This is a genomic window from Phyllobacterium brassicacearum, assembly GCF_003010955.1.
In the GTDB taxonomy this organism is placed as follows: Bacteria; Pseudomonadota; Alphaproteobacteria; order Rhizobiales; family Rhizobiaceae; genus Phyllobacterium; species Phyllobacterium brassicacearum.
Genome location: NZ_PGGO01000003.1, coordinates 1 through 112,229, shown reverse-complemented (window position 1 = coordinate 112,229; position 112,229 = coordinate 1). Strand labels below are relative to the sequence as shown.

Annotated in this window: 115 protein-coding genes (1 of these 115 running past the window's edge); 58 read left to right on the top strand and 57 right to left on the bottom strand. The window is 57.4% G+C overall.

The features are described from left to right. Positions 1-416, top strand: the end of a protein-coding gene (gene cobT, locus CU102_RS05715; RefSeq protein ID WP_106710319.1) for a nicotinate-nucleotide--dimethylbenzimidazole phosphoribosyltransferase. 604 nt of this gene lie to the left of the window's left edge; 416 of the gene's 1,020 nt are visible here — the last part of the coding sequence; the start codon falls outside the window, past its left edge; its stop codon occupies positions 414-416. A gap of 39 nt (positions 417-455) precedes the next feature. On the opposite strand, the gene CU102_RS05710 is transcribed toward cobT, so the two are convergent. Together CU102_RS05710 and CU102_RS05705 are read right to left on the bottom strand one after the other, a co-directional pair. Continuing rightward, positions 456-902, bottom strand: coding sequence for a DoxX family protein (locus CU102_RS05710; RefSeq protein ID WP_106710070.1), 447 nt, complete (start codon positions 900-902; stop codon positions 456-458). A gap of 86 nt (positions 903-988) precedes the next feature. Beyond that, positions 989-2,512, bottom strand: coding sequence for a sensor histidine kinase (locus CU102_RS05705; protein ID WP_106710318.1), 1,524 nt, complete (start codon positions 2,510-2,512; stop codon positions 989-991). A 160-nt stretch (positions 2,513-2,672) separates the two neighbouring features. Between CU102_RS05705 and CU102_RS05700 the strand changes: the two genes are divergently transcribed. From CU102_RS05700 to CU102_RS05685, 4 genes are all read left to right on the top strand, one after another. Beyond that, complete coding sequence (locus CU102_RS05700; RefSeq protein WP_106710069.1) at positions 2,673-3,311, top strand: thermonuclease family protein; 639 nt, start codon at positions 2,673-2,675, stop codon at positions 3,309-3,311. Continuing rightward, the gene (locus CU102_RS05695; protein ID WP_106710068.1) at positions 3,308-3,919 is read left to right on the top strand and encodes a glutathione S-transferase; all 612 of its coding nucleotides are present in this window, start codon (positions 3,308-3,310) and stop codon (positions 3,917-3,919) included. The genes CU102_RS05700 and CU102_RS05695 overlap by 4 nt, the downstream gene beginning before the upstream one ends. A 2-nt stretch (positions 3,920-3,921) precedes the next feature. Beyond that, positions 3,922-4,551: a uracil-DNA glycosylase family protein gene (locus CU102_RS05690; RefSeq protein WP_106710317.1), complete on the top strand. Its 630-nt coding sequence runs from the start codon at positions 3,922-3,924 to the stop codon at positions 4,549-4,551. A gap of 106 nt (positions 4,552-4,657) precedes the next feature. Then, on the top strand, positions 4,658-5,137 hold the full coding sequence (locus CU102_RS05685) for an Lrp/AsnC family transcriptional regulator (RefSeq protein ID WP_106710067.1): 480 nt from the start codon (positions 4,658-4,660) through the stop codon (positions 5,135-5,137). A 22-nt stretch (positions 5,138-5,159) separates the two neighbouring features. Here CU102_RS05685 and CU102_RS05680 read toward each other — a convergent pair whose 3' ends face one another. Beyond that, on the bottom strand, positions 5,160-6,029 hold the full coding sequence (locus tag CU102_RS05680; RefSeq protein ID WP_106710066.1) for an NAD(P)-dependent oxidoreductase: 870 nt from the start codon (positions 6,027-6,029) through the stop codon (positions 5,160-5,162). A gap of 64 nt (positions 6,030-6,093) precedes the next feature. On the opposite strand from CU102_RS05680, the gene CU102_RS05675 reads away from it, so the two are divergent. Next, positions 6,094-8,553, top strand: a complete 2,460-nt coding sequence (locus tag CU102_RS05675) for a penicillin acylase family protein (protein WP_106710065.1) — start codon at positions 6,094-6,096, stop codon at positions 8,551-8,553. A gap of 8 nt (positions 8,554-8,561) precedes the next feature. Here CU102_RS05675 and CU102_RS05670 read toward each other — a convergent pair whose 3' ends face one another. From CU102_RS05670 to moaA, 8 genes are all read right to left on the bottom strand, one after another. Then, positions 8,562-9,182, bottom strand: coding sequence for a glutathione S-transferase family protein (locus CU102_RS05670; RefSeq protein WP_106710064.1), 621 nt, complete (start codon positions 9,180-9,182; stop codon positions 8,562-8,564). A gap of 27 nt (positions 9,183-9,209) precedes the next feature. Next, positions 9,210-10,046, bottom strand: a complete 837-nt coding sequence (locus CU102_RS05665; RefSeq protein WP_106710063.1) for an ABC transporter permease — start codon at positions 10,044-10,046, stop codon at positions 9,210-9,212. Next, complete coding sequence (locus CU102_RS05660) at positions 10,043-10,756, bottom strand: ABC transporter permease (protein ID WP_106710062.1); 714 nt, start codon at positions 10,754-10,756, stop codon at positions 10,043-10,045. Before CU102_RS05660 ends, CU102_RS05665 begins: the two co-directional genes overlap by 4 nt. A 131-nt stretch (positions 10,757-10,887) precedes the next feature. After that, positions 10,888-11,679: an ABC transporter substrate-binding protein gene (locus CU102_RS05655; protein WP_106710061.1), complete on the bottom strand. Its 792-nt coding sequence runs from the start codon at positions 11,677-11,679 to the stop codon at positions 10,888-10,890. Positions 11,680-11,910: 231 nt separating this feature from the next. Continuing rightward, positions 11,911-12,429 carry a molybdopterin-guanine dinucleotide biosynthesis protein B gene (gene mobB / locus CU102_RS05650; protein ID WP_106710316.1) on the bottom strand — a complete coding sequence of 173 codons (519 nt, stop codon included), beginning with the start codon at positions 12,427-12,429 and terminating at the stop codon, positions 11,911-11,913. Then, positions 12,426-13,055, bottom strand: a complete 630-nt coding sequence (gene mobA / locus CU102_RS05645; RefSeq protein ID WP_245425216.1) for a molybdenum cofactor guanylyltransferase MobA — start codon at positions 13,053-13,055, stop codon at positions 12,426-12,428. Before mobA ends, mobB begins: the two co-directional genes overlap by 4 nt. A 2-nt stretch (positions 13,056-13,057) precedes the next feature. Then, complete coding sequence (locus CU102_RS05640) at positions 13,058-13,981, bottom strand: DMT family transporter (RefSeq protein ID WP_166648319.1); 924 nt, start codon at positions 13,979-13,981, stop codon at positions 13,058-13,060. Positions 13,982-14,087: 106 nt separating this feature from the next. Further along, complete coding sequence (moaA, locus tag CU102_RS05635) at positions 14,088-15,077, bottom strand: GTP 3',8-cyclase MoaA (protein ID WP_106710059.1); 990 nt, start codon at positions 15,075-15,077, stop codon at positions 14,088-14,090. Between the two features lie 190 nt (positions 15,078-15,267). Here moaA and CU102_RS05630 point away from each other — a divergent pair, with 190 nt between their 5' ends. Together CU102_RS05630 and CU102_RS05625 are read left to right on the top strand one after the other, a co-directional pair. Beyond that, positions 15,268-15,648: a gamma-butyrobetaine hydroxylase family protein gene (locus tag CU102_RS05630; RefSeq protein WP_106710314.1), complete on the top strand. Its 381-nt coding sequence runs from the start codon at positions 15,268-15,270 to the stop codon at positions 15,646-15,648. Positions 15,649-15,893: 245 nt separating this feature from the next. Further along, positions 15,894-17,810 carry a L,D-transpeptidase family protein gene (locus CU102_RS05625; protein ID WP_106710313.1) on the top strand — a complete coding sequence of 639 codons (1,917 nt, stop codon included), beginning with the start codon at positions 15,894-15,896 and terminating at the stop codon, positions 17,808-17,810. 10 nt (positions 17,811-17,820) lie between these two features. On the opposite strand, the gene CU102_RS05620 is transcribed toward CU102_RS05625, so the two are convergent. The 6 genes from CU102_RS05620 to CU102_RS05595 all read right to left on the bottom strand — a co-directional run bounded on the left by CU102_RS05620 (position 17,821) and on the right by CU102_RS05595 (position 23,431). Then, positions 17,821-18,561, bottom strand: a complete 741-nt coding sequence (locus tag CU102_RS05620; RefSeq protein WP_106710058.1) for a proteasome-type protease — start codon at positions 18,559-18,561, stop codon at positions 17,821-17,823. A 31-nt stretch (positions 18,562-18,592) separates the two neighbouring features. Next, a complete protein-coding gene (locus tag CU102_RS05615) occupies positions 18,593-19,390 on the bottom strand; it encodes a transglutaminase family protein (RefSeq protein ID WP_106710312.1) in 798 nt (265 codons plus the stop codon). A 5-nt stretch (positions 19,391-19,395) separates the two neighbouring features. Continuing rightward, positions 19,396-20,337 carry an alpha-E domain-containing protein gene (locus CU102_RS05610; RefSeq protein WP_106710057.1) on the bottom strand — a complete coding sequence of 314 codons (942 nt, stop codon included), beginning with the start codon at positions 20,335-20,337 and terminating at the stop codon, positions 19,396-19,398. A 68-nt stretch (positions 20,338-20,405) separates the two neighbouring features. Beyond that, a complete protein-coding gene (locus tag CU102_RS05605; protein ID WP_106710056.1) occupies positions 20,406-21,818 on the bottom strand; it encodes a circularly permuted type 2 ATP-grasp protein in 1,413 nt (470 codons plus the stop codon). Between the two features lie 222 nt (positions 21,819-22,040). Continuing rightward, positions 22,041-22,595: a BA14K family protein gene (locus CU102_RS05600; RefSeq protein ID WP_106710055.1), complete on the bottom strand. Its 555-nt coding sequence runs from the start codon at positions 22,593-22,595 to the stop codon at positions 22,041-22,043. Positions 22,596-22,747: 152 nt separating this feature from the next. Beyond that, a complete protein-coding gene (locus CU102_RS05595) occupies positions 22,748-23,431 on the bottom strand; it encodes an HAD family hydrolase (RefSeq protein ID WP_106710054.1) in 684 nt (227 codons plus the stop codon). A 186-nt stretch (positions 23,432-23,617) separates the two neighbouring features. Here CU102_RS05595 and rpiA point away from each other — a divergent pair, with 186 nt between their 5' ends. From rpiA to gor, 3 genes are all read left to right on the top strand, one after another. Continuing rightward, positions 23,618-24,322, top strand: a complete 705-nt coding sequence (gene rpiA / locus CU102_RS05590; RefSeq protein WP_106710053.1) for a ribose-5-phosphate isomerase RpiA — start codon at positions 23,618-23,620, stop codon at positions 24,320-24,322. Positions 24,323-24,326: 4 nt separating this feature from the next. Beyond that, on the top strand, positions 24,327-24,890 hold the full coding sequence (locus tag CU102_RS05585) for a DUF2059 domain-containing protein (protein WP_106710052.1): 564 nt from the start codon (positions 24,327-24,329) through the stop codon (positions 24,888-24,890). 116 nt (positions 24,891-25,006) lie between these two features. Further along, the gene (gene gor / locus CU102_RS05580; RefSeq protein WP_106710051.1) at positions 25,007-26,398 is read left to right on the top strand and encodes a glutathione-disulfide reductase; all 1,392 of its coding nucleotides are present in this window, start codon (positions 25,007-25,009) and stop codon (positions 26,396-26,398) included. 15 nt (positions 26,399-26,413) lie between these two features. Here gor and CU102_RS05575 read toward each other — a convergent pair whose 3' ends face one another. Next, complete coding sequence (locus CU102_RS05575) at positions 26,414-27,298, bottom strand: alpha/beta hydrolase family protein (RefSeq protein WP_106710050.1); 885 nt, start codon at positions 27,296-27,298, stop codon at positions 26,414-26,416. 207 nt (positions 27,299-27,505) lie between these two features. On the opposite strand from CU102_RS05575, the gene CU102_RS05570 reads away from it, so the two are divergent. The 8 genes from CU102_RS05570 (at position 27,506) to gltX (ending at position 37,015) form a co-directional block, all read left to right on the top strand. Further along, the gene (locus tag CU102_RS05570; protein ID WP_106710049.1) at positions 27,506-28,885 is read left to right on the top strand and encodes a class II 3-deoxy-7-phosphoheptulonate synthase; all 1,380 of its coding nucleotides are present in this window, start codon (positions 27,506-27,508) and stop codon (positions 28,883-28,885) included. 172 nt (positions 28,886-29,057) lie between these two features. Then, positions 29,058-29,216, top strand: coding sequence for a hypothetical protein (locus CU102_RS29715; protein WP_166648318.1), 159 nt, complete (start codon positions 29,058-29,060; stop codon positions 29,214-29,216). A 99-nt stretch (positions 29,217-29,315) separates the two neighbouring features. Beyond that, positions 29,316-30,491, top strand: coding sequence for a Na+/H+ antiporter NhaA (gene nhaA / locus CU102_RS05565; protein ID WP_106710048.1), 1,176 nt, complete (start codon positions 29,316-29,318; stop codon positions 30,489-30,491). A 63-nt stretch (positions 30,492-30,554) separates the two neighbouring features. After that, positions 30,555-30,974, top strand: a complete 420-nt coding sequence (locus CU102_RS05560; protein ID WP_106710311.1) for a GFA family protein — start codon at positions 30,555-30,557, stop codon at positions 30,972-30,974. 342 nt (positions 30,975-31,316) lie between these two features. Further along, positions 31,317-31,667 carry a diacylglycerol kinase gene (locus CU102_RS05550; protein WP_106710046.1) on the top strand — a complete coding sequence of 117 codons (351 nt, stop codon included), beginning with the start codon at positions 31,317-31,319 and terminating at the stop codon, positions 31,665-31,667. Positions 31,668-31,720: 53 nt separating this feature from the next. Continuing rightward, entirely contained in the window at positions 31,721-33,394 is a 1,674-nt protein-coding gene (locus CU102_RS05545; protein WP_106710045.1) for an NAD+ synthase, read from the top strand. Positions 33,395-33,760: 366 nt separating this feature from the next. Next, positions 33,761-35,575, top strand: coding sequence for an ABC transporter ATP-binding protein (locus CU102_RS05540; RefSeq protein WP_106710310.1), 1,815 nt, complete (start codon positions 33,761-33,763; stop codon positions 35,573-35,575). 66 nt (positions 35,576-35,641) lie between these two features. Next, the gene (gene gltX, locus CU102_RS05535; RefSeq protein WP_106710044.1) at positions 35,642-37,015 is read left to right on the top strand and encodes a glutamate--tRNA ligase; all 1,374 of its coding nucleotides are present in this window, start codon (positions 35,642-35,644) and stop codon (positions 37,013-37,015) included. Here gltX and CU102_RS05530 read toward each other — a convergent pair. After that, complete coding sequence (locus CU102_RS05530) at positions 36,933-37,958, bottom strand: DUF2865 domain-containing protein (RefSeq protein WP_166648317.1); 1,026 nt, start codon at positions 37,956-37,958, stop codon at positions 36,933-36,935. The genes gltX and CU102_RS05530 overlap by 83 nt on opposite strands. Before the next feature lie 69 nt (positions 37,959-38,027). Further along, positions 38,028-40,325 (bottom strand): NADP-dependent malic enzyme, encoded by a 2,298-nt coding sequence (locus tag CU102_RS05525; protein ID WP_106710042.1) that lies wholly within the window; start codon positions 40,323-40,325, stop codon positions 38,028-38,030. A 218-nt stretch (positions 40,326-40,543) separates the two neighbouring features. On the opposite strand from CU102_RS05525, the gene CU102_RS05520 reads away from it, so the two are divergent. Next, positions 40,544-41,365, top strand: a complete 822-nt coding sequence (locus tag CU102_RS05520; RefSeq protein ID WP_106710041.1) for a UDP-2,3-diacylglucosamine diphosphatase — start codon at positions 40,544-40,546, stop codon at positions 41,363-41,365. Beyond that, entirely contained in the window at positions 41,355-42,437 is a 1,083-nt protein-coding gene (locus tag CU102_RS05515; RefSeq protein WP_106710040.1) for a glycosyltransferase family 4 protein, read from the top strand. Before CU102_RS05520 ends, CU102_RS05515 begins: the two co-directional genes overlap by 11 nt. Positions 42,438-42,448: 11 nt before the next feature. On the opposite strand, the gene CU102_RS05510 is transcribed toward CU102_RS05515, so the two are convergent. Beyond that, on the bottom strand, positions 42,449-43,222 hold the full coding sequence (locus CU102_RS05510) for an RDD family protein (RefSeq protein ID WP_106710039.1): 774 nt from the start codon (positions 43,220-43,222) through the stop codon (positions 42,449-42,451). 208 nt (positions 43,223-43,430) lie between these two features. Between CU102_RS05510 and CU102_RS05505 the strand changes: the two genes are divergently transcribed. After that, the gene (locus CU102_RS05505) at positions 43,431-44,636 is read left to right on the top strand and encodes an MFS transporter (protein WP_166648316.1); all 1,206 of its coding nucleotides are present in this window, start codon (positions 43,431-43,433) and stop codon (positions 44,634-44,636) included. Here CU102_RS05505 and dgcA read toward each other — a convergent pair. Continuing rightward, a complete protein-coding gene (gene dgcA, locus CU102_RS05500; protein WP_106710037.1) occupies positions 44,633-45,616 on the bottom strand; it encodes an N-acetyl-D-Glu racemase DgcA in 984 nt (327 codons plus the stop codon). The genes CU102_RS05505 and dgcA overlap by 4 nt on opposite strands. Before the next feature lie 57 nt (positions 45,617-45,673). On the opposite strand from dgcA, the gene CU102_RS05495 reads away from it, so the two are divergent. The 4 genes from CU102_RS05495 to CU102_RS05480 all read left to right on the top strand — a co-directional run bounded on the left by CU102_RS05495 (position 45,674) and on the right by CU102_RS05480 (position 49,383). After that, positions 45,674-46,849, top strand: coding sequence for an ABC transporter permease (locus CU102_RS05495; protein ID WP_106710309.1), 1,176 nt, complete (start codon positions 45,674-45,676; stop codon positions 46,847-46,849). Positions 46,850-46,860: 11 nt separating this feature from the next. Next, entirely contained in the window at positions 46,861-47,727 is an 867-nt protein-coding gene (locus tag CU102_RS05490; RefSeq protein ID WP_106710036.1) for an ABC transporter ATP-binding protein, read from the top strand. A gap of 11 nt (positions 47,728-47,738) precedes the next feature. Then, positions 47,739-48,731, top strand: coding sequence for an MlaD family protein (locus CU102_RS05485; RefSeq protein ID WP_106710035.1), 993 nt, complete (start codon positions 47,739-47,741; stop codon positions 48,729-48,731). 76 nt (positions 48,732-48,807) lie between these two features. After that, positions 48,808-49,383: an ABC-type transport auxiliary lipoprotein family protein gene (locus tag CU102_RS05480; protein ID WP_208113792.1), complete on the top strand. Its 576-nt coding sequence runs from the start codon at positions 48,808-48,810 to the stop codon at positions 49,381-49,383. 111 nt (positions 49,384-49,494) lie between these two features. Here the strand turns inward: CU102_RS05480 and CU102_RS05475 are convergent, their stop codons facing one another. Further along, positions 49,495-54,552 carry an apolipoprotein A-IV repeat region-like domain-containing protein gene (locus CU102_RS05475; protein WP_106710034.1) on the bottom strand — a complete coding sequence of 1,686 codons (5,058 nt, stop codon included), beginning with the start codon at positions 54,550-54,552 and terminating at the stop codon, positions 49,495-49,497. Between the two features lie 302 nt (positions 54,553-54,854). On the opposite strand from CU102_RS05475, the gene CU102_RS05470 reads away from it, so the two are divergent. The 3 genes from CU102_RS05470 (at position 54,855) to CU102_RS05460 (ending at position 56,927) form a co-directional block, all read left to right on the top strand. Then, positions 54,855-55,229, top strand: coding sequence for an Hpt domain-containing protein (locus CU102_RS05470; RefSeq protein WP_245425214.1), 375 nt, complete (start codon positions 54,855-54,857; stop codon positions 55,227-55,229). A 117-nt stretch (positions 55,230-55,346) separates the two neighbouring features. Beyond that, positions 55,347-55,667: a 2Fe-2S iron-sulfur cluster-binding protein gene (locus CU102_RS05465; RefSeq protein WP_106710033.1), complete on the top strand. Its 321-nt coding sequence runs from the start codon at positions 55,347-55,349 to the stop codon at positions 55,665-55,667. Positions 55,668-55,901: 234 nt separating this feature from the next. Beyond that, entirely contained in the window at positions 55,902-56,927 is a 1,026-nt protein-coding gene (locus CU102_RS05460) for an NAD(P)/FAD-dependent oxidoreductase (protein WP_106710032.1), read from the top strand. On the opposite strand, the gene CU102_RS05455 is transcribed toward CU102_RS05460, so the two are convergent. Beyond that, positions 56,924-57,541 carry a DUF922 domain-containing Zn-dependent protease gene (locus CU102_RS05455; protein ID WP_106710031.1) on the bottom strand — a complete coding sequence of 206 codons (618 nt, stop codon included), beginning with the start codon at positions 57,539-57,541 and terminating at the stop codon, positions 56,924-56,926. The genes CU102_RS05460 and CU102_RS05455 overlap by 4 nt on opposite strands. Before the next feature lie 129 nt (positions 57,542-57,670). On the opposite strand from CU102_RS05455, the gene folP reads away from it, so the two are divergent. Together folP and folK are read left to right on the top strand one after the other, a co-directional pair. Then, positions 57,671-58,510: a dihydropteroate synthase gene (folP, locus tag CU102_RS05450; RefSeq protein ID WP_106710030.1), complete on the top strand. Its 840-nt coding sequence runs from the start codon at positions 57,671-57,673 to the stop codon at positions 58,508-58,510. A gap of 8 nt (positions 58,511-58,518) precedes the next feature. Further along, positions 58,519-59,028, top strand: coding sequence for a 2-amino-4-hydroxy-6-hydroxymethyldihydropteridine diphosphokinase (gene folK, locus CU102_RS05445; RefSeq protein ID WP_106710029.1), 510 nt, complete (start codon positions 58,519-58,521; stop codon positions 59,026-59,028). Positions 59,029-59,030: 2 nt separating this feature from the next. Here the strand turns inward: folK and CU102_RS05440 are convergent, their stop codons facing one another. The 4 genes from CU102_RS05440 to CU102_RS05425 all read right to left on the bottom strand — a co-directional run bounded on the left by CU102_RS05440 (position 59,031) and on the right by CU102_RS05425 (position 63,112). Beyond that, the gene (locus tag CU102_RS05440) at positions 59,031-59,567 is read right to left on the bottom strand and encodes a hypothetical protein (RefSeq protein WP_106710028.1); all 537 of its coding nucleotides are present in this window, start codon (positions 59,565-59,567) and stop codon (positions 59,031-59,033) included. A 135-nt stretch (positions 59,568-59,702) separates the two neighbouring features. Next, on the bottom strand, positions 59,703-60,773 hold the full coding sequence (locus CU102_RS05435; protein WP_106710027.1) for a YcjF family protein: 1,071 nt from the start codon (positions 60,771-60,773) through the stop codon (positions 59,703-59,705). Further along, on the bottom strand, positions 60,770-62,248 hold the full coding sequence (locus CU102_RS05430; RefSeq protein WP_106710306.1) for a YcjX family GTP-binding protein: 1,479 nt from the start codon (positions 62,246-62,248) through the stop codon (positions 60,770-60,772). The genes CU102_RS05435 and CU102_RS05430 overlap by 4 nt, the downstream gene beginning before the upstream one ends. Positions 62,249-62,596: 348 nt before the next feature. Beyond that, a complete protein-coding gene (locus tag CU102_RS05425; RefSeq protein ID WP_106710026.1) occupies positions 62,597-63,112 on the bottom strand; it encodes a SixA phosphatase family protein in 516 nt (171 codons plus the stop codon). Positions 63,113-63,495: 383 nt separating this feature from the next. Between CU102_RS05425 and dksA the strand changes: the two genes are divergently transcribed. Continuing rightward, the gene (gene dksA / locus CU102_RS05420) at positions 63,496-63,912 is read left to right on the top strand and encodes an RNA polymerase-binding protein DksA (protein ID WP_027231664.1); all 417 of its coding nucleotides are present in this window, start codon (positions 63,496-63,498) and stop codon (positions 63,910-63,912) included. 70 nt (positions 63,913-63,982) lie between these two features. Here dksA and CU102_RS05415 read toward each other — a convergent pair whose 3' ends face one another. After that, positions 63,983-65,095, bottom strand: a complete 1,113-nt coding sequence (locus CU102_RS05415) for a flagellar biosynthetic protein FliO (RefSeq protein ID WP_106710025.1) — start codon at positions 65,093-65,095, stop codon at positions 63,983-63,985. Positions 65,096-65,562: 467 nt separating this feature from the next. Here CU102_RS05415 and cckA point away from each other — a divergent pair, with 467 nt between their 5' ends. Further along, on the top strand, positions 65,563-68,157 hold the full coding sequence (cckA, locus tag CU102_RS05405) for a cell cycle histidine kinase CckA (protein WP_106710023.1): 2,595 nt from the start codon (positions 65,563-65,565) through the stop codon (positions 68,155-68,157). 23 nt (positions 68,158-68,180) lie between these two features. On the opposite strand, the gene CU102_RS05400 is transcribed toward cckA, so the two are convergent. The 4 genes from CU102_RS05400 to CU102_RS05385 form a co-directional block, all read right to left on the bottom strand. Next, complete coding sequence (locus CU102_RS05400; RefSeq protein WP_106710022.1) at positions 68,181-68,591, bottom strand: PIN domain-containing protein; 411 nt, start codon at positions 68,589-68,591, stop codon at positions 68,181-68,183. 2 nt (positions 68,592-68,593) lie between these two features. Continuing rightward, positions 68,594-68,830, bottom strand: a complete 237-nt coding sequence (locus CU102_RS05395) for a hypothetical protein (RefSeq protein ID WP_106710021.1) — start codon at positions 68,828-68,830, stop codon at positions 68,594-68,596. Positions 68,831-68,905: 75 nt separating this feature from the next. Next, on the bottom strand, positions 68,906-69,877 hold the full coding sequence (gene cysK / locus CU102_RS05390) for a cysteine synthase A (RefSeq protein ID WP_106710020.1): 972 nt from the start codon (positions 69,875-69,877) through the stop codon (positions 68,906-68,908). A gap of 142 nt (positions 69,878-70,019) precedes the next feature. Beyond that, positions 70,020-70,640: a LysE family translocator gene (locus tag CU102_RS05385; RefSeq protein ID WP_106710019.1), complete on the bottom strand. Its 621-nt coding sequence runs from the start codon at positions 70,638-70,640 to the stop codon at positions 70,020-70,022. A 147-nt stretch (positions 70,641-70,787) separates the two neighbouring features. Here CU102_RS05385 and mbfA point away from each other — a divergent pair, with 147 nt between their 5' ends. Then, on the top strand, positions 70,788-71,771 hold the full coding sequence (mbfA, locus tag CU102_RS05380; RefSeq protein ID WP_106710018.1) for an iron exporter MbfA: 984 nt from the start codon (positions 70,788-70,790) through the stop codon (positions 71,769-71,771). A 231-nt stretch (positions 71,772-72,002) separates the two neighbouring features. After that, entirely contained in the window at positions 72,003-72,152 is a 150-nt protein-coding gene (locus CU102_RS29710) for a hypothetical protein (RefSeq protein ID WP_166648313.1), read from the top strand. Here CU102_RS29710 and CU102_RS05375 read toward each other — a convergent pair. Both CU102_RS05375 and CU102_RS05370 read right to left on the bottom strand, forming a co-directional pair. Continuing rightward, positions 72,140-72,487, bottom strand: a complete 348-nt coding sequence (locus tag CU102_RS05375) for an antibiotic biosynthesis monooxygenase family protein (RefSeq protein ID WP_106710017.1) — start codon at positions 72,485-72,487, stop codon at positions 72,140-72,142. The two genes, CU102_RS29710 and CU102_RS05375, sit on opposite strands and share 13 nt — an antisense overlap. Then, entirely contained in the window at positions 72,484-72,813 is a 330-nt protein-coding gene (locus CU102_RS05370; protein ID WP_106710016.1) for an NIPSNAP family protein, read from the bottom strand. The genes CU102_RS05375 and CU102_RS05370 overlap by 4 nt, the downstream gene beginning before the upstream one ends. Before the next feature lie 135 nt (positions 72,814-72,948). On the opposite strand from CU102_RS05370, the gene CU102_RS05365 reads away from it, so the two are divergent. After that, positions 72,949-73,641 carry an ArsR/SmtB family transcription factor gene (locus tag CU102_RS05365; RefSeq protein WP_106710015.1) on the top strand — a complete coding sequence of 231 codons (693 nt, stop codon included), beginning with the start codon at positions 72,949-72,951 and terminating at the stop codon, positions 73,639-73,641. Here CU102_RS05365 and CU102_RS05360 read toward each other — a convergent pair. Then, positions 73,638-74,351 (bottom strand): SDR family oxidoreductase, encoded by a 714-nt coding sequence (locus tag CU102_RS05360; RefSeq protein WP_106710305.1) that lies wholly within the window; start codon positions 74,349-74,351, stop codon positions 73,638-73,640. The genes CU102_RS05365 and CU102_RS05360 overlap by 4 nt on opposite strands. Positions 74,352-74,536: 185 nt before the next feature. After that, positions 74,537-75,511 carry a Bug family tripartite tricarboxylate transporter substrate binding protein gene (locus CU102_RS05355; protein ID WP_425351523.1) on the bottom strand — a complete coding sequence of 325 codons (975 nt, stop codon included), beginning with the start codon at positions 75,509-75,511 and terminating at the stop codon, positions 74,537-74,539. 391 nt (positions 75,512-75,902) lie between these two features. On the opposite strand from CU102_RS05355, the gene CU102_RS30780 reads away from it, so the two are divergent. Together CU102_RS30780 and CU102_RS05345 are read left to right on the top strand one after the other, a co-directional pair. Beyond that, positions 75,903-76,037 (top strand): hypothetical protein, encoded by a 135-nt coding sequence (locus CU102_RS30780; RefSeq protein WP_280951877.1) that lies wholly within the window; start codon positions 75,903-75,905, stop codon positions 76,035-76,037. Between the two features lie 221 nt (positions 76,038-76,258). After that, on the top strand, positions 76,259-76,798 hold the full coding sequence (locus CU102_RS05345; RefSeq protein WP_106710303.1) for a GNAT family N-acetyltransferase: 540 nt from the start codon (positions 76,259-76,261) through the stop codon (positions 76,796-76,798). Positions 76,799-76,888: 90 nt separating this feature from the next. Here CU102_RS05345 and CU102_RS05340 read toward each other — a convergent pair whose 3' ends face one another. Further along, a complete protein-coding gene (locus CU102_RS05340) occupies positions 76,889-77,776 on the bottom strand; it encodes an NmrA/HSCARG family protein (RefSeq protein WP_106710014.1) in 888 nt (295 codons plus the stop codon). Between the two features lie 98 nt (positions 77,777-77,874). On the opposite strand from CU102_RS05340, the gene CU102_RS05335 reads away from it, so the two are divergent. After that, entirely contained in the window at positions 77,875-78,786 is a 912-nt protein-coding gene (locus tag CU102_RS05335) for a LysR family transcriptional regulator (protein WP_106710013.1), read from the top strand. A 131-nt stretch (positions 78,787-78,917) separates the two neighbouring features. Further along, entirely contained in the window at positions 78,918-79,568 is a 651-nt protein-coding gene (locus tag CU102_RS05330; RefSeq protein ID WP_106710012.1) for a YiaD family glycine zipper/OmpA-like lipoprotein, read from the top strand. On the opposite strand, the gene CU102_RS05325 is transcribed toward CU102_RS05330, so the two are convergent. Both CU102_RS05325 and CU102_RS05320 read right to left on the bottom strand, forming a co-directional pair. Beyond that, on the bottom strand, positions 79,561-80,505 hold the full coding sequence (locus CU102_RS05325; protein WP_106710011.1) for a pseudouridine-5'-phosphate glycosidase: 945 nt from the start codon (positions 80,503-80,505) through the stop codon (positions 79,561-79,563). The two genes, CU102_RS05330 and CU102_RS05325, sit on opposite strands and share 8 nt — an antisense overlap. 17 nt (positions 80,506-80,522) lie before the next feature. Further along, on the bottom strand, positions 80,523-81,473 hold the full coding sequence (locus tag CU102_RS05320; protein WP_106710010.1) for a carbohydrate kinase family protein: 951 nt from the start codon (positions 81,471-81,473) through the stop codon (positions 80,523-80,525). Positions 81,474-81,789: 316 nt separating this feature from the next. On the opposite strand from CU102_RS05320, the gene recA reads away from it, so the two are divergent. From recA to CU102_RS05305, 3 genes are all read left to right on the top strand, one after another. Beyond that, positions 81,790-82,881 carry a recombinase RecA gene (recA, locus tag CU102_RS05315; RefSeq protein ID WP_106710009.1) on the top strand — a complete coding sequence of 364 codons (1,092 nt, stop codon included), beginning with the start codon at positions 81,790-81,792 and terminating at the stop codon, positions 82,879-82,881. A gap of 302 nt (positions 82,882-83,183) precedes the next feature. Beyond that, on the top strand, positions 83,184-85,844 hold the full coding sequence (alaS, locus tag CU102_RS05310; RefSeq protein WP_106710008.1) for an alanine--tRNA ligase: 2,661 nt from the start codon (positions 83,184-83,186) through the stop codon (positions 85,842-85,844). A 616-nt stretch (positions 85,845-86,460) separates the two neighbouring features. After that, the gene (locus CU102_RS05305; protein ID WP_133624398.1) at positions 86,461-86,718 is read left to right on the top strand and encodes a hypothetical protein; all 258 of its coding nucleotides are present in this window, start codon (positions 86,461-86,463) and stop codon (positions 86,716-86,718) included. 17 nt (positions 86,719-86,735) lie between these two features. Here CU102_RS05305 and CU102_RS05300 read toward each other — a convergent pair whose 3' ends face one another. Together CU102_RS05300 and CU102_RS05295 are read right to left on the bottom strand one after the other, a co-directional pair. After that, the gene (locus CU102_RS05300) at positions 86,736-87,050 is read right to left on the bottom strand and encodes a YciI family protein (protein WP_106710006.1); all 315 of its coding nucleotides are present in this window, start codon (positions 87,048-87,050) and stop codon (positions 86,736-86,738) included. 106 nt (positions 87,051-87,156) lie between these two features. Then, positions 87,157-88,371 carry an NADP-dependent isocitrate dehydrogenase gene (locus CU102_RS05295; RefSeq protein WP_106710005.1) on the bottom strand — a complete coding sequence of 405 codons (1,215 nt, stop codon included), beginning with the start codon at positions 88,369-88,371 and terminating at the stop codon, positions 87,157-87,159. 345 nt (positions 88,372-88,716) lie between these two features. Here CU102_RS05295 and CU102_RS05290 point away from each other — a divergent pair, with 345 nt between their 5' ends. From CU102_RS05290 to CU102_RS05270, 4 genes are all read left to right on the top strand, one after another. Further along, the gene (locus CU102_RS05290; protein WP_106710004.1) at positions 88,717-89,571 is read left to right on the top strand and encodes an RNA methyltransferase; all 855 of its coding nucleotides are present in this window, start codon (positions 88,717-88,719) and stop codon (positions 89,569-89,571) included. Then, positions 89,564-90,379 carry a glutamate racemase gene (gene murI, locus CU102_RS05285; protein WP_106710003.1) on the top strand — a complete coding sequence of 272 codons (816 nt, stop codon included), beginning with the start codon at positions 89,564-89,566 and terminating at the stop codon, positions 90,377-90,379. Before CU102_RS05290 ends, murI begins: the two co-directional genes overlap by 8 nt. A 282-nt stretch (positions 90,380-90,661) precedes the next feature. Then, the gene (locus CU102_RS05280) at positions 90,662-91,936 is read left to right on the top strand and encodes a S10 family serine carboxypeptidase-like protein (RefSeq protein ID WP_106710002.1); all 1,275 of its coding nucleotides are present in this window, start codon (positions 90,662-90,664) and stop codon (positions 91,934-91,936) included. Between the two features lie 273 nt (positions 91,937-92,209). Further along, positions 92,210-92,470 carry a hypothetical protein gene (locus tag CU102_RS05270; RefSeq protein ID WP_133624394.1) on the top strand — a complete coding sequence of 87 codons (261 nt, stop codon included), beginning with the start codon at positions 92,210-92,212 and terminating at the stop codon, positions 92,468-92,470. 143 nt (positions 92,471-92,613) lie between these two features. Here the strand turns inward: CU102_RS05270 and CU102_RS05265 are convergent, their stop codons facing one another. Together CU102_RS05265 and CU102_RS05260 are read right to left on the bottom strand one after the other, a co-directional pair. After that, on the bottom strand, positions 92,614-93,708 hold the full coding sequence (locus CU102_RS05265) for an LLM class flavin-dependent oxidoreductase (RefSeq protein WP_106710302.1): 1,095 nt from the start codon (positions 93,706-93,708) through the stop codon (positions 92,614-92,616). A 168-nt stretch (positions 93,709-93,876) separates the two neighbouring features. Then, a complete protein-coding gene (locus CU102_RS05260) occupies positions 93,877-94,518 on the bottom strand; it encodes an NAD(P)-dependent oxidoreductase (protein WP_208113791.1) in 642 nt (213 codons plus the stop codon). Positions 94,519-94,665: 147 nt separating this feature from the next. On the opposite strand from CU102_RS05260, the gene CU102_RS05255 reads away from it, so the two are divergent. Further along, the gene (locus CU102_RS05255) at positions 94,666-95,079 is read left to right on the top strand and encodes a winged helix-turn-helix transcriptional regulator (RefSeq protein ID WP_166648315.1); all 414 of its coding nucleotides are present in this window, start codon (positions 94,666-94,668) and stop codon (positions 95,077-95,079) included. 102 nt (positions 95,080-95,181) lie between these two features. Continuing rightward, positions 95,182-95,370 (top strand): DUF3008 family protein, encoded by a 189-nt coding sequence (locus tag CU102_RS05250; RefSeq protein WP_106710301.1) that lies wholly within the window; start codon positions 95,182-95,184, stop codon positions 95,368-95,370. A 19-nt stretch (positions 95,371-95,389) separates the two neighbouring features. Here CU102_RS05250 and CU102_RS05245 read toward each other — a convergent pair whose 3' ends face one another. Continuing rightward, positions 95,390-96,394 carry an extensin family protein gene (locus CU102_RS05245; RefSeq protein ID WP_106709997.1) on the bottom strand — a complete coding sequence of 335 codons (1,005 nt, stop codon included), beginning with the start codon at positions 96,392-96,394 and terminating at the stop codon, positions 95,390-95,392. A gap of 347 nt (positions 96,395-96,741) precedes the next feature. Between CU102_RS05245 and rpsD the strand changes: the two genes are divergently transcribed. The 3 genes from rpsD (at position 96,742) to ttcA (ending at position 99,324) form a co-directional block, all read left to right on the top strand. Next, the gene (gene rpsD, locus CU102_RS05240) at positions 96,742-97,359 is read left to right on the top strand and encodes a 30S ribosomal protein S4 (protein WP_106709996.1); all 618 of its coding nucleotides are present in this window, start codon (positions 96,742-96,744) and stop codon (positions 97,357-97,359) included. Positions 97,360-97,433: 74 nt separating this feature from the next. Beyond that, positions 97,434-98,363 carry a glutaminase gene (locus CU102_RS05235; RefSeq protein ID WP_106709995.1) on the top strand — a complete coding sequence of 310 codons (930 nt, stop codon included), beginning with the start codon at positions 97,434-97,436 and terminating at the stop codon, positions 98,361-98,363. A 118-nt stretch (positions 98,364-98,481) separates the two neighbouring features. Further along, positions 98,482-99,324, top strand: a complete 843-nt coding sequence (gene ttcA / locus CU102_RS05230) for a tRNA 2-thiocytidine(32) synthetase TtcA (RefSeq protein WP_106709994.1) — start codon at positions 98,482-98,484, stop codon at positions 99,322-99,324. Positions 99,325-99,341: 17 nt separating this feature from the next. On the opposite strand, the gene CU102_RS05225 is transcribed toward ttcA, so the two are convergent. The 5 genes from CU102_RS05225 to purL form a co-directional block, all read right to left on the bottom strand. Further along, entirely contained in the window at positions 99,342-99,593 is a 252-nt protein-coding gene (locus tag CU102_RS05225; RefSeq protein WP_106709993.1) for a hypothetical protein, read from the bottom strand. Positions 99,594-99,722: 129 nt separating this feature from the next. After that, positions 99,723-100,973: a multidrug effflux MFS transporter gene (locus tag CU102_RS05220; RefSeq protein WP_245425247.1), complete on the bottom strand. Its 1,251-nt coding sequence runs from the start codon at positions 100,971-100,973 to the stop codon at positions 99,723-99,725. 103 nt (positions 100,974-101,076) lie between these two features. Further along, positions 101,077-101,409, bottom strand: a complete 333-nt coding sequence (gene grxD / locus CU102_RS05215; protein WP_106709992.1) for a Grx4 family monothiol glutaredoxin — start codon at positions 101,407-101,409, stop codon at positions 101,077-101,079. A 142-nt stretch (positions 101,410-101,551) separates the two neighbouring features. Further along, complete coding sequence (locus tag CU102_RS05210; RefSeq protein WP_106709991.1) at positions 101,552-101,785, bottom strand: BolA/IbaG family iron-sulfur metabolism protein; 234 nt, start codon at positions 101,783-101,785, stop codon at positions 101,552-101,554. 224 nt (positions 101,786-102,009) lie between these two features. Beyond that, positions 102,010-104,223, bottom strand: coding sequence for a phosphoribosylformylglycinamidine synthase subunit PurL (purL, locus tag CU102_RS05205; RefSeq protein ID WP_106709990.1), 2,214 nt, complete (start codon positions 104,221-104,223; stop codon positions 102,010-102,012). Positions 104,224-104,410: 187 nt separating this feature from the next. Between purL and CU102_RS05200 the strand changes: the two genes are divergently transcribed. Then, a complete protein-coding gene (locus CU102_RS05200) occupies positions 104,411-105,178 on the top strand; it encodes an SDR family NAD(P)-dependent oxidoreductase (RefSeq protein ID WP_106709989.1) in 768 nt (255 codons plus the stop codon). Between the two features lie 118 nt (positions 105,179-105,296). Next, positions 105,297-105,623, top strand: coding sequence for a DUF1330 domain-containing protein (locus tag CU102_RS05195; protein WP_106709988.1), 327 nt, complete (start codon positions 105,297-105,299; stop codon positions 105,621-105,623). A 104-nt stretch (positions 105,624-105,727) separates the two neighbouring features. On the opposite strand, the gene CU102_RS05190 is transcribed toward CU102_RS05195, so the two are convergent. Beyond that, positions 105,728-107,140: an aminotransferase-like domain-containing protein gene (locus tag CU102_RS05190; RefSeq protein WP_106709987.1), complete on the bottom strand. Its 1,413-nt coding sequence runs from the start codon at positions 107,138-107,140 to the stop codon at positions 105,728-105,730. Positions 107,141-107,232: 92 nt separating this feature from the next. Here CU102_RS05190 and CU102_RS05185 point away from each other — a divergent pair, with 92 nt between their 5' ends. Next, positions 107,233-107,466, top strand: coding sequence for a DUF1127 domain-containing protein (locus tag CU102_RS05185; RefSeq protein WP_106709986.1), 234 nt, complete (start codon positions 107,233-107,235; stop codon positions 107,464-107,466). A gap of 67 nt (positions 107,467-107,533) precedes the next feature. After that, positions 107,534-107,746, top strand: a complete 213-nt coding sequence (locus tag CU102_RS05180; protein WP_166648314.1) for a DUF1127 domain-containing protein — start codon at positions 107,534-107,536, stop codon at positions 107,744-107,746. 36 nt (positions 107,747-107,782) lie between these two features. Here CU102_RS05180 and CU102_RS05175 read toward each other — a convergent pair whose 3' ends face one another. The 6 genes from CU102_RS05175 to purC all read right to left on the bottom strand — a co-directional run bounded on the left by CU102_RS05175 (position 107,783) and on the right by purC (position 110,976). Continuing rightward, on the bottom strand, positions 107,783-108,211 hold the full coding sequence (locus CU102_RS05175; RefSeq protein WP_106710299.1) for a hypothetical protein: 429 nt from the start codon (positions 108,209-108,211) through the stop codon (positions 107,783-107,785). Between the two features lie 73 nt (positions 108,212-108,284). Beyond that, complete coding sequence (locus CU102_RS05170) at positions 108,285-108,944, bottom strand: glutathione S-transferase family protein (protein WP_106709984.1); 660 nt, start codon at positions 108,942-108,944, stop codon at positions 108,285-108,287. Between the two features lie 77 nt (positions 108,945-109,021). Beyond that, positions 109,022-109,690: a phosphoribosylformylglycinamidine synthase subunit PurQ gene (gene purQ, locus CU102_RS05165; protein ID WP_106709983.1), complete on the bottom strand. Its 669-nt coding sequence runs from the start codon at positions 109,688-109,690 to the stop codon at positions 109,022-109,024. Next, a complete protein-coding gene (locus CU102_RS05160; protein ID WP_106709982.1) occupies positions 109,687-109,932 on the bottom strand; it encodes a hypothetical protein in 246 nt (81 codons plus the stop codon). Before CU102_RS05160 ends, purQ begins: the two co-directional genes overlap by 4 nt. A gap of 20 nt (positions 109,933-109,952) precedes the next feature. Next, a complete protein-coding gene (gene purS, locus CU102_RS05155; protein ID WP_106709981.1) occupies positions 109,953-110,192 on the bottom strand; it encodes a phosphoribosylformylglycinamidine synthase subunit PurS in 240 nt (79 codons plus the stop codon). 19 nt (positions 110,193-110,211) lie between these two features. Then, entirely contained in the window at positions 110,212-110,976 is a 765-nt protein-coding gene (gene purC / locus CU102_RS05150; RefSeq protein ID WP_106709980.1) for a phosphoribosylaminoimidazolesuccinocarboxamide synthase, read from the bottom strand. 329 nt (positions 110,977-111,305) lie between these two features. On the opposite strand from purC, the gene CU102_RS05145 reads away from it, so the two are divergent. Next, the gene (locus tag CU102_RS05145) at positions 111,306-111,623 is read left to right on the top strand and encodes a DUF1476 domain-containing protein (RefSeq protein ID WP_106709979.1); all 318 of its coding nucleotides are present in this window, start codon (positions 111,306-111,308) and stop codon (positions 111,621-111,623) included. Between the two features lie 83 nt (positions 111,624-111,706). Further along, on the top strand, positions 111,707-112,229 hold a 523-nt coding region (locus CU102_RS05140), incomplete at its 3' end, for a helix-turn-helix domain-containing protein (RefSeq protein ID WP_146146464.1).

Here is a 112,229-nt window from a genome sequence, read left to right as displayed (position 1 = left end):
AGGCTGATGCGGTGCGCATGGCCGTGGCGCTTCATGCATCTCATCTGAAGGACCCTCTGGAGGTGCTGCGGCGCTTGGGCGGCCGTGAGATTGCGGCCATGGCTGGTGCAATACTGGCGACGCGCGTGGAAAAGATTCCAGTGATCATTGATGGCTATGTCGCCACAGCAGCGGCCGCGATCCTGCATGCGGCCAACCCGGAGGCAATTGACCATTGCCTTTTCGGGCACGTTTCCGCCGAACCCGGTCATCGCAAGGTTCTGGAGAAGCTTGGCAAGAAGCCTTTGCTCGACCTTGGAATGCGGCTGGGAGAGGGCACCGGTGCCGCTTTGGCGGCAGGCATCGTCAAGGCGGCAGCGCTGTGTCACAGCGGCATGGCGACGTTCGATCAGGCGGGCGTCAGCAACCGCGATTGACAAAAGAAGGCCCGCAGATGCGGGCCTTTTTTCAGGTGATTAGAATTCTTTGCCGATCTTGGCATCAACCGAGTGGCTGCTCGCGCCGCGAACGACAAAGAAGAAGAGAATCGCAGTCCAAAGGATCGATTTTTCTGAACCGCTCCAGCCCTGTCCCTGCACGATGCCGTGGAAGTAGATTGTCACGGCGAGGATGATCATCGTCGCGAATGCGGCCGGCCGCGTGAAGAGACCGATCGTGAGCAGAACGCCGCCCACGAATTCAGTCACGGACAGGAGCGGGGACCAGAACACGCCTGGATAGAAGCCGAGACCTTCAACCATTCCGACTGCACCGAAAGGATTGACGATCTTTCCGGAGCCATGCACGATCAGTGCTACACCTGCGATGACACGCAGGATCGTTTCCGAGAGTTGGCCAAGGTTTTGATAGATGCTGCCGAGGGCAGGGATGATCAAAGGGCGGCTATTTCCATTTGCGTTCATTGTTGCGTGTTCCCATGTTGCACTGCAGGGAGCAATGCAGTGCCGCCAAATAACGAGCAAATAACAATAAATTGAACTTGAGTTTTTCAGGCAGCTTTCTTCTGGCCGTGTTTCCGCGCGACGGGATGATTGCCCTGGATAACGCGCGAGCGTGGAAACGTCGCAAGTGCCTCTGTCCCTTCACGCAGCTTGGAAAACAAATGAAATTCGCCATCGTGAATGTGAACCAGCGCCTGGACGATGGGAAGGCCAAGACCGGTCCCTTGTTCGGCGTTCTTTATTGCGATTGATCCTTGCCCGAAGGTGGAAAGCACGACCGGTATTTCCTCCGGAGGAATGCCAGGGCCGTTGTCGCGTACTGAAATGTACTGGCCACCTCCGGCTGTCCAGCCCACCTTAACGTGGATCTTGCCGTGCGGAGGCGTAAACTTTACTGCATTGGCGATAAGGTTGAGCAGAATTTGACGGATGGAACGTTCGTCGGCCTTGAGGCGTAGCATACCCAACTCGAACTGAGGTATGAGGCTGACGTCCTTGTTGCGCGCCTTCAGATTCATCATGTGGATGCATTCATTGGCGATATCGGTGAGCAGCAGCGGTTCTTCATTGACCGAATAGCGGCCGGCCTCGATGCGGCTCAGGTCGAGAATCTCGTTGATCAGATTGAGCAGATGTTCGCCGGAAGCATGGATATCGCTGGCATACTCGCGATAGGTGCCATTCTGGATGGGGCCGAGCACTTCCTTCGCCATTACCTCAGAGAAACCGAGAATAGCGTTAAGCGGCGTGCGCAGTTCATGGCTCATGGAGGCAAGGAAACGTGATTTGGCAAGATTAGCCTCTTCCGCCCGTCGTCTTCCTTCGTCGGACATCGCATTGGCCGTTTCGAGTTCAGCAATCAAGGCGTCCTTCTCTGCTTGGAGCGCCAAGGTCACCGCCACGGATTGATTGAGCCGCGTCGCTACCAGGTAGAAAAAAGCCAGGCCGGCAAAAAGCATCACAACCATGATCGCCGTAAGCGGATTGCCCAGATTATTGGATGCGAGGAGCGTGTAGGTGATCACCGGCAACGTGAAGGCAGCCAGGATAGCGGCGCGCAGTGCTGATGAGACGATCGCGGTGATCGCCATCGCAAGGATGATCACAACTGCCTTTATGACGGGAAAGAGACTAATGCCGCAGGCCGTGCATTCGAGATAAGCAAAATAGGCCCAACCGATGCTGGTCATGAAATGACCGCCAAAATAGATCATCTGCCATTGCCGGATATGCTCGTTATCAATGCCCTGCTTTGCGAGGCGGCGTGCAAGAAGTCCAAGAACGGCATAGAGAGCGATTGTAAAAGCGGCCCATAGGACAATGCTTTTTCCGATGCCGGAAAAGACGCCGATAAGAGCGATCATCACGATCAAAAGCGGGATCGTTGCTGAATTGACGATCAGCGCGCGCGTGTGCATGAACAATAATTCGCGTTCAAAATGGTTGATGCCCGCACGCTCCATCAAGCGGTCGCGGGCGCCGCGCATGACGGCCGAAAGATCCTTGTTGCGCGGGAGCTTCCGGCGATCAACGATGTTCTTGTCCGCTGTGGTCACGTCGAGTAATGCCATGCGCCTCGTTCCAGATGGCTTCAGATCTGCACTTGCGGCAGCATTGCAGCGCAAGCCTATTCATAAATGATTAATAGAGGATCAAATCGAATGCGAAGAATCGAATCGTTCCTGGAAGCTGGAAGGTACTCATGACGCACCGTTCTTCTTTGAAATATCGATGACTGGAAGCTATCGCCGCAGGTGGCGGCGTCCGTCCACGCCACGCTCGTTTGGTCGCAAGGTGCTGGATTTCGCGTTGATGGCAATCTTCTTTGCCTTGGTGGCTTTGCTGGCCGCGAAGCTCAACAGGCAAGAACCGGTGGAAGCTCTCGCTGGTAGGGCGTATGTCATCGATGGCGATACGATTTCGATTTCCGGCAGCCATATTCGGCTCAAGGGCATCGATGCGCCGGAACTCACCCAGAGTTGTGGCACGGAGTCGGTAGCGAGCGCCTGCGGCAAGGTCTCCAGGCAAGAGCTGGTGCGCCTCGTCGGTGGCCGTGAGGTACGTTGCGAAGGATACGGTCAAGATAAATACAATCGAAGCCTCGCCACCTGCTATGTTGGCGAAACCAATCTCAATCGCGCAATGATTGAGGCTGGACAGGCCATATCATATGGCGAATATCAGGATGACGAAGCGCAAGCGCGGAAGGAGAGGAAGGGTCTGTGGGTCACCACGTTCGAAACACCGCAGGATTGGCGCAAAGAGCACGAGGAGATGCCGGAGCAGATTCAACCGCAGCCCAATCGGCCGGCAGACTTGCTCGATCAATTGTTTGACTGGATTAATCGCTTATTGGGAGGTCTCTGGTGAAATTATACGATGGAGGGCGTGCGCCCAACCCGCGCCGCATGCGAATTTTCCTGGCTGAAAAAGGTATCGATGTGCCGCTGGTACCCGTTGACATGGCGGCTATGGCTCACAAATCCGCAGAAATTACCGCGCTCAATCCATTTCAGCGCTTGCCGATACTCGAACTTGACGATGGCACAATCCTTACGGAGTCCGTGGCGATCTCGCGCTATTTCGAAGAGCTACATCCGGAGCCGGCGTTGTTTGGCAGGGGTGCTGTTGCCAAGGCTCAGGTGGAAATGTGGAACCGGCGTGTCGAGCTCTACCTGCTGGCCTCAATCACTGCGGCCTTCCGGCATACACATCCAGCCATGGTTGAATGGGAGATTCCGCAGGTTGCAACTTGGGGTGAGGTCAACCGACCGAAAGCTGTGGCCTATATGAAAATCATGGATGACCAGCTCGCAACCAATGAATTTATCGCGGGCAGCGAATATTCTATTGCTGATATCACACTGCTTGTGGCGATGGATTTCCTGAAGCCCGCGAAAATCCAGATTCCCGAGGAGTTCGTTCACCTCAAGCGTTGGCATGCTGCCGTGTCGAGCCGCCCCAGCGCCAAGGCGTGATCTTGGTCAGCCCTTCTGGATCGCCCGGTACCCTATCGGCCGAAATCAAGGCATGCCGGATTTGCCGCGATGCGCCGCGCTATGGCGCACCGCTGCCAGATGAGCCCAACCCTGTTTGCGTGCTCTCTTCGACAGCGCACATTGTCATTTGTGGACAAGCGCCGGGTATCCGAGTCCATAATACGGGCTTGCCTTTCAACGATCCGTCGGGCGTCCGGCTGCGTGACTGGCTTGGTGTTGATCGAGAGACTTTTTACGACTCGGGCAAATTCGCCATCGTGCCGATGGGTTTCTGCTTTCCGGGTTACGATGCCCATGGTGGTGACCTGCCGCCACGGCGGGAATGCCGCGAGACCTGGCATGAACGGGTATTTCGGACAATGCCGCAGGTCGAACTCATTCTGACGATTGGCCAATATGCGCAGGCATATCACCTCGGTCGCCGCCGCCGTGCAAGCATGGCCGAGACGGTATCGAACTGGCGCGAGTATTTCGAAACATCGAATGCCCCCTCTATTTTGCCCCTGCCGCATCCTTCATGGCGCAACAACGTATGGTTGAAGAAAAATCCGTGGTTCGCGGAGAACGTCCTGCCCATCCTTCGGGAGAAGGTCAGAATTCTAATTTCCTAGTTCGAAGGACGAAATTTTTTTCAGATTTGAAAAGATTGGAATAAATTTCTTGTACGCTGGTTGAATATGGGACCATAAAGTATCCCATTCCACAGGGAAGGTAATCATGGACAGACTCGACCGAAAAATTCTTCGCCTCCTGCAAGAGGACGCAACTCTTGCCGTGGCCGATGTGGCAAAGAAAGTCGGTCTATCGACGACACCATGCTGGCGCCGTATCCAGAAGCTGGAAGAAGATGGCGTTATTCAGCGCCGCGTTGCCATTCTGGACCCTGTCCGGGTCAATACCAAGGTGACGGTTTTCGTCTCGATCCGCACCGGGTCGCACAGCAATGAATGGCTGAAGCGCTTTTCCGAGGTTGTGCAGGAATTTCCGGAAGTGGTTGAATTCTATCGCATGAGCGGCGATGTTGATTATCTTCTGCGGGTGGTTGTACCGGATATCGCGGCGTACGATGTGGTCTATAAGCGCCTGATCACCAAGATCGATATCCGGGACGTTTCATCGGCTTTCGCCATGGAGCAGATCAAATACACGACGGAATTGCCGCTGGACTATATGAGCATCGAGAAGGAACCGGCCTGACTTGGCAGGCCGGCGGTTCGGATTATTTTTCCAGGCGTGCCAATAGGGATGATGTATCCCAGCGGTTGCCGCCCATAACCTGTATGTCCTTGTAGAACTGATCGACCAAAGCGGTAACCGGCAACGTTGCGTTATTGCGATCAGCTTCCGCCAGGCAAATCCCAAGATCCTTGCGCATCCAGTCCACGGCAAAGCCGAAATCATATTTCCCGGCACTCATGGTCTTGTGACGGTTTTCCATCTGCCATGAGCCGGCGGCACCTTTGGAAATGACCTCAATGACCTTCTCGATATCGAGGCCAGCCCTCTTGCCGAAGTGAATGCCTTCCGCAAGTCCCTGGACTAGCCCGGCTATGCAAATCTGGTTGATCATCTTCGTCAATTGCCCGGCGCCGACCGGTCCCATCAGGCCAACCATCTTGGCAAAGGACTCTATCACCGGCTTGGCCCTGTCAAATGCGTCCTGTTCTCCTCCGACCATCACGGTAAGCGCTCCATTCTCCGCGCCAGCCTGGCCGCCGGATACTGGAGCATCCAGAAAATGGATGCCTTTCTTGCGGGCTTCCGCGTCGAGTTCACGCGCAACCTCTGCAGACGCCGTCGTGTTGTCGATGAAGATCGCTCCATTCTTCATTGAGTGAAACGCACCGTTTTCGCCGATGGTTACCGAGCGCAGGTCATCATCATTGCCGACGCAAGAAAACACAAAATCCTTGTCCGCTGCAGCTTCCTTCGGGGTCGGCGCGTGGGCGCCTTTGAATTGCTCGGCCCATTTCTTTGCCTTTTCGCTGCTGCGATTGAAGACAGTAACGTCATGGCCGCCGCGTGAGTTCAGATGACCCGCCATCGGGTACCCCATGACGCCAAGACCAATAAAAGCGACTGTTGCCATTCCGTAGTTTCCTCTGTCAGATAGGCCAAATTGTTGAGTAACAGGATCGGGGGACGTTAGGACAATGCGGCGCATCATCAAAGGCCTATTGTGGATTGTTTTCTCCCTCATCCCTATCGCAATAGTTGCCTCGATCCTTGGCTACGTCTGGTTGGCACGTTCAGTCGCACCCGCCACTGGCGAGATATCGCTAGCCGATCTATCAGGTCCCGTAACGATTACCCGTGACAAGAATGCTGTTCCGCACATAAGCGGCAACTCCATCGACGATGTTCTGATGGCCCTCGGTTTTGTCCATGCGCAGGAGCGTCTGTGGCAGATGGAAATGAACCGTATGGCGGGGCAGGGGCGCCTTTCCGAGATTTTCGGCGACAAGACCATTTCCACCGACCGATTCATCCGGTCGATTGGACTTTACGAATCTGCTGAAAGCTCGCTCGCATCGCTCGGCGACCCGGATCGCCAGAAGATCGAAGCCTATGTGCGCGGAATCAATGCATTTATCGCCAGTCCAGGCCCCGTCTTTGGTGCCAAATATTCCCCCGAGTTTGTCATTCTAGGAGACTCACCGGAAAAATGGATTGCAGCCGATGTCATCGTGACGTTGAAACTCATGTCGGTGACCTTGGCGGCCAATATCGATGACGAGGTGTTGCGGTTGAAATTTGCACGGCTCGGCATGAGCGATGCCGAGATTACGGATTTGCTGCCGCCCGTGCCGGGCGATGCGCCGCCGCCTTTGCCGGATCTGCGTCAGTTGCTCGGATTATCCAGTGGCACACTCAAGGCCGGTGCCATTGAGGCCGAAAAACAGTTTGCATCACTCAATGAGATCATGGGCAGCGGAGCGTCGAACAATTGGGTTGTAGGCGGTGCTCGAACCGAGAGTGGAAAGCCTATTCTCGCCAACGACCCTCATCTTGGACTGACCTCCCCCGGGATCTGGTATCTGGCACATCTTCAGGTCAAGAACAGCGATGGCACGTTGAAGAATCTCGTTGGTGTTACCTTGCCTGGGGCGCCACTGGTGCTGTTAGGGCGGAACGACAAGGTTGCCTGGGGCTTCACCAATACCGGTGCCGATGTTCAGGACATTTTCATCGAGAAGACCAACCCTGACGACCCGAACCAATACCAGGCGCCCGAGGGTTTCCGGCCATTCGAAAAGAAGGGCGTTACAATCAAGGTCAAGGGCGGCGATGCCGTCAAGTTCGACCGTCTCGTTACCAGGCACGGCCCGGTCCTGCCTGCAGACTATCGTGGACTGGATCATTACCTTCCCGAAGGCACGGTCGCTTCGCTGTCCTGGACCGCATTGGCCGGCGATGACAAAACGATCTCCGCGGGTCTGAAATTATGGGAATTTGCTAGCGTCACTGAATTTCAGAACGGGATGCGCGATTTTGTGACGCCAATGCAGTCGATCGTCATCGCGGATACCAACGGCGACATCGGGCTCATCGCCCCGGGCAGGGTGCCTGTCCGCGATCCGGCCAATCAGATCATGGGCCGCGCTCCGTCACCTGGCTGGGATGCAACCTATGATTGGAAGGGTTTCATCCCGTACGAAGAACTGCCACGGGTCTACAATCCTGCGGACAATGTGTTGGCGACTGCCAACACCAAGATGGTTGATGCGAGTTACCCGCATTTCCTGACTTTCGATTGGGATGAACCCTGGAGGTTCGAGCGGATCAAAACGCTTGTCTATGGCGCAAACCAGCAGACGTTGGAAACCAATCGCAAGGTTCAGGGCGATGCCCATAGCAATGCCTATGCCGCATTGGCCCCGATCATGCTCAACCTGGTCGAGCGCCACAATGATGTGGACCTCGACGTCCTCAAACAACTGAACGCCTGGGACTTTGTCGAGGACCGGGCTCGCATCGAGCCTTTGTTCTTCAATGCGTGGCTCAGGATGGCGACCAAGCGGATCTTTGAGGATGATCTTGGCGATGTCTTTCCGTCGTTCTGGCAGGGACATGTCGGCGCAATGTTGCGGTGGCTCGGACCAAATCCGGCGCGCGACTGGTGTGACGACCGGCGCACACCGGAAAAGGAAAGTTGCGGCGACGTCCTTGCGCTGGCGCTTGGCGATGCGGTTAGCGACCTTGATATGCGGCTGGGGTCGGACCGATCGAAATGGAACTGGGGTGCGTTGCATTATGCCTATGGCGCACACCGGCCATTTTCCCAGGTCAGCCCGCTCGACCGGCTCTTTGATGTTACTGTGCCTGCGTCTGGCGGTGCCTACACGCTTGATCGAGGCAAGTCTTCCTTTACAGACGACAGCAATCCGTTCCGTGTGACGCACGGCACCAGCTATCGTGGATTATTTGATCTCGCCGATCTTGACCGGTCTACCTATATCCAGACCAGTGGCCAGTCAGGGAACGTGTTTTCCGCGAACTACCGGGATTTTGCGCAGAAGTGGGCAAACACCGAAGCGATCACCATTCCTATTGACGAGAAACGCTACGAAGAGGGGTTGCTCGGCGTGTGGCGTCTGAAACCCAAGAACTAGTACGCGGATCAGGTGAGGGGGATCATTACCGCTTTCTGGTACGCGGGGCGTTCTTGCAGGCGCGCATACCACGCCGCGAGGTGCGGAAGGTCTGGCCGTTCGATGGTCATTTCGAACCAGGCATAGGCGAAGCAGCCGAGCGGGATATCGCCAATTCCGAACTTGTCGCCTGAAAGGTAAGGCTGCGACGCAAGCGCAGCATCAACAATCGAGAACAGGCCGCAGCAGTTGTGGCGGCCTTTCTCCAACGCGGTATGATCTTGTTTGTCTGGCGCCAAGCGTACAACGTTCCAGAAGACATCGCGAAACGGTATCGCGAGGGTGGACGTGGTCCAGTCCATCCACTTTTCGGCCTTGGCTCTTGCTGCCGCATCATCGATCCAGAGCGTTGATCGACCATACTGCGAAGCAAGATAGCGAACGATTGTGTTGCTTTCCCAAAGCACAAGGTCACCGTCTTCAAGCGTCGGCACCAGCCCATTCGGATTCATGGTGCGATAAGCTGGATCGGACACAATACCAAATGCCCCGCCGGCCGGAATGTTCTCGTATGGAACCCCAACCTCTTCGGCGGCCCAAAGTGCCTTCTTTACGTTGTTCGAGTTCGTGCGACCCCAAATCTTCAGCATGGTCCGTTTCTCTTTTCGGTGGATATACTAGCGGATGAGATGGCGTGTGATGCGCCGTTCCATCCAATCCCACAGATGCCGGAGAATTTCTACAAGGATTAGATAAATGATTGCGGTCCACAGATAGGTCTGGAAATCAAAAGTACGAGAGTAGGCAAGCTTCGTGTACCCCATCAGATCATAGACCGAAATCAGAGCTACGATTGCAGAGCCTTTGATCATCAGGATCACTTCATTGCCATAGGGGCGCAACGCGACGATGAGCGCCTGTGGCAGAATGATCTTCCGGAATGTGACGGATTTGGAGATACCAAGCGACGCAGCGCCTTCCCATTGTCCCAAAGGAACACTGCGGATCGCTCCGCGCAATATCTCGGCCTGGTAGGCCGCGGTGTTGAGCCCGAATGCCAGCAATGCACAGAACCAGGCTTCCCGGAAGAATATCCACAACCCAACCGATTGCAGCTCTTTGCTGAACGAGCCGACCCCGTAATAAATCAGAAAAACCTGGGCGATAAGCGGCGTACCGCGGAAGAAATAGACATAGAAATAGGCAATCGACGCAATGATGCGGTTCTTGCTCAGGCGGCCCAAAACAACTGGTATGGACAACACGGCGCCAAGGATGATCGAACTGCCGACGAGGGTAATCGTGGTCCCCAGGCCCGACAGGTATGTCGGTCCATATTTCTTTACCAGTTCAATGTTCCAGGCGCTGTAAAGATACACCACCAGACCAAGGAGAAGCGCAATCCAAAGTCCAACGAGCAGATAGCCGAACACACGCGATCGGGTCCAGCCTTTGGGCGGCGCCGGCGGCCGCAGGACAGTGGGTGTGCGTGCATTAACGAGGCTCTCGGTCATCGCTTTACCCCACTCTTGGCGGCCCAGCGATCAATGCCATCAATGACGAAGGACGAAAGGATGGCAAGTGCGAGGTAGATCATGCAGGCAGTGCCGTAGAACAAGAACGCGTGTTTCGTCACACGTGCTGCTACGGCGGTCTGGCGCAATATATCAGCCAGCCCGATTGCCGAAACGAGTGCCGTGTCCTTGAGCAGGATCATCCAGAGATTGCCCAATCCAGGAAGGGCTATCCGGATCAACTGCGGCAGGATGACCTTTCGCATTGTCTGGCCGTTGGACAGTCCAATGGCGTAGCCGCCCTCGTACTGACCCTTCGGTATCGCCCGAAACGCCGACAGAAATACTTCACTGGCATAGGAGGAAAAGACGGTCCCCATCGCAAACATGCCGGCGATGAAGGAATTGATCTCGATTGTCCCGGTGTAGCCGAACAACTGACCCAGCTTTTGAATACCAATCTGCCCGCCGAAATAGACCAGAAACAAAGTGAGCAATTCAGGCAGGCCGCGGAAGATCGTCGTGTACATGTTTGCTGCAAGCTTGACGGATGGTTCCGAAGACTGCTTCCCCAGCGCGACAAAGAAGCCAACTGCCAGCCCCAGCGGTAGCGTTGCCAAAGCCAGGCTGACTGTGACGAGTATCCCGCTGGCAATGCTCGGGCCCCATCCGCCCTCGCCAAAACCAAGTAACGCTATCGAGCCTTCCATAGGCAACTTTCATGTCTTGCGGGCTATTCCCCCTTGGCCTTTTTTGAGCCAGCCCGTCATTATTTGAAGTTCATAGTGTAGATGGCGGCGTTGCCGCCATCTACTATTCTTATCGAGTCAGTTCGTTCGGCTCAATCCTCGCCGCCGTAAACATCGATCTTGAAGTACTTGTCGTTGATTTCCTTGTACTTTCCGTTCGTACGGATCGCGGCGATGGCTGTTGTGAACTTGTCAGCCAGAGCCGTATTACCCTTCTTAACGGTTACACCGGCTCCTGGGCCATGGATCGCAACATCAGGTTCGATTGTCCCGAGCAGCTTGCAGCAGGCGCCGGCATCGCTGTCGAGCCACTGACCAAGCACGATCACGTCATCCATGACTGCATCGATGCGACCATTGGAGATGTCGAGCTTGTACTCATCGGCGGTCGGATACATCTTGAGTTCCGAGCCGCTGTACTTGGCTTCAGCATAGTTGGAATGGCTGGTCGAACCCTGAACGCCGAGGGTCTTACCCTTGAGAGCTTCAGGAGTAATGTCCTTGATGTCGGAATCCTTCGGCACCGCAATCGCAGGTGGCGTGTTGTAGTATTTCTTCGAGAAATCGACTTTCTCCAGCCGCTCCGGCGTGATGGACATGGACGCGATGATCGCATCAAACTTCCCTGCCTGCAGAGCAGGGATCATACCGTCCCAATCCTGTGTAACGAAAGTGCATTCTGCTTTCATCTGTTCGCAGAGCGCCTTGCCGATATCGATGTCGAAACCTTCAAGCTTGCCATCGGGCGTCAGGTTGTTGAAGGGAGGGTAAGCTCCCTCGGAAGCGATAGTCAGCTTCATGGCGTCCTCTGCGTGGGCCGCACCCATTGTCATGGCAAGGGCTGCAGCGGAAATCGCGAGTGCGAGACGCTTGGTGATACGCATTATTTGAACCTCTCTTTTGTGGCCCGGCTGTTCCCCTGTTCTTTTGGACAGCCTTCCGGGCAAGTCGCAGTGTTTCACTGCTACTAGGCCGGATATTCCCACTAGTTTTCAGCCAAATGCAACCAGGAATCGTGCGTCATCGAACGAATCTAAAGGGCAAAACCACACAAATATTTTGCTATCATACTTTTGTTGCGCGCGTTCCGGTTGAAACGCCATTTTCTGATACACCTATCGCGAAAGTCCACACTCACGCTCAATCAGTCCAGCCAACCCCGCGATATCATCGAGATCATAGACGGGAACGTGTTCCCCCACGACCGGATGATCGCTCGCGATGGCAACGATCGTTGGGTCGTTCAGCGCCAAAGGCTCGCCTGACCTACCTTCAAGTCTCCTGGTCTCTATTTTCTTGTGATGCTCGCGCTTGTAGCCTTCCACCAACACAAGATCGCAAGGCGACAGCCGACCAATAACATCTATCAGCGACGGCTCGTCTTCGCCGACCAATTCGTGCATCAAGGCCCAGCGTTGATCGGAGACGATTGCAACCTCACCCGCGCCGGCTTTGCGGTGCCGATAGGAATCTGTCCCTTCCTTGTCGATATCGAAATTGTGGTGGGCGTGTTTCACTGTTGATACCCGCCAGCCTCGCTGTGTCAACTCGGCTACAAGCTTAACGGTGAGGGTCGTCTTGCCCGAGTTCTTCCATCCGGTAATGCCGAATATGCGATGTTTGGCGGACGTCATTGTATCGTGATCCATCGTTGCCGGGCGTCAGTGATATCCTGAGGCGTATTGATATTAAAGAATGGATCGAAGGGCGTGCCCGTTCGCGCTGTAACTATGGGGAACTCGGCGACCTTGTGAGGGTGTCCCTCAATCCAGGTCAGGACGCGGCGGTTTTTGTCATCGCTCAGCCATTGGCGCAGATCGGCCCTGTGGAAGACCGGCCAGAAACCGAATACCGGATGCAGCCTGCCTCCGGAAGCGGCCACTCCAATATGGCTTGGGGCGTCGGCAATCGAGCGGCGAAGAGTATGAACAAGGTCTTCCGGGAAAAAGGGCGTATCGGCAGCCACCGTCACGATGTGCGAGAAGGGCGTTGCTTGATTGGCGGCCCATTCCATTGCGGCCAGAATACCGGCGAGCGGCCCGGCAAATCCACCGATATCGTCAGGAAATACGGTGACCCGCAAATCGGAAAATCGTGATGGGTCGCCATTGCTGTTCAATGCAATGGTGTCGATCTGTCGGGATAGGCGTTCGTAAACATGATCGATCAGGCGTCGATCGCCGAAGGGCAACATTGCCTTGTCTTGCCCGCCCATTCGGCTGGATTGACCTCCCGCCAGGATTACACCTGCAATTCGCATACTCATACTCCGTCAGGCGATGTTGCCGTCGCTTCAGCGGTGATTGCCACCGGTCTTATGCGGCTGACAATCCGCTCACGGTAAAGCGTATAGAGGCCACTGCCAATGACAATGACGGAGCCGACGATCATTGGAATGTCGGGCAAATCACCAAAGAAAAGAAAACCGAGCAAGATTGCCCATAGGAGACTTGTATAGCGGAATGGTGCGACGAAGGAGATTTCGCCCTCGCGCATGGCGAGAATAATAAAGTGGTAGGCGACGATCACGCAGCAGGCGGCGAGTGTCAGAAGCAGCGTATTTTGCGACGTCATCGGTGTCCAACCACCGAGAGGGCCGATCATCGCCACTCCGGCGAGGGAAACTCCGGCGGACGTCAATGCTGAAATCATCAGCACGGGAATGGTTTTTGGAACTTTGCGTGTGGCGAGATCGCGGAGCGCGGCAAAGACAACAGTGACAACGATGAGGAGAATATAGGGGCTCACGCCATCACCGCCCGGGCGCACGATGATGAGGACCCCAGCAAATCCGACTGCGATAGCGATCCAGCGCCGCCAGCCGACAGGTTCGCCAAAAAACATTGCTGCACCCATGGTCACGACCAGAGGCAGGGCCTGGAGGATTGCCGATGTCAGGGCAAGGGGGACGTGAACGAGGGCAACAAGAAAGCTGACTGTACCAACGACTTCGCCGATGACGCGCAGCACAGTCATCTTATGGAGAGCATCTCGTAGTGGGGTCAGCATGCCTTTGTGCCAGGCGAGCGCCAGGATCAGCACGGTCGCGATCAATCCTCGCACAAGCATGACCTGTCCCATGTTCATGTGCTCGGCGACATATTTTACCGTAGCGTCATTGAAGGTGAAGCTGGCCATGCCAATCGCCATGAACAGGCTGCCACGCAGATTGGGGGATAGCGCCAAGTTGATCATTCCAATTTGAGTGCGGCGATTCTCCTCCAGAATCGCATGAGTTGATATATCAACCCTCGCACGCCAAAGCATTCGGAATATTACGAGAAGGTAGGTCCTAACCGCCGGTGACGCTCATGTGGCGCGCAACTGCCGGACGATTGTGGCGCCGGTCGATGATGAAATCGTGTCCCTTGGGCTTGCGGCCAATGGCTTCATCAATGGCATTATTCAGAAGTTCGTTGCCTTCTGACGCGCGCAAGGGTTCGCGCAGATCAGCAGCGTCCTCCTGACCAAGACACATGTAAAGCGTCCCGGTGCAGGTCAGGCGAACGCGATTGCAGCTCTCGCAGAAATTATGAGTCATCGGTGTAATGAACCCGACGCGACCACCGGTTTCCTTCACCTCGACATAGCGCGCAGGACCGCCGGTCTTGTAGCCGATATCTTCCAAAGTAAATTGTTCACTAAGTTTGGCCCGCAGCAATGACAGCGGCAGATACTGGTCGGTCCGGTCGAGATCAATCTCGCCCATAGGCATGGTCTCGATCAGCGTCAGATCCATGCCGCGGCCGTGTGCCCAGCGGATCATCTCCGGAACCTCGTGATCGTTGAAGCCCTTGAGGGCGACGGCGTTCAATTTAATGTGGAGGCCAGCATTCTGGGCGGCATTGATGCCATCTATGACGCGGTTGAAATCGCCCCAGCGGGTGACGGCATGGAACTTGTCAGGATCAAGCGTGTCCAGCGACACGTTGATACGCTTGACGCCGTATCCAGCCAGTTCGTCGGCATACCGCGCCAATTGTGAGCCGTTGGTTGTCAGCGTCAATTCCTCAAGAGCGCCTGATTTCAGGTGGCGCGAGAGCTCCCCGATCAGATGCATGATGTTCCTGCGCACGAGGGGCTCGCCACCGGTGAGACGGAGTTTCTTCACACCTCTCTCGATGAATGCAGTGCAGAGACGATCGAGTTCCTCGAGCGTAAGCAGTTCCTTCTTGGGCAGAAACGTCATGTGTTCCGACATGCAGTAGGTGCAGCGAAAATCGCAGCGGTCCGTAACGGAAACGCGCAAATAGCTGATCGTTCGACCGAATGGATCGATCATGGGTGCCTGGTATGTCGTGCTATCGAGCAATGCTATGTGGTCCAAAGGCCATCCTCCACCTCAGTAAATAGGATGCCGGCAGACGCTTGTCCAGTCATCCTGAGGAGGCTGCATTTCAGTCTGCGTCATTGTCTGCTTGCAGCAGTCATTAGTGACGCTTACAGAGGAGCAGAACGGGGATTATACCACCATGACCAGTGCCTGGCCCAATGAATTGCGCGTGTCCAAAGATCGGCGGTCGCTCAGGATCGCCTTCGACAATGGCGAAAGCTACGAACTGAGTGCGGAACTGCTGCGTGTCGCGTCGCCGTCGGCGGAGGTGCAGGGGCATTCACCTGAACAGCGCGTGACGGTACCTGGCAAAATGAACGTCGAGATCGTCAAGATGGAGCCCGTTGGCAACTATGCTGTGCGCATTGTCTTTGACGACATGCATGACACTGGTTTGTTCAGTTGGGATTACTTGATGGACCTGGGCCGCAACAGGGATGCTCGCTGGCAAACTTACCTCGATGAACTCCGCAAAAAAGGACTGAGCCGCGAACCGGTTTCACCGCGGCGCGCTCATTGAGCGGCCTCGCTCGGCTAAAACCATTACTTATCAAGTATTTATGCCCATAATCGATGCCTAATGAGGCAGCGTCGCGGTTCATGTGTCGAAATCGGCACACAGGACAAAAATGTGACCCAGGAGAATAATCCGTGGGGCACGGGGCATTGTTAAAAGTTTCTAAATAGGATGCGGTGAAACTGGCCACACCAAATCCATGGCCCATGTTCACCCGTGGGCACGACAGCACCTTCCGGGCGGAAATCATGACTTCCAATTCAAAAAAACATGCACTCTTTTTGGCGGCCATGTTGTCGGCCACAGCCGTCCCGATGACGTCTGCTTTCGCCGCCAACAATTTGATGGAACTGTTATTCGGTAGCCGCCGTATTGAATCGCAGCCAGTCTTGCAGCCCAACCAGGTTCGGCCGGGTGCTGGTGAATCTCCAAAGCGCCCGTCGGTACCAGTCAAACGTGTCACCGTGACCGCGCCGACAAATTATGACTACAAGCCCGAAGGACTCGTCCAGGTAGATTTTGCCAAGGTCGATCCGCAACTCACCGCATCTGCCGACCATGGTATTGTTTCGCCGCCGCAAATGGAACAATTCGGGCTCAAGATTGATCACCTCAAGGATGCACACGTTCTGGCGGAGAAAGAAATCGCCGATGCCATCGTTTCCTATTATGCCACGAAGCAGCGACCGATATGGACGGCATCCTATGATGTGACCCCTAAAGCGAAGGCGGTCGCGGCGCTATTCGCCAAAGCCGCCGAGGATGGTCTTGATCCCGCAGATTATGCGGTTTCGCTGCCGAGCGATGACTATGACCGTTCGGATATCCCTGCGCGGTTGAAAGAACTTTCGGCGTTCGAGTTGATGATGTCGGCTCGCGCGCTGCGCTACGCGATGGATCAAGGTGAGGGCCGCATCAATCCAAACCGACTGAGCGGATTCCACGATCTCGCTATGGACCGCGTAAAGCCGCGCGATGTGATCGACCAGCTTGGTTCCTCGAATGATCCAAGCGCAACCCTTCAGGCGTTCGCGCCCCAAAACAAATGGTATTCCGAACTCAAGCAGAATCTGCAGGAACTCGGGGACAGCAACGAGCCTGTCGTGCGTGTCACTGCGGGTACGATGATCCGGCCCGGCGACGAGAATCCGGAAATCAAAAATGTAGTGGCGTTGATCAAGGCCAAGGCGCCGAAGGACTATCTCCTGAACCACGAAGCCGTTCTACAGGCGCATGAGAATGCCAATGTTTACGATGAGAGCCTCGTTGAAGCCGTCAAGGACTTCCAGAAGGGCCAAGGGCGTAAAGCCGATGGCGTCATCGGCACCAACACTATCCAGGCGCTACAGGGCGAAACGACCGCGTCCAAACGCGATCGCATCATCTATTCCATGGAGCGGTTGCGCTGGCTGCCGCATGATTTCGGCAAGCGGTATGTTTTCATCAACCAGCCTGCCTATCGGGCGCAATACTTCGATGACTACGCCGAGAAGCTGGCGATGAACATCGTCGTCGGATCACCTACGAACCAAACCTATTTCTTCAATGACACCATCGAAACGGTTGTCTTCAATCCGTCTTGGGGCGTACCGCGTTCGATTATCCTCAACGAGATGATGCCGAAGATACTCGGCAATCCGTCCTATCTCGAGAACAGCGGCTATGAGGTCTATGACAAGTCCGGCCGAGTTATTCCGTCAAGTTCAGTGAACTGGTACCAGGTGGCCGCCAATGGCGGCGGGGTAGGCATTCGTCAAAAGCCAAGTCTCGACAATGCCTTGGGCGAACTAAAGATCCTGTTTCCGAACAGCCATGACATCTATATGCATGACACGCCGGCCAAGTCCTATTTCAAGCGGGACATGCGGGCGTTGAGCCATGGCTGTATCCGACTGGAGCGACCGCGTGATATGGCTGCGGCTGTACTTGGTGTTCCCGTCGAAGATTTGAAACAGTATTTCGGCAAGAACGAGCGCAGCGTCAGAGTAAAGGATCAGTTGCCGGTCTATGTTTCCTATTTCACGGCATGGCCAGACGCAGCGACGGGCGATATCCAGTATTATGACGACGTTTATCAGCGCGATGCCTATCTCGAGAAAGCATTTCTGAAAACACGGGCCGTCCGGCAAACCAATGTCCAGGCCGCGCAGACGGCACGGCTCTAGGGCAAGACTGTTAACTTCGTGGTTCTATCTCAAATGGTGGCAGGCTTTGCAACGCGAGTTTCAACGCCTGTGACCAGCCTTCGGAGATGGTCTCGTAATAGGGATCGTGGCGTTCGATCCTTCTTTCGAATCCGAGCCTGAGACTGTCTGATTCATAGAATTGCAGATCGAGTGGCAAACCGACCGACAGGTTGGATTTCAAGGTTGAATCGAAGGATACAATCAAGAGTTTCGTGGCCTCTTCAAACGTCATTCCCGGATCATAGGAACGTACGATGATCGGTTTGCCATATTTGTGCTCGCCGATCTGGAAGAAGGGCGTATCGGGCGTCGATTCAATGAAATTGCCTTCCGGATAAATCAGAAAGAGACGTGGATCTCCGCCTTTGATTTGTCCTCCGAGGATAATCGAAGCACCGAATGAATCCGCGCGCTGTCCGCCCGTATCCACCTCCTCGATTACATGCCTTATCGTATCACCGACGAGGCGTGCGGTCTGGAACATCGATGGCATGTCATATATCGATGGAGACCGTTCAGAGGGCATTTTGGTGCGCTCGTTCAGGATGCTGATGACAGCCTGCGTCGTTGCGAGATTGCCCGAGGACAGCAGCGTGATTACGCGATCGCCAGTTTTGGCCCAAGTGTACATTTTCTTGAACGTCGAAACGTTGTCGACACCAGCATTGGTTCTGGTATCGGACATAAACACAAGGCCGCGGTCCAGCTTAAGGCCTACACAGTAGGTCATGGCGAATCCCAAATCTGAATAATCGGACCGATTACTGCTCTACATTGACTTCCACGGCAAGCGATTCAATGCCGGGTCCAAAACGTATACCCGAAATTGGCGCGGCTTCGCGATAGTCGAGGCCGCATGCGAGGCGGACATACCCTTCGTTCGGGCAAATATCGTTTGCCGCGTCAAACCCCACCCAGCCGAGGCCATCAATGTGAGCTTCCGCCCAGGCATGGCTGGCGGTCTGTTCGATGGAGTTGTTCAACATAAGGTACCCTGACACGTAGCGGGCCGGGATATTGAGGAGGCGCGCTACGGATAGGAAGATGTGAGTGTGGTCCTGACATACGCCTCTGCCGCCGACCAACGCGTCTTCGGCTGTCGTCAGAATATTGGTCGCGCCAGGCGTGTACACTACTCTCTGATGCAAGAAACCCATGAGTTCATGCATGACCGCAAGCTTGTCGGACTTGACCTGGAGACTTGCTGCTAATTCGCGGATTGCTTCGCCGGGTTTTGTAAGTTCGGTCTCGCGTTCGTAGAGCCAGATCGGCGTGAAATTATAGATTTTGCCAAGCACGCCAGTGCGATCTTCGGTTTCAATCTTCCCCTCAGCGCGGATGACAAGGTCCTGCACATCGCGTTCAAGGCTAATCAACATGGTGCGATTGCCATATCCGTCTCGGTAGTTTGCCTCCTGCTTCGCACCTTCCACCGTAACCGTCCAGTCGATGACCTTTTGGCCGGGGCTGCTTTGCGGATGTATGCGCAACCGCAGCACCGAATAATGCACCGGAGCGTCGTAGCGATAGTGGGAGTTGTGCTGGATGTTCAGAAGCATGATCTTCAATCGAAGTTGTAGGCTTCAGCAATTTTGCTGCTTAAGCTGTTCGTTTGATAAATGAGATCACTCAAAAATTCGTGCAGCCCATTGTCAAAGATCGTCCGGATATCATTGTCCTCCAGGCGCGTCATTATGCTTTCCGACATGTCATGGCATTCGTGCCTCTTGCCATAGTCATTGGCAAGGTATTTCAGGTTATCGACAATGTTCGAATAGCAGAAATTGAGCGATCGTGGCATCCGCGAATTAAGGATGAGGTAATCTGCAATATTAACGGGGTTATACTCGACATCGTATACCCAGCGATAGGAGCGATGCGCCGAAACGGAACGAAGGATCGACTCCCACTGAAAATTGTCGAGGGTCGTGCCGACATAGGATATCGACGGCAGCAAGACGTAATATTTGACATCCAGGATGCGCGCAGTGTTATCCGCCCGCTCGATGAATGTGCCGATACGGGCAAAATTGAAGATCTCGTTGCGCAGCATCGTCCCGTGAAAGGCGCCACGAATGATCGCGGTTTCACGCTTGATCTGATCAAGAACACGGGGAAGATCAGTTTCGGGTATGGCCTGCGCCAAGGTGGATTTGAGGATCATCCACGTCTCGTTGACGCTCTCCCAAGCTTCACGGGTCAGCGCAGTGCGCACCATACGCGCATTCGAACGTGCCGTTTCAATGCAAGACATGACACTCGATGGATTGTCGAGATCACGCAGGAGAAAGTCGGAAACCAGACTGGCGTTATATTCGTTGTATTTGTTGTCATAGCCGATCTTGACACCGGCGCTCATCAAAACCGAGGACCATTCTTCCGGCGCATCAGATGTTTTCGTCAGGGCCATGCGCAAACCGGCATCGATCAGGCGGGCCATATTCTCTGCCCGCTCTATGTAGCGGAACATCCAGTAGAGACCATTTGCGGTACGACCAAGAAGCATTTTTCGGTGTTATCCCTCTTTATTTCTGGAACCGTCTTGAGCGGTTCTCATTCCCCTCGGGCGCCCGGCTAATCGTCGAGTACCCACGTGTCCTTCGTGCCTCCTCCCTGACTGGAATTAACGACCAGTGAGCCTTCCTTCAATGCGACGCGCGTCAACCCACCGGGCGTAATGCGGATGCGATCAGAAACAAGGACGAAGGGCCGTAGATCGACATGGCGCGGGGCCAGACCCTTTTCCGTCATGATCGGCGTTGTCGACAACGCCAGTGTCGGCTGCGCGATGTAGTTCTTGGGATTGGCTCTCAGCTTGAGCGCAAAAGCCTCGCATTCCTTTTTTGATGCGGCCGGACCAACCAACATGCCGTAGCCGCCAGAACCATGAACTTCCTTGACAACGAGGTCGGCAAGATTCTCAAGGACGTATTTGAGCGTATCGGGTTCCGAACAGCGATGGGTCGGCACGTTCTCCAAGATCGCCTTCCGTCCGGTATAAAACTCAACGATCTCAGGCATATAAGAATAGAGCGCCTTGTCGTCGGCAATACCGGTCCCCGGTGCGTTGGCTATGGTGATGTTGCCAGAGCGATAAACGTCCATGATCCCCGCTACACCCAGTGCTGAATCGCGGCGGAAGGTGAGGGGATCAAGGAATGAGTCGTCGACTCGACGGTAGAGCACATCGATGGCACGGTTGCCCTCGGTGGTCCGCATGACCACCTTGCCATTTTCGATTTTAAGGTCGCTGCCTTCGACGAGTTCGACGCCCATCTGGTCGGCGAGAAACGCATGCTCGAAATAGGCGGAGTTATAAATGCCGGGCGTCAACACTGCGATCGTGGGAGTGCCTTTGCATCCGGGCGGCGCTACCGCTGCAAGCGATTGCCGCAACAGCTTCGGATATGTCTCGACGGGGCGAACCTTGATCTGCTGGAAGAGTTCCGGAAACAGCTGCATCATCGTCTCGCGATTTTCCAGCATGTAGGAAACACCGGACGGTGTACGCGCATTGTCCTCGAGGACATAGAACTGGTTTTCTTCAGTTCTCACGATATCAACGCCGATGATGTGCGTATAGACATTGCCAGGTGGGCGAAAACCGACCATTTCCGGCAGATAGGCATCATTGTGGGTGAAAAGCTCCCGCGGAATACGGCCAGCGCGGATAATTTCCTGCCGATGATAAATATCGTCGAGAAAGGCATTGAGAGCCATGACACGCTGCTCGATGCCTTGCGACAGACGGCGCCATTCGTTGCCTGTGATGATGCGGGGAATGATATCAAAGGGAATAAGGCGCTCTGCAGCTTCTTCATCGCCGTAAACTGCGAAGGTGATGCCGGTCTTTCGGAAGACATTTTCTGCATCGAGCGCCTTCTGCGCCAACCGCTCCGGGTTCTGGGTATCAAGCCAGCACTTTAGCTGTCCATATGGCGGGCGCACCTGACCGCCGCTTTCGATCATCTCGTCAAATGGCTTCACTCAAAACCCCCTTCACACAAGTGTCATTCAAGCGGGTTCAGGAAAAAAAGCAAGCCCATTCCATTGTTTAAGGAGGTGCGGCGCGCTCCGGCTCAAAAATTAGGCAGTCAAAGCGCTATTGAGGCAAATGCAGAGCAATTTCCGTCTATTCTATGTGCGCTCTGTTTAATGAAAACCCGGAGGCACGGCCTCCGGGTTTAATGAATCATGTGTTGCGCCCTATCAATAATAGGGTGAAATGCACTGTCGGCGGGGTCCGCCATAGGGCTGGTACGTGTTGTCATATGCTCTATAGGACCGGTAACGATTGAAGCACCACTCTGCATGCGAGCTGCCGGTGCGGTAGACAGGAGCAGGCTGGCTGATCGCGTTTCCGATGATCAACCCAGTGCCAAACGCTGCAAGCGGGAACCATGCGTCGTTGTAATACCGATATCCAGGACGATAGTAGCGATATCCGCGATGGCCATTGTACCAATAACGGTCGCCGCGATATCCATTGTAATAGCGGTCACCGCGGTATCCGCGATCACCACGCCATCCGCGATCACCACGCCATCCGCGATCGCCTCGCCATTCACGATTGCCTCGCCATTCACGATTGCCATAGCGGGGGAAGCGTCGGATTACGCGAGCGTCCTCGTCGACCTTTTGAATGTTGCTTGACGTTTCGATGGACGGCGGCACCAATGGCGCCGCATTACCCGGAACCGTTCCGGTGGAAACCACACCTACCGACATCGCTAAAGCAGTCAGTACAGAAGTGATCTTTCTCATATTTCCTCCTGAAATCCGAGGTTTGGCCTCGTATTCAATGTAAGAGAAAAACAAACATCAAATGATAAGCCAAAATGGCGTGTCATCCAGTCGGCAGAGTAACGTGCGAATATCGAAATTGTTCCAGCTCACCTTTGCGTTACTTCGCGCCATCAAGCACTGACGGCACCTATCAAATCGTCGGCAAGTTCGACCTTCAACTCACGATAGTGTGAAATGACACGGCTCGGATCGTAAGTTGCTACCGGGAGGTCTGAATAACCGAAATCGACGGCTACAACGGGAATTCCCGCGGCTTTCGCCGTCGCAATATCGGTGCTGCTATCCCCGATCATGACGGCACGTTCAGGGTCGCCGCCGGCTTTCCTGATTGTCTCAATCAAATGGCGGGGGTCTGGTTTGCGGAATGAGAATGTGTCCGAGCCGCAGATCGCGCTGAACCGTGCCGATTGTCCGAGACCTGTGAGCAGATTGACAGAAAGCCCTTCGAATTTGTTCGTGCAGACAGCGAGGAGATAGCCGGCCCTTACAAGATCATCCATCGCCTGTTCGGCTCCCTCGTAGAGTGCCGAATGCCCGGGCATGTTGGCGCTGTAGTGCTCGATGAAGATGTCAACGAGCCAATCGAGTTGTTCCGGGCTCAGGAGTTTTTGTTGCGCCTCGAACGCCCGTTCGATCATGACGCGGCCGCCCTGGCCCACGTAGCGGCGCAGCGTGACCGGATCCACCTTTTGCATTCCTGATTTGTCCAGGCAGTGGTTGAGACTATCAAGCAGGTCGGGCGCCGTATCCACCAAAGTTCCATCAAGATCAAAAACAACGATTGGTTGAGACATTTGTTTTCCTGTGACATCCGGGGTCATGGCGGAATTTCGCCGGTTTTATGTGTAACCTGCCTGTTCTCAATGTCAGGCGGGCATTAAATCAAGCAACGAGCCTTGACCCGATTGCCTAACGTGTTAGGGAGCCCAGTGTCACGTCAAAGCCATGTCGAGTCAAAGCTACAAGAGGGCGCACCACCGATGGATGCCAGATCATTGAAAATCAAGGCTGCTGCTGAAGCGTTGACCTACGTCAAAGACGGCATGCGTCTCGGTATCGGAACGGGCTCGACAGCGGAAGAGTTTGTGCGGCTTCTTGCGACTAAGGTCGCGTCAGGATTGAAGGTCGTTGGTGTACCAACATCCGAGCGCACGGCAGCGCTTTGCCGGGAGCTGGGTGTCAAGCTGACCACGCTCGAAGAAACCCCTGCGCTTGATCTGACGATTGATGGCGCCGATGAGATTGATCCGCAGCTTGCGCTGATCAAGGGCGGCGGTGGTGCCTTGCTGCGCGAAAAGATTGTCGCGGCGGCTTCAGCCAAGATGGTTGTCATTGCCGATGAATCGAAGCTCGTGAGCACGCTGGGTGCTTTCCCGTTGCCGATCGAGGTCAATCGCTTTGGTCGTGCGGCAACGCAGCTGGCAATCGAACGAGCTGCATCAAATCTTCATCTTTCGGGACCTGTCACATTAAGGATGACGGGGACTGATGCTTTTGTTACAGACGGCGGGCATTTGATCCTGGATGCATCTTTTGGCCGCATTCCGGATACAAGAGCTTTGTCAGACGCTTTGCACGCCATTCCCGGCGTGGTGGAGCACGGAATCTTTCTGGGACTGGCGCGTGTGGCCATTCTGGCCGGTGCAGACGGTATCCGGACACTAACAACGAAAACGGAGCGATAAATCCATGAACCGAGCAACTGGCTTCCGCCGCTTGATTGCACCCCTGTCTGTCGCAATCATGCTGGGCGGCCTTTATTCTGCGCAAGCGCAGGAGATTACCCCGTCACATCTCGCAGCTGCCCGTGCTGCCGTTTCCGCCATCAAGACGACAGATCAGTTCGACTCGATCCTGCCAGCCGCTGCACAGCAGTTGAAAGCGGAATTGATCCAGAAAGATCCAAATCTGGAAGCGATTATCAGTGCGGCAGTCGACGAGCAGGCCCTTGCCCTTGCGTCGCGGCGCGGTGACCTGGAAAATGAGGCTGCCCGCGCCTACGCCGTCTCCTTCACTGAAGAAGAACTGAATGCCATCACCGGCTTCTACACATCGCCTGCGGGCAAGAAGCTGTTGTCCGAAGGCCCGATCGTTACCCGCGAAGTAATGAAGGCGGCGGGCATCTGGCAGCGAGGCATTGCTCGCGATCTTGCCCAGGCGGTCGCCGAAAAGGTCGTTGCAGCGGCAGCAGCAACATCGCCGGCCACACCAGCGCCGGCCGCGCCCGAGGCTCCGGCCACTCCGAAGCCCTGATCCTGTTTCAATGGACCACTTTGCAAAGCCCGGCTCAACGCTGGGCTTTGTTCTTTTAAAGAGCCGCGATACAACCCATATGCAATGACTGTTGATCAGAATCGGAGTCCTTCCCCATGACAACCTATGATTACGACCTTTTCGTCATCGGAGGCGGATCGGGCGGTGTTCGCGCAGGCCGCCTTGCTGGCGCCATGGGCAAAAAAGTTGCGCTCGCAGAAGAATACCGCATGGGCGGTACGTGCGTGATCCGGGGCTGCGTCCCCAAGAAACTCTTCGTGTACGCATCACAGTTTCCGGAGCATTTCGAAGCATCAGCCGGATATGGCTGGAGCGTCGGTGAGACCAAATTCGACTGGCCGACGCTGATCGCCAACAAGGATCGAGAGATTGCACGGTTGGAAGGGCTCTACCGCAGCGGCCTCGATAATTCGAATGTCGAGATTATCGACAGCAGAGCGATCCTGATCGACGACCACACGATCGAAATCCTCAAGACGGGCAAACGGGTCACGGCAGGTCAGATTCTGATCGCCACCGGCGGTCACCCAAATCCGCACGTGGCGTTGCCGGGCCATGAACTGTGCATCAGTTCGAACGAAGCATTTCACCTGAAAGAGCTGCCGAAAGCCATTGTGATTGAAGGCGGCGGCTACATAGCCGTGGAATTTGCCAATATTTTCCATGGTCTCGGCGTCGAAACGACGCTCGTCTACCGCGGCAAGGAGATCCTCTCACGCTTCGACCACGATTTGCGGCAATTGCTACATGCGTCGATGGTGGAGAAGGGCATTCGCGTTCGCTGCGTTGAGGTGATCAAGGAAGTGAAACGGCAGGATAGCGGGCGGCTCGCCATTCAACTGTCGTCAGGCGGCGAGCTGGTCGCCGACCAGGTCATGCTCGCCATCGGCCGGGTGCCCAATACGAAGTCACTCGGGCTTGAAGAGGCGCGCGTCGAGGTCGACGAAATCGGTGCCATCAAGGTGGACGAATATTCGCGCACGAGCAAAGCCAATATCTGGGCTGTCGGGGACGTGACCAACCGCGTCCAGTTGACGCCCGTTGCCATTCATGAGGCCATGTGCTTCCTCGAAACGGCCTTTAAGAATAATCCGACCAAGCCGGACCACCGGCAGATTCCAACGGCCGTTTTCTCGCAGCCGGAAATTGGCACTGTCGGGCTAAACGAGGAGGACGCAGCCAAGGAATTCAAGGAGCTCGAAATCTATCGCGCCCTGTTCCGGCCCATGCGCAACACTCTTTCTGGCGCCAAGGACAAGATGCTGACGAAACTGATCGTCGATTCCGCCAGCAGAAGAGTCGTCGGCGCGCATATTCTTGGTCCCGATGCGGGCGAAATGGCGCAACTTCTGGGCATTCCGATTAAGGCCGGTTGCACAAAGGATGATTTCGACCGGACCATGGCCGTGCATCCGACTGCGTCGGAAGAGCTTGTGACCATGTACAAGCCGAATTACCGCATCGTGAATGGCGAGCGGATCGATTGATCAAGGCCGTTTAGCTCAGGCGACCTGTGCCTCCTGGCGCAAAGTCGCACCTTCCGGCACCTGTCCGTGCAAGAGCCAGTCAATGATGTCGGGCCACAACGTTGTTTCATGCTGCTTGCGGAAGAAGCCGAGATGGCCGACCGGGCCCTGCGCGCTCTGATCCGGCGATAGCCATAATTCGCGGATCGCGGCGTTGGTGTAATGGATGAGCAGGGTATCCACTGCCTTTCGTGTGCCCCAGACATCGTCAGCAATTCCCACCGAAAGGATCGGCGTGCGCACCGACTTGAAATATTGCGCTTCGGGAACTTTCGGGTCCGCAAACAGGAAATTCGGGTTGCGGCACCAGCGTGCCCAGTCGCGGAACACGCTGCCGGGGAGGGCTTCGCCCAATCCGCCCCATTTCGGCAGCTTGCCAAGAGGAATCGTGAGTGGAACACCAAGCAGGTTCATCTTGGCAAAGACGGCGAGGGGTTCTGCCGTGTTGCGATAGTAACCCGAAAGCGAGGCGAGCATCGTATAGCGGTCGAAGTCGCCGGAGCGATTGCTGAGGCCGAGCGCTACCCCGCCAAAGGAATGCCCTATGCCGACGAGTGATTGCGTGCCCGCCACATGTTTCAGCGTATCCACCGCGGCGGGCAAATCCAGCGTGCCCCAATCCTTCATATTGAGGCGGGTTTTCCAACCCTTCGGTTGAACCGACTTCGCGACGCCGCGGTAATCATAGGTGAGCACCTTCGATGCGCCGAGTTGGATCAGTCGGTCGGCGAAATGGCGATAGAATCTCCCGGGTACGGCCGCTGCCGGTGACATGAGGACCGCGGGGCCATCACCTTTGCCTTCGAACAGCGTGCCGTGCAGGGGAAAGCCGTCTGAAGCTTCGAAAACCAGATTGCGCATTGGACGCTCCAATTTTGACTTTAACGTCAACGTAATTCAAATCGGCGATCCCGGCAACGACCAATCCGTTCTGGCGCAACATGGAGTATTCCGACGGTTTTGATGCTGGTATAACTGTCCCAATTGGACTATATGAGCGCCTTCCGGCGTGACCGGATAATCCCGAACAATCGCTACCGATATGGAAAGCAAATAACAGGTGCAATAATGAGCAAGAACTGGACACCGACTTCCTGGAGAGGCAAACCCGTCAAGCAGATGCCTTACTATCCGGACGCTCAGGCTCTGAGCGATGTCGAGGCCCGTCTTCGTACTTATCCGCCACTTGTATTTGCAGGTGAGGCACGCAAGCTCAAGAAGCAGCTCGCAGCGGTCTCCAAAGGCGAGGGCTTCTTGCTTCAGGGCGGTGACTGCGCCGAGAGCTTTGCTGAGCACGGCGCCGACAATATCCGCGACTTCTTCCGCGTATTCCTGCAGATGGCCGTGGTGCTGACCTTCGGCGCGTCGCAGCCTGTCGTCAAGATCGGCCGCATCGCCGGCCAGTTCGCCAAGCCGCGTTCCGCCGATACGGAAACGAAGAACGGCGTCGAGCTGCCGGTCTATCGCGGCGACATCATCAACGGTACGGAGTTCACCGCTGAGGCACGCGTTCCCGATCCGGCTCGTCAGGAAATGGCCTACCGCCAGTCCGCGGCTACGCTGAACCTTTTGCGCGCGTTCGCACAGGGCGGCTACGCCAATCTGGAGAACGTAAATCAGTGGATGCTCGGTTTCGTTGCCGATAGCCCGCAAGGCGAGCGCTATGGTTCGCTGGCCCGCCGCATCTCGGACACGATGGACTTCATGCGTGCCGTCGGCATTACGTCTGAAACCAATGCGCAATTGCGGGAGACGGATTTCTACACCAGCCACGAAGCGCTTTTGCTTGGCTATGAAGAAGCCCTGACCCGCGTCGATTCCACCTCGGGCGACTGGTACGGCACGTCCGGTCACATGATCTGGATTGGTGACCGTACGCGCCAAGCCGATCATGCTCACATCGAATATTGCCGTGGCATCAAGAATCCGCTTGGCCTCAAGTGCGGCCCGACACTGGAAGCCGACGACCTCATCCGCCTGATTGACCTGCTCAATCCGGCGAACGAGCCGGGACGTCTGACGCTGATCAATCGGTTCGGCCATGACAAGGTTGGCGATCATCTGCCGAGGCTGATCCGTTCGGTGCAGAAGGAAGGGCGTAACGTGGTCTGGTCCTGTGACCCGATGCATGGCAACACGATCACTGCCAACGGCTACAAGACGCGGCCATTCGATCGCATCCTGAAGGAAGTTGAAAGTTTCTTCGCTGTCCATCATGCCGAAGGAACCTATCCGGGTGGCATCCATATCGAAATGACTGGCAACAATGTCACGGAATGCACCGGAGGTGCGCGGGCGATTTCGGCAGAGGACCTCTCCGATCGCTATCACACCCATTGCGATCCGCGCCTCAATGCCGATCAGGCGCTGGAGCTGGCATTCCTTGTTGCCGAGCTTCTCAAGAAGGAGCGCGACGGCCATCCGCAGAAGCTGGCTGTCAACGCCTGACCGACAGGCTGTTCAATCAATACTTCAAAGGGCGGCCTATCGGGCCGCCCTTTGTCATTGTACCGCAAAAGGCGCGGAAAGGGCCCTGCCTGCGTTACTGCATCCGGTCAAGTTCGGTCAGGGTGAGTGGACCGGTGTCATCGGCGTATTGGAAGGCACGTTCTCAAAGCCGATGCCGACAGCCGATGGCAAGACCATAGCCCCTACCGGCAAGCCCTTCAAATTGACCATGGCTACGCTTGGCCATTGGACGCCCGCGGGTGTGATGGATGAAGAATTTCTCTTTTGGGATAATCTTGCCTTCATAAAGCAGATCGGGCTTGCGCAATAGTGCACATGCGCCAAGCCCTCACGGCTGGGCGGGAATACAAGCTCGTGGAATGATACCGTTTGGGCTGGAGTTTTGCCTTTCAGGATTCTATCAAGGCGCATGGACACAAAACCCTCGCGCCGAATCCGCCTGACTGCATCGTTTCGTTCGTTCATGGAGAATGAAGCCTCAGGCGGCATCATTCTGATGGTTGTTGCCGCGTTGGCGCTGATCATTGCCAATTCGCCTCTAAGCGATGACTATTTCGGCGTCCTGAAAACGTATGTCGGTGGCCTCAGTATCCTGCATTGGATCAACGACGCCCTGATGGCTGTGTTTTTCCTGTTGGTTGGCCTGGAAATCAAGCGGGAGATGATCAGCGGTCAGTTGTCGAGCTGGTCGCGCCGCGCCTTGCCCGGATTTGCCGCCGTTGGCGGCATGGTGGTCCCGGCATTGATCTTCCTTGCCTTCAATGAAGGGGAAACAATCCGCGGATGGGCAATCCCGTCCGCCACGGATATTGCCTTCTCCCTTGGCGTACTGTCGCTGCTTGGATCACGCGTTCCGCTCTCCCTGAAAGTATTACTGACTGCACTCGCCATCATCGATGATCTCGGTGCCGTCATTATCATTGCGCTGTTCTACTCCGAGGGGTTGAACGTCCCAGCTCTAGCAGGCGTGGCCGTCGTTTTCGGCATTCTGGTCGCAATCAACTGGCTCGGTATGGTGCGGCTGTGGGCGTATCTCGCGCTCGGGGTCATCCTGTGGATACTGGTCTTCAAGTCAGGCGTTCATGCAACCATTGCCGGCGTCCTGCTCGCGTTGACGATCCCGATGCGCGGCGAGAAGGGGCAGGCGGATTCGCCGCTGCTCGAACTTGAGCATGCGATCCAGCCTTGGGTCGGGTTTCTTATCGTGCCGATCTTCGGTTTCGCTAATGCCGGCGTGTCGTTCAGCGGTGTGTCGCTGTCCAATCTTGCTGATCCGGTTCCCCTTGGTGTCGCGGCCGGCCTGTTCATCGGCAAGCAGTTGGGTGTCTTTTCATTCGCCTGGCTTGCGATCAAGATGCGTCTTTCAGAACGTCCGGTAGGTGCGAGCTGGCTGCAGATCTACGCCGTAGCGATCCTATGCGGGATCGGCTTTACCATGAGCCTGTTCATCGGCTTGCTCGCCTATGCCAACTCGCCCTTGTTGCAGGATGAAACCAAGCTTGGTGTCCTGCTCGGCTCGCTATTGTCTGCTGTCGTCGGCGCCGCCCTGCTTCGTATGTCGCTGTCTCGTCCGGCAAAGGCGTGAATGCGAAAGAGGCCGTCGGCGACGTCGCCTAGATTTGTCTCGGGTAGGATGGAGGCCGTGATCGTGAACGAGTTGCACCGGGGTTCGTGTCTGTGCGGAAGTGTCCGATTCGAAACGAGGGGCGCGCTGCGCGGCGTTGTCTTTTGCCACTGTTCCCAGTGCCGCAAACAGTCGGGCCATTTCTATGCTGCAACGAATGTCCAGGACGATTCGATAGACATATCAGGCGAAGAGCATGTTAGCTGGTATGAGGCGAGTGATTTCGCCAAGCGCGGTTTCTGCAAGCATTGCGGATCGGTGCTGTTCTGGAAGCACCACAAGCTCGACTATGTTTCCGTCATGGCTGGGGCATTTGACCAGCCATCCGGATTACATGGCGAGAGCCACATCTTCGTGGGCGACAAGGGCGACTATTACGAGATAGACGATGGGCTGCCGCAATATGAAAAGAGCGGTGGTAGTGTCGTCGTGGCCGGGGACTAGAGCAAAATTTGTTTATTCAGAGCCAGCTCTGTTTCACGGATGGCGAGACAATCCACGCGGAAGGTGGCGAGGCCGATGTGGTTCATAGGACGAAGCCGCCTGACAAAGTGGTTGGCCGCCAGCCGGAAACCCGAAGGGCCGGTTGCATTTGCTCCAAATCCTTCGGGCTTTGACTTCGTCCGATGGTTAAACATCGGCTTCGACAACCCCCTCGACCTTGTCCACGAATTCCTCTCCGGCAGAACGACTCTGAACAGACAAAACTTGCTCTAATCGTTCAAACTATTGACGCGCGCCAATCTGGACTTAAAGCTGCCCTCACGGAAATCATAGGGGCGGGGTATGCAACGGCTGGTACTGGCATTCATCAATTCCATGCGGGCGCTGAGACACTTGGCGAAGCATGAAAAAGCAGTCCAACAGGAACTCATCCTTTTCTTGCTTTCGATCCCCTTGGCGGCTGTCGTTGCGCCAACCGTCCTATCGTTCCTCCTGCTAACTGGTTCGGTATTGTTTCTCATCATGATCGAGGTGCTCAATACAGGTATCGAGGCCGCTTGCGATGCGGTATCGCTGGACTTTCATCGCGAAATCCAGATCGCCAAGGATTGTGGATCACTGGCGGTTCTGATCTCCATCATCCTGGTCGCAACGGTCTGGTTCTACACGGTCTGGACCGTGGTTTTTTCGTGATGCATGTTACGCTGCGCATTGTCTATCAAACAACGAAATGCTAAATACTCAACATGAGCAAAAATCCCGACATCCTTCGTATCGCCATCGCTCAGCTCAATCCGGTGCTGGGTGATATCAAAGGCAATCTGGCGAAAGCACGCGAAGCACGCGCTGATGCTGCGCGACAAGGCGCCGATCTGATCCTTTATACGGAGCTTTTCATTTCGGGCTACCCGCCCGAAGATCTGGTGTTGAAACGTGCTTTTATCGAAGCTTGCGAGAAAGCTGTTCAGGATTTTGCTTTGGACACAGCCGACGGCGGTCCGGGCGTCATCATGGGTACACCGCTAAAGCGTGAGACGGGACTGCACAATTCGGTCATGGTGCTTGATGGCGGCAAGGTGATTGCCGAGCGCTTCAAGGTCGATCTACCAAATTATGGCGAGTTTGACGAAAAGCGCGTCTTTCAGCCTGGTCCCATGCCCGGCCCGGTCAATTTCCGTGGCGTGCGTATCGGTATTCCAATCTGCGAGGATATCTGGGGCGATCACGACGTCTGCGAAACGCTGGCTGAAAGCGGCGCGGAAATCTTTTGCGTGCCAAATGGCTCGCCTTACTACCGTGGCAAGGTCGATGTCCGCTACCAGGTGGCGCTGCGCCAGGTCATAGAGACGGGACTGCCGCTTGTTTTTGCCAATCAGCTCGGCGGACAGGATGATTTGATCTTCGACGGCGCTTCCTTTGCCTTCAATGTTGACAAGAATCTCGCGTTCCAGATGTCGCAGTTTGAAGAGCAACTGATCGTCACCACATGGCGGCGCGGACCCAACGGCTGGGTCTGCAGCGAAGGCCCGATGTCGAGGATTCCCGAGGGCGAGGAAGCGAATTATCGCGCCTGCATGCTGGGTCTGCGCGATTACGTCAACAAGAATGGGTTCAAGGATGTCGTGCTCGGCCTTTCCGGCGGCATCGACTCGGCGATCTGTGCGGCGCTTGCGGTAGATGCACTGGGCGAAGAACGCCTGCGTGCAGTCATGATGCCCTATACGTATACGTCGAAGGACTCGCTGAAGGACGCCGAGGACTGCGCCCGCATGCTTGGCTGCCGCTACGATATCGTGCCGATCTTCGAGCCAGTTCAGGGATTCCTCAAGGCGCTTGGTCCGACATTCGAGGGCACCAAGGAAGGTATCACTGAAGAAAACCTGCAGAGCCGCGCGCGCGGCACGATCCTCATGGCGATTTCGAACAAGTTCGGTTCCATGGTCGTGACAACCGGCAACAAGTCGGAAATGTCGGTCGGCTACGCCACGCTCTACGGCGACATGAACGGCGGCTATAATCCCATCAAGGACCTCTACAAGATGCAGGTCTATGCCATGTCCGAATGGCGCAACGGCAATGTACCCGCCGGTGGCCTCGGTCCCTCGGGCGAGGTGATCCCTGTAAACATCATCACGAAAGCTCCCTCGGCCGAGCTGCGCGAAAATCAGACCGACCAGGATTCTCTACCGCCCTATCCGGTACTCGACGACATCCTCGAATGTCTTGTCGAGCATGAGATGGGTGTCGATGAAATTGTCGAGCGCGGTCACGACCGCACGACCGTAGAACGTATCGAGCACTTGCTCTACATCGCCGAATACAAGCGCCGGCAGTCCGCGCCGGGTGTGAAGGTGACGAAGAAGAATTTCGGCCGTGATCGCCGCTATCCGATCACGAACCGGTTTCGCGATCGAGGCTGAGACAACGTACTGTTGCAATCTGGCCGCACCAATATTTGAAAAGCGCCTGCTCAAAAACAGCCGCTTGGCGTCTGCGAACGATTCACTTATAAGCGCAAGTCCGGCAATGAAGACCGGGAGGTTTTCGAATGGCAGCTTTCACCATGTCCCCACGGGGCGGCGCTCGTTCCTGACACGTGATGACGAAGAGCCCATTGGCTCTTTGATTACCTTCACAAGTCAAGGTAACTCATCGCCGACATTGGCCTTTCCTGTTTTCAGGCGAGTCGCCAAATCAACCATGCCGTACTGATACCAAGCTTTTTCACGGCACTCTTGTCTGAAATTCCCATTGAGGCCGGTGTGATTTTGGCGCCGGACATCATCATGACTATTTTTCGATTCGACCTGCGCGGTGGTGCATTCCGCAGCGTTCTTGGATTCACTTGGAAACACTGGCAAAAACAGCCGGTGCGTCTGGCCGTCATTCTTGTTGCAGTGTTGCTCTCGACACTGGCAGACGTGATGACGCCGCTCTATTCGGGCCGCTTGGTTGACGCGGTCGTCAATGGCCATCCGACTGAGGCTGTCGTCTGGAATGCGGCGATTGCTGCTTTCTCGACGCTGCTCGGACTATCGCTGGGTACGATCATCCTGCGGCACATAGAGTTCCTGGCCGTGGTCAAACTGACATTGATCATGATGTCGGACATTGCCTCGGGCGCATTTTACCGGATTCAGCGGTTCTCGACCGACTGGCATGCCAACAGCTTTGCCGGCTCGACGGTGCGCAAGGTGACCCGAGGCATGTGGGCGCTCGACCTGTTGAACGACACGTTGTTGTTGGCACTGTTCCCGTCCATTGTCATGCTGGTCGGATCGACTGCGCTGATGGCCTGGTATTGGCCGCTGATGGGTGTGATCATCGGCATTGGATCGCTGACCTTTGTTACGGTCACCGTGATGATGTCGCTCGGCTACGTCGCACCGATGGCAAGTCTTGCGAATCGTTGGGATACCAAGCTTGGCGGCGCGCTCGCCGATGCCGTCAGCTGCAACATGGTGGTCAAGGGTTTCGGAGCGGAAAGCCGGGAAGATGCACGCCTTGCCAAGGTCCTGATGAAATGGCAGGACCGGACGGCCCGCACGTGGGTTCGCGGCACGCGCAACGGCACGACTCAAGGGGCGATGCTGCTCGTGCTCAGGGCGGCGGTGATCGGCTTTGCGTTGATCCTGTGGTCGAAGGGACAGGCGAGTGCAGGTGATATCACCTTCGTGCTCACTTCCTTCTTCATTCTGCAGGGCTATTTGCGGGAAGTCGGAATGCACATCCGCAATTTGCAGAGGTCGGTCAATGACATGGAGGAACTGGTTGACATCCAGGGCCAGCCGCTAGGCATTGAAGACCAGCCGGGCGCAAAGCCGATCCGGATCACCAATGGCAAGATCGAGTTCGACAATGTGACCTTCCTCTATGGTGCACATCGTCTGCCACTCTACGATCGTTTCTCGGTGACGATCCGGGCGGGCGAGCGCGTGGGGTTGGTGGGGCATTCGGGCTCGGGCAAGACGACCTTCGTCAAGCTGATCCAGCGTCTGCATGACCTGAAGGCCGGCCAGATTCTGATCGATGGTCAGGATATCGCCAGCGTCCGGCAGGCGTCCCTGCGCCAGCAGATTGCCATCGTGCAGCAGGAGCCAATCCTGTTCCACCGGTCCTTGGCGGAAAACATCGCCTATGGTCGACCGGGTGCGACGCAAGAGGAGATCGAGGAGGCGGCCAAGCAGGCCAGCGCGCACGACTTCATTTCGGCATTGCCGAAGGGCTACGGCACGCTGGTCGGTGAGCGCGGTGTCAAGCTATCCGGTGGTGAACGCCAAAGGGTGGCCATTGCCAGAGCCTTTCTGGCGGATGCACCCATCCTTATTCTGGACGAGGCAACATCCAGCCTTGATTCAGAATCGGAAGTGCTGATCCAGCAGGCAATGGAACGGCTGATGCTGGGGCGGACGACGCTGGTGATTGCTCACCGCCTGTCCACGGTGCGCGCCCTCGACCGGCTGCTGGTCTTCGACCATGGCCGCATCGCCGAGGAGGGCAACCACGAGGCCCTGATCAGGCTCAATGGCGGCATCTACCGGAGCCTGTTCGAGCGCCAGGCACTCGAACTGACCAAGGGGCTCGTCCTCAACGACGACTAAGAATATGGGCCGCGTGCGAGCGCGGCCCATATTGCCAATTGTAGCTGCATCCGATATGCCGCAAGCATGACCATCATCGTCCGTTTTGCACCGTCTCCGACCGGCTATATCCATATTGGCAACACGCGAATTGCCTTGTTCAACTGGCTGTTTGCGCTGAAGAACAACGGGCAATTCATCCTGCGTTTCGACGATACTGATACAGCCCGATCCAAGGCCGAATATGCCGAAGCGACGATTGCGGATCTCGAATGGCTGGGCATCGATCCCGTGCGGATTGAGCATCAGTCGAAGCGGATTCCAATCTATGACGCCGCAGCTGAAACGCTGAAGGCGGCGGGTGTCCTTTATCCTTGCTACGAAACGGCCGAGGAACTGGAGCGCAAGCGCAAGTTGCGCCTTGCTCGCCGCCTCCCGCCCATCTACGGCCGCGACGCGCTGAAGCTGACCGATGCCGATCGAGCCAAGCTGGAAGCGGAGGGCCGGCGCCCCCATTGGCGTTTCCTCCTGCCGAACTTCAAGGAAGACCCGTTTTCGGTGGCCAGAACTGAAGTTCATTGGGACGATCTCGTGCACGGCAGGGAAACGGTCGATCTCGCCTCTCTGTCCGATCCGGTGCTGGTGCGTGAAGACGGCACCTATCTCTACACGTTCACATCGGTTGTCGACGACATCGACATGGGGATCACCCATATCATCCGCGGCAACGACCACATCACCAATAGTGGCGTCCAGATTTCGATCATCGAGGCTCTTGGTGCAAAGGTTCCCGAGCTCGGCCATATCAACCTTCTGACAACTGCGTCAGGCGAAGGAATTTCCAAGCGCACCGGCGCACTCTCGATCGGCAGTCTTCGCCGTGATGGCTATGAGCCGATGGCCGTTGCCAGCCTTGCAGTGTTGATTGGGACCTCGGAGAGCGTGGTCGCGGTGCCCGACATGGGCTCGCTCGCTGAAATCTTCGACCCGGCCGCAACGTCGAAATCCGCCTCGAAATTCGATCCTGCCGATCTCGATGCGCTCAATCGCGCCCTTATCCACGCGATGCCCTATGCTCAGGCAAGGGACCGCCTTGCAGCTCTTGGTATCGAGGGTGACCGTACCGAAGAACTCTGGCTCGCGGTACGCGGCAATCTTTCACGCGTTTCGGATGCCGTGATCTGGTGGAATATCGTCAAAAATGGTCCGGCGTCAGACGAACAGCTTGTCGAAGAGGACCGCGATTTCGTGCGCGCCGCCTTCGATCTGCTCCCCCCAGAGCCTTGGAGTCGCGATACCTGGAAACAGTGGACCGACGCCGTGAAAGCCGAGAGCGGACGCAAGGGCAAGCCGCTCTTCATGCCGTTGCGCATCGCCCTTACTGGGCTGACTTCTGGTCCGGAGCTTGCGGACTTGTTGCCCCTGCTTGGTCGGGAAGGAACGTTGGCCCGACAACCCTGACCTTGCGGTTGGGATCGAGCGGCTTGTCTTCGGTCAGGGGTTTGGGCTTCTCTATTTTTGCCGTCGCCGGCTCGCCCAGCTGAATGATTGAAGATGGCTTTGCAACGGGCTCAACAACAGCCGTGGACGTCTCCGATTTGGTGTCGATCGGTTTGGCCGGCTCTGCCTTCGCTTCTACAGGCTTGGGTTGGGGCGGTTGGGGGGCAGGAGCGGGCTTGACTGGTTCCACCGCCACTTTCCTTGGGTTTCCCAACGTTTGGAAATTGCCGGCAGTCTTCTGGCAGGTGCACTGCGGTGTCGCCGTGGCGCCAACAGCCCTGAATTTGAAAGCGTTCGGCATATTCTTGTAGACGTCACCCCGGAGCGAAATCATCGTTTCAGGGTTCGGTGTGTCAGTGGGTTGATAGTAGAGCTTCGCGCCGGGGCATTGGGCTTGGCACTGCGTCTGATCGCGCGCGAAATTCTCGGCGCCAGTTTCATAGGAGATCGGGAAATAGTAGCCATCGCATGCGCGGACACAAAGTGTCTGGTAGCGGCCGCCATAGAACGGCGCGGTGCTCATTTCGGGCTCGATCGACTCGGGCTCGCTTCCCAATATCTCATAGGGCTGCGGTTGTGCTGCCTCGCGCTGCGGCTCTTCATGCAGGGGGTAGTCGCGCTGTGGCTGTTCATAAAGTGGCACGTCGTATTGGGGCGCCTCACTTTGCGGCTGATCCGTCACCGGGCAATTATTGGCGTCAAGTGCCGCCTCAACCCGGTCGCGACGCAGCGCGAATTCAGGATCTTCGGGGTCAGCATGGCTGTTGAGCGTGTCGAGCCGCTCCTGCATGCGCGCACAAATATCTGAATTGGAAAACGACAGCTGCGTGGTCGCCATCATGGCGCCGATGGCCACGAGAGTGATTTGCAATTTCCGGTACATGCCGCCGCCTCGGTTTGTCATGCGTATCCAGGAACAATGAATATGCATGAAACATCCACAATCATGCGGCAGCAATGAGACAGTCGGACGTCAATCAACGCGCTGTGAAGCCTCCACCACTGCCAGTGCTGTCATGTTGACGATGCCGCGCGATGTTACCGACGGCGTCAGGATATGGGCGGGCTTGGCAGCACCGAGCAGGATCGGACCAACGTGCAAGGCGTCAGTAACCGACTTGACGACATTGAGCGTGATATTCGCAGCGTCGAGATTTGGGAATACCAGCAGATTGGCCTCGCCGCTCAGGTGCGAATGGGGCAGCACGCGGTCGCGCAGCACCTGCGAAAGCGCCGAATCGCCGTGCATTTCACCATCCTGATCAAGCTCAGGCGCCTTCGTGCGCAGAATTTCGGATGCAGTGCGCATTTTCGTAGCACTTTCGGAATCGCGAGAGCCAAAATTGGAATGCGACAGCAACGCCGCCTTCGGCTCGATACCGAAACGGCGGATCTCATTGGCGGCAAGAACCGTCTTTTCGGCGATTTCCTCCGCCGTAGGATCGATGTTGACATAGGTGTCCGTCAGGAACAGCACGCCACGCTGCGAAATCAGCAGGCTCAATGCCGAGAAATTGCGAATGCCCTGTGCCTTCCCGATAATCTGGTCGACATTGCGCAAGTGCCGCTCGAAACGCCCCTCCAGCCCGCAGATCATGGCATCGGCTTCGCCGCGCATGATGGCCAGCGCTGCAATGACAGTACCGCTGGCGCGAACCATGGTACGAGCGACCTCCGGTGTTGTGCCGCGCCGTCCAGTCAGGCTGACCAAGAGGTCGACGTAGTCACGGTAACGCGGATCGTCCTCCGGGTTGATGATATCGAAATCCTTGCCGATCTTGATCTTCAGGCCATAGCGCTGCAGGCGTGACTCGATGACCTGCGGTCGCCCGATCAGTGTAGGGATGGCTATGCCTTCTTCCAGAACCACCTGGGCAGCGCGCAGCACACGCTCATCTTCACCGTCCGAATAGATGACGCGCTTCTTCTCGGCGGATTTTGCCGCCGTGAAGATCGGCTTCATGATCAGACCGGAACGGAAAACGAAACGATTCAGCCGGTCGAGATAAGCGTCGAAGTCCTCGATTGGACGCCCGGCGACGCCGGTTTCCATCGCAGCCTTTGCGACTGCCGGCGCAATGCGCAGGATGAGGCGCGGATCGAAGGGCGAGGGGATGAGATAGTTCGGCCCGAACGTCGGCGTTTCGCCGGAGTAAGCCCGCGCGGCGACGTCGGATGGCTCCTCGCGGGCAAGCGCCGCAATCGCCTTGACTGCCGCCATCTTCATTTCCTCATTGATCGCCCGCGCACCGCAATCGAGCGCGCCGCGGAAGATGTAGGGGAAGCAGAGAACATTGTTGACCTGGTTGGGGAAATCCGACCGGCCGGTGCATATCATCGCATCGGCTCGGGCCGCGCGTGCGTCTTCCGGCATGATTTCCGGATTGGGATTGGCAAGGGCCATGATCAGCGGGTTGGGAGCCATCTGCTTCAGAAGCTCCGGCTTCAACACGCCGGCCGCGGACAAACCAAGGAAAACGTCAGCATCGCCAATAACGTCGGCCAGCACACGCGCATCGGTCTTCTGCGCATAGACCGATTTCCAGCGGTCCATCAGCGTGTTGCGGCCTTCATAGACGACTCCGTCGAGGTCGCAGACCCAGATGTTTTTCCGATCGGCGCCAAGCTTGACCAGCAGATTGAGGCAGGCGAGGGCGGCTGCACCGGCACCGGATGCGACGATCTTTACCTTGGACAGGTCTTTGCCGGCGAGTTCCATCCCGTTGAGTATGGCAGCGGCCACGATGATGGCCGTACCATGCTGATCGTCGTGGAAAACCGGGATATTCATCTTGGCGCGGAGTTGCTCCTCGACCTCGAAACATTCGGGCGCCTTGATGTCTTCAAGATTGATGCCGCCGAATGTCGGTTCGAGGGCAGCGACAACATCGACAATCCTGTTGATTTCGTTGGCATCGATCTCGATGTCGAACACGTCAATATTCGCGAACTTCTTGAACAGGACGGCCTTCCCCTCCATCACCGGCTTGGAAGCGAGCGGACCAATGTTGCCAAGGCCAAGGACAGCAGTGCCGTTGGAGACGACAGCAACAAGGTTGGCGCGGCTCGTGTAATCTGCCGCGGTTGCCGGGTCCCGGTGAATCGCAAGGCATGGCGCGGCAACCCCGGGGGAGTACGCAAGCGCGAGGTCACGCTGATTGCCCAGCGTCTTCGTCGCCTGGATTTCCAGCTTACCCGGCTGAGGAAAGCGGTGATAAAACAGCGCGCTTTCGTCAAGGTCAGAGCTGCTGGGTACGTTGTCCTTGGCCATGGAACAGGTCCTCCGGGGAATTTGGTCTGGCGGTCACATTCAAATGCTGTAGCACGCTTAAACAGCAGTCCGAGGCATAAATGAAGTCTATTTTGTTACAAGTGTTTATCTTCGAAGAACCCCCACATTTCGGTACCGTCATATGATTGTGACATGAATCGGGTTTCTGTCAGCGCAACCGGACGCCGTTGCGTCAGCGCTGAACGGAGATCAGCCCCATGGTCGAGAACGAGACCCGTAAGTTTCGCACGCTTTTCCTGTCCGACGTTCATCTCGGCTCGAAAGGCGCGAAGGCGAGTTTTCTTCTGGATTTCCTGAAGTATCACGATGCGGACACGATCTACCTCGTCGGCGATATCGTTGATGGCTGGCGCTTGCGCCGCAGCTGGCATTGGCCGCAGGAACACAACGATATCGTGCAGAAGCTGCTGCGCAAGAGCCGCAAGGGCGCCCGCATCCTCTATATAGCTGGCAACCATGACGAATTCCTGCGCGATTTCCAGGGAACGCATTTCGGCGGTATCGAGGTGATGGACCGCACAATGCACGAAACGGCGGACGGCAGGAAGTTCCTCGTCATCCATGGTGACCAGTTCGATGTCGTGGTGCGCAATGCCCGCCATATCGCCTATCTCGGCGACTGGGCCTATGACGCAGCGCTCGCCATCAACACGATCATGAACAAGGTGCGGCGCATGCTCGGCTTGCGCTACTGGTCGTTCTCTGCTTGGGCGAAATTTCGCGTCAAGAAAGCCGTGAATTTCATCGGCTCGTTCCAGACGGTCGTCTCGGACGAAGCGCGACGCATCGGCGCCGACGGGGTGATTTGCGGTCACATTCATCACGCAACGATCGAGCACATCGACGGTATCGAATATATCAATACCGGTGACTGGGTCGAAAGCTGCACGGCCATTGTCGAGCATTTTGACGGCCGGATGGAACTCCTGTCCTGGACGCACCTGATCGGCGAGCAGGCCGGCTTCGCACCTGTTGTTCAACTGGACGCCAAGCGTCCAAAGGCGGCGAATGCCGCCTGAGCGAAACGCCCAGCCAAAACGGCTCGTCATAGTTTCGGACGCCTGGCACCCCCAGGTGAACGGTGTCGTGCGAACCCTGACGAAGCTGCGCGAGCAGATGGAGGCACGCGGCTTCGAGGTGACTATCATATCGCCCGCCGACTATCGCTCCACACCTTGCCCCACCTATCCTGAAATCCGTCTGGCACTAACCCATCCGCTGGCGGTCAAGGCGCGGATCGAAGAACTTCAACCGGCATTCGTCCATATCGCTACCGAAGGCCCGCTTGGCATCATGGCGCGTCGCGCCTGCCTGAAGAACAATTGGCGCTTCACCACCAGCTTCCACACACGCTTTCCCGAATATCTGCGCGAACGCCTGCCGGTGCCGCTTTCGTGGACCTACAGCTTCCTGCGACGCTTCCATAATGCAGCGGAAAGCTGCCTCGTCCCGACGCAATCCATCCATGACGAACTGGTTGCGCGCGGCTTCAGGACCTTGAAGGTGTGGACGCGCGGCGTCGATCGCAAGCTCTTCCGTCCCCAGCCCGAGGTCGATCTTGGCCTGCCCAAACCGGTTTTTCTGTGCGTCGGTAGGGTAGCGCCGGAAAAGAACCTTGAAGCGTTCCTGTCGCTTGATCTGCCTGGCACGAAACTCGTCGTCGGCGACGGTCCGGACCTCGATGAACTGAAGCGCAAATATCCGGGTGTGGTCTTTGCCGGTAAGAAGGAAGGCGAGGATCTCGCCCGCTTCTATGCCGGGTCTGACGTCTTTGTCTTCCCAAGCCGCACCGACACATTCGGGTTGGTGCTGCTGGAAGCCATCGCCTGTGGTCTTCCGGTTGCGGGGTATCCTGTACCCGGGCCAAAAGACGTCATCGGTGCATCGGGAGCGGGCGTGCTCTCCGACGATTTGCAGGAAGCGGCATTAGGCGCGCTGGAGATGGGGCGTGTCGACCCGGAGATCAGGCTTCAAGGCTTCAGCTGGGAGGCCTGCGCCGACATTTTCGAGAGTGTGCTCACGACGATTGTTGGTTCTCGGGAACTTGCCGCGAGCCGAGTGAAATCGAAGCAGGCTGCGTCCGCTCGATAGGGACTCCACACCTACACGCTCACAACTGCCGTTCCGACCAATCTGTCGTAAATCGGATCCTGCTTTTTAGACACCGATACGATAATCCAGATCAGCCAGACCATTCCTATGAGCCAGGTCAATATCATGGCCGCGACGACCCCGCTTGTGAGGTAGGGGGCAACAGTGAGATATGAAAGCAGAAGCAAGGCAGGGGTCGCACCTATCCACATAGCAAGCTGGCGAAAAAATGCCTTCTTTAAGGGAATGCCCGTCTGAGCAGGGTCGTCGGTGTCAATAGTCCGAATGCCAAGCATTTGCTTGCCGAACGTGCGGCCAAAGCGATATTCCATGACAACCAGATAAGCGAGCAAGAGGAGTAGTGCGATCCAATCAGTTGTGAAAGCCTGGTTTGGCTGACCGTCAGTTCCGAGTGTGTAATCTGTGGAGATACTTGTCGTCACCGAACCGTCTTCAGTAACCTTTGCTACGCTAAGCGTCCGCGCAGTGTCAAAAAAACCGATGAATGATATCCGGCATTCGGCAGCTGAGTTAAACCCGGCAGGCGGTGCGGGTTCAAGGTTCGCGGGTATTTCCCCAAGAGCCACACAATACGTGGTGGTGAAGCCGAAAGAGCCCTGCACTGTGCCATTGGTCTGGGCGAAAAGCACAGCAACTAGAACTTGCAAGGGAATCAAAACGATAGTGGCATCAATCAAGAATGCCAGTACACGCCTCCAGAAACCGGCGCGATTAACTGCATCCCAGAAACGCACATGCGCCGCAACGTCCGCGCCGTCCACCATGGCGAATTCCCCAATCTGATTTATCCCCGCGACACTCTTATGAGCTTCGTCTGATAAATCAACGGGACGGAGGGGGTATCACTGTGTCTTGCATCAAAATTTTACCAGCATTTGTAGGCGCTTGGCGAAATTCATGATAGTTGCGGAATTCAGGCAATGCACGGTTGCGATTCTGCCTGAACCATTCCGACCCTCCGAAAGTCCTTCAATGATAGCCGCCGCCTCAGCGGACACCTACCAGGAGAAGCCGCCTCGTTTCGAGCTGCGGGTCGCGCTGGCCTATTTCGCGATTTTCACGTCGAGCGGTTTGCATCTGCCGTATTTCCCGCTCTGGCTGGAATATCGCGCGCTGACGCCCACGCAGATTGCCATTGTCCTGTCCATGCCGCTGTTCGTTCGTGTCATTGCAGCGCCGCTTGTGTCCATGCTCGCCGATCGCTCGAATGACCGGGCGCATATCTTAAGCATTGCCACTGTCCTGGCCGCCATCGTGGCGGCCTTCTATTTCGTGCCGTTCGGCTTTGCCGGCATTCTTGTTGTTTCGTTGCTGCTTGCTCCGCCGTGGACGTCACAGGTACCGCTCGCCGATACGATCGCTTTGTCGGGTGTACGCCGATACGGTGCAGATTTCGCCAAGATGCGAGTCTGGGGATCGATTTCGTTTCTGCTGACGTCTTTCGTTGGCGGAATATTCATCCAACAGGTGGGTGAACACATCATCCCGTGGGCACTTCTCGGCCTGCTCGTTGCAGCATGCGCTGTGAGCTTCATCGTACCGCGTATCGGCAAGCCGCGCCGGCTCTCGCCGCTTTCAAACGTGGATATGGCCGATGCGGGCAGGGCGCTGCGCCGGCCCGCATTCGTGACCTTCCTGATTGCGACTGGCATCACCCAGGCCAGCCATGCCTATGGTTACAGTTTCTCAGCAATCTATTGGAAGTCTATCGGCATCGAGGAAACCATGATCGGCGCGCTGTGGTCGATCTCGGTTGTTGCGGAAGTAATCATGTTTACCAGCTTTCGTCGAGTTTTTGGTCGGCTTCATCCGGCCAGGGTCTTGATGATCGGTTCTGCTGTCGCAATGTTCCGATGGATGGCGTTTCCGCTCATCGCGCCGGCCGGTCTTGGTGTGGCTGGATTCCTGCTGATTCAGAGCCTGCACGCTTTTTCATTCGCGCTCTCGTTTTTGGGCATGCAGAAGATGATTGCGCTCACCATACCGGAAGAACGCGGCGGCACGGCACAGGGCCTGTCGACCTTTTTCATCGGCACATCGCTGGCCATTGTCACGATGGTCTCAGGTCCGCTCTACAGTGCGACAGGGATCTACGGGTTCTATGCGATGGTGGCTCTCGCCGCATGCGGCCTGGTGTTTGCGAATGTAGCGCTAAAGCTCGAACAGCGAGAGATTTAACCCCACAGTGCGGGTTCGGGCGGTGATATGCGGCTGCCCTGGAAGATCAGGCCGGGCCTGCGATCTTCCTTCAGGATCAAGGGGCCATCGAGGTCGACAAAATCCGCATCCTGGGCAACCAGTATTGCCGGAGCCATCGCCAGCGATGTTCCAACCATGCAGCCAACCATGATCCCGAAACCGAGCTCGCGTGCGCGCTTCTGCATGCGCAGCGCTTCGGTCAGGCCGCCGGTCTTGTCCAGCTTGATATTGATGCTGTCATAGCGGCCAAGCAACGTGTGAAGATCGTCGGTGCCATGGGCGCTCTCATCGGCGCAGATTGGTACCGGGTGGGGGATTCTGGAGAGGATCGCATCCTTTCCGGCGGGCAAAGGTTGCTCGATCAGCACGACTCCAGCCTTGGCGGCAGCCAGCACGTTCTCGACGATGTTGTCGTCCGTCCAGCCTTCGTTGGCATCGAGAATGATGCGGCTTGTCCGTGCAGCTTGTGCGACGGCCTGAATGCGTTCAGCGTCGTTTTCGCCGCCAACCTTCACCTTGATCAAGGGCCGATCGGCAAAGGCCATGGCAGAGGCCGCCATGGCCTGAACCTCGCCGAACGAAATTGTCACCGCTGTCGTGAGATCGCGCAGTGAAGGCAGGCCGGCGATTTGCCTTGCGGACGTGCCCGTTCGCTTCGCCTCAAAATCCCACAGAGCACAATCAATGGCATTGCGCGCCGCGCCGGTCCCGATCAGACGTGGCAAATCCTCTCTGCTGACACCGTTGATCAAGTCATCCCGGAGGCTTTCGATTTCCGCGCAAACCGAATCGAGACTTTCACCGTAGCGGGTGTAGGGCACGCATTCGCCGCGTCCCACATGGCCGTTGTCGCTCAATGTGCATACGACGACAGCGGCCTCGGTTTTGGAGCCGCGGGAGATCGTGAAGGTTCCCGCGATGGGCCACCGCTCGACCGTCAGCTCCAAGTGAATCGCCATGATCTACGCCTTAATTGTTCAAGTGACATCAGCAAAGAGACTCGATATGTGTGTGTGATGTTGACCGATAGAGCAAACAATTCAAGTGCTTCTACCGCCGCACATCCCCACGTTGAATTCGACAAGGATGGCGATCGGGCGACGATCAGGCTATCTGGCGCGTGGACCACTCGCAATGTCCGTCGCGTCGACGACAGAATGCGCGAAATCAGTCACGCCAACGGCTTCTCGAGCGCTGTAATTGACCTCTCGGGCGTTCAAATGCTCGATACTGCTGGAACATGGCTGGTTGAGCGCCTGCGAACCGCACTTTTGCAGGCTGGTAAAGAGGTCAAGATTGAGGGACAGTCCGCGAGCTGGGGCGCCCTCTTCGATGCCGTGAGCGAAGCGGCGGCTGCGCCCTCGGACGTTGCCCCAGTCGAACACCCGTCGATGCTGATTCGATTCCTCGAGACGATAGGCAAAACCGTCTACGCTTTCGGCGGCGACTTCATGAAATCCATGCATATCCTCGGCGCAACCGTGCGTGGCGCCCAGATGAAGGGCAGCGGCAGAAGCGGCATCAGGCCCGCAGCCATTGTGCACCAGATCGACAGCATGGGCATCGGCGCGGTTCCGGTGGTCGTTCTGATGTCGACCATCATTGGCGCGATCATCGCGCAACAGGGGGCGTTCCAGCTTCGCTACTTTGGTGCAGAGATTTTCGTCGTCGACCTCGTCGGGATCCTGGTGTTGCGGGAAATTGGCGTGCTGCTCACGGCCATCATGATCGCCGGCCGCTCCGGAAGTGCCATCACGGCGGAAATCGGTTCGATGAAGATGCGCGAGGAGACCGACGCGCTCACCGTCATTGGCCTCAACCCGGTGGGCGTCCTGGTTTTTCCGCGTCTTGTGGCTCTGGTCATTTCCCTGCCGTTGTTGACAATCATCGCCGATTTCGCGGCGCTTGCCGGGGCAATGGTTATCACATGGGCTTATTCGGGAATTACACCCGATGCGTTCATTCAGCGGTTACGCGATGCCATCGACCTCTCGAGCTATCTCGCTGGCCTGATCAAGGCGCCGTTCATGGCGATGATCATTGGCATCATGGCTTCGGTCGAAGGCATGAAGGTCGGCGGCAGCGCTGAATCGCTAGGCCAGCGCGTCACCGCGTCGGTGGTCAAGTCGATCTTCGTCGTTATCGTGGTCGATGGTATTTTTGCCGTCTTCTACGCATCGATCAACTTTTGAGCGCCAGGAATATGTCTCCAACAGCAAGCAGACAGAACGGCGAACAGGACGCAAGGGAGGTCATCCTTTCCGTCGAAGATGTCAGTGTTTCCTTCGGCCGGGCCAAGATCCTCGATTCTCTCTCTCTCGACGTCTACCGCGGCGAGATTCTTGGCTTTGTCGGTGCATCCGGCACAGGTAAGTCCGTGCTTATGCGGGCGATTTTGGGCCTGAACCAGAAGCAGAGCGGCAAGATCACCATCTTCGGGCATGATCTCGATCGCGCCTCGGAACAGGAAAGACTGGGCGTCGACATGCGCATAGGCGTGCTGTTCCAACAGGGTGCGCTGTTTTCGTCGCTGACTGTGCTGGAGAACATCCAGGTACCGATGCGTGAATATCTCGATATTCCGGAACGGCTGATGGATGAACTTGCACGTCTGAAAATCGAGTTGGTCGGCTTGAAGCCCGACACGGCGGAAAAATATCCGTCGGAACTCTCAGGCGGCATGATCAAGCGCGCTGCGCTGGCCCGTGCCTTGTCGCTCGATCCAGAGATCGTCTTTCTTGATGAACCAACATCGGGTCTTGACCCGATTGGAGCTGCAGAATTCGACGAACTCATCGCGAATTTGCGCGATACGATGGGATTGACCGTCTATATGGTGACCCACGATCTCGACAGCCTGTTCGCGGTTTGCGACCGAATCGCGGTATTGGGTAAGAAGAAGGTTCTCGTCGAAGGAACCATCGAGGATATGCTGGCGTTTGACGACCCGTGGGTTCAGGAATATTTCCGCGGCAAGCGCGCTCGCCAGATTGTTAACAACAGTATCGTTAGGCGGCGATCGGGGGGCGATCGAGCTGCGCCAAACTCCGTTGTGGAGCAAGAGGGTTAGTAGAGCAGGCAATGGAAACCAAAGCCAACTATGTTCTGGTCGGTATTTTCACGCTGGTGATCTGTGCGCTCGCTTTCGGATTCGTCTATTGGATTGCGCGTTACGGCGACCGAAGTGAAACAGCGACCCTCGAAATACGCATTCTTGGTTCGGTAACGGGCCTCTCGGAAGGCAGCCAGGTTCTGTTCAACGGTATTAAGGTCGGCAGTGTACGGCGGCTGTTTATCGATGCCAACAATCCCGATGCGGTGATTGCCCAGACGGAAGTCAACGCCACGACGCCGATCACGCGTTCAACGCAGGCGACCTTGGGCTTTGCTGGCCTGACCGGACAGGCCTTCATCGAACTCAAGGGCGGCAAGCTCAACGAACCGAATTTGCTCGAGGAAGCGGCGAAGGACGACCAGGTCGCCCGCATGGACGCCGACCCGTCCGTGGTGAACAACCTTTTGCAGAAGGCGCAGACCATCCTTGAGCGCGTGGATGGCGCGGTAGGCACAATCGAGAGCTTCATCACGGAAGTGAAGGGGCCGCTGGTCGACACAGTCAACAACACGAAGAAATTTACAGACGCCCTTGCGAGCAATTCGGAGGTTATCGACAAATTTAGCCAGAGCGCCGAGGACGTACAGGCAGTTGTCCAGGAAGCGCGTGAGATGATGACGAATCTCAATTCCGCATCGACACGGGTCGACGGTGTTTTGGCCAAACTGGATAAACAGCTCTCGGATCAGGATGGCAGCGTCGTGCGTGAAGCACGCGATACACTCAAATCCTATCGCGCGATGGCGGACAACCTGAATGCCAGGCTTGGTCCCATCACCGACAACATCAACCGATTCTCCGGACAGGGTCTACGCGACGTACAAGCGCTCGTCACCGAGAGCCGCCAGTCGGTCCAACGCATCGAGCGTGCCATATCGGATCTTGAAAAGAACCCGCAGCGTGTGATTTTCGGTGGGGGCGGCAGTGTTCCGGAATATGACGGCCGCACACGCCGTTGACTTTGGCCGATTCGCAACGCATGAAGATCAAGAGATCGTTGTGCTTCGCGGGGACAGGGGATTGGTAAGCTCGAGAATGACAGTTGCCGCTCTGCTGATGGCTTTGTCCGTTTCAGCCTGCGCCAGCTCCAAGAAGCTTGATACGTTCGACCTTACCAGTGCTTCGCCCGCCGTGACCTCGCCGAGGAAGCAGGGACGACAAATTCTCATTGCAGCTCCCTCCGCGCTCAAGGCGCTCGATGGCGAAAATGTTGTTGTCAGGTCAGGGCCAAATTCGATTTCCTACCTGAAGGGTGCTCAGTGGGCGGATCGCCTGCCGAATATTGTGCAGTCGCGTCTGGTCCAGGCGTTTGAGAGCACCCACCGTCTTGGCGGTGTCGGCCGCCCGGGCGATGGCCTTGCCATCGACTATCAGGTCATCAGTGAAATTCGGACCTTTGACATCGACGCTTCAGCCGGGGAAACGGCAGTCGTTGAAATTGCCGTCAAAGTTCTGAACGACAAGAACGGGACCGTCCGCTCGTCGCGTGTGTTCCGTTCCACCTCTCCTGTCGGTGGGGGCGCTGGTAACGCGTCCTATATTGCCGCCCTCGACCGCGCATTCGACAATACGACAAGCGACATCGTCACTTGGACGCTCTCGGTTATCTAGAGCCACTTGCACCAACATTATCGCAAGAGGCTCCGAGCCATCATCCTGAACGTCATTCTAAAAAAAACGCGGCTCAGAGGCCGCGTTTTTTTATGTCGTTATCGGCTGGATCTAGCGCAGTCGGTTACTCGCGTGCGCAAGCATCGTATAGACCTTGCCGGTGTCAGACGTAAGATAGTTCTGCGTCATGACATTGTCGCGGTCATTGCGCGTTACGTCTTCGAGCAGGCGTTCGAAATCATCCATGTAACGGTCGACGGCGCGGCGGAATTCGCTGTCCGCTTGATACTTGCGCTTGATCTCGTCAAATGTCTGCTGGCCCTTGAGCGTATAGAGGCGTCGGGTGAACACATTGCGCTCACCAGCTCGGTAACGCTGCCAAAGCTCGACCGAAGCCTCATGATCGATGGCACGGGTGATGTCGATCGACAATGAGTTGAGGGATTCGACAACCTGACCTGGCGAACGTCCGCCTGCTTCAGGCGTCTTTGCCTTTGGCTCGGCCTGAGCCTCGTCGCTCGATGCGCGGCGAAGCAGATCCGATACCCAGCCATTGCCGGCTGGGCGCGCTTGTGCCGCGTTGCCACGCACGTCGAGGCTGCCGCGAATTGCCGGAGCTGCTGCTGGTGCGGCCGGCGCAGTTGTCTGCGGCTGCGGAGAAGCGACTGGCTCGGAACGCTGTGGCTGGGCTGCGACAGCAACCGATGCACGGGCCGACGCGCGTGCGGCACGTCCTTCGCCAACGTCGGTCAGTCGTCCGGACTTCTGAACGATTTCAGATAGTTCCTTCAGGGCATTGATTTGCTCGGCGACGGCCTTGCGCATTTGTGCGGTCGACTGTTTCGCCTCTTCCGGCATGTCCATGACACCACGCTTCAATTCGGAACGTGTTTCCTCGAGTTCCGCGCGGATCGCGGCAGAGGAACGGCGGATTTCGTCGGTCGCATTGGCGAACTTCTGCGAGGCCTGTTCAACAACTTCCGAGATCGAGTTGCGGATCTGTTCGGTGGTCTGCGATGCGCGGCCTTCGGCACGATCGAATGCCGAGGAGACCAGCGACTCGAACGAACGCATGGTTTTTTCGATGTTTTCGGATTTGGCGACCAAGCCGTCTGCCAGCTTCTTCAATGCTTCCTGACGCTCATCGAAGGTCGAAGCAAGATTCGTCTGCGAAGCTCCGATGAGTTCAGACGCCGAATTCAACATGCTGCCATGGTCTTCGAAGCGCTTGGCGATGGCGGCAATGTCGGTCAGCGTCGAGTTTGACAGTTGCGACAGCTTGCCCAGATTGCCATCGATGAGGCGCGTCGAGGTCTGGAACGATTCTGCGGCCTTGGTCGCATTTTCGGCGAAGGTCGTCGTTGTATCCAGAAGCCGCCCGTCAATGTCACCAAGGTTCTTCGTTGCCATGTCAATGAGTTCGCCCAGCTTCGCGTTGGAAGCGGAGAGCCGGTCGATCAGATTGCTGACATCGTCGGTGAGACCTGCTTTCGCGGCCTGGACAGCAGTAATGGTCTCTGCCGTGCGGCTGGCGATCGCATTGATAAGCGCGGCGTTTTCGACACGCAGACGTTCGGTGGCGGCTGTCGTGGCTTCAACGAGCTGCGAGGCAAGCGTGCGGCCATTATCGGCAAGGCTGTCGACCAGCGGCTGTGCTGTATTGTCGAGGATGCCGATGATCTCCTGCGAACGGGCCGAGAGAACTTCATTGAGCTCACGGGTGCTTTCGGCAAGTTTGGACGCCGTTGAATCGGTCGCCGCCGAGAAGCGTGCTTCAAGCGCTTCCAGATTGGCCGCGGCTTCGCGGGCGCGCTCACCAAGACGCTTCTCGGTTTGCGCCAGACTCTCGTTCATGCGCTGGCTGAACGCCTCGCCATGACCGTCCAGCGCTTCGCCGGCCTTCTGTGCTTCTCCGGTGAGCGAAGAAGCGGCCTCGGAGATCTTGTCGCGCAGGCTGCGTGCGACCACCGAAGCGCTCTGCTCCAGCGATTTGCGTACATTATCGACGCCGATTGCCAGGGCATTCTGCATCGTCGTCGTACGCTCGTCGATGGTACCGCCGTGGTTTTCAAAGGCTTTCGCCAGCACTTCGGCGCTGTCCTGGAGGACAGCCTGAAGTGCAACAGTACGGTCGCTGATTGCGCTGGCCCGGTTGTCCAGCGTCTGGTCAAGCGCGGTAGTACCCTGTTCCATGGCTGCCTTGATACCAGCGATCCGCTCGTCGAGCTGGCTGGCATGGGTATTGAGCGTATCGCCGATGCGGGTGTGGCTTTCGGAAAGCGTCGCTCGGATGGTAGCGGCGCGCTCGTCGATAGCGCCGATATGCGAGCCAAGCGTCTCACTGATCTGGCTGTTGCTTCCGTCAAGCAGCGAGCGAATATCCGAAGCACGCTCCTCGAGAGCACCGATGTGAGAGGCAAGTGTCTCGCCAATCTTGTTGTTGTTGTCGTCGAGCACCGACCGGATGCCCGAAGCGCGTTCTTCGAGCGCAATGATGTGCGAGGCAAGCGTCTCGCCAATCTTGTTGTTGCTGGTGTCGAGCACCGAGCGGATGCCCGATGTACGCTGCTCGATATGGTCAGCATGCCGGACGAGGGTCTCGTCAATGCGGGCATGGGTATTGTCCAGCGCCGACTGGATCCCCGCTGACCGCTCATCAATCGCCGAGGCATGTGAAGCAAGCGTCCGGCTGATCCGGTCATCGCTGTTCGTCAGAGCCTGTTCGATACCGGCTGTACGATCCTCGATGGCACTGGCGTGGGATGCAAGGACATCGCTGATACGGGCATCGCTGCTGGTAAGCGCCGATTCGATACGATTGGTGCGATCGTCAACGGATTCGATAAATCCGCCGAGTGTGTCATCGATGCGGGCACCACTGTTGAGCAGCGTCGACTGGATTTCAGCATTGCGGGCGTCGATGGCCTGCGTATGGGCGGAAAGCGTCTCGCCAAGCTTGATATCGCTGCTCGAAAGCGCCACGTGGATTTCCTGATTGCGCTCGTCGAGGCTCTTGGCGTGCTGATCCAGTGTCTGCGCAATCTTCGCGTGCGTGTCGACGAATGCGGCGCGCATGCCCGATGTGCGGTCATCCATGATTTTGGCATGGGCATCGAGCGTCTGGCCAATTCTCGCGTCATTGGCATGGATCGCCGTCTCGATCTGGCCGCTGCGGGCATCGATCGTGCGAACATGTTCATCAAGCGTCTGACGGATCTTGGCGTCGGTGTCGGAGAAGGCTGCATGCATGCCGGAGGTGCGGTCTTCGATTGCCCTCGCGTGCTGCTCGAGTGTCGCACCGATGCGTGCATCATTGTCATCGAGCGCCGCGCGCAAGCCTGCCGCCCTATCGTCAAGGGACGAGGTGTGCCCGGCGACGATCTGGCCGATGGCTGATGTGCTGCTTTCAAGCAGGCCTTTCAGGTTGGACGTATGATCGCCAAACTGTCCGGCGTGGTGGCTGATGATCGAAGCGGCCCGTTCGGTCTCGCCCGACAGCGTTGCAGCCAATGCTTCGCGGTTTTCTGCCAGTTTGTCGGCAAAGGCCGCTGCGTTGGTCGAGAGCAGGCTTCCGACGGATTCCGACAGGCTCGAGAGATCATTGCCGATCTTCGCCTTGGTCTCATCGACGATGCCATCGATCGAAGCGCGGCCATCGGTGAAGGTCTTGGCGATGTCGCGGGTGCGCTCGATCAACTGCTCGTTGATCTGGCGTGCACGGGCTTCAAGCGCCGAATTGAGGCGCTCTGTACTGGTGTCGAGCGATTGAGCACGGGTCTCAAATTCAGCGAGAAGTGAACGTCCGCGCTCGTTGATTGTTGTGTCCAGCCCTGCAAGCCGCGTGTCAAATTCGCCGACGAGGGTCTGCGTGGCGTTGCCAAGCAGCGACAGCATGCTGTTGGTACGGCCATCCAGTGTGTCGGCCAGTTTCATGGTTACGGCATCGGTCTGTTCAGACAGTGCTGCGATGCGCATTTCCAGAAGGTTTGCAAAGGCTTCGCCGGAAGTGCTGATCTTGTGCGAGATATCGTCAGAACGCGATGTGATCGACTCGGAAATCGCCTGGCCGCTCTGCGTGAGGCGGTCGATAAGTGTCTCGCCAGACTGGCTGATGGACATGGTGAGGTTGGTCGAGGCGTTGGAGAGATTCTCGCGCAGCGATTCACCGGCCTGCGACAGCTCATCCTTCAACTGTTCGTGGGCGCTCGAGATCGAGGCGCGGACGCGCTCCGCATGGCCGATAACCGATTCGCGCTCACCGCCAAGCCGGTCGACAAGTGTGCGGATGCGGAATTCGTTGTCCGTGTAAACGCGCTCGAGCTGATTGACTTCGGTCTGAACCAGCGTCTCAAGCTCGACGGCGCGGGCGAGGGTGCGTTCGACGCCTTCGCTCATGGCGGCCACTTCGCGGCGCACTGCTTGTCCGAGTGAGGCGACGCGATCGGATGACAGCATTTCCGGCTCGGAAAGACGCATGGCTGCTTCAGCCATGGAACGCGCGGCATATTGCATTTCCTGGGCGCGCCGAACCATCAGCGCAAAGGCCCAGAACAGCATGATCGGTACGATGATGGCGATGGCCAGACCGATGGCATATGGCGCCGCGGCGAAGTCCGAGAACGAGCGAATCGACTGTAGTGAAGAGCCGTACAGCGCATTGCCGAGTGCAAAGACACCGCCAGCCCAAAGGAGGCTGACAATTGCAGTGACGAGGTTGTAAGACTTGGGAGCTTGCACCGTCGTAGCCGGGCGCACGGTGGTAGTAGTTTGCAGCAAATCGTCGTTTGCGGGCTTGAAGGTCTGTGTTGGTATGGCCGGGGCCCGTGGCGGTGCGGGCGGCGCAGCCGGAATGGGGTTCGCAGCCTTAATTTGTGCCTTGGGCGCAGGAAGCGGTACTGGGGGCTCCACTGGGGCAGGCGCTTTGATTTCGGCGGTTTTCACCGGCTCCGGATCAGCAGGCTGGTTTTGCTTTTCCGCTGCAAGCTCTTGAGCTGCCTGCGATATCTGCGCTTCCAGATCAGTGAAGGACAAGAAGTCGTCATCGATAGGCGACAAATCCATATCCATCCCAAGCGTCGACTCGTCGAAATCAATTTCGAGAGCCTTTTCAAGAGCTTGGCCAAGTTCGTCCTCGGCCTTCACTGCTTTGCTTTTCGGGGCTGTGGCCATGTTTACCTCACAATATTGGGCGGTGACCACATGTGAAGCCCACCGCACCATACTCTTTACGCCGCTAGTGTATCGTACTGGCACATGGCTTGGAAAGAAACAATGGATTCGGGAAATGCTTAAAAGTTTAAACACAAGGTTAATTTTTTGAGGTCGAACGAAATTTCACCTCAACATCAAAATTTACCGATCGTTCACCATAAGTACCCGTTTTTGCACCCTGCTTGCCTCGCTTTAACCTTGAATCAGCGGCATTTGAATAAATTCGTTAGTTCATTTGTAAAAGCGTTCAGGAGCATACCATGGCATTGCCACAACAAGTCTCGATGGCCTTCGCACTACCTGGAGGCGAAAAATCGACGCCCTCCCGCAACCGGCCAATCGATCTCGTTCATCTGACGCGTGAGACGTTTGGCAATAGAGCCCTCGAAATCGAAATCCTCAACCTGTTCTCCCGCCAAATCTGTGGCATCGTCGATCGTCTGGCCCATGCCAATCCGGACGATCGCGTGCGCCTTGCCAAGTCACTGAAAGGTTCTGCGCGCGCTATCGGCGCGTTTCGCGTTGCAGAGATGGCTGAGGCGGTCGAGCAGGCGCCGTCCGACTTGAGAAAGATCAAGGACCTGCGCCCGGTCATCGACGATACGCGGGATTATATTGCGGCCATCACGCGGTAACGGCCTGCTTCCTGCCGGAATGCAGCTTGGACGGTAACGGATGCGTCAGGGATGACAATTGACTTCCCTGTCCAAATCCCTATGTCAGCGTTAACTTTCCTGCTTGGGGCATTTTTTATGGCAAAGATCACGTTTGTCACTTTCGATGGCGCGCGTATTGAGGCGAACGCAGAAAACGGCTCGACCGTGATGGAAAATGCTATCCGCAATGCCGTGCCGGGCATCGATGCTGAGTGTGGTGGTGCTTGTGCGTGCGCCACATGCCATGTCTATGTCGACGAAGATTGGACCTCCGTGGCCGGCGATCCGGAAGCGATGGAAGAGGACATGCTGGATTTTGCCTATGATGTTCGCCCGAACTCGCGGCTGTCCTGCCAGATTCGCGTCTCGGACGATCTGGATGGCCTGATCGTACATGTTCCAGAGCGGCAGGCCTAGGGTCCCGATCCTAAGGATCTCGCCTGATTTTTTCTCATCCACCGATTAGAAAAACCGCTATACTGAAGCTTTTGCAGCACCGGCGACCTGCATTCTCTTGACCTTGTCGAGTGCAGTGTTTACGCGCTGTTCAGCCCGTGCGTCCTTTGAGCGTTGTGTGATGCTCTGATGTACCAGCCATTATCCCTTTATTCTCTGCACGGCATGCAGAACGTTCTGGCATGAGGAATTTCGATGAGTGAGATTATCAAAACCGATGTTGTGATCATTGGCGCCGGGCCTGTCGGCCTGTTTGCGGTGTTTGAACTTGGCCTCTACGATCTCAAATGCCATCTCATCGATATCCTGGATCGCCCTGGTGGCCAATGTGCCGAGCTCTATCCGGAAAAGCCGATCTACGACATCCCGGCATGGCCCATCATCAGCGGGCATGATCTCACCGAGAAGTTGATGGAGCAGATCAAGCCGTTCTCGCCGCAGTTTCATTTCAACCGGATGGTCACCAAGCTGGAGCGTCAGGCTGACGGATCATTCCACGTTGAAACCGACGAGGCTGAGGTCTTTGAAGCGAAAGTCGTCGTGATCGCCGCTGGCGGCGGCTCGTTCCAGCCAAAACGTCCGCCGGTTCCAGGCATCGAAGCCTACGAGGGCAAAAGCGTGTTCTATTCCGTGCGACGCATGGAAGAGTTCCGCAATGAGGATGTGCTGATTGTCGGCGGCGGCGATTCCGCGCTGGATTGGGCGCTGAACCTGCAGCCGATCGCGCGCAGCCTTACGGTCGTGCATCGCCGCGCAGAGTTTCGTGCCGCGCCAGACAGCGTCAAGAAGATGTTCGAGCTTGTCGAGAGCGGCAGTGTCCGCTTCGAGCTCGGCCAGGTCTCGGGACTGAAGGGCGACAACGGTCAGCTGTCGCATGCAACGATCAAGGGCAATGAAGGCGAGATCGATATTCCAGTCACGCGCATGCTGCCTTTCTTCGGCTTGACGATGAAGCTCGGGCCTATTGCCGATTGGGAGCTCAATCTCAACGAAAACCTCATTCCGGTTAACGTCGAGACATTCGAGACATCGGAGCCTGGTATCTTCGCAATCGGCGATATCAACTGGTACCCGGGCAAGTTGAAGCTCATCCTCTCGGGTTTCCACGAAGCCGCCTTGATGACCCAGGCGGCAAAACGCATCGTGAACCCGGGCGAGCGCGTGGTGTTCCAGTACACCACATCCTCCACAAGCCTCCAGAAGAAGCTTGGTGTCAATTAGGGATTCTTTCCAAATTCGCGGATAATGCGATAGGTCAGGAGCCGTCCAAAACGGTCATCGAAATTGATCGCTTCGACCTTGTCGAACTGAACTTGCGCGATGTCGTGCTCAATCATCAACTTCGCCGTCAGAGCATCGATGTCGGCCTTCATCGCTGCGCAATCCTTGCGCCAGGGCAGTGCCCTTATACGGCGCTCCATTTCGCCGGCCGCTGTGCGGGCTATCGAGATATGGCTTTCTTCATGCCGCTTGATGTCCGCCGACAGCGTGTCCCAAACCACAGCAAGATCCGGATTCGCTGTGCGTCGCTGTTTCCAGCGAGGCAGGTAAATCTGGGCGTGGACAGTGATGTCGGCGTCGACGACACGGCAGCTTTTGCCGTCTGAGCCGTATTTGATCCTGTTTACAAAGCGCATCTTCGTCATGCCGGGATGACGCTGTCCCGTCCGTTGCAGCAGGGGACCGCGGCGATAGAGTTCGCGGTCGAGATCTGCTGCGGTACGCCCGTTCAATGTAAAGTATTCGTATTTTCTCAATACGGTTGCTGCGTTGGCGGCAGACGCGGCAACCAGAAAAAGAGTGGCGAACGCTACAGCCCTGGCAAGAATACGCATATGAATTTTCCTTTCAGCCAAGTCTGCCTGATCCTGACACTATCGTCAAAAACATTGCGGATGAATTGACGTCGCGCGCGAACTGATAAAAAACAGGACTGCAAATTTCGAAGATCGAGGAGCGCTCCAATGCAACGGGAATGGAAGCTGGCACATGGCCGGTCTCTGACTTTGGGGGATCGGGCGCTCATCATGGGCGTGCTCAATGTCACGCCTGACTCCTTTTCAGATGGTGGAGTACATTACTCGCTCGATCATGCGTTGGCAGGTGCACGGCAAATGATCGCGGAAGGTGCATCGATCATCGATGTCGGTGGCGAGTCGACCCGTCCCGGCGCGACACGGGTCGAACCGGCCGTCGAGCAATCCCGCGTTCTGCCGGTGATCGAAGCGCTGGTGAAAGAGACCGATATCATCATCTCCGTCGATACGTACCGCGAGGAGACAGCCCGCCTTGCGGTGGCAGCAGGGGCCCACATCGTCAACGACGTCTGGGGTGTACAGCGCGAACCGGCCATTGCCGGTCTTGCCGTGGAGACCGGTGCGGGCCTTGTCATCATGCATACTGGCCGTGAACGTGAACGCGATCCGGATGTGATCGTCGATCAATTCGCATTTCTCAATCGTTCGCTGGAAATCGCCAAGCTTGCCGGCGTCTCTCGCGATCAGATTGTACTTGATCCTGGCTTCGGCTTTGCCAAGGACACGGCAGAGAATATTTCGCTGATGGATCGGTTCGCCGAGCTTTCGGCGTTTGGCTACCCCTTCCTCGTTGGCACGTCCCGCAAACGGTTCCTTGGCGCGACGTCGGGCGGCGAAGCTGAGCAGCGGGATGTTGCGACATCAGCTTCGTCGGCGATTTTGAGGCTGGCCGGGGCGGATATTTTCCGGGTGCACGATGTCGCAATGAACCGCAGCGCACTCGCCCTGGCGGATGCCGTCCTGAACGCACGCAGGCAGCGCAGTTGAGCGCTTTGATGCACAAGGCATGGCTTGGGCTCGGCGGCAACGTTGGCGATCCGGTGGCTTCGATGGGGAAGGCTCTCCGTGCCTTGCACAGACGGAGTGATACGCGTGTTCGGGCCGTGTCGGCTGTGTACAAGACCCCACCTTGGGGCAAGACCGATCAGGCCTGGTTTCACAATGCCTGCGCCGAGGTCGAAACTTTGCTCGCACCGGAAGCCCTGCTTGCCACCTGTCTTGACATCGAAAAACGCATGAAGCGTCAGCGCATCGAGCGTTGGGGCCCACGTATCATCGACATCGATGTCCTTGCCTATGAGGGCGAAGAAACGTTTGGGAGTCCGACATTGGTGCTGCCGCATCCGCGCATGACCGAACGGGCTTTCGTCATGGTCCCGCTTTCCGATATAGCGCCGCAACTGGCCGTCAGCGGCAGGTCGGTTGCTGAATGGTCGAGGCTCTGCGACAGGAGCGGCATAGAAAAAGCCCGAAGTGATGCGGGCTGGTGGCGTCAAACTCCATAAGACTAATTTTTCGCGATGCTGCCGACGGCGGTTGCATCGACCCTCTTCAACGACATGCCGACGACGGGGATCATTTGATCCTCGAGACGTACGGAAATCGTGACGTTCATGCTGTTCGCGCCGGTGAATTTTGCCTGCATCGCACCGCTGAGTTGCTTGCGGCTGATGGCAAGGACGACCCGGTCGCCTGAAACATTGCCCCCGGTAATGTCGAGGCCCTTGCCGGCGGAGCCGTCAAGGAAGCTGCCCTTGTAGCTGTTGCCTGCGCGGACGACCGTCGCCTTCATCGGTTGGTTGAAGATACCGACGCGGCAGCTGCCATCCAGTGTCATGCCGGCCTTCTCTGCGGGCGTCGTGCCATCGAGCGTACAGGTGAATTTGGTGCCCTTGTACTTGCCGGCAACGATCTCACCCGGGCCAACCCATTGGCCCTCGATTGTCTGGAAAAATTCCGCGTCCTTGTCCTTGGCGTGCGCCGGCAACGCAAAAAGCGCGCATGCGAACAGGGAGAGGGTAGCGGCTGCTGCGCTTCTTTTCATCGACAGGACTCAACACAAATCATTGGAATGGGCACGTAGGGCAATCATCGTTCGGAATGGTTAACGGATAGTTGTCAGTGACACAAAACTTGCTCTGGATGAAATTGCAACCCCGCGAGACCAACTAAAAGCGATTCATTCCTTTTTGACGCCTCCTATGCGCCCCAGATCTCCGATGAAATCGCCGATCCCCGGGCGTTTTTCCGCGTCGAACGGGAATGGGCGCACCATATCCATCGCGGAAATTCCGATGCGCGCCGTCATCAGCCCATTGATAACGCCTTCACCGAGCCGCGCTGACAATTTCGCGGCAAGGCCGTGGCCGACCAGCTGCTGGATGATGCTGTCGCCCATGGCCACGGTTCCGGTGACGGCAAGGTGCGCGATGACATTGCGGGTCAATCTCAGAAAGCCGAGCGTTCCCGGCCTGCCGCCATAGAGCTCGGAAAGCCGCCGGATGAGACGCGCAGATTCAAACACCACGTAGCCGATGTCCACCAGTGCACGCGGACTGACGGCGGTCACGATGGATACGCGTTTTGAAGCGGCCAGAATCATGTCACGCGCCTGGCGGTCAAGCGGACGCAACAGTTCGGTCTCGCTGAGTCGGATCAGATCGCGCCCATCAATCACATCATCGCGCAGATCATGCAGGAGGGCGCGGCCTTTGGCAGTAGCGGGCAGCGTTTCAGCGATGGCGACGAGTTTGCCGACGGCCACCTTGGCGGTGCGGGCGTCATTGGTGATCGCCGCCTTGGCCGCCTCGTCGCGCAGATTCTGTACGGAGGCGAGGCGGCGCAAAGCGAGACCCTCCCTTATGACAATGGCAACCAGCGCGAAGAACGCCAGGATCGTGACGCCCAGCGCCAGCCAGCCGAGCCACGGGGCGCGTTCGAACAGTGTGCGGATGAGGTTGTCGGCCCAAAGCCCCAAAGCCAGCGAAAGCAGAATGCCAAGCGCGCCCGTTAGCAGTGACGCAAAGGAAAAACGCCGTTTCTGCGCAAGCGCCGGAGGCGGGGTCAGCGCGTCGAGTTCGTCGGCTGCGGCCGGGTCGAGGTCAAAGACGTCGATTGCCGCCGGTGTTATGACGGCGGCGTCCTTGATCGCGGCGGGGCGACGGGATTGTGGTGAGGCGCTGCCGGTTTTATGCGCTGCCGGCTGCGGCGTCTCCAGGCGAAAGGCAGCTGGTTTGCGGGGTTCCGTCATGCGAGGCGATCTCCAATGAGGAATTGTAGCGCACGATCGAGCCTTATATGCGGCAGCGACAGCGTGAAACCCTCGGCCGTCTTCTCCAGCCGGGGCGGCCGGAAGCGGACAAAGCGGATTGCCGGATCCTCAGACACCGATTCCGCCTGTTCAAAGATTGAATCCGGTTTCTCCGGTAAGTCACCGGGAAATATGGCGGTTTCGGTCCTGCCGTCGAACCTCTCGCCATTGATTGTTTCGCCCTTGAGCGGCGTTCCGACGATGACGGGTAGTGTCTCTTTGCTCTGGGTAACCGTCGCCTCTCGGGTGGTGCGGACGGCGGCCATTGCCAGTACATCGACGCTTGCGCCGGAAAAATCGGCGCGGCCAATGGCTCGATCGACCAGGCGGCGGACGATGGCCTGCAACCTGTCGTGGCTTTCGTGATGGAGATGATCAGCTTTCGTGGCGGCGACAAGGATGCGGCTGATGCGGCGCTGGACAAGGCCCGTCAGGAAATTGGTGTTGCCAGGACGAAAGCAGGAAAGAATCTCAGTCAGGGCCCGTTCAAGATCGGCAACGGCTGCGGGCCCGGCGTTCATCGCCTGCATGGCATCGACGAGGACGATCTGCCGGTCGAGCCGGGCGATATGTTCGCGGAAGAACGGTTTCACCACATGGGTCTTGTAAGCCTCGTAACGCCGTTCCATCATCGCGGCGAGCGAGCCGGGCCGACTCTTGCCAGGATTGGGCCTGCCTGTCCCAAGGCCCGGCAATGGGGCAAAGGTCAGCGCAGGCGAGCCTTCCAGGTCACCGGGCATCAGGAACCGGCCAGGCGGCAGTGTCGACAGCGCACGCTCGTCGGCCTTGCCGGCCTTGAGGTAGTCGGTGAAGCTCCTGGCCAGCCGCTGTGCAGTCATCTCGTCGGCAGGTGCATCCGCATCGGCACTTTCCGCTACCTGTCGCCAGTCCACCGCAACGTCTCGGTGGCTTGCGAGTTGCGCCAGTTCGAACGAATCCTTGGAAAACTCCGAATAGGATTTGCCGAGCAGTGGCAGGTCGAGCAGCCACTCGCCGGGATAATCGACAATATCGACCGAAAGCTTGCCGCCAGAAAACATGCGGTTCCACAACGAAGCGGATTCGTATTCGATCGTCAGGCGCAGCTCGGAAATGGCCCGGGTAGAATCCGGCCAGACACGTTCATCGATCAGCGCTTTCAAATGGTCTTCGTACTGGAAGCGCGGGACTGCATCGTCTGGCTGCTCTTCAAGATAGGCGCGGGCAATGCGCCCGGATTTTTGCGCCTCGAACATGGGAAGTCGACCGCCATGAATGAGGTTGTGCACGAATGCCGTGATGAAAACTGTTTTTCCGGCGCGGGAGAGACCGGTAACGCCGAGCCGCAGCGAGGGAGAAACCAGTGCACTTGTCCTGTCTGCCAGGGTGTCGAGTGCGATTTTCGCTTCGTCGGTGAGTGTCGTCAGTGTTCCCAATCTAGAGCCTCGGGCGATGATATTGGTGCGGTTCTGTTTCTCGGATGGCGAGACAATCCACGCGGAAGGTGGCGAGGCCGATGTGGTTCCATCGGACGACGCTACCTGACAAAGTGGGTGTCCGCCAGCCGGAAACCCGAAGGGCCGGGTGAATTTGGCCCAAATTCTTCGGGCTTTGGCTTCGTCCGATGCAAACACATCGACCTCGCCAAACCCCTGACCTTGAACCAAATTCACTACGGCAGAACGCATCAATATCATCTCCCGAGGCTCTGCCGTCCTGTGGCAATAATTCATTGGCTCAGCCCATTTGGGGGGCTCGTGTCACGATGGCAAGTAATTGGCTTGTCAATGATGTGCGGACGGAGTGAAGAACGCCTGCAACTCACCTGTGCCCGGGCGGACCTCGGCAAGCGGGGCGTCAAATCGGATGACGGCAAGTCCCGCCGTCGGGAATCCGGATTCGAAGTCGGGGTGTGATGGTGGTTGGCCACGCCCGGCGAGAGCGATGGCCAGTTCCTCCATCATGGGATTGTGGCCGACCAGCATGACGGAATTTGCCGTTTCATGCTCGAGTCCGGCCATGCGTATCGCCATGAGATAGGCGTCGGGGCCGCCCGAAAAGAGCTTCTCGGACTGGTCGAGAACGAACGGAGGCTCAAGTTCGAGATATTCGAGGGTCTGGCGCGCCCGTATCGCGGTTGAGCAAACGACGATCTCCGGTTTTAGACCAGATCGCCTCAGTTCCTGTCCGAGAATCCTGGCGGCTTCGATGCCGGCCGTATCCAGCGTCCGGTCGAAGTCCTTTTGGCCAGGAGAAGGCCAGACTGCTTTAGCATGGCGGAGCAAATAGACCTGGCTCATCTGTCAACTCCACTGAGTCCGGTTCCTAGATAAGGTGTCATGCTTCATGAAAAGACACAAATAGTCGATAAATCTCTGCGGCGTCTGTGACAATAATCAAATTATTGTGCAAAACCTCCTTGCGAAAATTCTGTGCGGGGTGCGTTTTTGCGAGGCAGCTACAACTGGTAGTAGTGCATTGGAACTACAAAACACCAAAAATTGGCCGCGATTCCTCATCTTTCGGTTCAGAAAATCGGGAAATGTTGCAGGATTTGCCATTAATTTGAGCAAATTCCGGGGGTCTCTTTCTTTGATTTACATGTCTTTTTGTAGTTGTGTGGCCCTTTGACACGACCTATATAGGCCTCCTCGCGTCTCATAAGGTGCAGGGTGATTCAAAGATGAATGAACTTATCGATCTTGACTATAAGCCCACGGATGACGAGCCCTTCATGAGTGATCGGCAGAAATCCTATTTTCGTGAAAAACTGATCAACTGGAAAAACGACATTCTGCGGGAAGCGCGTGAAACGCTTGAAATCCTGCAGCAGGAAAACGCGAACCTGCCGGATATCGCAGATCGCGCATCTTCTGAAACCGACCGCGCTATCGAGTTGCGCGCTCGTGACCGCCAGCGCAAGCTGATCTCCAAGATTGATGCTGCGTTGCAACGTATCGATGACGGGACTTATGGGTTCTGTGAAGAGACGGGCGATCCGATCAGCCTCAAGCGTTTGGACGCGCGTCCCATCGCGACATTGTCAATCGAAGCTCAGGAACGTCACGAACGGCGCGAGAAAGTTTATCGCGACGACTGAGCTGACAGCAGCGACTAAAGAAAAGGCCCGGTTTTCCGGGCCTTTTCCATTTCCACCACGTCGGTTACGATCAGCGTTTGTCCGGATTGGAAAGATCGCCCAGCAAGCGCTCCATCTCGTCTTCAATGCTGTCGGCCTTCTTGGGTTTGTCGCCATTGCCGGGCGCGATATGGAGTTCTCCCTCGGGATTGCTTTCAAAGGCATCCTGGAAATCCATGTCGCCCAGCGAGACTTCCGGTTCTGCTGTATCGGGGAGACCCAGAATGTCGAGGGTCGGTTCCTTTGATGTCGGCGATCCTTCGTTGCGCACAGCAAAAGGAAAAGCGGCAGCGGTTGTCGTCCGCACTTCTACAGGTGTCTCCCGGGCAGGCGGTGGTATGTAGGCCGGCGGTTCATTTCGCCGCGGCGTGCCGAATGATGGGGATGCCGTGCGCTGCCAGCCATTGCCGTTGTCTTGGACCGGAACAGCTGCCGCAGCAGCCTCGACCGCCGACACTACTGTGGCGGACGAGGGGGCGACCACGGAGGGGCCCGCAGGAATTGCGGCTGCTGTCGCTTGTGTAATTGCCTCAGGAACTGGTGCTGGTGCCTGGGCATGCTTTGGAGGTTCGGCGAGGCGCAGATCTCTGGGCGGTGCGACTGGATGCGGCTGCGTTGAGCGTAACGGGATTTGCGGCGCTGGAGCGGCCGGTGCTGGACGTTCCGCAGGAGTCTGAGTGGCAGGCGTTGCGCGCGGCGCCGGCGCGACTGGTGGTGTTACCCGCTCCGCCGCCGCCGGTGCTGTCTGCTGAGCGCGGGGCGCTTCCGCCACGCCATTGGCGGGTCTTGGCTCTTGCTCGACTGTAGTCACAGGGGCAGCAGGTTCGACGCGCGAAGGTTGCTTGGCGAATTGGCGGATGTTTTGCTCGATGACCACGTCGCTCGGTCCGCCGATGAGGATGAGATGTTCGACATCGTCGCGTCGGACCAGCACGAGTCGTCGGCGGTTATCGACCGCTGCCGCGTCCGTGACCGAAAGACGTACCTGCCTGTTGCGGCCGCCGGCAACGAAGGTTCCGCCGGTTACGCGCCGCAGGACTGCGAAGACGATCAGGAGCAGCGCAATCACGAGAAGGAACAGAAGAATAAAACCCACGATGGGGGCAGCGGTGTCGCCAACAAGTGTGGCCAGCCAAGCGTTCATAACGAACTCTCCTTTGCGGTCTCCGGGCCCAAAGCTTGTTCCCCGACACGGGCTTCGGAGGCATTACTTTGCGTGACACTAATGGAACGAATTTGACATTAGAGTTCCACTTTGCTGCTACGCGCGTGTTCAAATGTCAAATTCAAAGTTCCACTGGGATCATATAGTTACGAATGATCTTGCGATTTTGACATTCGTATACGGGCTTTGCAACAACGGTATACGAATGTCAAAACCGGACCATGCATGCGAGCGAATGTTAGCGGCAACCCTGATGACGGAATGGCAATCAATCACATGCGGAACTCCCGAAATTGACCAATTGTCGAACGGAATGGTGGAATACCCGGTGCCAGATAAAGGATGGGGTTTATACCGCCTCAAAGATATGATCCAAACGATTCGGGAATAAACGTCTGTACACGCGCTTACGCGTGACGATGATGAAGAAAAGGGGTTTGAGACGCATGTCTCAAGAGACGAACAGCGATCTTTATCCAGAACCGATCATTGCCAACACGAAATCGAACAAGGCCGGGTTACGACTGGTCATTCTCGGTGTGTTGCTGGTCGGCGTTTCGGTCCTCTATTTCATCTATCGCGACCAGCTCGGACAGCAGTTCCTGCTCGGACTCCTCGGCACGCTCGCCATGACCGGCGTGTTTTATCTGTTCGGGTCCGCCATCAATGTCATCCAGTTCACACCGCGCGGAACCAGCGACGAACTCACACGCGCTTTTGTCGATACATTGCCCGAGGGTACGGTCGTCTCGGACCAGAAGGGCCGGATCGTCTATGCCAACCGGGCCTATGCCGAACTGACCGGTGTGACCAACTCCAACGATGTGCGGGCAATCGAACACATCCTGTCCGGCGAAGCGGCCGCGTCCGACCCTATCTATCGCCTTGCGAATGCCGTACGCGACGGCGTTTCCGGCCAGGAAGAGCTGCGCCTGTCGCGGCCGCTCGATCCATCGCGCGAGCCGGTGCCCACCTGGTACCGGGTAAAGGCGCGGCCGGTTGCAGGAATCCCCGATCAGACGGCACCGGTCTACGCCTGGCAGATCGCCGATATTTCCGCCGAGCGCGCCGAACAGGAGCGTTATTTCCAGGACATTCAGGAAGCCATTGATCATCTCGATCATGCTCCTGCCGGCTTTTTCTCGGCTGATGCCGATGGCCGCATCATCTATATCAACGCTACGCTCGCAGAATGGCTTGGTGTCGACCTGACGCGCTTCACGCCGGGTTCAATGATGGTTCGCGATATTGTGGCCGGTAATGGCATGGCCTTGATCAATGCTGTCAAGACCGAGCCCGGGACCAGCCGCAACACGGTCATCGATCTCGATCTTGCCAAGGCCAATGGCCAGAGTCTTGCCGTGCGTTTCTATCACCGGGTCCAGGCGCAACGGGATGGAAGGCGAGGGCCAACCCGTACCATCGTGCTCAACCGCGCCGAGGGCGAAGACACTTCAGCCGCGCTGCGCGCAGCAGAGGTCCGGTTCACGCGCTTCTTCAATTCGGCATCGATGGCAATTGCTGCCGTCGATGCGACTGGCAAGATCCTTCGCACCAATGCACGCTTCCTTGGCCTGTTCTCGCCGGTGGTTGATCGCGATGACATCGACAGGCGCATTCCGCTCGAAACAGTGGTGCACGAGCGCGATCGCGAGGCGTTTGATCGGGCGCTTGCGGCGGCATTTGCCGGGCAGGCGGAGATTTCACCCGTCGACACGGTGATTCCTGGCAACGAGGAACGTCACCTGCGCTTCTACATTAGTCCGGTCTTCGATGCCGGTTCGGAGGACGGCGCGGAAGAGGCCGCCATTGTGTCCGTCGTCGAAACCACGGAACAGAAGGCGCTGGAAGCCACCATGGCGCAAAGCCAGAAAATGCAGGCGGTCGGACAGCTTGCCGGCGGCATCGCCCATGATTTCAACAACGTCCTGACGGCGATCATCATGTCGTCGGACCTGCTATTGACCAATCATCGCGCCTCGGACCCGTCCTTCGCCGACATCATGAACATCAAGCAGAATGCCAACCGCGCTGCTTCGCTGGTTCGCCAGCTTCTGGCATTCTCGCGCCGCCAAACGTTGCGGCCGGAAATCCTCAATCTGACCGATGTGATCGCTGACGTGCGTATGCTGTTGACGCGCCTCGCCGGTACACAGGTCAATCTCAAGATCGAGCATGGCCGGGATCTGTGGCCAGTGCGTGCGGACCTCGGCCAATTCGAGCAGGTTGTCGTCAATCTCACAGTGAATGCTCGGGACGCGATGCCTGAAGGCGGCGACCTGATCATCCGCACCCGCAACATGAACGTGGACGAGAACGCCGCACTCACCTACCGCGATCTGGTGCCCGGCGATTATGTCCTGGTGGAGGTCGCTGACACAGGCACCGGTATGACCCCGGAGGTGATCGCGAAGATATTCGAGCCATTTTTCACCACCAAGGAAGTCGGGAAGGGTACTGGCCTCGGCCTGTCGATGGTTTATGGTATCATCAAGCAGACCGGTGGCTCGATCCACGCCGAGTCAGAGCTCGGCAAAGGCACGACATTCCGCATTTTCCTGCCGCGTTTTGTGGAGGAAAAGCAGCCGCAGGTCCTGAACGCCGATGGCGAAGCCGTCGTGACAGAAATACCGAAGAAGGAGAAGAAGACGGAAAAAGCCACCGATCTCTCCGGTTCTGCAACCGTGCTCCTGGTCGAGGACGAGGATGCCGTGCGCATGGGCGGGCTGCGGGCGCTCCAGTCACGCGGCTACACCGTTCACGAGGCATCAAGCGGTGTCGAGGCGCTGGAGATCATGAGGGAACTGGACGGCAAGGTCGACATCATCGTTTCCGACGTCGTCATGCCCGAAATGGATGGTCCAACACTCCTGCGCGAATTGCGCAAGGACTACGGCGACATCAAGTTCATCTTTGTTTCCGGCTATGCCGAAGATGCCTTTGCCAGAAACCTGCCGGAAGATGCCAAGTTTGGCTTCCTGCCAAAGCCATTCTCGCTGAAGCAGTTGGCAACGGCTGTCAAGGAAATGCTTGAAAGTTGAGGTCTAAATCGCACCTGACCCAGTCATCGGAATGGATCAAGGATTCTGACGCCTTCGACGATCTGGCCATGCGATAGGTCTTCAGAAAAGAGCTCGCGGCATCCGGCCTCACGCGCCGCCGAAATGATTGCGCTGTCCCAGTAGGAAAAGCCGTAGGCTTGCTTTATCTCAAGCGCGCCTTGCAAGATTGGCACAGTATTCTCCTGAACATGGAACCGCAGCCACGTCTTGATCATCCCGGCAGCCAATTCGTGCGGGAGGGGATCGGTGCGTGATGCGCGCGTGGCCTGAGCATAGAATTCTTGCAGTACTTGCACCGAGACAACGCAATCGTCCCAATCCAGGAGTGCAATGGCGCGCATACGTTTGCTGGCCTCGTCGGTGGCGGTGCTGATGGAATATAGCAGGATATTGGTATCGAGAAAAACTCTCACACTTAGAGACCACGGTCATGAAGTTCGTCGCGTGAGAGGCGATTCCCGGCCCGAAACAGTTTGATCGATGCTCGCAATACGGCTTCTTCCCGGTGCAGCCGTTCCGCTTCGGTTTCGGTCTGGGCAATATCGGACAGGAATTGGCGAACGAGAGCGGAGACGGATGTATCCTGTTCCGCCGCTTTCATGCGAGCACGGCGGTAGATATCATCGTCCACGGAAACTGTGATATTTTTCATAGTTTCACAGTACTATTGTTTTGCACAGAATCCAACGCTATAAGCGGACCCGAATCCTCAGAGAGCGGCGAGTTGCTATTCCAGCCCTTCGAACAGCACGGTTGACAAATAGCGTTCGGCGAAGGAGGGGATGACAACCACAAGGTTCTTGCCCTTGTTTTCCGGGCGGCTTCCAACCTCGATGGCCGCTGTCAATGCAGCGCCCGATGATATGCCGACGGGCACGCCTTCCAGACGCGCTACGAGGCGGGCATTGGCGAAGGAATCTTCGTTCGAAACCTGTATGACCTCATCATAGATGTGTGTGTCGAGAACTGCTGGCGCGAAGCCGGCGCCGATACCCTGGATCTTGTGCGGACCGGGATTGCCGCCCGAAAGGACCGGCGAATCCTTCGGCTCGACTGCAATGATCCGTACGTCTGGCTTGCGCTGCTTCAACACCTGGCCAACGCCGGTGATGGTGCCGCCGGTGCCGATGCCGGCAACGAAGATGTCGACTTTGCCGTCCGTGTCGTTCCAGATTTCCTCGGCAGTTGTCCGGCGATGGATTTCGGGGTTGGCGGGATTATCGAACTGACCCGGTATAATCGCGTCCGGTGTCGTCTCGACAAGTTCGTTGGCCTTGGCGATCGCACCTTTCATGCCCTTCGCACCTTCGGTCAGGACGAGTTCCGCGCCAAGCAGCTTCAACATCTTGCGGCGCTCGACCGACATGGTCTCCGGCATGGTCAGGATCAGGCGATAGCCCTTGGAGGCAGCGGCGAAGGCAAGCGCAATGCCGGTATTGCCGGAGGTTGGTTCGACCAGCGTTGTCTTGCCTGGCGTCGCCTTGCCCTGTGCTTCAAGTGCATCGATCAGCGCAACGCCGATACGGTCCTTGACACTGGAAATGGGATTGAAGAATTCGAGTTTGGCCAGAAGATTTGCGCCAACGCCCTTTTCCTTAGCAAATTTGTCGAGACGGATAATGGGCGTATCGCCAATCGTGTCCACAATGGAATTGTAAATGCGGCCACGGCCGGGTTTGCGCACACTATCGCTGCTCATGAATGTTCTCCCAATCCTGGATTGCGTCGTTACCCGATCTTATGGGGCGTGCGCGAAAATTCATAGTCGAAGCCATGCGCAAACCAGCGATGCGTTGGAAAATTCTACTAACGTCCGTTTGGTGCTAGCAAAACATTCCAGGTCAGGAAGTGCGCCCTGCAATGGCCAGAGCTGCACCCGCCATGAAGGCAGCGGCCGTGCGGTTGAGCCGTTTTAGCGCCCGCGGCGAGGCGAGGAGCCCGCGCGCCTTTGCTGCCAGCGCCAGATATGGCACCAGTACGATGAGCAATACCAGCACAGTCAGCGTGGCAAGGATCGAATAATCAGCGAGTGTGATTGTACGCAGGTCCACCAGAGTTGGCGTGAGGGCGATATAGAAGAGCATGGTCTTCGGGTTGCCGAGGGTCACCGCGAGCCCAGCCAGGACCGCCGAGACGGCTCCGCCACGGCTTTTCTTCGCCTCGATCTTTTCCGCTGAAATGCCGGAGGTCCACAATCCCCAGGCGAGATAGGCAAGATAGGCCACGCCTGCCCATTTGATGACGAGGAAGACGGTGCCGAATGTCTGCGCTACCATCGCAAGCCCGAGGACGACCGCTGTCAGATATGTGAGATCACCGATGATCAGGCCGATCGACATGAACAGTGAAGACCGGAATCCCGAGCCAAGCGCCCGTGCGACAAGGGCGGTTACACCCGGTCCCGGAATGGCGGCAGCAATGGCGAGTGCACCCGAATAGGCAACAAAACCGGCAAGTGTCATGACGAGACTCTATTGGTGGAGGGGCGGAGGAGGCGGACGATACTCCTGCACTTCATTTCTGTCCATGGGCAAAACTCTGGTCGCCCGGGCTTGAATGACGACCTCGAAATCTATAGTTTAGAATAATTCTAATTTGGGATTCATGTCATGCTCAGCCGTTTCTTCGGTCACCGCCGCCACGACCTCACGTCGCTCTCCGAACAGCAGATCCTGGCACTCGCCATTTCCTCGGAGGAAGACGACGCGCGGATCTATCTCGCCTATGCGGATGGACTGCGTGAGGATTTCCCGCAAAGCGCCAAGGTGTTCGAGGAAATGGCCGAGGAAGAAAACAACCATCGCCAGTCGTTGATCGACCTGCACAAGGAGCGTTTCGGCAACCAGATCCCGCTTATCCGCAGGGAACACGTACGGGGCTATCTCGAACGCAAGCCGGACTGGCTCGTTCGACCGCTCGGTATCGACAAGGTGCGCGAGATGGCCGAGAAGATGGAGGAGCAGGCCTATCGCTTCTATACGGAAGCCTTGAAACTTGTGCGCGATGCGTCGACGCGCAAGCTGCTTGGCGATCTAGCCATTGCCGAGAAGGCGCATGAATCGCTTGCCCACCGGCTCGGCGTCAAGCATACGCCGGACGATGTGCAAGAAGTTGAAAAGCAGACCGAACGCCGGCAATTCATCCTGACCTATATCCAGCCCGGACTTGCCGGATTGATGGATGGTTCTGTTTCCACTCTCGCGCCGATCTTCGCCGCCGCCTTTGCCACGCAGGATACGTGGCAAACCTTTCTGGTGGGCTTATCCGCGTCGCTTGGTGCCGGCATTTCCATGGGGTTCACGGAAGCGGCACATGATGACGGCAAATTGTCCGGCCGCGGCTCGCCCTTGAAGCGCGGCTTGGCAAACGGATCGATGACAACGATCGGCGGCCTCGGCCACGCATTGCCTTATCTCATTCCGGATTTCTGGACGGCCACGACAATCGCAGCGCTCGTCGTTTTCATCGAATTGTGGGCCATCGCATACATCCAGCACCGCTTTATGGAAACACCCTTTTTCCGGGCGGCGATACAGGTCGTGCTCGGTGGCAGCCTGGTAATGGCAACCGGCATCCTGATTGGCAATGCATGAGCTTGTCGAACCACGCACGATCAGACAATGCGAAATCTAGCAAAAACCTAAATTCAGGCCCTTTTTCACATTCCGAAAAAACCTGTCTGCCCAACTGGTTAAGGCTAATTTTTCATGAATTCATCTGATTTTAACCAACGGCGTTCAGGAGGCGTTCATCTTTATGAGTTAAATTTTAGCTAATTAATAGCTACCGGCTCGCCCGGTAAAGCCAGAACTAAGAGACCAGAAATGATGAACATGATTATCCAGCTGCGCGATACGCTTCGCGTCGTCCGCGAGTTCATTGTGCCGAGCTACCGGCCCGAACGCCACTATATGCGTGGTCCGGGACCGGCATGTGCACAGCGCAATCACGGCCACGGTGTTCAGGCATCATGATAAGCCCGCGCATCAAACGGAGCCTGATCACGGGCGCGCAACCCGTAGTCACGCACAACGGACGCAATCCGCAGCCGGTAATCGGCAAAGATCCCGGCGCGGCCATCACGCTGGGCCATACGATGTTCCTCGGTCTGGCGCCAAGCCGCCACTGACGCTTCGTCGCGCCAGAAGGACAGGGACAGATAGCGGTTCTCGTTGGCAAGGCTGCGGAATCGTTCAACCGAAATAAATCCATCCATCGTCTCCAGCAGCGGTCGCAGATCGGCTGCCCTGTCAAAATAGTCCTTGCCACGGCCCTCTGCCGGCTCCACTTCAAAGATCACTGCAATCATCGGATCAGTCCTCCGTTCGTCCCCGTCACGAGCCGCAGGAATGTGCGGTCCTCGCGGCGGATGAATCGCTTCTCTTTCGAGAACTCATAATTGGCCCGGCCGACAGGATCGGCCATGAGGCGGGCGCGATAGGCTTCATAAGCAGCCAGGCTCTCAATGTTGTAGGCAGCATAAGCCAGTGTCGCCGAACCTTCGTGCGGCGCATAGTACCCGATCAGGTCAGCGCCGCAGCGCGGAATGGCTTCATTCCAGTTGCGGGCATATTCCTCGAAGGCGTCCTTCTGATAGGGATCGATCTCATACTGGACGAAGCAGGTGATGGTCATGGTCGTCGCTCCTTTGTGTGTGGATTGACCATTCTTATAAGCAGCAATAGTGCTTGATACTTCGATCGTTTTCGAAGCATTCTCGCTCCCGGCAGCCGAGATTTACAAGGCAAACGCCACCTACGGAAAACTACCATGTCGAACAATGCGAGATTTGCGGAAATAGCAGCGCTGGCTGGCGATCCCGGCCGCGCCAGCATGCTCAATGGGCTAATGGACGGGCGCGCCCTGACTGCGTCGGAATTGGCACAGCTCGCCGGCATCACCGCGCAGACCGCCAGCAGCCATCTGACGAAAATGACCGAGGCGGGCCTGCTCCAGGTCGAGAAACAGGGACGCCACCGCTATCACCGTCTGGCATCCCCTGCGGTGGCGCAGATGATCGAAAGCATCATGCGCATCGCGGCGCCAGAAGTGAGCGTCAAAGCTGTCCGGACCGGCCCGCGCGACGCGGCGCTCCGGGCCGGGCGCACCTGTTATGATCATCTGGCCGGGCACCTTGGCGTTTCCATCACCGATGCGCTGATCGATGCCGGTCATCTTGAGCTTGGCATCGACGCGGGCGAGGTGACGGATAGCGGCCTTGTTCTTTTCGACCGCGCCGGCATCGATGTCGATGTGATCGCCAAGCGCGGCCGCATCCTCTGCCGGCCGTGCCTGGACTGGAGTGAACGCCGCCCGCATCTCGCTGGTGCCATCGGCGCTGCGCTGTGCAGTCACTGCTTCGACAATGGCTGGATCAGGCGGATCGAAGGCACGCGTGCTGTCTCCGTAACGCCAAATGGCCAGAGACAGCTGCGCGAGACCTTTGGCGTCAGTCTTTCTTAAACGTGCCGCGTGACACCGCCATCGACGCGAATGTTCTGTCCGGTGATGTAGCCCGCATCATCTGACAGCAGGAACGCCGTGGTCTTGGCGATCTCGGCCATCGTGCCAAGGCGCTTCATCGGCACCTTGTCTTCGGTTCCGGGCTTGTGATCGAGACTGTCTACGTACCCCGGCAAAACTGCATTCATGCGGATATTGTCCGCGGCATAGCGATCGGAATAGAGCTTTGTATAGGCGCCGACCGCCGCGCGATAGGCGCAGGAGACCGGGAAAACCAAACTCGGCTCGAAGGAGGCGAATGTCGTGAGGTTGACCCAGGAGCCCTTGCCTTGCTTCAGCATATAAGGCGTAACCAGCCGCGCCATGCGTACGACGCTCAGGACCATCAGGTCGTTGCCGATTGCCCAGTTTTCGTCGGTGATGTCGATAAGATCGCCCTTCGGCGGATGACCGGTGAAATTGACCACGGCATCGATACGGCCGTAGGCTTCGACAGTCTTCGCAACCAGGGCTTCCAGATCCTTGGCTTCGCCCGCCGAGCCTTTGATGCCGACGCCGCCAAGCTCTGCAGCGAGGTCCACCGCACTGCCTGAAGGCGACATCAGGCCGAGACGGTAGCCTCGACCATGCAATTCGCGGGCAATGGCCGCGCCCATGCCGCGCCCTCCGCCGGTGATGATGGCAACGGGTGCTTGAGAAGTATCAGTCATGATGTTCGCCCTCGATTTCGGAATGCCGTGACCATGTTGGATCGGGACGCCGCCTGCAAACGAATTCAAGTTGCGGGATTTTCAATTATTTTGAAGAGGCTGCAGCGCATACGGGTCACCCCCGGGCCGCTTGAAGTTGGCAAGCGGCCCAGAAGGTTAACCAAAGTCCAGTTACAGCGGCGTCGTCAATCCAGTGTTACGCCGGTGCTTTTGACCACAGGCTCCCATTTCTGAATTTCTGCCTTTACGTGAGAGGCCAATTCATCCGGTGTCGAGCCGACGATGGTTGCACTGAAATCCTTCATACGAGCAATGACCTCGGGATCGGCCAACGCCGCTTTGGCCGCTTCGTTGAGGCGGGCGACGACCTCGGGCGGCGTTCCCGCGGGCGCAAAGAATGCGTTCCAGGTGTAGGTCTCATAACCCGGCACGGCTTCAGCGACCGTCGGAAGGTCGGGAAAGGACGGGGCTCTCTCCTTTGTCGTAACGCCGAGGGCTTTTAGGGTACCTGCTTTGATGTGACCCGAGGAGGACGGAAGGTTGTCAAACATGATGGGCACCTGATTGCCGATAACGTCATTCAAGGCCGGACCCGATCCCTTGTAGGGAATGTGTTCCATCGTGACCCCAGCCATGCTTTTGAAAAGTTCGCCGGATAAATGCAGCGGCGTGCCGTTGCCGGACGATGCGTAGGAGTATTTGTCAGGATTGTCCTTGAGGAGCTGAATCAGTTCTTTCACGTTGTTAACCGGCAATTGCGGGTTGACGACCAGGACATTGGGCACAAGGACCAGGAGTGAAACGGGCGCGAAATCCTCGATAGGATCATAGGGCTTTGTCTTCAGCATCAGTGGATTGAGCGCATGGGTTGCAACGGTTCCCATGAGGATCGTGTAGCCGTCTGGCTCCGCTCTGGCGACTTGACCAGCTCCGAGATTGCCGCCGGCGCCGCCAACGTTCTCGACGATCACCTGCTGTCCGAGGGTCTTCGACATGCTTGCCGCCACAAGACGGGAAACAAGGTCAGTCGAACCACCGGCAGCGAAAGGCACCACCAGCGTGATCGTGCGCTCGGGGAACGTTTCCGCTGCCGCCGGGAATACCGATGCGATTAGCGAACCGATCGCCAAGCCTAGAATAGTGCGTCTGTTCAATGTCACTGATATTTCCTCCCGCAAGCTGGTTTGACCAAAGTCCAATGTTCAACTCGATAACACATCGTCGAGCGAGCACTAACACAACAAGGTTTGTGAAGGTATTTCAAGATGCTCTGGTTTTGGTGACGTTGTGGTGTGGCTTCGGGGTATGGTTGGATCGGCATGCGGCAGATGAGTTCAGGTTGGTGATCGTCAAATTCCAGCGAAGTTGAGAAAACGAGTCAAAAGTTGAATTGAAACTGTTGAAGCAGTTGTGAAAATCTGTTGATCGACGCAATCAGAAAGCGCATGACGATGGCAATGGCTTTTCATACTCTTGGTTATCCAAACGGTTGCGTGCGGGTGGGATAGACCAGCAGCACGCAGAAGCCTATGCCGAGTTGCGAGGGATTTCATGATGTCCGAACCCGGCACCAAATCCGATCTGGCAGCTGCGGTTGCTGCAATTAACCATACATTGATGTTGCGCCTTGGCGTGATGATGACTGTTGGATCTGGTCTTCTGGCAACGCTTATGAAAATTCTTTAACTCGGACTGGCCTCAGGTTCCGTGTCTTCTTGAAATCTCAAAACGAAAAGCGAATGATGGGCTATGACAAATCGCCCGATCACCATGATGGCTTATCTCGTCGTCCCCTGCAGGGCGGTGGAAAGCTGTTGCGCTGAATCGGCCGCAAACATTCACCAGACCCTGCCACTGAGGCGAGCAGGGTTTTGATCTTGCTCTCCTCCTCAAAGATGGAGAGCCAGATGCCTGATCAACCTGTAACACAAGCCGACGCGGCCGGATTATCCATTCGTGCCACCCGCCTTACCGATCTCGAGCAGATAACAGTGCTGTCGAACCTGCCGCGCTACCGCGCCGGAACCTTGCGTCTGCCCTTTCAAAGTCTGGAACAAACGCGAAAGTGGCTTGAGGGCCACGGTACGAATACGCTGAGCATCGTCGCCGAGATCGACGGACGTATCGTCGGCCTTGCCGGTCTGCACCGGTTCGACGGAAGGCGGGCGCACGCGGCATTTCTTGGCATGGGCGTGCATGATGACTTCGCAGGCAGGGGCATCGGCAAGGCTCTGCTTGGCGCCCTGATCGATGCGGCGGACAACTGGCTGAATATCAAGCGCATCGAACTGACGGTCTTTACCGACAATACCCCTGCCATCCGGCTCTACGAGAAATTCGGTTTCGAGACTGAGGGCGTATTGAAGGCCAATGCCTTCAAAGACGGACGTTATGCCGATGCCTTTGCGATGGCGCGCGTCAGGGGGATTGAATATTCTGCAGTTTGATCGACTTATGCGGTGCCTCGTGGTTGGAAAACGGATCAGCTTGCCCGTTGCAGCTGATCCGCTCCATCATCGGGAGATTGCCGCCTCAGCTCAGCCGGCAGAGGGCGTCTGTTCGAGAATGCTCCAGTCGAACGCGCGCGCCCAGTCGGCGTAACTGTGCCAGCGGACCTCGGGAAAATCCTTGCGCAATGCAGCGATGTCGGCATCGTATCCGACGCGATCAAACCATTCGAACATCAGCGCCGCATCCTCGCTTTGCTGGCGCAGTGCGGCAACAGGAATTTCCTGATAGGTGACCGGCCGGCCGATAGCCTGCGACAGGATTTTTGCCTGCGCTTCGCCGGACAGTTCGTCCCCGGCAATGTCGAAACGCTTGCCGAAGACCTGTTCGCGGCGCTCTGCCAGGGCGGCGACGAATGCGCCAATGTCCGCCACGGCTACCATCTGCAGGACGCGCTCTGGCGACAATGCAGCGGCATGGATCCCCTTGCGCAGGCCGTCGATTGACCACGGGCCGACGGTATTGTCCATGAAAGCGACCGGCGCGCTGATCGTATAGGGGATGCCGAGCCCGGCCACATGTTTCTCAACGAGATATTTGCTTTCGAAATGCGGGATGCCGGTCTTCTTGTTGGCATCGCCAACCGACGAATAGATCAGATGTCCGATGCCGGCAGCCTTTGCCGCATTTGCGGCGATGATTCCTTGACGGGCCTCTTCCTCCGTTCCGGCCTCGTAGCTGTTGCCCATCAAGAACATGGTGTCGACGCCCTTTGCGGCCTGCAGAATGGACGCCGGTTCGCCGAGATCGCCAGCCACCACTTCAGCGCCTGCCGAAGCCAAACGCCGCGCCGCGTCGGTCTCGGGTTTGCGGGTCAGCGCCCTGACGTGATGTCCCCTGGAAAGCAATGCTCGCGCAACGGCCCCACCTTGTTGGCCGGTTGCTCCGCTCACCAGAACCTTTCGTTTCGTGCTCATGATTTTGCTCCTGTTGTTTCAGTGGAACAAAAATAGGGCCTCGCACATTGATGCATAATAGTCTATAATTGGGAAACATCGTCCCAAAATCGAATATAATGCTTGATCTCAACGATATCTTGGTCTTCGCTCGGGTCGTCGAGGCGGGTAGCTTCACAGCTGCTGCGCGCCTGCTCGGCATGCCCAAGACGACGGTCAGCCGCCGTATTGCCGCGCTTGAACGCGAAGTTGGAGTCCGTCTGCTTCAACGCACGACACGCAGCCTCAACATGACCGACGCGGGCCGCCACTATTACGAGCAGAGCAGTCAGGCGCTACGGACAATCGAGGATGCCAATCTGCGTCTGGCAGAGGCGAGGGCGGAGCCGTCAGGCACAATGCGCATATCGGCTCCCGTCGGCTTTGGCGATTATTTCCTGACGGGTGCTGTGTTTGATTTCCTGGCGTCACATCCGAAGACCAAGGTCGAGTTGCACCTGACTGACGAGAAACTCAATCTCGTGGAGCATGGCATCGACCTCGCATTCCGTACCGGAATTCTCCCGGACTCCACCTTGATCGCCCGAAAGCTCGGTTCCGCGCTTCGAATCCTGTGCGCCAGCCCGGATTATCTTGCGCGTTGCGGCGAACCGGAACGGCCGGCCGATCTCGCACACCATCTTTGTATCGTCGCAGGCCCTCTGACCGACAATGCGCACTGGTTACTGAAAGGGCCGCATGGTGAGGAGACGGTTGCTGTGGCTGGACGCTTCGCTGCCAATGAGATGCAGGCCGTGTTTGCCGCTGCGATAGCGGGCTTCGGTGTCGCTCTGCTGCCCCACGCGATGGCCGCACCGGCCATCGGGGACGGCCGGCTACGCCGCGTTCTCGATGACTACACGAGCCTGTCTGGCGGCCTGTATGTCGTCTACCCGAGCAGCCGGCATCTTTCGCCGCTGGTCAAGGCATTCATCGAACTCGCCACCAGCAGGATAAACGCCATCGGGATAGATGGGAACGAGGCCGGCTGACCAGAATGATGCGCCGCGGAGCATGCGCGGCAGTGAAATATCCACCCCGCGTCATTTCCCGATTTCCTCTCCCTTCTTTTGCCCGAATCGCTTGTATATTCCCGTCGACATCCAACCGGGGACCTGATTCCATGATGAAGAAAATTGCCATCAGCTGCCTTGCAGCTTCCTTTCTTGCGGGCTGCACGACGACCGACCCCTATACCGGCCGGCAGAAGGTGTCGAACACCGCTGGCGGCGTTGCGCTCGGCGCGCTGGCAGGTGCCGGCCTTGGCATGCTGGCGGGCGGCAACGACCGCCGCAATGCGCTGATCGGCGCGGGCATCGGTGCGCTCGGCGGTGGCGCCATCGGCAATTACATGGATCGCCAGGAATCGGAGCTGCGCGCGCAGCTGCAGGGCACCGGCGTTTCGGTCACACGCAATGGCGACCGGATCATCCTCAACATGCCATCCAACATCACCTTCAACACCGATCAGGACCAGGTTAAGCCGCAGTTCTACGAGACGCTAAACTCCGTTGCCATCGTCCTGCGCAAGTTTAACCAGACCATTGTCGATGTCGCCGGCCATACGGACTCCACCGGCAGCCTGCAGCATAACCAGCTCCTGTCAGAGCGGCGCGCGCTCTCGGTTTCCAACTACCTGACGCAGCAGGGCATCGACAACCGCCGCTTTGCCGTCCAGGGCTATGGCCCGACGCAGCCGATCGCGACCAATGCCTCCGAGGCCGGCCGCGCCCAGAACCGCCGCGTCGAGCTCTCGATCGCGCCGCTTACTTAATTGCAGACAGAGCCACTGCGATTTTTGCTGCAAGGCGCGCATTGTTCTCGACGAGGGCAATGTTCGCCTTGAGGCTTTCGCCCTTGGTGATGTCGAGCATTTCGCTGAGAAGATATGGCGTCACTGCCTTGCCGGTGACGCCATTTTTCGTGGCGCGGGAGATCGCCTCGCGGATGTGCCCGCCCATGATCTCCGCCGGAATTTCACTCACCGCGGGGATCGGATTGGCAATCAGCATGCCGCCGACGACGCCGATGGCATCACGTGCCGCCTGGAATTTTGCAATCGCCTCCGCACTGTCGAGCCGCAGAGGCGCCTTCACGGGCGCCCCATTGAAAATTGCTTGCCGCGACCAGAAGGCCGGCAGCACGTCCGAGCCGTGGACGATAACCGGGACGCCTTTGGTTTCAAGCACTTCCAGCGTTTTCTCGATATCCAGAATCGCCTTCGCCCCGGCCGAAACGACGATGACCGGTGTGCGGCCAAGCTCCTCGAGGTCGGCGGAAATATCAAAGCTCAGCTCGGCGCCCTTGTGAACGCCGCCAATACCGCCGGTTGCGAAAACCTTGATGCCGGCAAGGTGCGCCGCCAGCATCGTCGCGGCGACGGTGGTGCCACCGGTGCGGCCTTCCGAGAGTGCAAAGGCAAGATCCGCGCGCGAGAGTTTCATCGCGCCCTTGACCTGCGCCAGAGCCTCGCGTTCTGCGGCGGTGAGGCCGATCTTCAGCCGGCCGTCGACAATCGCGATGGTCGCGGGGACCGCTCCTTCCTCGGCAATGATGGCCTCGACATCCGCCGCCATGCGGCTGTTGTCCGGGTAGGGCATGCCGTGGGTGATGATCGTGCTTTCCAACGCAACCACCGGTTTGCCGGCATCCAGCGCTTGGCTCACCTCGGGAGTGATGTCGGTGAAGGGGTTGAGGGCTTTGGTTGCCATGGTCGTTTCCTTTTATGTCAGCCTAGGGGCACCACAGCCGGGATGCACGCAAGTGCACGATCGAATTCCTGTGGCGAAAAATGCGCGCTTGCCGAGTGGGTCTGCAATGTCAGCATGGACGCGGCTATACCTTCCCTCACTGCCACATGAAATGCTGTGCCGCGCATCAATGCGGCGATGGTGCCACCGGCCAGCGCATCGCCCGCGCCGGTCACATCGGCGATGCCGTCCACGGCTGGCGGCTGGATGGAATACGCGTGATCGCCGAAAAAGGCGAGGGCGGCATTGCTACCGTTGCTGACAATAGCGCCGTTCAAGCCCTGTGCGCGCAACGCCGCATATATGCCGGGCAGTGGCGCCTCCGGCCCAAGGCCCGTCAGCGCCCGTGCTTCGCGCCGGTTCATGAACAGGCAGGTGAGATTGCCGAAGATCGGCCGCAGCCGTTCAACCTTGGCCGGGGAAATCGCCAGCGCAAATAGCGGCCGCCCGCCGGCCAAGTCCGCCAGCCGCTGCAACGCATCTGAAGGCAGGTTCGCGTCGCAGAAGATGGCATCGGCTGTGGTGACGGAATCTCGCACCTTGCGCCGCAGCAATTGCCTTGGCAGCGCAACTTCATAAAGCTCCATGTCGGCTATGCCCGCAACCACATCGCCGTGCTCGTCGAGGATGGCAGTATAGCTCGGCGTTGCGCGGTCCATATAGACGGCCGATCCGTCCTTGATTCCGGCCTTCTGGATCGCATCGCCAATCAGTTCGCCGGTCCTGTCGCCGCCGCGCACCGAGAGGAGTTCGGCCGCCACACCGCGCTGGACGATCAGCCGCAGCGCATTGAACACGCCGCCGCCCGGTTCCTCGCGCATGATGCCGGGGTTCGATGCCCCCGGCACGAAAGGCACGATACTCTGGCCGCGCCGATCGAGATGAGCGCCGCCGACAGCAAAGAGCAGCAGTTGATTGGCTGAGGTCATGGTTGATTGCTTGTCCGGGTAAAACTTCAAGTTGTGAGGCCTTCGTTTGGCTCTTGTCCTAGAACGCCGGACGGGGAGACGCAATCACGCAACCGATTCGAACCTGCGCTGGCTGCTCCGTTGTTCCACCGCAGATTCGCCTATGAATAAGCTCTGCGGCATATCATCCTGACAAAAGGAACATTTTGCGAACATTTTTCGGTTATGATTATTTTACAACGGGTTATGCCAGTTGCCAAACAAGAACAAAACAGATACAAATAAATTCATGTTGAGGAACATCCGTACTTCATGGATAGCACAGGGGTAGTGTAACATGGCTCAAAATTCTTTGCGGTTGGTTGAGGGTAATTCAGTGGATAAAACGAAAGCTCTGGATGCGGCATTGTCCCAGATCGAGAGAGCCTTTGGTAAAGGGTCGATCATGCGGCTTGGCCGCAATGAGCAGGTGGTGGAGATCGAAACGGTCCCGACCGGCTCGCTGTCACTGGATATTGCCCTTGGCGTCGGCGGTTTGCCGAAGGGCCGCATCGTTGAAATTTACGGGCCGGAGAGCTCGGGCAAGACGACACTTGCCCTGCACACCATTGCCGAGGCGCAGAAGAAGGGCGGCATTTGCGCCTTCGTCGATGCCGAACATGCGCTCGATCCGGTCTATGCCCGCAAGCTCGGTGTTGACCTTGAAAACCTCCTGATCTCGCAGCCGGATACCGGTGAGCAAGCGCTGGAGATCACCGATACGCTCGTGCGTTCCGGTGCCATCGATGTGCTGGTCGTCGACTCGGTCGCCGCACTCACGCCCCGCGCTGAAATCGAAGGCGAGATGGGCGATTCGCTGCCCGGCCTGCAGGCGCGATTGATGAGCCAGGCGCTGCGCAAGCTGACCGCTTCCATCTCGCGTTCGAACTGCATGGTCATCTTCATCAACCAGATCCGCATGAAGATCGGCGTCATGTTCGGTTCGCCCGAAACCACGACGGGTGGCAATGCGTTGAAGTTCTATGCCTCCGTGCGCCTCGATATCCGCCGCATCGGATCGCTGAAGGAACGCGATGAGGTCGTCGGCAACCAGACCCGCGTGAAGGTCGTCAAGAACAAGCTGGCGCCACCCTTCAAGCAGGTCGAATTCGACATCATGTATGGCGAAGGCGTTTCCAAGACCGGTGAACTCGTCGATCTCGGCGTCAAGGCTGGCATTGTCGAAAAATCCGGCTCGTGGTTCTCCTATAATTCGCAGCGTCTCGGCCAGGGCCGCGACAATGCAAAACTTTTCCTCAAGGAAAACCCCGAGATCGCCAATGAGATCGAGCTGGCGCTGCGCCAAAATGCCGGTCTTATCGCCGAGCAGATGCTGGACAAAGGGCCTGATGATGTCGAGGACGACGGTCCCGACGCCGCCGAAGGCTGACCTGCAGGCAAGGCCACACCATTTCCGGTTTTGACATCAACCCGCATCCAGGTCCTGGTTGCGGGTTTTTCGGTCATGCCAGTCCCATGTTTGGGTGCTCCGCCGCTCGTGCCAACCACACCATCCCTCATGGTGAGTTTGTCGAACCGCGCACGACCGTTTGGCGTTCTTAGGTAACATCCATTTCAGCCGGATTTTCTGGACAGTTTGCAACCGCGTCGCTACAAGCGTTGCGTTCCGCCCGTTTGCGTCAGCAAGGGGCCAATTCCGCTTTGGATAAAAAGAAGTCAGAGGCAAGAAACATGAGTGGCGTCAACGAGATCCGGTCGACATTTCTGAACTATTTCAAGAAGAATGGCCATGAGATCGTGGCGTCGAGCCCGCTCGTGCCGCGCAACGACCCGACGCTGATGTTCACCAATGCGGGCATGGTCCAGTTCAAAAACGTCTTTACCGGCATCGAACAGCGCCCCTATAACCGAGCCACGACTTCGCAGAAATGCGTGCGTGCCGGTGGCAAACACAACGACCTCGACAATGTCGGCTATACCGCGCGTCACCACACATTCTTCGAAATGCTCGGCAATTTCTCCTTTGGTGACTATTTCAAGGAAGAGGCGATATCGCTTGCCTGGAACCTGATCACCAAGGAATTCGGTCTTCCGAAGGATAAGCTCACGGTCACCGTCTATCACACCGACGATGCCGCTGCCGGTTTCTGGAAGAAGATCGCTGGCCTGCCTGAAGAGCGCATCATCCGCATTGCGACGAGTGATAATTTCTGGGCGATGGGCGATACCGGTCCTTGCGGCCCATGTTCCGAAATCTTCTACGACCATGGTGAAGGCATCTGGGGCGGGCCTCCCGGCAGCGCCGACGAAGATGGCGACCGCTTCATCGAGATCTGGAACCTCGTCTTTATGCAGTTTGAGCAGGTAACGAAGGAGGAGCGGATCGACCTGCCGCGTCCGTCCATCGATACCGGCATGGGCCTGGAGCGTCTCGCTGCGGTCTTGCAGGGCAAGCATGACAATTACGATATCGATCTGTTCCAGACGCTGATCCACGCGTCGGAAGAGGCGACCGGCGTCAAGGCCGAGGGCAAGTTCCGCGCAAGCCACCGGGTGATCGCCGATCACCTGCGCTCGTCGAGCTTCCTCATTGCCGATGGCGTTCTGCCGTCCAATGAGGGCCGCGGCTATGTGCTGCGCCGTATCATGCGCCGCGCCATGCGCCACGCGCAGCTGCTCGGGGCTAAGGAGCCGTTGATGTGGCGGCTGCTGCCGGCGCTCGTGCGCGAGATGGGCCAGGCCTATCCGGAACTCATCCGCGCCGAGTCATTGATCTCCGAGACTTTGAAACTTGAAGAAACGCGCTTCCGCAAGACGCTGGAGCGTGGTCTTGGCCTGCTCGGCGACGCCACGGAGAACTTGAGCGATGGTGACAAGCTCGACGGCGAGACGGCCTTCAAGCTTTACGATACTTATGGCTTCCCGCTTGACCTGACGCAGGATGCGCTGCGCCAGCGTGGCATTGCCGTGGATACGGATGGCTTTGATGCCGCCATGGAGCGGCAGAAGGCCGAAGCCCGCGCAAGCTGGGCGGGTTCCGGCGATGCGGCAACGGAAACGGTGTGGTTCTCCGTGCGCGACAAGTTGGGTGCAACCGACTTCCTCGGCTATGAGACGGAAAAGACCGAAGGCATCATCACCGCCCTGGTCCAGAACGGCAAGCTGGTGACAAGCGCGGAAGAAGGGACGGACGTCTCGATCGTCGTCAACCAGACGCCATTCTATGGCGAATCCGGTGGCCAGCAGGGCGATACGGGCATCATCTCCGGCGATGGCTTCAGCGTGACGATCACCGATACGCAGAAGAAGAATGACGGCGTTTTCGTCCACATTGGCAAGGTAACCAAGGGTACCGTCAAGGTCGATGCGGCTGTCGAACTTACCGTCGACAGCACGCGCCGCACCCGCATCCGCTCCAATCATTCGGCAACCCATCTGCTGCACGAAGCCTTGCGCGAAACCCTGGGCACGCATGTTGCCCAGAAGGGTTCGCTTGTTGCGCCCGATAGGCTGCGTTTCGACTTCTCGCATCCGAAGCCGATTTCGGACAAGGAGCTTGCTGTCATCGAGGATCTCGCTAACGAGATTGTGTTGCAGAATGCGCCTGTGACGACGCGCCTGATGGCCGTTGACGACGCGATTGCCGAAGGCGCCATGGCGCTGTTCGGCGAAAAATATGGCGATGAGGTGCGCGTCGTTTCCATGGGCACGGCGCTGCATGGCAACAAGGAAGGCAAGAGCTATTCGACAGAACTCTGCGGCGGCACGCATGTGCGCGCCACGGGCGATATCGGCTTGATCCGCGTTGTCTCCGAAGGCGCGGTCGCTGCTGGAGTGCGCCGTCTCGAAGCTCTGACAGGCGAGGCAGCCCGCCGTTATCTCGAAGAGCAGGACGACCGCGTCAAGGCGATTGCCGGCGCGCTGAAGGCTTCGCCTGCCGATGCCCTGTCGCGTGTCACAGCATTGATCGACGAGCGCCGCAAACTTGAACGCGAACTCACCGAGGCGCGCAAGCAATTGGCGCTGGGTGGCGGTTCCGCCGCTGGTGGCGCGCAGTCCGAAACGGTCAATGGCGTCGGCTTCATCGGCAAGGTGGTCTCTGGCGTCAATCCACGCGATCTGAAGCCGCTCGCGGATGATGCGAAGAAGACTGTCGGCTCCGGCGTCGTCACCTTCATCGGCGTCTCGGATGACGGCAAGGCCAGCGCCGTCGTTGGGGTCACCGACGATCTAACGGCCAAGTTCAGCGCTGTCGATCTCGTCCGCGTTGCGTCCGCAGCCCTTGGCGGGGCAGGCGGTGGCGGCCGGCCCGACATGGCCCAGGCCGGTGGCCCGGATGGGTCAAAGGCTGAAGAAGCCGTTTCGGCCGTGCGCGAAGCCTTGGCCGGCTGATTTCTTATCGGTTTAGACTGCACCAGCCGCGTGTGTCGCGGCTGGGATACTGTATTTGAAGTTGTTATTGGATTCTAATTGGTTTTTTATACTAATTTCCTATGGCGTGATACTTGATAGTTCTGATGATGCGTGGAACAATATCACTGTTGTGTTGATATTCATTGGTACAATAGCTGAAATTTATATAGTATTATGAACCAGGCCTGACAGTTCCATGATTTGCTTTTAGTTGACCGCGAGCCATCCATTTCATGCCAGCCCGTCTTTGGACGGGCAGGATGTGGATGGGCGTTGGAGTTATGTCTGGAGAGACCGTGAAACGGATATTGCGCTTTCCTATCGCGATGGTCTTACCGCTTGCGGTGATGTTGAGTGCATGCCAGACACCAGCAGTCGTCAGAGATGTGCATATGGGTGCCGATATCATCTATGGGGCAGACGTGATCGCATATTTCGGTCTTATTGAGGCCCTCCACGCACAGCCGGTCTATTCCTCAAAAGCGGGTTTTGGCCTTAAGACGAGCTTCCAGAGCCCTCGAAGGTTGAGAATCCTGGAAGCATGGAGTTATGGAAAGCAATTCGACTACGCAAAAGGCATTGATGAGAAAATGCCGTGCCCCATCCCGCCTTGCATGCCGATGAACGTCGAACAGGGCGTCGTATCGATGATGAAACTGATTTTGTCGCTGCAGCGTCAAACGGTTTCGAATTCGAACTGGTTGGCAGAGCAGGCAAGGTTGTCGGCAAAATCCCGACTCGGACGTTCCGTACGGTGCTCGATATGAAAAGCAGACTCAAGCCCACTCCACCGATAGCGGCTGCGCCTGCCACGACGGATGCCGCGCCGGAGAAAGTCGGCGAGGATCTTTAGATGGCGAGACGCTTCCTCTAGGTTTCCCGCGGACTCTGTGCGGCTGCAATGTGCATCGGCGCGATGCTGTAGCTGTTGAGCCCGGCGAGTACGGATGGGTCATTTTCGGCGAACTGCACCGCCTCGTCCTGATGCAAAACCTCGAGCAGTGCAATGCCGAACCAGCCTTCTGGGTCTTGCACCGGACCATAGGCGAGCACGGTTCCCGCCTCGAAATACTCGCTCATATAGGTGACGTGCTGCCGCATCAGCTCCTGTTCATCGTCGTCCATGTCCTCGGCAAAATTCGGCCGTGGTGGGATCAGGCGGAAAAAGAACTGCTGCTTGGTCATGGCTCGTCCTCCCGTTTCGATGCGCAAGCATAATACCTTCAGTTCGGCAAATAACAAAAAGCCCCGGAAAACCGGGACTTTTCAACTATCTTGATGAAGCGGTTGCTCAGGCAGCCATGGCCTTCGACAGGTTCTCGTTGATCTTGTCGAGGAAGCCTGTGGTCGAGAGCCAGGGCTGGTCCGGACCGATCAGTAGTGCCAGGTCCTTGGTCATGTAGCCGGCTTCTACCGTATCGACGCAGACCTTCTCGAGCGTATTGGCAAAGCGGTTGAGGTCGGCATTGCCGTCGAGCTTGGCGCGGTGCGCAAGTCCGCGCGTCCAGGCAAAAATGGAGGCGATGGAGTTGGTCGAGGTCTCTTCGCCCTTCTGGTGCTGGCGATAGTGGCGCGTCACGGTGCCGTGCGCGGCTTCGGCTTCCACGGTCTGGCCATCCGGCGTCATCAGCACCGAGGTCATCAGGCCGAGCGAGCCAAAGCCCTGTGCCACGATGTCCGACTGCACGTCGCCGTCGTAGTTCTTGCAGGCCCAGACATAACCGCCGGACCACTTCAGCGCCGAAGCGACCATGTCGTCGATCAGGCGGTGCTCATAGGTGATCTTCTTTGATGCGAACTTGTCCTTGAATTCGGCGTCGAACACTTCCTGGAAGATATCCTTGAAGCGGCCGTCATAGGCCTTGAGGATGGTGTTCTTAGTCGACAGATAGCAGGGAACGCCGCGGTTATAGGCATAGTTGAACGAGGCATGGGCGAAATCGCGGATCGAGTCGTCGAGATTGTACATGGCCATCGCAACGCCGGCACCCGGCGCATCATAGACTTCGTGTTCGATGGTCTCGCCATCGTCGCCGACGAATTTGATCGACAGCTTGCCCTTGCCGGGGAACTTGAAATCGGTGGCGCGGTACTGGTCACCGAAAGCATGACGGCCAACGATGATCGGCTGCGTCCAGCCCGGAACCAGGCGCGGCACGTTCTTGGCAATGATCGGCTCGCGGAAGATGACGCCGCCGAGAATGTTGCGGATCGTGCCGTTGGGCGACTTCCACATCTTCTTCAGGCCGAATTCCTCAACGCGCTGCTCGTCCGGGGTGATCGTGGCGCATTTGACGCCGACGCCATATTGCTTGATCGCATTGGCCGCATCGATCGTCACCTGGTCATTGGTCGCATCACGGTGCTCGATGCCAAGATCATAATATTTCAGGTCGATGTCGAGGTAAGGATGGATCAGCTTTTCCTTGATATATTGCCAGATGATGCGAGTCATCTCGTCGCCATCGAGCTCGACGACCGGATTTGCAACCTTGATCTTAGCCATGGAGTGTCAGCCTCTGTTTTGCTGCATGTGGGTGTCAGCATGGGATTAAAGTGAGGGTTCGCGCCCCTATAGCACCGCGATTGCAGAACGCAAAGTGAGGATGCGGTTTATCTCCCCCCTTGGGGGGGAGAAAGGATTTTCCTGGATTTAGCCCTTGCCAAATCCTTGGAAAATCCAAGCGAGGGGATAGTGCTCTGGCCCAAAAATCCCCTCTCTTGCGATTTCTAGCACTTAGCTGACGCTAAGATGCTGAAATCGCTTTCTCTCCCAGATACCGCCGGCATCGACCATTGCCCATCAAAAAAACGCGGGCTATGAGGACACCAAAGAGTTCAAGGATCAAAAATGGCCGGTACAGACAGACAGCGCACCCTTATCGCCGAAGGCCCGGCGATCATTCTGGTCGAACCGCAATTGCCGGAAAACATCGGCATGGTTGCGCGCGCCATGGCAAATTTCGGTCTGGCGGAGCTGCGCCTGGTCAAGCCGCGCGAGGAATTCCCCAACGACAAGGCGCGTTCAGCTGCCAGCCGCGCCGATCACATCATCGATGCGGCGCAGGTTTTTGATGATTTGCCGTCGGCGATCAAGGATCTCAATTTCGTCTACGCGACGACGGCGCGTGAGCGCGATGCCTTCAAGCAGGTGCGCGGACCTGTCGAAGCCGGACAAACCCTGCGCCAGCGCTTCAACAAGGGCGAGAAGACCGGAATTCTTTTCGGGCGCGAACGCATCGGCCTCAATAATGACGAAGTCAGCCTTGCCGATGAGTTGGTGACGTTTCCGGTCAACCCGGCATTCTCGTCGCTGAACATTGCACAGGCGGTTTTGCTCATGTCCTATGAGTGGATGAAATCAGGTCTCGAGAAGCACACGGATACTGCGTTTCGCGGGCCGGAGCTGGAGCCGGCGCCAAAGGAGCAGCTGCAAGGCTTCTTCAATCACCTCGAAGACGCGCTGCAGGCGCGCGGCTACTTCCGGCCGATGGCGCGCAAGGAGATCATGGTCAACAATCTGCGCGGCGTGCTCACAAGGGCAGGCTTTTCTGATTCCGAACTGAAACTTCTGCGCGGCGTTCTTGTCTCGCTCGATTATTTCAGTCCGAAGACGCCGCGCGGTTCCGGCGCGCCCGAGGGGCGCAAGCGCGAGAAGCCTGCCGTCACTCAAACGTCGAACGAGGATTCATCAAACGATGAATGACGGACAATCCAACGACCGCCCGATCATTGCCTTTGACAGCGGGATCGGCGGCTTGACGGTGCTGCGCGAAGCGCGCGTGCTCATTCCGGACCGGCGCTTTGTCTATATCGCCGACGATGCCGGCTTTCCCTATGGCGACTGGGAAGAGGAGGCACTGAAACAGCGGATCGTCGGCTTGATTGATGGTTTTATCGGGAAGTACGATCCGGAGCTCGTGATAATCCCCTGCAATACCGCCTCGACCCTTGTGCTCGAAGATTTGCGCCGCGTCTTTCCATCCGTACCTTTCGTTGGCACGGTTCCGGCGATAAAGCCCGCGGCGGAGCGCACCTCATCCGGACTGATCAGCGTGCTGGCGACGCCGGGCACGGTGAAGCGTGCGTATACGCGCGATCTCATCCAGTCCTTTGCCACGAAATGCCACGTGCGCCTGGTCGGCAGCCAAAGTCTTGCCCGGATGGCCGAAATGCATATGCGCGGCGAGTTGATCGACGATGAAGCGATACGCGCGGAGATTGCGCCTTGCTTCTACGAAAAGGATGGTGCGCGTACGGACATCGTCGTGCTCGCCTGCACGCATTATCCGCTCCTTGTCAATGTGTTCCGGCGCCTTGCGCCCTGGCCGGTGGACTGGCTCGACCCGGCCGAGGCGATCGCCCGGCGGGCCCTGTCACTGCTCACGCCGAATGGAACAGGAGTTGAACCCGAACATGGCGACGACATTGCGGTCTTCACATCGGGCAATCCGGATTTCCCGACCCGCCGCCTTTTGCAGGGCTTCGGGCTTGCCACAGGCGTGATTGCCTAAAATTGCCTCATGAGCGTCATTCGATAAAAAAATAGACAGTTTGCGACTATCGTCGAATTGACCGCACAACCTGCCGCCGCCAAAAGTTGCTTTTTGAGATTTTCAGCGAGCACTTATGAATTTTCGTTATTTATTGCTTGCGGCCGCCCTTGGCCTTTCCGCCTGTAATGGCTCGGACTCTTCCACGAACAACGAAGCGGATGGTACTTTTTCTGATCTGGCCAATGCAAAGGCTGAATTGGAGAAGGTGAATGCGCAGGTAACCCACCCGAAAACAACGTAGTGAGAGACAAGAACGTCTACAGCGCCGCAGCAGATGCGAGCCTTCCGCTTGCAACTGTCGACGAGACGCCGGCTGTCAAGAATCACCGGATCATGATCAATGGCAAACTGGTCAGATACACTGCCGCTGCCGGCCACCTCATTGCCTATGCGCGCAAGGATACCGAGCATCCGGCGGTGAACGTAGCGCAGGCCTCCATATTCTATATCGCTTATACCAGGGAGGACTTGCCGAGAGAAAATCGCCCGGTGACGTTCTTCTGGAACGGTGGTCCAGGGTATTCCTCGGCCTGGCTGCATCTGGGCTCGTGGGCGCCGAAACGGCTCAAGATCACAGCTTCCGATGTCGTCAAGGATCTTTCGAAAAGCGAGACGAAAGGCTTTTCGTGGGTCGATAATGCCGAAACGCTGCTGGACAAGACTGATCTCGTTTTTGTCGATCCGCCTGGAACGGGTCTGTCGCAGGCCATTGCGCCCTACAGGAACAGCGACTTCTGGGGCATGGAGGCCGATGCGCAGATAAATCGGGACTTTGTCGTGCGCTTCGTCAATCGTTACCTCCGCCAAAGCTCGCCGAAATATCTCTATGGCGAATCCTATGATGGCATCCGCCTGCCCATCGTCGCCAATCTGCTCGTCGCCGCGGAAAGGAGCAATTTCGATCCTGACAACACCGGCAGGAAGCCTGTCACTCTGTCGGAGCTCGTGCTGGGTTCGCCGATTCTCGACCTCGGTACGAACTGCAGCCAGACCGTGGATATCGGCTGTGCGGGATATTTGCCATCCTACGCCATGGCGGCTGACTACCACGGGCTGAGCACCAGGCGGGGGACGGCGTCTCCCCTGGAGTACATTGAAACGTTACGAGCTTTTGTCACCGAAAAGTACAATCCTGCACGAAAGATCTGGTACACGCCGATGCTTACCAGGGCCAAGGCGGCCTATGCCGAAGCCAGTCGCCAATACGGCAAGCTGACCGGTATCTGGCAGAACCCTGCCAGTGCCCGTGAGTGGGCGCTCAATGTCGACACGAAGCAGAATGCCAGCAGCAAGGCTACCGAACTTGCAAATCTGCTTGTTGCTACCCCTGCGGAGCGGGCCCGTTTCGTCGAAGCATTCACGGCTGATCCATTTGACGCGCTCAAGCAATTTGTCGCCAACGCCAAACAGGAGGTCGAGAGAGCCTTGACTCCGGCGTGGCGGGACTATGCGCAGACGCCGGCCGGTTTAAAACTTCTTCAAGGATATGACGAGCATCACCGGGCTCGATACTGATTGGCTGTATGAGTTTGAAGTGTCTCCGGTTCAATTCCCGAACAAACTTGTTCCGGGCTCGAACCTCGGTTTCTTTGACGCTCGGGCGAACATCTCCAATTTTGGCAGCACTCCCGCTGCGCTCTATACCGGTGCAGGGTTTGCGGATGCAATCAAGACTGCCCTGCCTGAGATGTTCAACTATCACAACGCTTCGCTCTATATGCTGCGCGATGACAGCATACGCGCCCATTGGAAATTTGAGCGCGAGCACAAACTGCAGGACTTCCGGACTTGGTCGCGACTTTGGAGAACGACTCGACGGTAAGGGCGCTTGCCTTACACGGTTATTATGACCTGCTGACGCCCTTTCACCAGACAGAACTTGATCTCGCCGGCGCCGGCTTGGCAGGCAGCGTCCCGGTCGCGCTCTACGAAGGCGGGCACATGTTCTTCGATGATAACAAGGCACGCGCTCAAGCAAAAAAGACGCTCGATGCGTTCTACGATGGTCGGCCCGTGGACGCTGCCAAGCCGCCTGTCGTGTTACACTAGTGGTCCGATTCTGACAATTCGCATCCCATGTTTGCAGGACCCTTTTTGCGAATGTCAGAATCAAAGGACAACTGGCAAATTATTGGATTCTAGTGGAATTTGACATTTGAACACGAGCATTGCTGCCCGGCAGGACTCAAATGTCAAATTCGAACCGCATCAATCCCGGCGATGGCGACGTCTTTGCCGGTCTTGCTCCCCGTGGCTCCACCCAGCTCCTTCCGGATCACCGGCGCGACGTTGGTGCCATAAAGCTCGATGGCCTTCAGAGTGTTCGCATGAGGCAGGCTGCCGAGGTCGATCTGCAGCATGAAGCGGTCGTGCTGGAAATAGCTGTGCTGCAGCATGATCTTGTCGATGATCTCCTGCGGTGAACCGACGAGCAGCGCGCCGCGCATGGAGCGCCCGGCTTCGAATTGGGCGCGATTGCTTGGCGGCCAGCCGCGCTCGCGGCCGATCTTGTTCATCACCACCTCGTATGACGGCCAGTATTCGTCAGACGCGGCTTGCGAATTCTCCGCGATATAGCCATGCGAATTGATGCTGACTTTCAGCGTTTCCGGCGCATGTCCCGCCTTGGCGCCCGACTTGCGATAAAGTTCCAACAGCGGTGCAAAGCGATGCGGTTCGCCGCCGATGATCGCCACGGCCAGCGGCAGGCCGAGCGTTCCGGCGCGGACCACCGATGCCGGCGTGCCGCCTACGGCGATCCAGACGGGCAGGGGATCCTGCAGCGGACGCGGATAAATGGCGAGATTGTCGATCGGCGCGCGAAAATCACCGCTCCATGTTACGCGTTCGCTGGTTCGCAGTTTCAGGAGCAGGTCGAGTTTTTCGGCAAACAGCTCGTCATAATCGTTGAGGTCATAGCCGAACAACGGAAAGGATTCGATGAACGAGCCACGTCCGGCCATGATTTCGGCGCGGCCGGAGGAGATCAGGTCGAGCGTCGCATATTCCTGGAAAACCCGTACCGGATCGTCGGAACTCAGCACCGTTACTGCGCTGGTCAGTCGGATATTCTTCGTCCGCGAGGCGCCGGCCGCCAATGCAACGGCCGGTGTCGAGATGACGAAATCCGGGCGGTGATGTTCGCCAATGCCGAACACGTCGAGCCCGACCTCATCGGCGAGCATCATCTCCTCGATGAGGTTTTGCATGCGCTGCTGCGCACTGATGGCGACGCCAGTCGCAGGATCAGGGCTCATCCCTGCAAATGTATAGATGCCGAGTTCCATGGTCATACCTTGCGTTAAACTTTGCTGCATAGTTAAGCGCAGGATGACGCCATGGGAAGAACGCACGTTGCGGTTGCCGAGGCACAAAAAGGAAACTGGACTGGAGAGCAGATGCCGCTCCTTATCTCCCCCTTGCGGGGGAGAGATCATCGGCATCGACTGTTGACGTTAATAACCCACAGTAAACCGCTGTTTGGCGTGCTTTGGCGTGTTCGCCTCATCCATAATCGCCACCGCCAGATCGCTGGCGCTGATCGCGCTGTTGCCCTCGGCGTCGAACACCGGATTGTCCTTGCCGAGCCGGTAGTTGCCTGTGCGCGGTCCAGGCGCCAGATGGAACGGCGGCGATACGAAGCTCCAGTCGAGTTCAGTCTCGCCGCGCAGGTCGTTCAGCGCCTGGCGTGCGCCGAGTGCGCCTTCCTTGTATTCGGCCGGGAAGCCTTCGCCATCGACAAATTGCGAGCCATCAGGTGCATAAAGGCTGCCGGCGCCGCCGATGACAATCAACCGGCCGACCCCCGCCTGCTTCGTTGCCTCGGCAATGGATTTGCTGGCCGCAATGTGAATGGCCTTGATATCGGGATTGCCCCAGCCGGGATTATAAGCAGAGACAACGATGTCGTGGCCCTTGAGCTTGCTAGCCAAGTCCGCCGTGTTCAGGGCATCAGCCTCGATTGCCGTGACCCCGGCCAGCTTTTCCACCTTGTCCGGGTTGCGCACCAGCGCTGTGACGCTGTCGCCGCGCGAGACGGCTTCCTTGAGGATTTCCTGCCCGACAAAGCCGGTGGCGCCAATCAATGCGATTTTCATCAGTCTCTCCTTTGATGCGGGTACGCATCGTTTTCTGGTTACTAATAATAACCATCTATGCTAGAACCCCTGGCTTGAGAAGAACGCACTTTTTCCGTTTCAGGGCACACGAAAGTAACCGCCCCGAGCGCGTTGATGAGGACCGACATGAGCATTCACGCAAAGACCCAAGGCGATACGCCTCTGTTGGCAACCACGCCGGCGATGGAATGGGATGGCAGCTCCTGTCCGATGCGCGAAGTGCTCGACATCATCGGCGATTCCTGGAGCCTTTTGACCATCATCAACCTGCAATCCGGGCCGCGCCGGTTCAATGTGCTGCGACGGATGATCGAAGGTATCTCACAGCGCATGCTGACCGTGACGCTGCGCTCGCTGGAGCGCGACGGGCTGGTCACGCGCACGGTCAAGCCGACCTCACCGCCCGAGGTAACCTACGCGCTGACGGAAATCGGCCATTCGATTGCCGTTCCGATAGGCGCGCTGGGAGATTGGGCGGTGAAAAACCGCGATCATCTGCGCGCCGCCCGGAAAGTGTTTGATGAGGCACGCGCGGATTAGCAGGAAAACACGCCAAGAGGCGATCAACGTTTGAGCTTGCTGGAACCCCCACCCATCCTCCGCGTTTCCCAACCTGTGCAACCTCTCACAGGGAGAATGACGATGCCTGCAAAATCCCAGGCCCAGCAGAAGGCAGCTGGCGCAGCGCTGTCGGCCAAGCGCGGCCAGACCAGGAAGAGCGCGCTCAAGGGTGCGTCGAAAAGCATGTACGACTCGATGAGCGAAAAGCAGCTGGAAGAGTTTGCTGAAACCGACCGCAAGAATCTGCCAAAGAAGAAGACCAAGCACTGATCAGTCAAGGCGCGCACTCTCACTGGCAGAGGCGCGCCTCGCATTTTCTCCCATGACAGCCGAGGTCGAGATGCAGATTGCCCTGATGGGCCGCATCGCCGTCCGGCCCGATGACAGTCATGAAGCGGTCGCAACTTGCCTTGTGCAACGCTCGCCAGAAGGTCTGCTCTTCTGGCTTGCCCTTCCAGCCTGAACCAAGTTCCGTTGTCTTGCCGTTCTTGAACTTGAAAGAGACGATGTCGACAGCATTGGCGAAGGCATGTTCCGAAACGCGGCCCTTGTGGCCATTATTGACCTTGCGGCACTGGTAGTCAGAACCGGTCGTGATGCTCTCGATCTCGGCCCCGAAATTCGCCTGCGCCTCTTTTTGTATTTCAATCACCCACGTCGCCAGCGATCCCGCCATCGCGCAATTGGTGGTGATCGGCGCCGCCAGCTTCACTGGATTGTCCTTGCCGATAGCCGTGATCTTCAGTGGCGAGCGCTCGCCGCACATGCCTTCGGACAAGGGCGCAATGAGTTCGCCCTTGACCTCGCCGTTCATGAGGGCAGGGCAGGCATTCTGGTAAACGCGGTCGGGCGAAATCGAAGGATCGGCCTTTTCGACAATTTCCTCATGTTCGTCCTTGCCAGCCGCACCCTGTTTGGGCAGCGGATTCGGGCCGAATTGCTCGCCTGGCTTTGGTGGCTCCTTGGGCTTCTCTGCCGGTTTGGCCTCCGGGGCAGGTTTTTGGTCGGGCAAGGGTGTCTGCGGATCGGCTTTTTGCATTTCCTCGGCAGGCTTTTCCACCGGCTTGGGCGCTTCCGGAGCGGCAGCGCGCGGATTGTCCGTTGGCAGCGGCGGAACAGCAGGCAGTGCAATAGCCGGCGGTTGCGGGGCCCGTACCACCTTCGCCCGGTGTCCGCGTCTGTGCCGCGCATCCGCATCATCGGTGGAACTGATGAGGGTCGCGCTTGCAATACAGGCTGTGAGGGATAGAAGGACGAATGTCGAGCAACGCGATTGCCGCGAGAATAGGGTCATTACCGGCTCTACTCCTGTTGAGGTGGCAGCTTAACGTGTGAAATACGGCATCGGTTTCAATTTATGTGATCCGCTGAAACATGCGGGTCTAGAAAAAACATCATTTGCAGAGCCGTCAGCGCGTGAATACCAACAGACCTAGCTTGACATCATGAAACCTTCACACTAGAAGCCACCCCAGCGCAGGGCTTGAACGAGCTCTGCGTTTCATTTGACGTGTCCCGTGAGTGATCTCGCAAAGCGTGCGTGGGTCATTCTGTCAGTCTTCGAAAACGGAAGGCAGAGGAGGGCGCGTTTCCTTGAACCCGGGTGTAAGCCCAGGTTTGGTTTTTTTGAAAGGAAATGCGATGAGCAAGCGCGAATCGTCCAAGTATAAAATTGACCGCCGTCTCGGCGAGAACATCTGGGGCCGTCCGAAGTCCCCGGTCAACCGTCGTGAATATGGCCCCGGCCAGCACGGCCAGCGCCGCAAGAGCAAGCTCTCCGACTTCGGTGTGCAGCTGCGCGCAAAGCAGAAGCTCAAGGGCTTCTACGGCGACATTTCGGAAAAGCAGTTCCGCAAGACCTATGAAGAAGCCGCTCGCCGCAAGGGCGACACCGGCGAACAGCTCATCGGTCTGCTCGAGTCGCGTCTTGATGCGATCGTGTACCGCGCAAAGTTCGTTCCGACGATCTTCGCAGCGCGTCAGTTCGTCAACCACGGCCATGTCAACGTCAACGGCCGCCGCACCAACATCCAGTCCTACATCTGCAAGGCTGGCGATGTGATCGAAGTGCGCGAGAAGTCGAAGCAGCTCGTGATCGTTCTGGAATCGGTTCAGCTGGCTGAGCGCGATGTTCCTGAATATCTCGAAGTCGATCACAACAAGATGGTTGCCAAGTACAACCGCGTTCCGGCCTTCTCCGATGTGCCTTACGCTGTACAGATGGAACCGAACCTGGTTGTCGAATTCTATTCGCGTTAATCAGATCGAAGTTTTAGAAAGAGCCGCCCGGAGAAATCCCGGCGGCTTTTTTTTCAACCGGAGTTTCGTTTCGCATGACCGATCTTCAGGATGTCGTCGACAGCGTTTATCACGATCTTTCGGGCAGGATTGGCGAGGGAAAGCTTGCCGACTATATTCCGGAGCTGGCGACCGTCGATCCGAAGCAGTTCGGCATTGCGCTGGTCACTGTCGATGGGCAGATCCATGCGGCAGGCAACGCCGAAACCGCCTTCTCGATACAAAGCATCTCGAAAGTCTTCACGTTGACGCTTGCGCTCGGCAAGGTCGGCGACGGGTTGTGGAAGCGCGTCGGACGCGAGCCATCAGGCAATGCTTTCAATTCCATTGTCCAGCTCGAGCAGGAAAAGGGCAAGCCGCGCAATCCCTTCATCAATGCCGGAGCGATCGCTGTCGCGGATGTCGTGCTCGCCGGCCATCTGCCAAAGGAAGCGATTGGCGAGATCGTGCAATTCATCCGGCATCTCGCCGATGATGAGAGCATCGCCATCGATCAAAACGTCGCCCGCTCGGAGACGCAGACTGGCTACCGCAATGTGGCGCTCGCCAATTTCATGAAGGCCTTCCGCAATCTCGATCATCCGGTAGAACACGTGCTCGGCGTCTATTTCCATCACTGCGCCATCGCCATGTCGTGCCGCCAGCTTGCACATGCCGGGCTTTATCTCGCTTCGGGCGGGCGCAATCCGCTCAATGGCGGCAGCGTGGTTTCTTCCAGCCGCGCCCGCCGTATCAATGCGTTGATGCTGATGTGCGGCCACTATGACGGCTCCGGCGATTTTGCCTATCGTGTCGGCCTGCCGGGCAAGAGCGGTGTTGGTGGAGGTATCCTCGCCATTGCCCCTGGCAAGGCATCAATCGCCGTCTGGTCACCTGGTCTGAACGAAGTCGGCAACTCGCAGCTCGGCTCGGCGGCACTGGAGCTTCTGGCGCAGCGCACTGGCTGGTCGGTGTTCGGGCAATAAGCAATTCCAGGAAAAGTGGAAACCGGTTTTCCGTCCGGAATTGCGACCAAAGCAAAGAGTCTGATAGCCCTTGCGTTCTGACCGCTACCTTGTCAATGAAACATCATGAGGTGTTCACATGACCATTCATGATCAGGAATTGACCGACGTTGCCGGTTGCCATCCGATGTTCCTCGGTGTGCCGTCGAGTGTGGAGTTCAACAAGCTGCGCAAGCGGCTGTTGCGCAACACGCGGCAGGCGCTTGAGGACTTCGCCATGGTCAAGCCCGGCGAACGCTGGCTGATCGGGCTTTCCGGCGGCAAGGACTCCTATGGGTTGCTGGCGCTGCTGCTCGATCTGAAATGGCGCGGTTTGTTGCCCGTGGAACTCCTTGCCTGCAATCTCGATCAGGGCCAGCCGAATTTCCCCAAGCACATCCTTCCGGATTTTTTCAAAGCAAACGGCATCAAGCATCGGATCGAATACCGCGACACCTATTCCATCGTGACCGACAAGGTGGCCGAGAACCAGACATATTGCTCGCTCTGCTCAAGGCTCAGGCGTGGTCATCTTTACCGCGTGGCTCGGGAAGAGGGCTGCTCGGCGCTGGTGCTCGGCCACCACCGCGAGGATATCCTCGAAACCTTCCTGATGAATCTTTTCCATGGCGGACGCCTTGCTGCCATGCCGCCGAAACTGCTCAATGACGAGGGCGATCTCATGCTGCTGCGTCCGTTGAGCTACTGCGCCGAGGATGATCTGGAAAAGTTCGCCGCCGCCATGCAATTCCCGATCATCCCGTGCGACCTGTGCGGCAGCCAGGACGGACTGCAGCGCAACATGATGAAAGCGATGCTGGCCGACATCGAAAAACGCATGCCTGGCCGCAAGGAAATCATGATCCGCGCGCTGGCAAATACGCGCCCCAGTCACCTGCTGGATCGGAAGATTTTCGATTTCGCCGGGCTAATGGCGGGTTAGGAAGCGCTTTTTCGCGATCAGGGGAATAGCTTTACGATCGCCGCGATGGCGGCAATGGTTGCAATGGACGTCCCGAAGAAAAATGCACCCATCCGCACCGTAAGACGAACCGTTAGCAGCTCCAGAGCGATGTTCAGATCAGATTTGGTTACCAGTTCGGGCATGATAAAATCCCTTGCGGCTTCTGCTTGCGCCTTGGCATGGGCGGGACTAATTCCGCCCTGTTCCAAGCGTATCGCATAACCCAGAGTATCAAATGAAATTGTCATAGTCAGCCCTTCAAGATTACTCGGATGTTAGGCGACGGGTTGGAAGTCAGCAATTCAACCAAAGTGGTACATAGCCGGGTGAGAATTGCAGAGCGTCATACGATGCAACAGCCATTGCCGGCGCACTGTTCAAACCGGCTGGTTGTGCGGTTGAAACAGCCTTCCGCGCTCGGCGATCAGCACGAAGATCAGGCCGATCAGCGACAGGACGAAGTAGCCTGCAACCAATGGCAGTGTCGTGCCGTCATAGGCCTGGCCGATCAGTGCGCCGATCGCGCCACCGCCAGCCGTGCTCATGAAGCCCAAAACGGACGAAGCCGTGCCGGCCACATGGCCGAGCGGTTCCATGGCCAGCGCGTTGAAATTCGCGCCGATCCAGCCGAACTGGAACATCGCCAGCGCAAACAACAGCATATACAACACGAATGGCGTCGGATGCGGTCCAAACAGGGTCAGCAGCAACCAGAAGCCGTTGATGCCCAGAAAGGCGAGAAGTGCCCCGTGTGACAGGCGCCGCATGCCGAAACGTCCGACGAAGCGCGAATTCACGAAGGACGAGAATGCCATCGTCACCGCCACCCCGGCAAAAGCGACGGGGAACCATACGCCGAGATCGTAGATCCCGACATAGATCTGCTGTGCCGAATTGATGAAGCCGAACAGGGCACCGAAGATGAAGGAATTGGCCAGCGTATAGCAGAGCGCCACACGATTGGTGAGAACGATCCTGAAACCCTGCGCGACCGATTTCAGCGTGAATGGTCTCACATCGGCCGGGTCCAGTGTTTCGGGCAGGCGCAGGTAGACCCAGACCAGGACGGCGCTGGCGATGGCGGCCATGAAAATGAAGATCAGGTGCCAGTTGCCGAACAGCATCACCGCCTGACCGGTGCCAGGCGCGATCACCGGGACGATCATGAACACCATCATGATCAGCGACATGACTTCGGCCATCATCCGCCCGCCATAGACGTCGCGAACAATAGAGATAGTAATCACACGGGTCGCAGCGGAGCCGATGCCTTGGAGCAGGCGGAACAAGAGCAGCGACGTGAAGCTCGGAACGAAGACGCAGGCCAGTGCCGAAACCACATAGACGACAAGCCCAGTGAACATCGGGACACGGCGGCCGAACCGGTCGGAGATCGGGCCATAGAACAGCTGCGAGACCGCAAATCCCATCAGATAGGCGGAGATCACATATTGCCGGTGGTTTTCGCTGGCGACGCCAAGGCTTGCGCCAATCTCCTGCAGTCCCGGAAGCATGATATCGATTGCCAAGGCGTTGATCGCCATCAGCATCGCCATCATCGCAATAAATTCAGTCTTGCCCATCCCCTTCAGGCGAGCAGCAGACGTGTCAGCGGAGGCATCCATGATTTCAAACCTGCAAAAACAAACAAAGACAAAGGCGTCGGAACGGCCGACGCCTTTGATATGGAGATTCCGGACTTCCCCGGAACCGATTGAACTTATTGCGTAATCAGGCGGCTTTTGTAGCCACGCCCTTTTCGCTGAGGAGGGTCTGCAACTCGCCCGCCTGGAACATTTCGCGGATGATATCGCAACCGCCGACAAATTCACCCTTCACATAAAGCTGCGGGATGGTCGGCCAGTTGGAATAATCCTTGATGCCCTGGCGCAGTTCAGTGGAGGACAGAACGTTCACGCCCTTGTAGTCCACGCCGATGTAATCAAGGATCTGCACGACCTGACCGGAAAAGCCGCACTGCGGAAAACCGGGCGTACCCTTCATGAAGAGAACAACGTCGTTGCTCTTGACCTCATTGTCGATGAATTCGTTGATACCGCTCATTTCAGGTCCTTTCGCAGCCGCGAGGGGAGGTTTCGCGGCCAAAAATATCTTCGAAGCCCGTTTGCCTCGTCTCTTTGCCCAGAAAAAGCACGATGGGCGCGTGAACGCAAGTCACTCTGTCGTGCAGCGCCGATTTGAAGTGTTACTCCGGCGCGCTCGTCTGCAAGGCGAGGGCATGCAGAAGACCGCCCATATTGCCCTTCAATGCATCATACACCATCTGGTGCTGCTGTACGCGTGATTTGCCGCGAAAGCTCTCCGCAACAACTTCGGCGGCGTAGTGGTCACCATCACCCGCCAGATCGCGGATCGTCACTTTTGCATCCGGAATGGCGTCTCGAATCATTTTTTCGATATCGCGCGCGTCCATTGCCATTGATATTTCTCCAGATATTCAAAATTCCTGGACTACGACAGGAATGCGCTTTTGGTTATTGATTCATTCGCTGAGAATCTATCGGTAAGATATGGGGATTGCAAACACAGTCGTCAAATCCGATGTTTATGGATCAGGATTGAGACCGACCGACTTTGCAATTTGCAAGACCTTTTCGTGATTTCTTTCTACGCCTTCCAGTGTGTCCATTGAGAGCGGCAGTCCTAATTAATGCCGACGCCCATATAGTCAGGGAACCACGATTCGTGTGCTTCTTTCAGGTCTGCTACAGATATCGAGAGCAGGCGCCCGATCGTCAATGCACTGCCGCCAACTGTCCCGAGATTGCGGAACGGAACGCCGCATCCTTCGGCGTTCAGCATGACGATATTGGCCATGTCCGGCGCGGCGGCGACGAGATAGCGCGCCTGATCTTCGCCGAAGAGCAGAGCGTGCGGTGCGCTTTCGCCGATTTCAACATTCGCGCCCTTGCCGGATGATATGCATATCTCGCTGAGCGCAATGGCAAGCCCGCCATCGGACAGATCGTGGCAGGCGGTCACCTGGCCGTTGCGGATGGCAGAACGGACGAAATTGCCGTTGCGCTTTTCGGCGACAAGATCGACTGCCGGGGCCGGACCGTCGGCGCGGCCGTGCAGGTCGCGCAAATAGATCGACTGGCCGAGATGCGTGCCGTCGCCGCCGAGCACGATCAGCACGTCGCCATCGCGCATCCCGCCGATCTTTGCGGTCTTGCTCCAGTCTGGAATGAGACCGACGCCGGCAATGGTCGGGGTCGGCAGGATCGCCTGGCCATTCGTCTCGTTGTAGAGCGAGACATTGCCCGAAACGATGGGGAAGGCGAGCGCGCGGCAGGCATCGCCGATGCCGCCAACGGCCTTGACCAGCTGGCCCATGATCTCGGGGCGTTCGGGATTGCCGAAGTTGAGGTTGTCGGTCGCAGCCAGCGGCTCGGCGCCCACGGCGGTCAGGTTGCGCCAGCATTCGGCGACGGCCTGCTTGCCGCCCTCATAGGGATCGGCCTCGCAATAACGCGGCGTCACGTCCGAGGAGAAGGCCAGCGCCTTGCTCCTGTGGCCCTCGACGCGCACGACACCGGCGTCTCCGCCCGGAACCTGCAGCGAGTTGCCCTGGATCAGCGTATCATATTGCTCGTAGACCCAGCGGCGCGAGGAAAGATCAGGCGAACCGATCATCTTGAGCAGCGCTGCACCATAGTCGTCGACTTCCGGCACATTGGATGCAGGGAGCGGCGCATGCTTGCCGGGTTCCATCCACGGACGGTCATATTCCGGCGCCTGGTCGCCGAGATCCTTGATCGGCAGGTTCGCGACTTCCTCACCATCATGCAGCACGCGGAAACGCAGATCGTCGGTGGTATAGCCGACAATGGCAAAATCCAGCCCCCACTTGCGGAAGATGCCCTCGGCTTCTTCCTCTTTTTCGGGGCGCAGCACCATCAGCATGCGTTCCTGGCTTTCGGAAAGCATCATCTCATAGGCGGTCATGTGCTCTTCGCGCACCGGTACGCTGTCGAGATTGAGTTCGATGCCGAGATTGCCTTTTGCCCCCATTTCGACGGCCGAGCAGGTCAAGCCGGCAGCGCCCATGTCCTGAATGGCGATCACCGCGCCCGAGGCCATCAATTCGAGCGAAGCTTCGAGCAGGCACTTTTCGGTGAACGGATCGCCCACCTGCACGGTCGGGCGCTTCTCGTCGATCGCATCATCGAATTCGGCCGAGGCCATGGTTGCACCGCCAACGCCATCGCGGCCTGTCTTGGCACCGAGATAGACGACGGGCAGGCCAACGCCCTTGGCTTCCGACAGGAAGATCGCATCGGTCTTGGCGAGGCCCGCGGCAAAGGCATTGACGAGAATGTTGCCATTGTAACGTGTGTCGAAATTGACTTCGCCGCCAACCGTCGGCACGCCGAACGAATTGCCATAGCCGCCGATGCCTTCGACAACGCCGGACACGAGATGCCGTGTCTTGGGATGCGACGGCTCGCCGAAGCGCAGCGCATTCATGGCAGCGATCGGCCGCGCGCCCATGGTGAACACATCGCGCAGGATGCCGCCGACACCGGTCGCCGCACCCTGATAGGGCTCGATATAGGACGGGTGGTTGTGGCTCTCCATCTTGAAGACCACGCAATCGCCATCGCCGATATCGACCACACCGGCGTTCTCGCCGGGCCCCTGGATGACCTGAGGGCCGGTTGTTGGCAGTGTCCGCAGCCACTTCTTCGAGGATTTGTAGGAGCAATGCTCATTCCACATGGCCGAAAAGATGCCCAGCTCTGTGAACGTTGGCTCACGTCCGATCAGATCGAGGATGCGTTGATATTCGTCCGGCTTCAATCCGTGCGAAGCAACGAGTTCCGGGGTGATCGGGCGGGTATCGGCTTTGGTCATGATTCCTGGAATGTCCGTACGAGGGAGCAGCTTTTGCCCCTCTTTAACGTATGTGGTGCTGCGGCGCGACAGGAAAATGGGCTGAATCAACAGAGAGGGTTGCGCTGTAGCGGAGCGGCCCTTGTCCGGCTCATATGGCGGGCATAAGGTCTGCTTTCAAGCAGTGTCGGGTGCGGAGGAGTTCGAAATGGCGGGCAGGCTGGCAGGTAAGGTGGCGATCGTCTCAGGCGGGGCAACCGGGATGGGCGGTGCAGCGTCAAAGCTCTTCGCGGCCGAGGGTGCAAAGGTGGCAATTGTCGACCGCAACGAACAGGCGGCCGCTGCCACGGTGGCGGAGATCGAGGCCGTCGGCGGAGTGGCCGCATATTTCGTGGCCGATGTTTCTGACGAGGTGCAGGTGCAAAAGGCGGTTGCAGGCACTGCGCAGAAGTTCGGCAATGTGACCGTGCTTTTCAATCACGCCGGCACGATCGTCATCAAACCATTCCTTGAAACGACGCTTGAAGAATGGGATTGGCTGCACGCTGTCAACGTGCGCTCCATGTATTTGATGACGAGGGCAGTCATTCCGCAAATGCTCGATGCTGGCGGCGGTTCGATCGTCTGCACCTCGTCCATTTCAGCTGTCGCTGCTACGCCGATGGAAGTGCTCTACGATACGACCAAAGGCGCCTGCCACATGTTTGCACGGGCCATCGCCGTGGAGTTCCGCGATCGCAACATCCGCTGCAACGCCGTCTGTCCGGGATTCATCCGGACGCCGCATGGCCTGCGCGAGGTCGATGAACTGCAGAAGAGGGGCGTCGACGTCTCGGATGAGGCGATGACGGCTGCCCAAGGGCGGATCGGCGAACCGGAAGAAGTTGCCCGCGCCGCGTTGTTCCTTGCCAGCGACGAAGCAAGTTTTATCACCGGCACGCATCTCTTCGTCGATAATGGATTTACCGCGATCTGAGCAAGTTTCTGCACGCGGTACAGATCCTGCACTGGATCAATTCGGCCTTCTCATGTGAAACTGTTGTTGGGTAACCGGGAATGCAGGTCAGGACGGCCTGATTTAGGGAGATAGGACAATGCCAGTTTACGTGATCGCAGACGTCAAGGTAACGGATGAAAAGTGGATCCCGGAATACGCCGCTGCCGTACATGACTTCGTACACAAGCATGGCGGCAAATATCTGGCGCGCAGTGGCAACGTCAAGGTGCTGGAGGGCGAGCCGCTGGATACGACTCTTATTGCAATTCTGCAGTTTCCTTCCGCCGAGGCCGTGCAATCCTTCGCTAATGATCCTGAATATGCCCAATACGCCAAAGCGCGTCAGGATGGCAGCGACAGCCGCTTTCAGCTCATAGATGATACCGACATTGCCGGAACGATACCTTATCTCGGGAAGGGGTGAGGGCCCAAGATCGCTCACGTTCTGGGAATGTGCCGGTCGCTTCGCTTGCTAAGATGCTGAAATCGCTTTCTCCCCCGGAAGGGGGAGATAAGCAGCGCTTGCGCTCAAGAATAACTGTCGTAGCTCGCATTGTCCGTCTCCATGAGACGGCGCAGGATCGCAAACCCTTGCCTCACCTCGTCGCGCGTTGTCGGCACGGTGATGCCGAGCCTCACCCTGTGGAACACCTTCTCAGTACGACCGGGCTTGAACTCGTCTTCGTCGTCGATCAGCACACCTTCGTTCAGCGCGGCGTTCTTGAATGTCCCGGAGAGCCATGGGTCAGGCAGTTTCATCCACAAGAAGGGCGCCAGCGGCTGCGATGTAAACTCCATGCCGGCGAACGCCGACCTGGCAATCGCCTCCCGCGCCACGATCTCCTCACGCACCTTCGCGCGGATTGCATCCGCATCGCCTGAATTGACGATCTTCGCAGCAAGTTCTGCCAAGATGAAGGGCATGCCACCGGAAACCATCTTGTGGGCGGTCAGGACACGCGCAGCAAGATGTGGCGGGCAGGCAACCCAGCCGCCGCGCACGCCTGCGGCCACGGATTTGGAGAGGCCGCCAATATGGAATGTCCGCTCAGGCGCCAGATCGGCAATCTTGACGTGATCGTGCGTCATCAGAGACCCGTAGATCTCGTCCTCGATGATCCAGACATTGTAGCGTCGAGCGATCTCGACAATGGCTCGGCGATGCTCCTCCGGCATGGTGGCGGCGGTGGGGTTGTGCAGAGATGGCATCAGGAAGACGAGCTTCGGGTGCTGTTGGGCGCAGTGCCGCTCAAAATCATCGGGCGTGAGACTGCCCTGCGTCTGCATGATGATGCTGCGGCGGCCCATCAGGTTGACGCTCCGCGCTGCGGAACAATAGGTCAGGTCCTCGAAGGCAATCTTGTCACCTGGAACAGTAATTGCGGCAATCACAGCCAGGATCGCCGAATGCGCGCCCAGGGTCGGGACGACGGAGGAAGGTTCCGGCACCCAGCCAGCCGCTGAAAGCCATTTGCTGCCTGCCTGCTGCCAGGATGCGGGGAGGGTGCGGGAGTAACTGGCAATCTCGCTCGGATACTCCTTCGTAAGCTCAGCCAGAAGTCGTTCCATCGCAGCTGATTGGCCGACCTCGATCGCCGCCGTCGAGTCCATGCGGATCTTGCCGGACGGGATCGTGGCGCTGCGCGTACCGCCAAACGGCTCGGTGTGTGCAACTGGCAGCACCAGCGATGTTTCCTTGTGGTCCGTCACATAGGTTCCGCGTCCGACCTCGCCGCTGACGAGGCCGCGTTCGCGGATGAGATTATAGGCGCGTCCAACCGTGCCGATGGTGACGCCGATATCGAAAGCAAGGTTGCGCTGCGGCGGCAGTTTCGTGCCGGGCGCAAGAACACCCTCCGCGATGTCGGTCTCGATGCGGTCAGCCAGCTGCAGGTAAAGCGGGCCTTTGCCGGGTTCAAGTTCAGGGAGCCAATTTGTCATGGTAACAATTATTATATTGCGCTGCCAATTGAGTCAATTCATATAACAATGACACAAAAACGAGTCAATTTGACCTCCCAAGGACAATGACAATGAGCACAATAGATACAATTAGAAGGTCTGATGGCGCGGAAAGCCACCCAGCACGTTCTCAGAACAGCGGATTGTTACATACGGCCTCCACACTGATCGGCTGGTTTGGCAATGCAATGATGAAGCGCCGGACACGCCTGCATCTCAGTGAACTCAGCGACGATCTGCTGAATGATGTCGGGATTGCACCTGCGGAAGCGCGTCGCGAGATCAAGCGGTTCTTCTGGGATTAACACACTCTTGCGACGGGCGTTGCCAACACCAATATGAAAGGCGATCGCTCGTCACATGGAGGCGAATATGGGTCCGACCTACATAGATCCTGGCAGGCCTTTCGGCCTGGTACCGGCGTTTCAATACGAGACACTCATCCGCATCGTGCGTTGGCTCGAAAATGCGGCCATGAAACGCCGGACAAGACTCGAACTTGCGTCCCTCGGCGATGAGGGATTGAAAGATCTCGGTCTAACCCGTGATCACGTCGAAGCTGATCTCGAAAACTACTTTTCGTGAAATGGTGAGGCTGGCGACGCAGCCTCATAGCAGTTTTCATCCGCTGGCCGAGCAGGACGACTGTCCGCCGGCCCATCGGCGCACATCTGCGGCAATGCGATTGCCCGCCGAATTGCTCATCAGCGGCCCGAACGCCTCGACCTTGGCCGGATTGCCTTCCGCGTGAACAACGAGCAGCGGGCGGCCGCCGGGATTGCTTGCCGGCACGACCAGAATGCGCGGCCGTCCCGAAAAGGAGTTCAATTCCGGTGCAAGCCGATAGGGCTTGAATGTTGAATCGCCCGATTTGAACCAGCAAGTGTTGGCGGCTAGCGCCACCCGTTCCATTGTCGGCAGGGCAGCCTTCTCCGAGTTGAAGGCGAGGGAGCCGGGACCAGGTTTGCCTTGCGACTGGCAGCCGGCAAGCGCCGCAAGCGAAATCATCATGGCGCAGATTGTCACAGTGCCAGTCGTTGGCAGGTTCATTGAAGATTCTCCACTGCTGCGCCGTGCGCCCTTGGCACGCAAGGGACGCAGCAGCACTTTAAAATCGGGGGACTCAGGCAGACTCGAGTGCACTCTCGAACACTTTGAGGCCGTCCGTCATCTCGTACCAGACCAGCGATAGCACCGGATCCTGAACAATCAGTTGCTGATAGGCATCAAATTTAGGGAAGGGATCGAGCAGGTCTCCGCGGCCTGACAGCTTGCGGAAATTGTTGAAGACGAAACGCGTCGGGGTCAGCCATGCATCGGCCAGCGTCATCTGTTCACCCAGCGCATAGGGGCCTTGACCGAGGCGCTTTTCAACCTCCGTCAGCCCAATTTCCATCTGCTTGAAAAGCTTTGCAATCCGCGCCTCGTCCTTGGACTTTAAGTAAAGCAGCTCGAACAGCTCCATGACCGGCGCCAGGACTTCGAGCTCGGCCGCGCGTGCCGTCATGCGGACAATGGCGCGGTCCCTGGAATCGGCCGGCAACAGCGAAGGTTCAGGGAAATGTTCTTCCAGATATTCGGCAATCACCGAGGCCTCGATGATGGTGAGGCCGGAGCCGGTGATCAACACCGGAATACGGTTGAATGGCGAGATGGCGCGGAACTCTTCGGGAATTGGCATGCCCTGCGGCGGCGCAACGATCTTGATAGGTGCTTGTTTGTAATAGGCGATGCAGCGGATGATGGAGGAATAGGGAGATAGCGGCCGCGAGTAGAGTTTCATTCCGGGGTTCCTCCATTGAGCGCCGTTTCAACGCACTCCCCGTTGAAACGGCATTTCTCAAACGTATAGGATTCTGCTCAGGCGGCAACCCCGAGAATGCCGGCAAACAATGCACGGCCATCGGTTCCGCCGTGGGCAGCCTCGATGAGGTTCTCCGGATGCGGCATCAGACCGAGGACATTGCCGTTCTCGTTGATGATGCCGGCGATATCGTTGATCGAGCCGTTCGGATTGGTGCCTTCGGCGTAGCGGAAGACCACCTGGCCATTGCCCTCCACGCGCGCCAGCGTCTCAGTATCGGCAAAGTAATTGCCGTCATGATGGGCGACCGGGCTGCGAATGATCTGGCCATGGGAATAGCCGCGCGTGAAAGCCGTATTGGCGTTCGTCACTTCGAGCTTGACCTCGCGGCAGACAAATTTCAGCGAGGCATTGCGCATCAGTGCGCCGGGCAGGAGGCCCGCTTCCACCAGAATCTGGAAACCGTTGCACACGCCCATCACCATGACGCCCTTGTCCGCCTTCTCGCGGATCGCCTGCATGACCGGCATGCGCGCAGCGATCGCGCCGCAGCGCAGGTAATCGCCATAGGAGAAACCGCCGGGGATGACGATCAGGTCGACATCGGGAATTTCCGTGTCGGTCTGCCAGACCGTGTGCGGCGCAACGCCGGAAATCTTCGTCAACGCCGCAATCATGTCGCGGTCGCGGTTAAGGCCGGGAAGGAGTACAACTGCTGATTTCATGGGTGCGGTTCAAACCTTGCTTGTGCTTCTGCGAGTTCCCGAAGTTCGATACGGTCGAGGCGATCCACGATCTCAACATTTGCAGCGCGTAGACCATTAATGTCACCCTGTACAATATGTATATCGTTGCGAAGCCTGACGATATCATGGCGCATTTCCCGCTGCCCTTCTTTTAGGTGCAACACATCGCCCTGAATTTTGCTAAGAACCTCGTATATCAATTCCTGCGTAATTTCGACCATGGCGAATCCTCAAAAAGTCATCAATCAATCGCCACACTGTAATCTTCGATGACTGTATTTGCGAGGAGCTTTTCGCACATCGCCTTGAGGCTTTCTTCGGCCTTGGCGCGGTCCTTCGTGTCGAGCTCGACATCGAACACCTTGCCCTGGCGCACGGAACCGACGCCATCGAAACCAAGGCTGCCCAGCGCACCGACAATTGCCTTGCCCTGCGGATCAAGAACGCCATTCTTCAAGGTTACAGTGACACGTGCCTTCATCGACTTGTCTTCTCCAATGCTATTTGACCAATACCGGTCCCGTCGGACGGTTCGGTTCGTTTTCATTCATAATGCCAAGACGGCGCGCAACTTCCTGATAGGCCTCGATCAGGCCACCCATGTCGCGGCGGAACCGGTCCTTGTCCATCTTTTCGGCAGTCTGGCTATCCCAGAGCCTTGCGGAATCCGGCGAGAATTCGTCGGCAAGGACGATGCGCATCAGATCGCCCTCATAGAGGCGGCCGCATTCGATCTTGAAATCGACGAGCTGGATACCGACACCCAGAAACAGGCCACTGAGAAAGTCGTTGACGCGAATGGCGAGAGCCATGATGTCGTCGATCTCCTGCGGAGCAGCCCAGCCGAAGGCAGTGATATGCTCTTCCGACACCATCGGGTCGTCGAGCTCGTCATTCTTGTAGTAGAACTCGATGATCGAGCGCGGCAAAACCGTGCCTTCCTCGATGCCGAGGCGCTTTGCCAGCGAGCCGGCCGCGATATTGCGCACGACCACCTGCAGCGGGATGATCTCGACTTCCTTGATCAACTGCTCGCGCATGTTCATACGCCGGATGAAGTGCGTCGGAATGCCCATCCGGTTCAGCTGGCTGAAGATATACTCGGAAATGCGGTTGTTCAGAACGCCTTTGCCGTCGATGACTTCAGTTTTCTTGGGGTGCAGCACGGTCGTATCGTCTTTGAAATGCTGGACGAGTGTGCCTGGTTCTGGTCCTTCGTAAAGGATCTTGGCTTTGCCTTCGTAGACACGGCGGCGACGGTTCATTGCGGATTCTCTGGTATTGGAGTTATCGGTCGGGCCCCGGTTCTTAAGCGTGCCGTCATGTTGGCGCGCTAACTATCTTAAAAGCAAGCATTCTACAATGATCCTTTATGGAGGTCCCCCGTTTTATGGGATATATGGGGACTGTGGAGATCATACGACAATGTGACCTGGCCCCGTCCTCGGTGTATAATTTGAGACTTTCGATTTTCTGGAGAACGGCTATATGAAACTGAAGAACTATAAACATTGGGGATTTGCCTGAAAAACGCCCAACGCCCGGATGTATATAGCAGTCGAATTACCCAATCATTTTGCGGGAGCAAGAGAGGATGACAATGGAAGATCGCAAGAACGCCTTTGAAAACAAGTATGCGCATGACGCAGAAGTGCGTTTCAGGGCGGAAGCCCGGCGTAACAAGCTTCTCGGCCTCTGGGCGGCGGAAAAGCTCGGCAAGACCGGCGAAGAGGCTGAGGCCTATGCGAAAGACGTCATCAAGGCAGATTTCCAGGAGGCCGGCGACGATGATGTCTTCCGCAAGATCCGTACGGATTTCGATGCGGCCGGTATCGACACGTCTGACCATCGCATCCGCCGCACGATGGAAGAACTCATGATCGAGGCGATCCGCCAGATCGAAGGTTCGTGATCCGCTGAAAAAGTCGTGAGAAAGCCCGGCGCGAGTGATGATCTGACCCCCGAAAGTTGGACATCAACCTTCGGGGGTTTTGCATGTCCAAACACAGCGTTGCTTTTAAGCTTTCTGTTGTGGCGTTTTATCAGAAGGGCGAGCGGAGCGCTCGGGAAGTTGGCGGGCATTTCGGAGTGGACCATGCGACGGTTCGCAAATGGGTAGCAAGCTACGAGGCCCACGGGGCAGCGGGGCTTGCGACGAAGTTCAGCCACTACGATGCTGCGTTCAAGCTATCGGTTCTCGAGCGGATGTGGGAGGATGGGCTGTCGTATCGCCAGACGGCGGCGTTGTTCAACATCCGCAACAGGAGTTGCCTGCCGGATTGGGAGCGACGCTATAAAACGGGTGGTATTGACGCCCTGAGCCCGCGCCGCAGAGGAAGGCAGCGATCCATGCCCGAACCGCCAGTGCCCAAAGAACCGGACGCTTCACGCAGCGATGATAAAAAGAGCCGCGAAGAGTTGCTGGCGGAGCTGAGCTATCTGCGCATGGAGAACGCCTTCCTAAAAAAACTGGAGGCCTTAACGCGGGAACAACCAGCGCCAAAAAAGCGCAAGTCGT

What these genes read in the sequence shown, in the direction of transcription:
- purS (WP_106709981.1), bottom strand. Translation starts at nt 110,192, where the DNA reads ATGAAGGCACGTGTCACTGTAACCTTGAAGAATGGCGTTCTTGATCCG.
- CU102_RS05665 (WP_106710063.1), bottom strand. Translation starts at nt 10,046, where the DNA reads ATGACCGAGAGCCTCGTTAATGCACGCACACCCACTGTCCTGCGGCCG.
- CU102_RS05525 (WP_106710042.1), bottom strand. Translation starts at nt 40,325, where the DNA reads ATGGCCAAGGACAACGTACCCAGCAGCTCTGACCTTGACGAAAGCGCG.
- CU102_RS05200 (WP_106709989.1), top strand. Translation starts at nt 104,411, where the DNA reads ATGGCGGGCAGGCTGGCAGGTAAGGTGGCGATCGTCTCAGGCGGGGCA.
- CU102_RS05335 (WP_106710013.1), top strand. Translation starts at nt 77,875, where the DNA reads ATGCTTGATCTCAACGATATCTTGGTCTTCGCTCGGGTCGTCGAGGCG.
- CU102_RS05300 (WP_106710006.1), bottom strand. Translation starts at nt 87,050, where the DNA reads ATGACCAAGCAGCAGTTCTTTTTCCGCCTGATCCCACCACGGCCGAAT.
- rpsD (WP_106709996.1), top strand. Translation starts at nt 96,742, where the DNA reads ATGAGCAAGCGCGAATCGTCCAAGTATAAAATTGACCGCCGTCTCGGC.
- CU102_RS05440 (WP_106710028.1), bottom strand. Translation starts at nt 59,567, where the DNA reads ATGAAAAGAAGCGCAGCAGCCGCTACCCTCTCCCTGTTCGCATGCGCG.
- CU102_RS05435 (WP_106710027.1), bottom strand. Translation starts at nt 60,773, where the DNA reads ATGACGGAACCCCGCAAACCAGCTGCCTTTCGCCTGGAGACGCCGCAG.
- CU102_RS05365 (WP_106710015.1), top strand. Translation starts at nt 72,949, where the DNA reads ATGTCGAACAATGCGAGATTTGCGGAAATAGCAGCGCTGGCTGGCGAT.
- CU102_RS05160 (WP_106709982.1), bottom strand. Translation starts at nt 109,932, where the DNA reads ATGGTCGAAATTACGCAGGAATTGATATACGAGGTTCTTAGCAAAATT.
- CU102_RS05595 (WP_106710054.1), bottom strand. Translation starts at nt 23,431, where the DNA reads ATGTCTCAACCAATCGTTGTTTTTGATCTTGATGGAACTTTGGTGGAT.
- mobA (WP_245425216.1), bottom strand. Translation starts at nt 13,055, where the DNA reads ATGCGAATTGCAGGTGTAATCCTGGCGGGAGGTCAATCCAGCCGAATG.
- purC (WP_106709980.1), bottom strand. Translation starts at nt 110,976, where the DNA reads ATGAACCGTCGCCGCCGTGTCTACGAAGGCAAAGCCAAGATCCTTTAC.
- CU102_RS05680 (WP_106710066.1), bottom strand. Translation starts at nt 6,029, where the DNA reads ATGGCAACAGTCGCTTTTATTGGTCTTGGCGTCATGGGGTACCCGATG.
- CU102_RS05655 (WP_106710061.1), bottom strand. Translation starts at nt 11,679, where the DNA reads ATGCGTATCACCAAGCGTCTCGCACTCGCGATTTCCGCTGCAGCCCTT.
- CU102_RS05465 (WP_106710033.1), top strand. Translation starts at nt 55,347, where the DNA reads ATGGCAAAGATCACGTTTGTCACTTTCGATGGCGCGCGTATTGAGGCG.
- CU102_RS05495 (WP_106710309.1), top strand. Translation starts at nt 45,674, where the DNA reads ATGTTGACCGATAGAGCAAACAATTCAAGTGCTTCTACCGCCGCACAT.
- CU102_RS30780 (WP_280951877.1), top strand. Translation starts at nt 75,903, where the DNA reads ATGATGTCCGAACCCGGCACCAAATCCGATCTGGCAGCTGCGGTTGCT.
- CU102_RS05295 (WP_106710005.1), bottom strand. Translation starts at nt 88,371, where the DNA reads ATGGCTAAGATCAAGGTTGCAAATCCGGTCGTCGAGCTCGATGGCGAC.
- folP (WP_106710030.1), top strand. Translation starts at nt 57,671, where the DNA reads ATGCAACGGGAATGGAAGCTGGCACATGGCCGGTCTCTGACTTTGGGG.
- CU102_RS05575 (WP_106710050.1), bottom strand. Translation starts at nt 27,298, where the DNA reads ATGCGCAATCTGGTTTTCGAAGCTTCAGACGGCTTTCCCCTGCACGGC.
- CU102_RS05630 (WP_106710314.1), top strand. Translation starts at nt 15,268, where the DNA reads ATGACCAGTGCCTGGCCCAATGAATTGCGCGTGTCCAAAGATCGGCGG.
- CU102_RS05265 (WP_106710302.1), bottom strand. Translation starts at nt 93,708, where the DNA reads ATGGAACTCGGCATCTATACATTTGCAGGGATGAGCCCTGATCCTGCG.
- CU102_RS05490 (WP_106710036.1), top strand. Translation starts at nt 46,861, where the DNA reads ATGTCTCCAACAGCAAGCAGACAGAACGGCGAACAGGACGCAAGGGAG.
- purL (WP_106709990.1), bottom strand. Translation starts at nt 104,223, where the DNA reads ATGACCAAAGCCGATACCCGCCCGATCACCCCGGAACTCGTTGCTTCG.
- CU102_RS05675 (WP_106710065.1), top strand. Translation starts at nt 6,094, where the DNA reads ATGCGGCGCATCATCAAAGGCCTATTGTGGATTGTTTTCTCCCTCATC.
- mobB (WP_106710316.1), bottom strand. Translation starts at nt 12,429, where the DNA reads ATGACGTCCGCCAAACATCGCATATTCGGCATTACCGGATGGAAGAAC.
- CU102_RS05615 (WP_106710312.1), bottom strand. Translation starts at nt 19,390, where the DNA reads ATGCTTCTGAACATCCAGCACAACTCCCACTATCGCTACGACGCTCCG.
- nhaA (WP_106710048.1), top strand. Translation starts at nt 29,316, where the DNA reads ATGGACACAAAACCCTCGCGCCGAATCCGCCTGACTGCATCGTTTCGT.
- CU102_RS05360 (WP_106710305.1), bottom strand. Translation starts at nt 74,351, where the DNA reads ATGACTGATACTTCTCAAGCACCCGTTGCCATCATCACCGGCGGAGGG.
- recA (WP_106710009.1), top strand. Translation starts at nt 81,790, where the DNA reads ATGGCTCAAAATTCTTTGCGGTTGGTTGAGGGTAATTCAGTGGATAAA.
- CU102_RS05195 (WP_106709988.1), top strand. Translation starts at nt 105,297, where the DNA reads ATGCCAGTTTACGTGATCGCAGACGTCAAGGTAACGGATGAAAAGTGG.
- CU102_RS05290 (WP_106710004.1), top strand. Translation starts at nt 88,717, where the DNA reads ATGGCCGGTACAGACAGACAGCGCACCCTTATCGCCGAAGGCCCGGCG.
- CU102_RS29715 (WP_166648318.1), top strand. Translation starts at nt 29,058, where the DNA reads ATGCCGACAGCCGATGGCAAGACCATAGCCCCTACCGGCAAGCCCTTC.
- CU102_RS05475 (WP_106710034.1), bottom strand. Translation starts at nt 54,552, where the DNA reads ATGGCCACAGCCCCGAAAAGCAAAGCAGTGAAGGCCGAGGACGAACTT.
- CU102_RS05660 (WP_106710062.1), bottom strand. Translation starts at nt 10,756, where the DNA reads ATGGAAGGCTCGATAGCGTTACTTGGTTTTGGCGAGGGCGGATGGGGC.
- ttcA (WP_106709994.1), top strand. Translation starts at nt 98,482, where the DNA reads ATGACCATTCATGATCAGGAATTGACCGACGTTGCCGGTTGCCATCCG.
- CU102_RS05375 (WP_106710017.1), bottom strand. Translation starts at nt 72,487, where the DNA reads ATGATTGCAGTGATCTTTGAAGTGGAGCCGGCAGAGGGCCGTGGCAAG.
- purQ (WP_106709983.1), bottom strand. Translation starts at nt 109,690, where the DNA reads ATGAAATCAGCAGTTGTACTCCTTCCCGGCCTTAACCGCGACCGCGAC.
- mbfA (WP_106710018.1), top strand. Translation starts at nt 70,788, where the DNA reads ATGCTCAGCCGTTTCTTCGGTCACCGCCGCCACGACCTCACGTCGCTC.
- CU102_RS05480 (WP_208113792.1), top strand. Translation starts at nt 48,808, where the DNA reads ATGACAGTTGCCGCTCTGCTGATGGCTTTGTCCGTTTCAGCCTGCGCC.
- CU102_RS05485 (WP_106710035.1), top strand. Translation starts at nt 47,739, where the DNA reads ATGGAAACCAAAGCCAACTATGTTCTGGTCGGTATTTTCACGCTGGTG.
- CU102_RS05700 (WP_106710069.1), top strand. Translation starts at nt 2,673, where the DNA reads ATGACTGGAAGCTATCGCCGCAGGTGGCGGCGTCCGTCCACGCCACGC.
- CU102_RS05385 (WP_106710019.1), bottom strand. Translation starts at nt 70,640, where the DNA reads ATGACACTTGCCGGTTTTGTTGCCTATTCGGGTGCACTCGCCATTGCT.
- CU102_RS05540 (WP_106710310.1), top strand. Translation starts at nt 33,761, where the DNA reads ATGACTATTTTTCGATTCGACCTGCGCGGTGGTGCATTCCGCAGCGTT.
- rpiA (WP_106710053.1), top strand. Translation starts at nt 23,618, where the DNA reads ATGGATGCCAGATCATTGAAAATCAAGGCTGCTGCTGAAGCGTTGACC.
- CU102_RS05455 (WP_106710031.1), bottom strand. Translation starts at nt 57,541, where the DNA reads ATGCGTATTCTTGCCAGGGCTGTAGCGTTCGCCACTCTTTTTCTGGTT.
- CU102_RS05600 (WP_106710055.1), bottom strand. Translation starts at nt 22,595, where the DNA reads ATGAGAAAGATCACTTCTGTACTGACTGCTTTAGCGATGTCGGTAGGT.
- CU102_RS05170 (WP_106709984.1), bottom strand. Translation starts at nt 108,944, where the DNA reads ATGAAACTCTACTCGCGGCCGCTATCTCCCTATTCCTCCATCATCCGC.
- CU102_RS05260 (WP_208113791.1), bottom strand. Translation starts at nt 94,518, where the DNA reads ATGAAAATCGCATTGATTGGCGCCACCGGCTTTGTCGGGCAGGAAATC.
- CU102_RS05550 (WP_106710046.1), top strand. Translation starts at nt 31,317, where the DNA reads ATGCAACGGCTGGTACTGGCATTCATCAATTCCATGCGGGCGCTGAGA.
- CU102_RS05625 (WP_106710313.1), top strand. Translation starts at nt 15,894, where the DNA reads ATGACTTCCAATTCAAAAAAACATGCACTCTTTTTGGCGGCCATGTTG.
- CU102_RS05425 (WP_106710026.1), bottom strand. Translation starts at nt 63,112, where the DNA reads ATGAGCCAGGTCTATTTGCTCCGCCATGCTAAAGCAGTCTGGCCTTCT.
- CU102_RS05520 (WP_106710041.1), top strand. Translation starts at nt 40,544, where the DNA reads ATGGTCGAGAACGAGACCCGTAAGTTTCGCACGCTTTTCCTGTCCGAC.
- folK (WP_106710029.1), top strand. Translation starts at nt 58,519, where the DNA reads ATGCACAAGGCATGGCTTGGGCTCGGCGGCAACGTTGGCGATCCGGTG.
- CU102_RS05530 (WP_166648317.1), bottom strand. Translation starts at nt 37,958, where the DNA reads ATGACAAACCGAGGCGGCGGCATGTACCGGAAATTGCAAATCACTCTC.
- CU102_RS05610 (WP_106710057.1), bottom strand. Translation starts at nt 20,337, where the DNA reads ATGCTTCTTGGTCGTACCGCAAATGGTCTCTACTGGATGTTCCGCTAC.
- moaA (WP_106710059.1), bottom strand. Translation starts at nt 15,077, where the DNA reads ATGATCGATCCATTCGGTCGAACGATCAGCTATTTGCGCGTTTCCGTT.
- CU102_RS05510 (WP_106710039.1), bottom strand. Translation starts at nt 43,222, where the DNA reads ATGGTGGACGGCGCGGACGTTGCGGCGCATGTGCGTTTCTGGGATGCA.
- CU102_RS05670 (WP_106710064.1), bottom strand. Translation starts at nt 9,182, where the DNA reads ATGCTGAAGATTTGGGGTCGCACGAACTCGAACAACGTAAAGAAGGCA.
- dksA (WP_027231664.1), top strand. Translation starts at nt 63,496, where the DNA reads ATGAATGAACTTATCGATCTTGACTATAAGCCCACGGATGACGAGCCC.
- CU102_RS05545 (WP_106710045.1), top strand. Translation starts at nt 31,721, where the DNA reads ATGAGCAAAAATCCCGACATCCTTCGTATCGCCATCGCTCAGCTCAAT.
- dgcA (WP_106710037.1), bottom strand. Translation starts at nt 45,616, where the DNA reads ATGGCGATTCACTTGGAGCTGACGGTCGAGCGGTGGCCCATCGCGGGA.
- CU102_RS05325 (WP_106710011.1), bottom strand. Translation starts at nt 80,505, where the DNA reads ATGGCAACCAAAGCCCTCAACCCCTTCACCGACATCACTCCCGAGGTG.
- CU102_RS05515 (WP_106710040.1), top strand. Translation starts at nt 41,355, where the DNA reads ATGCCGCCTGAGCGAAACGCCCAGCCAAAACGGCTCGTCATAGTTTCG.
- CU102_RS05685 (WP_106710067.1), top strand. Translation starts at nt 4,658, where the DNA reads ATGGACAGACTCGACCGAAAAATTCTTCGCCTCCTGCAAGAGGACGCA.
- CU102_RS05345 (WP_106710303.1), top strand. Translation starts at nt 76,259, where the DNA reads ATGCCTGATCAACCTGTAACACAAGCCGACGCGGCCGGATTATCCATT.
- gltX (WP_106710044.1), top strand. Translation starts at nt 35,642, where the DNA reads ATGACCATCATCGTCCGTTTTGCACCGTCTCCGACCGGCTATATCCAT.
- CU102_RS05175 (WP_106710299.1), bottom strand. Translation starts at nt 108,211, where the DNA reads ATGAACCTGCCAACGACTGGCACTGTGACAATCTGCGCCATGATGATT.
- CU102_RS05145 (WP_106709979.1), top strand. Translation starts at nt 111,306, where the DNA reads ATGACAATGGAAGATCGCAAGAACGCCTTTGAAAACAAGTATGCGCAT.
- CU102_RS05340 (WP_106710014.1), bottom strand. Translation starts at nt 77,776, where the DNA reads ATGAGCACGAAACGAAAGGTTCTGGTGAGCGGAGCAACCGGCCAACAA.
- CU102_RS05570 (WP_106710049.1), top strand. Translation starts at nt 27,506, where the DNA reads ATGAGCAAGAACTGGACACCGACTTCCTGGAGAGGCAAACCCGTCAAG.
- CU102_RS05190 (WP_106709987.1), bottom strand. Translation starts at nt 107,140, where the DNA reads ATGACAAATTGGCTCCCTGAACTTGAACCCGGCAAAGGCCCGCTTTAC.
- CU102_RS05250 (WP_106710301.1), top strand. Translation starts at nt 95,182, where the DNA reads ATGCCTGCAAAATCCCAGGCCCAGCAGAAGGCAGCTGGCGCAGCGCTG.
- CU102_RS05705 (WP_106710318.1), bottom strand. Translation starts at nt 2,512, where the DNA reads ATGGCATTACTCGACGTGACCACAGCGGACAAGAACATCGTTGATCGC.
- CU102_RS05505 (WP_166648316.1), top strand. Translation starts at nt 43,431, where the DNA reads ATGATAGCCGCCGCCTCAGCGGACACCTACCAGGAGAAGCCGCCTCGT.
- cysK (WP_106710020.1), bottom strand. Translation starts at nt 69,877, where the DNA reads ATGAGCAGCGATAGTGTGCGCAAACCCGGCCGTGGCCGCATTTACAAT.
- CU102_RS05330 (WP_106710012.1), top strand. Translation starts at nt 78,918, where the DNA reads ATGATGAAGAAAATTGCCATCAGCTGCCTTGCAGCTTCCTTTCTTGCG.
- CU102_RS05255 (WP_166648315.1), top strand. Translation starts at nt 94,666, where the DNA reads ATGAGCATTCACGCAAAGACCCAAGGCGATACGCCTCTGTTGGCAACC.
- CU102_RS29710 (WP_166648313.1), top strand. Translation starts at nt 72,003, where the DNA reads ATGATGAACATGATTATCCAGCTGCGCGATACGCTTCGCGTCGTCCGC.
- CU102_RS05415 (WP_106710025.1), bottom strand. Translation starts at nt 65,095, where the DNA reads ATGAACGCTTGGCTGGCCACACTTGTTGGCGACACCGCTGCCCCCATC.
- grxD (WP_106709992.1), bottom strand. Translation starts at nt 101,409, where the DNA reads ATGAGCGGTATCAACGAATTCATCGACAATGAGGTCAAGAGCAACGAC.
- CU102_RS05710 (WP_106710070.1), bottom strand. Translation starts at nt 902, where the DNA reads ATGAACGCAAATGGAAATAGCCGCCCTTTGATCATCCCTGCCCTCGGC.
- alaS (WP_106710008.1), top strand. Translation starts at nt 83,184, where the DNA reads ATGAGTGGCGTCAACGAGATCCGGTCGACATTTCTGAACTATTTCAAG.
- murI (WP_106710003.1), top strand. Translation starts at nt 89,564, where the DNA reads ATGAATGACGGACAATCCAACGACCGCCCGATCATTGCCTTTGACAGC.
- CU102_RS05245 (WP_106709997.1), bottom strand. Translation starts at nt 96,394, where the DNA reads ATGACCCTATTCTCGCGGCAATCGCGTTGCTCGACATTCGTCCTTCTA.
- CU102_RS05210 (WP_106709991.1), bottom strand. Translation starts at nt 101,785, where the DNA reads ATGGCAATGGACGCGCGCGATATCGAAAAAATGATTCGAGACGCCATT.
- CU102_RS05395 (WP_106710021.1), bottom strand. Translation starts at nt 68,830, where the DNA reads ATGAAAAATATCACAGTTTCCGTGGACGATGATATCTACCGCCGTGCT.
- CU102_RS05180 (WP_166648314.1), top strand. Translation starts at nt 107,534, where the DNA reads ATGGGTCCGACCTACATAGATCCTGGCAGGCCTTTCGGCCTGGTACCG.
- gor (WP_106710051.1), top strand. Translation starts at nt 25,007, where the DNA reads ATGACAACCTATGATTACGACCTTTTCGTCATCGGAGGCGGATCGGGC.
- CU102_RS05620 (WP_106710058.1), bottom strand. Translation starts at nt 18,561, where the DNA reads ATGACCTACTGTGTAGGCCTTAAGCTGGACCGCGGCCTTGTGTTTATG.
- CU102_RS05235 (WP_106709995.1), top strand. Translation starts at nt 97,434, where the DNA reads ATGACCGATCTTCAGGATGTCGTCGACAGCGTTTATCACGATCTTTCG.
- cckA (WP_106710023.1), top strand. Translation starts at nt 65,563, where the DNA reads ATGTCTCAAGAGACGAACAGCGATCTTTATCCAGAACCGATCATTGCC.
- CU102_RS05320 (WP_106710010.1), bottom strand. Translation starts at nt 81,473, where the DNA reads ATGACCTCAGCCAATCAACTGCTGCTCTTTGCTGTCGGCGGCGCTCAT.
- CU102_RS05470 (WP_245425214.1), top strand. Translation starts at nt 54,855, where the DNA reads ATGGCATTGCCACAACAAGTCTCGATGGCCTTCGCACTACCTGGAGGC.
- CU102_RS05370 (WP_106710016.1), bottom strand. Translation starts at nt 72,813, where the DNA reads ATGACCATCACCTGCTTCGTCCAGTATGAGATCGATCCCTATCAGAAG.
- CU102_RS05225 (WP_106709993.1), bottom strand. Translation starts at nt 99,593, where the DNA reads ATGACAATTTCATTTGATACTCTGGGTTATGCGATACGCTTGGAACAG.
- CU102_RS05185 (WP_106709986.1), top strand. Translation starts at nt 107,233, where the DNA reads ATGAGCACAATAGATACAATTAGAAGGTCTGATGGCGCGGAAAGCCAC.
- CU102_RS05460 (WP_106710032.1), top strand. Translation starts at nt 55,902, where the DNA reads ATGAGTGAGATTATCAAAACCGATGTTGTGATCATTGGCGCCGGGCCT.
- CU102_RS05585 (WP_106710052.1), top strand. Translation starts at nt 24,327, where the DNA reads ATGAACCGAGCAACTGGCTTCCGCCGCTTGATTGCACCCCTGTCTGTC.